Source organism: Pseudomonas corni, assembly GCF_057128765.1.
This window is the reverse complement of sequence record NZ_JBSKHW010000005.1, coordinates 142,905-258,247: the sequence shown is the minus strand read 5'-3', so window position 1 is coordinate 258,247 and position 115,343 is coordinate 142,905. Positions and strand designations below refer to the sequence as shown.

Annotated in this window: 94 protein-coding genes and 3 tRNA genes (2 of these 97 cut by a window edge); 51 read left to right on the top strand and 46 right to left on the bottom strand. The window is 58.9% G+C overall.

All coding sequences use genetic code 11. The features are described 5' to 3' along the window. From ACWKV9_RS11315 to ACWKV9_RS11300, 4 genes are all read left to right on the top strand, one after another. On the top strand, positions 1-428 hold the final stretch of the coding sequence (locus ACWKV9_RS11315) for a 1-aminocyclopropane-1-carboxylate deaminase/D-cysteine desulfhydrase (RefSeq protein WP_483836198.1). It extends 565 nt beyond the left edge of the window; only the last 428 of its 993 coding nucleotides appear in the window; its start codon lies off the left edge, out of view; the stop codon is at positions 426-428. 226 nt (positions 429-654) lie between these two features. Beyond that, positions 655-1,995 (top strand): MFS transporter, encoded by a 1,341-nt coding sequence (locus tag ACWKV9_RS11310; protein WP_483836197.1) that lies wholly within the window; start codon positions 655-657, stop codon positions 1,993-1,995. 240 nt (positions 1,996-2,235) lie between these two features. After that, entirely contained in the window at positions 2,236-3,450 is a 1,215-nt protein-coding gene (locus ACWKV9_RS11305; RefSeq protein ID WP_483836196.1) for an MFS transporter, read from the top strand. Continuing rightward, a complete protein-coding gene (locus tag ACWKV9_RS11300; protein ID WP_483836195.1) occupies positions 3,450-4,733 on the top strand; it encodes an arsenic transporter in 1,284 nt (427 codons plus the stop codon). Before ACWKV9_RS11305 ends, ACWKV9_RS11300 begins: the two co-directional genes overlap by 1 nt. Here the strand turns inward: ACWKV9_RS11300 and ACWKV9_RS11295 are convergent. Next, on the bottom strand, positions 4,696-5,670 hold the full coding sequence (locus tag ACWKV9_RS11295) for a DUF1853 family protein (RefSeq protein WP_483836194.1): 975 nt from the start codon (positions 5,668-5,670) through the stop codon (positions 4,696-4,698). The two genes, ACWKV9_RS11300 and ACWKV9_RS11295, sit on opposite strands and share 38 nt — an antisense overlap. Before the next feature lie 303 nt (positions 5,671-5,973). Here ACWKV9_RS11295 and ACWKV9_RS11290 point away from each other — a divergent pair, with 303 nt between their 5' ends. From ACWKV9_RS11290 to ACWKV9_RS11250, 9 genes are all read left to right on the top strand, one after another. Further along, complete coding sequence (locus tag ACWKV9_RS11290; RefSeq protein ID WP_483836193.1) at positions 5,974-6,864, top strand: NAD(+) kinase; 891 nt, start codon at positions 5,974-5,976, stop codon at positions 6,862-6,864. Continuing rightward, complete coding sequence (locus ACWKV9_RS11285) at positions 6,864-7,835, top strand: metallophosphoesterase (protein ID WP_483836192.1); 972 nt, start codon at positions 6,864-6,866, stop codon at positions 7,833-7,835. The genes ACWKV9_RS11290 and ACWKV9_RS11285 overlap by 1 nt, the downstream gene beginning before the upstream one ends. Beyond that, positions 7,832-8,716, top strand: coding sequence for a rhomboid family intramembrane serine protease (locus tag ACWKV9_RS11280; protein ID WP_483836191.1), 885 nt, complete (start codon positions 7,832-7,834; stop codon positions 8,714-8,716). Before ACWKV9_RS11285 ends, ACWKV9_RS11280 begins: the two co-directional genes overlap by 4 nt. A 29-nt stretch (positions 8,717-8,745) precedes the next feature. Continuing rightward, the gene (locus tag ACWKV9_RS11275; RefSeq protein ID WP_268797197.1) at positions 8,746-9,006 is read left to right on the top strand and encodes a YeaC family protein; all 261 of its coding nucleotides are present in this window, start codon (positions 8,746-8,748) and stop codon (positions 9,004-9,006) included. Further along, positions 9,003-9,833: a DUF2797 domain-containing protein gene (locus tag ACWKV9_RS11270; RefSeq protein WP_483836190.1), complete on the top strand. Its 831-nt coding sequence runs from the start codon at positions 9,003-9,005 to the stop codon at positions 9,831-9,833. Before ACWKV9_RS11275 ends, ACWKV9_RS11270 begins: the two co-directional genes overlap by 4 nt. Positions 9,834-9,845: 12 nt before the next feature. Beyond that, positions 9,846-12,512, top strand: coding sequence for an aminopeptidase N (gene pepN / locus ACWKV9_RS11265; RefSeq protein WP_483836189.1), 2,667 nt, complete (start codon positions 9,846-9,848; stop codon positions 12,510-12,512). Positions 12,513-12,744: 232 nt separating this feature from the next. Then, positions 12,745-13,704, top strand: a complete 960-nt coding sequence (locus ACWKV9_RS11260) for an omptin family outer membrane protease (RefSeq protein WP_483836188.1) — start codon at positions 12,745-12,747, stop codon at positions 13,702-13,704. Positions 13,705-14,535: 831 nt separating this feature from the next. Next, positions 14,536-15,645: a WD40/YVTN/BNR-like repeat-containing protein gene (locus tag ACWKV9_RS11255; protein ID WP_483836187.1), complete on the top strand. Its 1,110-nt coding sequence runs from the start codon at positions 14,536-14,538 to the stop codon at positions 15,643-15,645. A 26-nt stretch (positions 15,646-15,671) separates the two neighbouring features. Then, entirely contained in the window at positions 15,672-18,053 is a 2,382-nt protein-coding gene (locus ACWKV9_RS11250) for an efflux RND transporter permease subunit (RefSeq protein WP_483836186.1), read from the top strand. A 106-nt stretch (positions 18,054-18,159) separates the two neighbouring features. Here ACWKV9_RS11250 and ACWKV9_RS11245 read toward each other — a convergent pair whose 3' ends face one another. The 3 genes from ACWKV9_RS11245 to ACWKV9_RS11235 form a co-directional block, all read right to left on the bottom strand. Continuing rightward, the gene (locus ACWKV9_RS11245; RefSeq protein WP_483836185.1) at positions 18,160-19,353 is read right to left on the bottom strand and encodes an alkaline phosphatase family protein; all 1,194 of its coding nucleotides are present in this window, start codon (positions 19,351-19,353) and stop codon (positions 18,160-18,162) included. A 161-nt stretch (positions 19,354-19,514) separates the two neighbouring features. Continuing rightward, positions 19,515-20,237 carry a FadR/GntR family transcriptional regulator gene (locus ACWKV9_RS11240; protein ID WP_483836184.1) on the bottom strand — a complete coding sequence of 241 codons (723 nt, stop codon included), beginning with the start codon at positions 20,235-20,237 and terminating at the stop codon, positions 19,515-19,517. Positions 20,238-20,503: 266 nt separating this feature from the next. After that, on the bottom strand, positions 20,504-22,243 hold the full coding sequence (locus tag ACWKV9_RS11235) for an IlvD/Edd family dehydratase (protein ID WP_483836183.1): 1,740 nt from the start codon (positions 22,241-22,243) through the stop codon (positions 20,504-20,506). Between the two features lie 235 nt (positions 22,244-22,478). Between ACWKV9_RS11235 and ACWKV9_RS11230 the strand changes: the two genes are divergently transcribed. The 8 genes from ACWKV9_RS11230 (at position 22,479) to ACWKV9_RS11195 (ending at position 29,700) form a co-directional block, all read left to right on the top strand. Continuing rightward, the gene (locus ACWKV9_RS11230) at positions 22,479-23,798 is read left to right on the top strand and encodes an MFS transporter (protein WP_483836182.1); all 1,320 of its coding nucleotides are present in this window, start codon (positions 22,479-22,481) and stop codon (positions 23,796-23,798) included. Positions 23,799-24,146: 348 nt separating this feature from the next. Continuing rightward, positions 24,147-25,139, top strand: coding sequence for an AraD1 family protein (araD1, locus tag ACWKV9_RS11225; protein ID WP_483836181.1), 993 nt, complete (start codon positions 24,147-24,149; stop codon positions 25,137-25,139). Positions 25,140-25,331: 192 nt separating this feature from the next. After that, on the top strand, positions 25,332-26,657 hold the full coding sequence (locus ACWKV9_RS11220) for an MFS transporter (protein WP_483836180.1): 1,326 nt from the start codon (positions 25,332-25,334) through the stop codon (positions 26,655-26,657). Between the two features lie 91 nt (positions 26,658-26,748). Further along, positions 26,749-27,036: a DUF5629 family protein gene (locus tag ACWKV9_RS11215; protein WP_483836179.1), complete on the top strand. Its 288-nt coding sequence runs from the start codon at positions 26,749-26,751 to the stop codon at positions 27,034-27,036. Between the two features lie 201 nt (positions 27,037-27,237). Further along, positions 27,238-28,407, top strand: coding sequence for a lactonase family protein (locus ACWKV9_RS11210; RefSeq protein WP_483836178.1), 1,170 nt, complete (start codon positions 27,238-27,240; stop codon positions 28,405-28,407). A 173-nt stretch (positions 28,408-28,580) separates the two neighbouring features. Continuing rightward, positions 28,581-28,760: a hypothetical protein gene (locus tag ACWKV9_RS11205; protein ID WP_483836177.1), complete on the top strand. Its 180-nt coding sequence runs from the start codon at positions 28,581-28,583 to the stop codon at positions 28,758-28,760. A gap of 521 nt (positions 28,761-29,281) precedes the next feature. Further along, positions 29,282-29,473, top strand: coding sequence for a hypothetical protein (locus ACWKV9_RS11200; protein WP_483836176.1), 192 nt, complete (start codon positions 29,282-29,284; stop codon positions 29,471-29,473). Further along, complete coding sequence (locus ACWKV9_RS11195; RefSeq protein ID WP_483836175.1) at positions 29,470-29,700, top strand: hypothetical protein; 231 nt, start codon at positions 29,470-29,472, stop codon at positions 29,698-29,700. Before ACWKV9_RS11200 ends, ACWKV9_RS11195 begins: the two co-directional genes overlap by 4 nt. A gap of 95 nt (positions 29,701-29,795) precedes the next feature. Here the strand turns inward: ACWKV9_RS11195 and ACWKV9_RS11190 are convergent, their stop codons facing one another. From ACWKV9_RS11190 to ACWKV9_RS11140, 11 genes are all read right to left on the bottom strand, one after another. Further along, positions 29,796-30,407: a glutathione S-transferase gene (locus ACWKV9_RS11190; RefSeq protein WP_483836209.1), complete on the bottom strand. Its 612-nt coding sequence runs from the start codon at positions 30,405-30,407 to the stop codon at positions 29,796-29,798. Positions 30,408-30,420: 13 nt separating this feature from the next. Then, positions 30,421-30,927 carry a peptidylprolyl isomerase gene (locus ACWKV9_RS11185; protein WP_483836174.1) on the bottom strand — a complete coding sequence of 169 codons (507 nt, stop codon included), beginning with the start codon at positions 30,925-30,927 and terminating at the stop codon, positions 30,421-30,423. A gap of 98 nt (positions 30,928-31,025) precedes the next feature. Next, positions 31,026-34,670: an AAA family ATPase gene (locus tag ACWKV9_RS11180; RefSeq protein ID WP_483836173.1), complete on the bottom strand. Its 3,645-nt coding sequence runs from the start codon at positions 34,668-34,670 to the stop codon at positions 31,026-31,028. Next, positions 34,667-35,911 (bottom strand): exonuclease SbcCD subunit D C-terminal domain-containing protein, encoded by a 1,245-nt coding sequence (locus ACWKV9_RS11175; protein WP_483836172.1) that lies wholly within the window; start codon positions 35,909-35,911, stop codon positions 34,667-34,669. Before ACWKV9_RS11175 ends, ACWKV9_RS11180 begins: the two co-directional genes overlap by 4 nt. Positions 35,912-36,118: 207 nt before the next feature. Continuing rightward, the gene (locus ACWKV9_RS11170) at positions 36,119-37,807 is read right to left on the bottom strand and encodes a BatD family protein (protein ID WP_483836171.1); all 1,689 of its coding nucleotides are present in this window, start codon (positions 37,805-37,807) and stop codon (positions 36,119-36,121) included. Beyond that, on the bottom strand, positions 37,804-39,519 hold the full coding sequence (locus ACWKV9_RS11165; RefSeq protein WP_483836170.1) for a VWA domain-containing protein: 1,716 nt from the start codon (positions 39,517-39,519) through the stop codon (positions 37,804-37,806). Before ACWKV9_RS11165 ends, ACWKV9_RS11170 begins: the two co-directional genes overlap by 4 nt. Continuing rightward, positions 39,516-40,583, bottom strand: coding sequence for a vWA domain-containing protein (locus ACWKV9_RS11160; protein ID WP_483836169.1), 1,068 nt, complete (start codon positions 40,581-40,583; stop codon positions 39,516-39,518). Before ACWKV9_RS11160 ends, ACWKV9_RS11165 begins: the two co-directional genes overlap by 4 nt. Then, positions 40,576-41,070: a DUF4381 domain-containing protein gene (locus tag ACWKV9_RS11155; RefSeq protein ID WP_483836168.1), complete on the bottom strand. Its 495-nt coding sequence runs from the start codon at positions 41,068-41,070 to the stop codon at positions 40,576-40,578. The genes ACWKV9_RS11160 and ACWKV9_RS11155 overlap by 8 nt, the downstream gene beginning before the upstream one ends. Continuing rightward, entirely contained in the window at positions 41,067-42,011 is a 945-nt protein-coding gene (locus ACWKV9_RS11150) for a DUF58 domain-containing protein (protein ID WP_483836167.1), read from the bottom strand. Before ACWKV9_RS11150 ends, ACWKV9_RS11155 begins: the two co-directional genes overlap by 4 nt. A gap of 3 nt (positions 42,012-42,014) precedes the next feature. Further along, entirely contained in the window at positions 42,015-42,974 is a 960-nt protein-coding gene (locus ACWKV9_RS11145; RefSeq protein WP_483836166.1) for an AAA family ATPase, read from the bottom strand. Positions 42,975-43,218: 244 nt separating this feature from the next. Then, a complete protein-coding gene (locus ACWKV9_RS11140) occupies positions 43,219-43,578 on the bottom strand; it encodes a hypothetical protein (RefSeq protein WP_483836165.1) in 360 nt (119 codons plus the stop codon). A gap of 912 nt (positions 43,579-44,490) precedes the next feature. On the opposite strand from ACWKV9_RS11140, the gene ACWKV9_RS11135 reads away from it, so the two are divergent. After that, positions 44,491-49,347, top strand: coding sequence for an NAD-glutamate dehydrogenase (locus tag ACWKV9_RS11135; RefSeq protein ID WP_483836164.1), 4,857 nt, complete (start codon positions 44,491-44,493; stop codon positions 49,345-49,347). Positions 49,348-50,422: 1,075 nt separating this feature from the next. Here ACWKV9_RS11135 and acnB read toward each other — a convergent pair. Then, positions 50,423-53,032 (bottom strand): bifunctional aconitate hydratase 2/2-methylisocitrate dehydratase, encoded by a 2,610-nt coding sequence (acnB, locus tag ACWKV9_RS11130; protein WP_483836163.1) that lies wholly within the window; start codon positions 53,030-53,032, stop codon positions 50,423-50,425. A gap of 402 nt (positions 53,033-53,434) precedes the next feature. Here acnB and ACWKV9_RS11125 point away from each other — a divergent pair, with 402 nt between their 5' ends. After that, complete coding sequence (locus ACWKV9_RS11125) at positions 53,435-53,914, top strand: DUF1289 domain-containing protein (protein WP_483836162.1); 480 nt, start codon at positions 53,435-53,437, stop codon at positions 53,912-53,914. 80 nt (positions 53,915-53,994) lie between these two features. On the opposite strand, the gene ACWKV9_RS11120 is transcribed toward ACWKV9_RS11125, so the two are convergent. Beyond that, the gene (locus tag ACWKV9_RS11120) at positions 53,995-54,873 is read right to left on the bottom strand and encodes a universal stress protein (RefSeq protein ID WP_483836161.1); all 879 of its coding nucleotides are present in this window, start codon (positions 54,871-54,873) and stop codon (positions 53,995-53,997) included. 193 nt (positions 54,874-55,066) lie between these two features. On the opposite strand from ACWKV9_RS11120, the gene ACWKV9_RS11115 reads away from it, so the two are divergent. The 5 genes from ACWKV9_RS11115 (at position 55,067) to ACWKV9_RS11095 (ending at position 60,838) form a co-directional block, all read left to right on the top strand. Further along, entirely contained in the window at positions 55,067-55,678 is a 612-nt protein-coding gene (locus ACWKV9_RS11115) for a MiaE family protein (RefSeq protein ID WP_483836160.1), read from the top strand. A 324-nt stretch (positions 55,679-56,002) separates the two neighbouring features. Further along, entirely contained in the window at positions 56,003-56,476 is a 474-nt protein-coding gene (locus ACWKV9_RS11110; protein WP_483836159.1) for a MarR family winged helix-turn-helix transcriptional regulator, read from the top strand. After that, entirely contained in the window at positions 56,473-57,969 is a 1,497-nt protein-coding gene (locus ACWKV9_RS11105) for an efflux transporter outer membrane subunit (protein ID WP_483836158.1), read from the top strand. The genes ACWKV9_RS11110 and ACWKV9_RS11105 overlap by 4 nt, the downstream gene beginning before the upstream one ends. A gap of 10 nt (positions 57,970-57,979) precedes the next feature. After that, the gene (locus ACWKV9_RS11100; RefSeq protein WP_483836157.1) at positions 57,980-59,239 is read left to right on the top strand and encodes an EmrA/EmrK family multidrug efflux transporter periplasmic adaptor subunit; all 1,260 of its coding nucleotides are present in this window, start codon (positions 57,980-57,982) and stop codon (positions 59,237-59,239) included. Between the two features lie 63 nt (positions 59,240-59,302). Further along, positions 59,303-60,838 (top strand): DHA2 family efflux MFS transporter permease subunit, encoded by a 1,536-nt coding sequence (locus tag ACWKV9_RS11095; RefSeq protein WP_483836156.1) that lies wholly within the window; start codon positions 59,303-59,305, stop codon positions 60,836-60,838. A 116-nt stretch (positions 60,839-60,954) separates the two neighbouring features. On the opposite strand, the gene lpxH is transcribed toward ACWKV9_RS11095, so the two are convergent. Both lpxH and ACWKV9_RS11085 read right to left on the bottom strand, forming a co-directional pair. Continuing rightward, the gene (gene lpxH, locus ACWKV9_RS11090; RefSeq protein ID WP_483836155.1) at positions 60,955-61,683 is read right to left on the bottom strand and encodes a UDP-2,3-diacylglucosamine diphosphatase; all 729 of its coding nucleotides are present in this window, start codon (positions 61,681-61,683) and stop codon (positions 60,955-60,957) included. After that, entirely contained in the window at positions 61,680-62,183 is a 504-nt protein-coding gene (locus ACWKV9_RS11085; RefSeq protein WP_483836154.1) for a peptidylprolyl isomerase, read from the bottom strand. Before ACWKV9_RS11085 ends, lpxH begins: the two co-directional genes overlap by 4 nt. A 159-nt stretch (positions 62,184-62,342) precedes the next feature. Between ACWKV9_RS11085 and ACWKV9_RS11080 the strand changes: the two genes are divergently transcribed. Then, on the top strand, positions 62,343-64,037 hold the full coding sequence (locus ACWKV9_RS11080) for a glutamine--tRNA ligase/YqeY domain fusion protein (protein WP_483836153.1): 1,695 nt from the start codon (positions 62,343-62,345) through the stop codon (positions 64,035-64,037). A gap of 24 nt (positions 64,038-64,061) precedes the next feature. Continuing rightward, entirely contained in the window at positions 64,062-65,444 is a 1,383-nt protein-coding gene (cysS, locus tag ACWKV9_RS11075) for a cysteine--tRNA ligase (protein WP_483836152.1), read from the top strand. A gap of 118 nt (positions 65,445-65,562) precedes the next feature. Here the strand turns inward: cysS and ACWKV9_RS11070 are convergent, their stop codons facing one another. Next, positions 65,563-67,413, bottom strand: coding sequence for a sigma-54-dependent Fis family transcriptional regulator (locus tag ACWKV9_RS11070; protein ID WP_483836151.1), 1,851 nt, complete (start codon positions 67,411-67,413; stop codon positions 65,563-65,565). Between the two features lie 336 nt (positions 67,414-67,749). On the opposite strand from ACWKV9_RS11070, the gene ACWKV9_RS11065 reads away from it, so the two are divergent. The 6 genes from ACWKV9_RS11065 (at position 67,750) to ACWKV9_RS11040 (ending at position 73,878) form a co-directional block, all read left to right on the top strand. Beyond that, a complete protein-coding gene (locus ACWKV9_RS11065; RefSeq protein ID WP_483836150.1) occupies positions 67,750-68,844 on the top strand; it encodes an ABC transporter ATP-binding protein in 1,095 nt (364 codons plus the stop codon). After that, positions 68,844-69,962, top strand: a complete 1,119-nt coding sequence (locus ACWKV9_RS11060) for an ABC transporter ATP-binding protein (protein WP_483836149.1) — start codon at positions 68,844-68,846, stop codon at positions 69,960-69,962. The genes ACWKV9_RS11065 and ACWKV9_RS11060 overlap by 1 nt, the downstream gene beginning before the upstream one ends. Beyond that, positions 69,955-70,821 (top strand): carbohydrate ABC transporter permease, encoded by an 867-nt coding sequence (locus ACWKV9_RS11055; RefSeq protein WP_483836148.1) that lies wholly within the window; start codon positions 69,955-69,957, stop codon positions 70,819-70,821. The genes ACWKV9_RS11060 and ACWKV9_RS11055 overlap by 8 nt, the downstream gene beginning before the upstream one ends. Positions 70,822-70,831: 10 nt before the next feature. Continuing rightward, positions 70,832-71,650 (top strand): carbohydrate ABC transporter permease, encoded by an 819-nt coding sequence (locus tag ACWKV9_RS11050; RefSeq protein ID WP_483836147.1) that lies wholly within the window; start codon positions 70,832-70,834, stop codon positions 71,648-71,650. Between the two features lie 12 nt (positions 71,651-71,662). Further along, a complete protein-coding gene (locus tag ACWKV9_RS11045; RefSeq protein ID WP_483836146.1) occupies positions 71,663-71,935 on the top strand; it encodes a DUF2160 domain-containing protein in 273 nt (90 codons plus the stop codon). A gap of 173 nt (positions 71,936-72,108) precedes the next feature. Beyond that, positions 72,109-73,878: an ABC transporter substrate-binding protein gene (locus ACWKV9_RS11040; RefSeq protein WP_483836145.1), complete on the top strand. Its 1,770-nt coding sequence runs from the start codon at positions 72,109-72,111 to the stop codon at positions 73,876-73,878. A gap of 182 nt (positions 73,879-74,060) precedes the next feature. Here ACWKV9_RS11040 and folD read toward each other — a convergent pair whose 3' ends face one another. Beyond that, positions 74,061-74,915: a bifunctional methylenetetrahydrofolate dehydrogenase/methenyltetrahydrofolate cyclohydrolase FolD gene (folD, locus tag ACWKV9_RS11035; RefSeq protein WP_483836144.1), complete on the bottom strand. Its 855-nt coding sequence runs from the start codon at positions 74,913-74,915 to the stop codon at positions 74,061-74,063. 307 nt (positions 74,916-75,222) lie between these two features. On the opposite strand from folD, the gene ACWKV9_RS11030 reads away from it, so the two are divergent. From ACWKV9_RS11030 to ACWKV9_RS10990, 9 genes are all read left to right on the top strand, one after another. After that, a tRNA-Arg gene (locus tag ACWKV9_RS11030) sits at positions 75,223-75,299 on the top strand. A gap of 61 nt (positions 75,300-75,360) precedes the next feature. Further along, a tRNA-His gene (locus tag ACWKV9_RS11025) sits at positions 75,361-75,436 on the top strand. 57 nt (positions 75,437-75,493) lie between these two features. After that, positions 75,494-75,578, top strand: a tRNA-Leu gene (locus tag ACWKV9_RS11020). 373 nt (positions 75,579-75,951) lie between these two features. Continuing rightward, positions 75,952-77,262 carry a trigger factor gene (gene tig / locus ACWKV9_RS11015; protein WP_483836143.1) on the top strand — a complete coding sequence of 437 codons (1,311 nt, stop codon included), beginning with the start codon at positions 75,952-75,954 and terminating at the stop codon, positions 77,260-77,262. Between the two features lie 90 nt (positions 77,263-77,352). Beyond that, complete coding sequence (clpP, locus tag ACWKV9_RS11010) at positions 77,353-77,994, top strand: ATP-dependent Clp endopeptidase proteolytic subunit ClpP (protein ID WP_268797144.1); 642 nt, start codon at positions 77,353-77,355, stop codon at positions 77,992-77,994. Between the two features lie 114 nt (positions 77,995-78,108). Continuing rightward, the gene (gene clpX, locus ACWKV9_RS11005) at positions 78,109-79,392 is read left to right on the top strand and encodes an ATP-dependent Clp protease ATP-binding subunit ClpX (RefSeq protein ID WP_268797143.1); all 1,284 of its coding nucleotides are present in this window, start codon (positions 78,109-78,111) and stop codon (positions 79,390-79,392) included. Positions 79,393-79,570: 178 nt separating this feature from the next. Next, positions 79,571-81,967, top strand: a complete 2,397-nt coding sequence (gene lon / locus ACWKV9_RS11000; RefSeq protein ID WP_483836142.1) for an endopeptidase La — start codon at positions 79,571-79,573, stop codon at positions 81,965-81,967. A 149-nt stretch (positions 81,968-82,116) separates the two neighbouring features. Further along, positions 82,117-82,389 (top strand): HU family DNA-binding protein, encoded by a 273-nt coding sequence (locus ACWKV9_RS10995; protein ID WP_262163351.1) that lies wholly within the window; start codon positions 82,117-82,119, stop codon positions 82,387-82,389. A 226-nt stretch (positions 82,390-82,615) separates the two neighbouring features. Further along, entirely contained in the window at positions 82,616-84,487 is a 1,872-nt protein-coding gene (locus ACWKV9_RS10990; protein WP_483836141.1) for a SurA N-terminal domain-containing protein, read from the top strand. A gap of 192 nt (positions 84,488-84,679) precedes the next feature. Here ACWKV9_RS10990 and fabI read toward each other — a convergent pair whose 3' ends face one another. The 8 genes from fabI to gloB all read right to left on the bottom strand — a co-directional run bounded on the left by fabI (position 84,680) and on the right by gloB (position 95,579). After that, entirely contained in the window at positions 84,680-85,474 is a 795-nt protein-coding gene (fabI, locus tag ACWKV9_RS10985; RefSeq protein WP_483836140.1) for an enoyl-ACP reductase FabI, read from the bottom strand. Between the two features lie 19 nt (positions 85,475-85,493). Beyond that, positions 85,494-87,104: an ABC transporter ATP-binding protein gene (locus tag ACWKV9_RS10980; protein WP_483836139.1), complete on the bottom strand. Its 1,611-nt coding sequence runs from the start codon at positions 87,102-87,104 to the stop codon at positions 85,494-85,496. 1 nt (position 87,105) lies between these two features. After that, a complete protein-coding gene (locus ACWKV9_RS10975; protein WP_483836138.1) occupies positions 87,106-88,125 on the bottom strand; it encodes an ABC transporter permease in 1,020 nt (339 codons plus the stop codon). Position 88,126: 1 nt separating this feature from the next. Then, on the bottom strand, positions 88,127-89,200 hold the full coding sequence (locus ACWKV9_RS10970) for a microcin C ABC transporter permease YejB (protein WP_483836137.1): 1,074 nt from the start codon (positions 89,198-89,200) through the stop codon (positions 88,127-88,129). Between the two features lies 1 nt (position 89,201). Continuing rightward, entirely contained in the window at positions 89,202-91,073 is a 1,872-nt protein-coding gene (locus ACWKV9_RS10965) for an extracellular solute-binding protein (RefSeq protein ID WP_483836136.1), read from the bottom strand. After that, the gene (locus tag ACWKV9_RS10960; protein WP_483836135.1) at positions 91,070-92,899 is read right to left on the bottom strand and encodes an extracellular solute-binding protein; all 1,830 of its coding nucleotides are present in this window, start codon (positions 92,897-92,899) and stop codon (positions 91,070-91,072) included. The genes ACWKV9_RS10965 and ACWKV9_RS10960 overlap by 4 nt, the downstream gene beginning before the upstream one ends. A 187-nt stretch (positions 92,900-93,086) precedes the next feature. Further along, on the bottom strand, positions 93,087-94,700 hold the full coding sequence (locus ACWKV9_RS10955) for a LysM peptidoglycan-binding domain-containing protein (RefSeq protein WP_483836134.1): 1,614 nt from the start codon (positions 94,698-94,700) through the stop codon (positions 93,087-93,089). 99 nt (positions 94,701-94,799) lie between these two features. Beyond that, positions 94,800-95,579 (bottom strand): hydroxyacylglutathione hydrolase, encoded by a 780-nt coding sequence (gene gloB, locus ACWKV9_RS10950; RefSeq protein ID WP_483836133.1) that lies wholly within the window; start codon positions 95,577-95,579, stop codon positions 94,800-94,802. 116 nt (positions 95,580-95,695) lie between these two features. On the opposite strand from gloB, the gene ACWKV9_RS10945 reads away from it, so the two are divergent. From ACWKV9_RS10945 to ACWKV9_RS10930, 4 genes are all read left to right on the top strand, one after another. Next, the gene (locus ACWKV9_RS10945) at positions 95,696-96,454 is read left to right on the top strand and encodes a class I SAM-dependent methyltransferase (protein ID WP_483836132.1); all 759 of its coding nucleotides are present in this window, start codon (positions 95,696-95,698) and stop codon (positions 96,452-96,454) included. 48 nt (positions 96,455-96,502) lie between these two features. Continuing rightward, positions 96,503-96,955, top strand: a complete 453-nt coding sequence (gene rnhA / locus ACWKV9_RS10940) for a ribonuclease HI (protein ID WP_483836131.1) — start codon at positions 96,503-96,505, stop codon at positions 96,953-96,955. 207 nt (positions 96,956-97,162) lie between these two features. After that, a complete protein-coding gene (gene dnaQ, locus ACWKV9_RS10935; protein WP_483836130.1) occupies positions 97,163-97,927 on the top strand; it encodes a DNA polymerase III subunit epsilon in 765 nt (254 codons plus the stop codon). Positions 97,928-97,993: 66 nt separating this feature from the next. Beyond that, positions 97,994-98,578: a GNAT family N-acetyltransferase gene (locus ACWKV9_RS10930; protein ID WP_483836129.1), complete on the top strand. Its 585-nt coding sequence runs from the start codon at positions 97,994-97,996 to the stop codon at positions 98,576-98,578. Between the two features lie 79 nt (positions 98,579-98,657). Here the strand turns inward: ACWKV9_RS10930 and ACWKV9_RS10925 are convergent, their stop codons facing one another. Further along, entirely contained in the window at positions 98,658-98,870 is a 213-nt protein-coding gene (locus ACWKV9_RS10925; RefSeq protein WP_483836128.1) for a hypothetical protein, read from the bottom strand. A gap of 314 nt (positions 98,871-99,184) precedes the next feature. Between ACWKV9_RS10925 and ACWKV9_RS10920 the strand changes: the two genes are divergently transcribed. Further along, positions 99,185-99,748 (top strand): NADPH-dependent FMN reductase, encoded by a 564-nt coding sequence (locus ACWKV9_RS10920; RefSeq protein ID WP_483836127.1) that lies wholly within the window; start codon positions 99,185-99,187, stop codon positions 99,746-99,748. 187 nt (positions 99,749-99,935) lie between these two features. Here the strand turns inward: ACWKV9_RS10920 and ACWKV9_RS10915 are convergent, their stop codons facing one another. The 14 genes from ACWKV9_RS10915 to ccoN all read right to left on the bottom strand — a co-directional run bounded on the left by ACWKV9_RS10915 (position 99,936) and on the right by ccoN (position 112,710). Further along, complete coding sequence (locus tag ACWKV9_RS10915) at positions 99,936-100,484, bottom strand: adenine phosphoribosyltransferase (RefSeq protein WP_483836126.1); 549 nt, start codon at positions 100,482-100,484, stop codon at positions 99,936-99,938. A gap of 66 nt (positions 100,485-100,550) precedes the next feature. Then, positions 100,551-101,285 (bottom strand): fumarate/nitrate reduction transcriptional regulator Fnr, encoded by a 735-nt coding sequence (fnr, locus tag ACWKV9_RS10910; RefSeq protein WP_483836125.1) that lies wholly within the window; start codon positions 101,283-101,285, stop codon positions 100,551-100,553. Between the two features lie 119 nt (positions 101,286-101,404). After that, the gene (gene hemN, locus ACWKV9_RS10905) at positions 101,405-102,787 is read right to left on the bottom strand and encodes an oxygen-independent coproporphyrinogen III oxidase (protein ID WP_483836124.1); all 1,383 of its coding nucleotides are present in this window, start codon (positions 102,785-102,787) and stop codon (positions 101,405-101,407) included. A gap of 72 nt (positions 102,788-102,859) precedes the next feature. Then, complete coding sequence (locus tag ACWKV9_RS10900) at positions 102,860-103,543, bottom strand: sulfite exporter TauE/SafE family protein (protein WP_483836123.1); 684 nt, start codon at positions 103,541-103,543, stop codon at positions 102,860-102,862. Between the two features lie 92 nt (positions 103,544-103,635). Next, positions 103,636-103,857 carry a cbb3-type cytochrome oxidase assembly protein CcoS gene (gene ccoS / locus ACWKV9_RS10895; protein ID WP_483836122.1) on the bottom strand — a complete coding sequence of 74 codons (222 nt, stop codon included), beginning with the start codon at positions 103,855-103,857 and terminating at the stop codon, positions 103,636-103,638. 25 nt (positions 103,858-103,882) lie between these two features. Beyond that, positions 103,883-106,345: a heavy metal translocating P-type ATPase gene (locus ACWKV9_RS10890; RefSeq protein WP_483836121.1), complete on the bottom strand. Its 2,463-nt coding sequence runs from the start codon at positions 106,343-106,345 to the stop codon at positions 103,883-103,885. A 163-nt stretch (positions 106,346-106,508) separates the two neighbouring features. After that, positions 106,509-107,048, bottom strand: coding sequence for a FixH family protein (locus ACWKV9_RS10885; RefSeq protein WP_483836120.1), 540 nt, complete (start codon positions 107,046-107,048; stop codon positions 106,509-106,511). Positions 107,049-107,075: 27 nt separating this feature from the next. Then, a complete protein-coding gene (gene ccoG / locus ACWKV9_RS10880; RefSeq protein ID WP_483836119.1) occupies positions 107,076-108,491 on the bottom strand; it encodes a cytochrome c oxidase accessory protein CcoG in 1,416 nt (471 codons plus the stop codon). A 153-nt stretch (positions 108,492-108,644) separates the two neighbouring features. Beyond that, the gene (locus ACWKV9_RS10875; protein WP_483836118.1) at positions 108,645-109,094 is read right to left on the bottom strand and encodes a PIN domain-containing protein; all 450 of its coding nucleotides are present in this window, start codon (positions 109,092-109,094) and stop codon (positions 108,645-108,647) included. Continuing rightward, positions 109,094-109,345 (bottom strand): type II toxin-antitoxin system Phd/YefM family antitoxin, encoded by a 252-nt coding sequence (locus ACWKV9_RS10870; protein WP_483836117.1) that lies wholly within the window; start codon positions 109,343-109,345, stop codon positions 109,094-109,096. The genes ACWKV9_RS10875 and ACWKV9_RS10870 overlap by 1 nt, the downstream gene beginning before the upstream one ends. 143 nt (positions 109,346-109,488) lie before the next feature. Further along, on the bottom strand, positions 109,489-110,463 hold the full coding sequence (gene ccoP / locus ACWKV9_RS10865) for a cytochrome-c oxidase, cbb3-type subunit III (RefSeq protein ID WP_483836116.1): 975 nt from the start codon (positions 110,461-110,463) through the stop codon (positions 109,489-109,491). Beyond that, complete coding sequence (locus ACWKV9_RS10860; RefSeq protein ID WP_483836115.1) at positions 110,460-110,651, bottom strand: cbb3-type cytochrome oxidase subunit 3; 192 nt, start codon at positions 110,649-110,651, stop codon at positions 110,460-110,462. Before ACWKV9_RS10860 ends, ccoP begins: the two co-directional genes overlap by 4 nt. A 5-nt stretch (positions 110,652-110,656) precedes the next feature. Next, positions 110,657-111,268: a cytochrome-c oxidase, cbb3-type subunit II gene (gene ccoO, locus ACWKV9_RS10855; RefSeq protein ID WP_483836114.1), complete on the bottom strand. Its 612-nt coding sequence runs from the start codon at positions 111,266-111,268 to the stop codon at positions 110,657-110,659. Then, positions 111,268-112,710 (bottom strand): cytochrome-c oxidase, cbb3-type subunit I, encoded by a 1,443-nt coding sequence (ccoN, locus tag ACWKV9_RS10850; protein WP_483836113.1) that lies wholly within the window; start codon positions 112,708-112,710, stop codon positions 111,268-111,270. The genes ccoO and ccoN overlap by 1 nt, the downstream gene beginning before the upstream one ends. A gap of 839 nt (positions 112,711-113,549) precedes the next feature. On the opposite strand from ccoN, the gene ACWKV9_RS10845 reads away from it, so the two are divergent. After that, positions 113,550-114,239, top strand: a complete 690-nt coding sequence (locus ACWKV9_RS10845) for an alpha/beta family hydrolase (RefSeq protein WP_483836112.1) — start codon at positions 113,550-113,552, stop codon at positions 114,237-114,239. On the opposite strand, the gene ACWKV9_RS10840 is transcribed toward ACWKV9_RS10845, so the two are convergent. Continuing rightward, the gene (locus ACWKV9_RS10840) at positions 114,228-114,713 is read right to left on the bottom strand and encodes a hypothetical protein (RefSeq protein WP_483836111.1); all 486 of its coding nucleotides are present in this window, start codon (positions 114,711-114,713) and stop codon (positions 114,228-114,230) included. The genes ACWKV9_RS10845 and ACWKV9_RS10840 overlap by 12 nt on opposite strands. 125 nt (positions 114,714-114,838) lie before the next feature. Beyond that, positions 114,839-115,343: the final stretch of an Ig-like domain-containing protein gene (locus ACWKV9_RS10835; RefSeq protein ID WP_483836110.1), read on the bottom strand. 2,447 nt of this gene lie beyond the right edge of the window; 505 of the gene's 2,952 nt are visible here — the last part of the coding sequence; its start codon lies beyond the right edge, outside the window — the gene reads right to left on this strand; the stop codon is at positions 114,839-114,841.

The window sequence follows — 115,343 nt, the reverse complement described above, 5'->3', positions numbered from 1 at the left end:
GTTTGCTCTTGGCAGAGTCCGGCGCCCGACCGGTGTATGGCGCCATGGCGGTGCCGCTCGGGCATGGTGTGCCTGAGAATGTGGCGGCGATTGTTCACTGCCAGTGTAGGAGCGCGCTTGCCCGCGAAGGCGGTGTGTCAGGCGACGACGATGCTGCAGACAGAAAGGCATCGCGGGCAAGCGCGCTCCTACAGGGCTTTCATCTGTCGGACGCCAGTCGCGGCGGCTTTGCCAAGACCGATGCACATCTGCTGGCCTTCATCGATACCTGTGAACGACAGACCGGCATTCCTCTGGAACCGCTGTACACCGGCAAAGCGCTGCTAGCGCTGCATGACGAGGTGATTGCAGGACGATTTGCCCAAGGCACACAGCTGATCTTTGTGCATACCGGAGGTTTGCAAGGTAAGCGCTCGTTCTCCCTGTAGGAGCGAATTAATTCGCGAGGCGGCCGATCAGTCGATGAATCCTCGCAGGCTGCACCAACGTCTCGCGAATGAATTCGCTCCTACAGGGGGCGCGCGCACCTCTGGCACGAATCCTGCGGCCCCCATGGATTGATACGTCGGTTCTGAGCACGTCAGCGGCACTTCTGGAGTGAACCGTTTACGCCTCGGTCTCGATAATCGTACTTTCCCATGCGCCGAGGTTTTCATGACTACTGCAGCCATCGAGCAGGTCGATCCTGCCACTTTGAGAAAAGTCATCGTTGCGGCGGCTATCGGCAATTTCGTCGAATGGTTCGACTTCGCCGTCTACGGCTTTCTCGCCACCACCATCGCTCAACAATTCTTCCCCAGCGGGAACGCCAGCGCCGCGTTGCTCAAGACCTTCGCCGTGTTTGCCGTGGCGTTCGCTTTTCGGCCATTGGGCGGGATCTTCTTTGGCATGCTCGGCGATCGCATCGGTCGCAAGCGCACCCTGGCGTTCACCATTTTGCTGATGGCCGGGGCGACCACGATCATTGGCCTGCTGCCCACTTACGCCGCGATTGGCGTGATGGCGCCGATCCTGCTGACCCTCATCCGCTGTGCCCAAGGCTTCTCGGCCGGCGGCGAATACGCCGGAGCCTGCGCCTATCTGATGGAGCATGCGCCGCGCACTCAACGCGCCTGGTACGGGAGCTTCGTGCCAGTGTCGACGTTTTCCGCGTTTGCGGCGGCGGCGATGATCGCCTACGGTCTTGAGTCTTCGTTATCCGCTGAAGCGATGGGCAGCTGGGGCTGGCGCTTGCCGTTTCTGATTGCCGCGCCATTGGGGCTGGTCGGGTTGTATCTGCGCTGGAAACTGGATGAAACCCCCGCGTTCCAGGCGGTTACCCAAGAACACGCCGTGGCCCACTCACCGCTCAAGGAAACCCTGCGCAATCACGGTGCGGCGATTTGCTGCCTCGGGGCGTTCGTCTCCCTTACGGCGCTGTCGTTCTATATGTTCACCACCTACTTTGCGACGTACCTGCAAGTCGCTGGCGGACTGAATCGCGCGACGTCGTTGCTGATTTCCCTGATCGCACTGGTGTTCGCGGCAGCGATCTGCCCGTTGGCCGGCGCGTTCTCCGATCGGGTAGGGCGACGGATGACGGTAATCACTACCTGCGTCTTGCTGATCGGGGTGGTGTATCCGTCATTCCTTATGGCCAGTTCCGGGTCATTCTTCGCCTCGATCATCGGTGTGATGTTGCTGGCGGTGGGGGCGGTGTTGTGCGGTGTGGTGACGGCGGCATTACTCTCGGAAACCTTCCCCACCCGCACCCGCTATACCGCTTCGGCGATCACCTACAACATGGCGTACACCATTTTTGGCGGCACCGCGCCGTTGATGGCGACCTGGCTGATCAGCACAACCGGCAGCAACCTGTCGCCCGCTTTTTACCTGATCGTGATTGCCTTGCTCGCGCTGGCCGGTGGTTTGGCGTTGCCGGAGACGTCGAAGGTGTCGTTGCATGAGGTTGAAGGGTCGTTGACGTCGCGCAGGGCGGTGGGGTCTGTTGCCTGATACAAAACCGTTGTAGGAGCGCGCTTGCCCGCGATTGCGGTGTGTCAGACACAAAAAATGTCACAGACAGACCTCAATCGCGGGCAAGCGCGCTCCTACAGGGATCTTCGTCGCTGTAATGTCGCAACAAAACATGGCATCAACGCCCTAAAAAATGGCACATTGGCGCCGCCCGCGCCGACGACATACTTTGCAATCAATTCGATGGCGCTCATCACTCACGTTTGATGGATGCCCTTCATGGCCGTCAGCAGTACGCCTTCGACCCCGGTTTCTCCCACCGCCGTTCCCCAATCCAGCCCGCTGGTCATGCGCATCATCGGCGCAGTGGCGCTGGCGCATTTGCTCAACGATCTGATCCAGGCGATCTTGCCGTCGATTTACCCAATGCTCAAAGCCAACTATGACCTGAGCTTCACTCAGGTCGGCCTGATCACCCTGACGTTCCAGATCACCGCGTCGCTGCTACAACCCTGGGTCGGTTATTACACCGATCGCCATCCCAATCCGCTGGTTTTGCCAATCGGCTCGCTGTGCATTCTCGCCGGAGTTTTGCTGTTGGCCAGCGTTGGCAGCTTCCCGCTGATCCTGCTGGCCGCAGGGCTGATTGGCGTCGGTTCCTCGACCTTTCACCCCGAGGCCTCACGCATCGCGCGCCTGGCCTCCGGCGGGCGTTTTGGTCTGGCGCAATCGACATTTCAGGTTGGCGGCAACACCGGTCAGGCGTTTGGTCCATTGTTGGCAGCGGCGATCATCATCCCGTTCGGCCAAGGCAATATCGCCTGGTTTGCCTTGGTCGCGCTGTTCTCGGTCGGCCTCTTGTACGCCATCAGTCGTTGGTACAAAACCCACTTGAGCCTTTTCAAACTCAAGCGCGGCGGCGTTGCCACCCATGGCCTGTCGAAAAGGCAAGTCACCGCAGCCTTGGTGGTCCTGGCGTTGCTGGTGTTCTCCAAATACTTCTACATGGCCAGCTTCACCAGCTACTTCACTTTCTTCCTGATCGAAAAATTCGACGTGTCGGTGGGCAGTTCGCAGTTGCATCTGTTCATGTTCCTGGCAGCGGTGGCGGCGGGGACGTTCTTTGGCGGGCCGATTGGCGACAAGATCGGCCGTAAGGCGGTGATCTGGTTCTCGATCCTCGGCGTTGCGCCGTTCACCCTGGCGCTGCCGTACGCTGACTTGTTCTGGACCAGCGTACTCAGCGTGATCATCGGCTTCATATTGGCGTCAGCCTTCTCGGCCATCGTCGTTTACGCGCAGGAATTGGTACCGGGCAATGTGGGCATGGTCGCTGGCATCTTCTTCGGCCTGATGTTCGGCTTCGGCGGGATCGCCGCGGCATTTTTAGGTCATCTCGCGGACCTTCACGGCATCGTTTATGTCTACACGCTCTGCTCATTCCTGCCGTTGCTGGGCATCCTTGCGATCCTGCTGCCGAGAACCAAACGCTGATGCTCATCGCCGCGCTGATTTTCCTGTTCACCATCACCCTGGTCATCTGGCAACCCAAAGGGCTCGGCGTCGGCTGGAGCGCGACGCTTGGCGCCGTGCTGGCGTTGCTGTCGGGCGTGGTGCATCTGTCTGATATCCCTCAGGTGTGGCACATCATCTGGAACGCCACAGGAACGTTCATTGCGCTGATCATCATCAGCCTGCTGCTGGACGAGGCGGGTTTTTTCGCTTGGGCCGCGCTGCACGTGGCGCGCTGGGGCAAAGGGCACGGGCGACGATTGTTCGCTTTCATCGTGCTGCTGGGCGCGCTGGTTTCGGCGCTGTTCGCCAATGATGGCGCCGCGCTGATTCTCACGCCCATCGTGATGTCGATGCTGCTGGCGCTGCGTTTTTCCCCGGCGACTACGCTGGCCTTTGTCATGGCCGCCGGATTTATCGCCGATACCGCGAGCCTGCCGCTGGTGGTCTCGAACCTGGTGAACATTGTCTCGGCCGACTACTTCGGCATCGGCTTTAATCGCTACGCCTCGGTGATGGTGCCGGTGAACGTTGTCAGCGTCGCGGCAACGCTTGCAGTGTTGCTGTTGTTCTTCCGCCGGGACATCCCCAAGACCTTCGACGCTTCGCAACTGGATGATCCGGCCACTGCGATCAAAGACCGCGCGACCTTCATCGCGGGCTGGTGGGTGCTGTTGATTTTGCTGGTGGGTTGTTTTGCGCTGGAGCCGCTGGGGATTCCGATCAGTGCGATTTCGGCGGTCTGCGCAGCCATTTTGCTGGGTATCGCCGCCAAGGGGCACAAGATCCACACGGTCAAAGTCATGAAGGAAGCGCCGTGGCAGATCGTGATTTTCTCGCTGGGCATGTACCTGGTGGTCTATGGCCTGCGCAATGAAGGCCTGACCACGTGGCTGGCGACGCTGCTGGATCGCTTCGCCGACTACGGGTTGTGGGGCGCGGCCATGGGCACCGGCGTGTTGACCGCGTTGCTGTCGTCGGTGATGAACAACTTGCCGACGGTACTGATCGGGCTGCTGTCCATCGATGCCAGCCATGCAGTCGGCCCGGTTAAAGAGGCGATGATTTACGCCAACGTCATCGGCAGCGATCTGGGGCCGAAAATCACCCCGATTGGCAGCCTCGCGACCTTGTTGTGGCTGCATGTGCTGGCGAAGAAAGGCGTGACGATTGGTTGGGGTTATTACTTCCGCGTCGGCATTGTGCTGACCGTGCCGGTGTTGTTGGTCACACTGGCGGCGTTGGTGCTGCGGCTGGGCTGGTAGCGTCGGGCGCTCCGGGCCAAAGATCAGGCATCAGAAACAGCCGCTCGGCTTCCTGCCATGTGCCGTCGGTTATTTGCGTCAGGCGCACCAGCAGTTGAACGGCGGCGATGGGTTCAAGCTCATCGAACCACTGGCGCAGTTGTGCGGCGCTCCAGGCCTCGTCGTAACGCGCCGGTGCCAGCCAGGCCTGACGGGGCACCGGTTGCCAGTGGCCCTCTGAACATTGCGCGACGAAGGCTGGCCAATCCCGCTGATGCACCCACACGCCGCGCAAGTGGTCCGGGTGCACGCCAGCGGGCGATTGGGCGTGGCTGGGCCACGGGTACAGCAGATAACCGCCTAGCCACAGTTCAGCGCTGAGATTTTCGATACCCAGTGCGGTCAGCGCTTCGCGGGTTTCGGGGCGGGAAGACATCGGCAGTTGATGCTGACTCAAATGCGCCAGCTTCAGGTCCAGCCGGTCCTGGCTGTCGGCGCCCAGCCACTGTGCCGGATCGTTGCCATCGCCCTGTTGTGGACCCAGATAGAACTTGATCGCCAGCTCGACGTGATGAACGCCATCACGGTCGCGCAGCAGCATGTCCAGTTCTCCCAGCGTATGCCCGTCGATGCGAATCGGCAGATTGGCGGCGATCATCTCCACGCCCGGCGCATGCTCGACAGCGAACACCCATAGCTGCTCGTAATACCTACCGAGGCGGCGCTGCACGGGGTTGGCCAGCCACTCGGTCAGGGCGTCGGGGCTGTTATCGAGTGCGAGGAGAAAGTCGGCCAGCGATTGCGGATCTTCCACCCAGCCGCTGGCGGACAGAGGATGACGCTGGGGCGCGGACGTTTTGCTGAGCATTGGTGGGGACAGAATCGCCCACGCCAGGTCGCGCACCTGGGGGTGGCGCAGGTGGCGGGGCAGGTCGGTGAGGCTGGGGAATAGGGTCATGGGCGCAGAATAGCAGCCTCACTCGCCGACCTAACGCGAAACCCTTGCAGGAGCCTCGCGCTGCTCGTCAGCTACAGATTTGCGGCGAATCGGTCTATTTAGCAATGCCATGAATTTGTGGGAGGGAGCTTGCTCGCGATAAATTGTTCAGGCGCTGCAAATGTGTCGGATGCATTGCCGTGATCGCGAGCAATCTCCCTCCCACCGGTTTTGAAGCGGGCGCTGGCATACCTTATTTGCCGCCACCGAAGCCTTTCGCCCATAATCCCCTTCTTTGCACGCGCCAAACCCCGCGGGAGCCCCATGGAGCAATTTCGCAATATCGGCATCATCGGTCGCCTCGGCAGCACCCAAGTGCTGGAGACCGTTCGCCGACTGAAGAAATTCCTGATGTCGCGGCACTTGCACGTGATCCTCGAAGACACCATTGCCGAGGTCCTGCCGGGCCATGGCATGCAGACCTCCTCGCGCAAGATGCTTGGTGAAGTCTGCGACATGGTCATCGTGGTCGGTGGCGATGGCAGCCTGCTTGGCGCCGCCCGCGCCTTGGCCAAACACAACGTCCCGGTGCTGGGTATCAACCGTGGCAGCCTGGGCTTTCTGACCGATATCCGCCCTGACGAACTGGAAGTCAAAGTCGCCGAAGTGCTCGACGGCCACTATCTGGTGGAAAACCGTTTCCTGCTGCAGGCCGAAGTCCGCCGTCATGGCGAAGCCATCGGCCAGGGCGATGCCCTCAACGACGTGGTGCTGCACCCCGGCAAATCCACGCGCATGATCGAATTCGAAATCTACATCGACGGTCAGTTCGTCTGCAGCCAGAAGGCCGACGGCTTGATCGTCGCTACGCCCACCGGCTCAACCGCCTACGCGTTGTCAGCGGGCGGGCCGATCATGCACCCCAAACTCGACGCCATCGTCATTGTGCCGATGTACCCGCACACCTTGTCGGGGCGGCCAATTGTCGTCGATGGCAACAGCGAGCTGAAAATCGTTGTCTCAAAAGACATGACGATTTATCCACAGGTCTCCTGCGACGGGCAAAACCACTTCACCTGCGCGCCGGGTGACACGGTCACCGTGAAGAAAAAGCCGCAGAAACTGCGCCTGATCCATCCACTGGATCACAACTACTACGAGGTCTGCCGTACCAAGTTGGGTTGGGGCAGTCGGCTCGGCGGTGGAGGCGACTGATGCTCGATCCCGCGCGTAGCTACGATCTGATCGGTGACGTGCATGGTTGTGCCCAGACCCTTGAGCACTTGCTCGACACCCTCGGTTACCGTTTTCAGGCGGGCGTCTGGCGCCATCCTGAACGCATCGCTTTGTTCCTGGGCGACATCATCGACCGTGGCCCGCGCATCCGCGAGGCGCTGCACATCGTCCATGACATGGTCGAGGCCGGCCAGGCGTTCTGCATCATGGGCAACCACGAATTCAACGCGCTGGGCTGGATCACGCCAGCGCCGCCGGAAACCGGCCAGCAATTCGTGCGCGAGCATTCTCCGCGTCATTTGCGACTGCTGGGGGAAACACTGGCGCAATTCGAGCAGCATCCCGCCGACTGGCATGATTTCACTCAGTGGTTTTACCAACTGCCGCTGTTCATTGACGCCGAGCGTTTCCGGCTGGTGCATGCCTGTTGGGACACCAGCCTGATCGAGCCATTGCGCGGCGTGCATGGCGATGGGCGGATCGACCAGCATTTCGTCCAGGCTTCTGCCATACCCGGCAGCTTTGCCGCTGCGGTGTTCGACCGCCTGCTGCGTGGCACTGATATGCGCCTGCCCCACGGCATGACGTTAACCGGCGGCGACGGCCTGACCCGCGCCTCCTTCCGCACCAAGTTCTGGGAAGACGACCCGCAAACCTACGGCGACGTGGTGTTTCAGCCGGACGCATTGCCGGAGCCGGTCGCCAAACGGCCCTTATCCGATACCGAAAAAAACGCCCTGCTGCGCTATGGCATCAACGAGCCATTGTTGTTCGTCGGTCATTACTGGCGCAGCGGCATCCCCGCAGCCATTCGGCCAAACCTGGCCTGTCTGGATTACAGCGCAGTGCTGTACGGCAAACTGGTTGCCTACCGCCTCGATCAGGAAACCCAGATCGATCCGGGTAAATTTGTCTGGGTCGACGTCACCCGCCCCGAGAATGTTGAATGAGTCCTGTCGCCGTTTTACGTCTGCCGCTGACGACTGATCTAAGCGGTTTTGTCGATTTGCTCACCCGTTTGAATGTCCCGCATCGGGTCAGTGAAGAAGCGGGGGAGCAAGTGCTCTGGGTGCCAGGCGCTACACAACTGGCCGATGACGTCCGTGATTTGTACGAGCGTTACCCTGAAGGCGATCCCACTGCTCAGTTGCAGCCTGGTCAGCAGGTTTCCACATTCAAGCGCCCCAGCGGGCTGGCGAGCGCTTGGGTGCAGTTGCGCAGCAGCCCGGTGACGGCGCTGATTCTGTTGCTGGCAGCGATTGTCGGAGGCATCACGCTGTTGGGGGACAACCTCGATGCGCTGAGCTGGTTCACCTTCAACGACTTCCAGGTACGCGGTGAGTACGCGACGTTCACGCCGTTGCAGGACAGTCTGGCGGCGGGGCAGTGGTGGCGAATCGTTTCGCCGATGCTGATCCACTTCGGCCTGCTGCACCTGGCCATGAACGGCATGTGGTACTGGGAGCTGGGCAAGCGTATCGAGATGCGCCAGGGCGGATGGCAACTGTTGGTCCTGACGCTGGTGTTCAGCGCGGTGTCCAATTACATCCAGTACTTGTGGAGCGGCCCGAGCCTGTTCGGCGGCTTGTCGGGTGTGTTGTACGGTTTGCTCGGCCATTGCTGGATCTTTCAATTGCTCGCGCCCAACCCCATGTACCGTTTACCCCGTGGCGTGTTGATCATGATGCTGGTCTGGCTGGCCGTGTGCCTGACCGGCGTGGTCAGCCTGCTGGGCTTTGGTGAAATCGCCAACGGCGCCCATGTCGGCGGTCTGATCATCGGTTGTGTTACAGGTCTGCTGGGCGGTGCATTGGCCCGCCGTAAACATTAAAATCGCCGGCTAACTTCTGGGAGAGCTTCATGTCCACGTTCAACGAAATGATCGAAAACATCACCCCGGACGTCTACGAGAGCCTGAAACTGGCCGTGGAAATCGGCAAATGGTCCGACGGGCGCAAGCTGACCCAAGAGCAACGCGAGCTGTCGCTGCAGGCGCTGATCGCCTGGGAAGTGCGTAACGTGCCCGAAGACCAGCGCATCGGTTACATGGGGCCGCAGGAATGCGCGTCCAAATCCGCGCCGGTACCCAATATCCTGTTCAAGTCGGATGCCATCCATTGATCGAGATTGGCCGCGGTGCAGTCAACAAAATGTCGGCGCGCATTGAAGCGTCGCAGGTTCAGTACAACTTCCGTCTGGGCGAAGTCGAGATTCCGGTCAATCCGTTGATCGGCAAGACTGTCCGCCTGGAATACCTCGGTGCCATCCATTGCAGCAATTGCGGGCGCCGCACCAAGACCAGTTTCAGCCAGGGCTATTGCTACCCGTGCATGCAGAAACTCGCCCAGTGCGACATCTGCATCATGAGCCCGGAAAAGTGCCACCACGAACACGGCACCTGCCGCGATCCAGAGTGGGGCCAGCAATTTTGCATGACCGACCATGTGGTCTATCTGGCTAATTCGTCAGGCGTTAAGGTCGGGATCACCCGCGCCACGCAACTGCCGACCCGCTGGCTGGATCAGGGCGCAAGCCAGGCGTTACCGATCCTGCGTGTGGCCACCCGGCAGCAGTCAGGATTCGTCGAAGACTTGCTGCGCAGCCAGGTCGCCGACCGCACCAATTGGCGCGCGCTGCTCAAAGGCGATGCGCCGGCGGTTGACCTCAAAGCGATTCGTCAGCAGTTATTCGAGTCTTGCGGCGAGGGCCTTGCCGGTTTGCAAGAACGATTCGGTCTGCAGGCCATCCAAATGCTGCACGACGTCGAGCCGATCGAGATGGTGTATCCGGTTGAGGCGTACCCGACCAAGATCGTCAGTTTCAATCTGGACAAGGACCCGATCGCCGAAGGCACGTTAATGGGGATCAAGGGCCAATACCTGATCTTTGATACCGGCGTGATCAATATTCGCAAGTACACGGCGTATCAACTCGCCGTGCATCAGTAATAAGGAATCATCATGCGCACCGACCAGCCGAAAATGATCTACCTGAAGGATTATCAGGCGCCTGAGTACCTCATTGACGAGACGCACCTGACGTTCGAATTGTTCGATGACCATTCGCTGGTCCATGCGCAGTTGGTGATGCGCCGCAATCCTGAGCGCGGCGCCGGTTTGCCGCCTCTCGTGCTGGACGGGCAACTGCTGGAATTGCAATCGATCAAGCTGGCAGACGTCGATTTGACGGCGGCGGATTACCTGCTGACCGACGACAGCCTGACCCTCCACCCCAAGACCGACAGCTTTACGCTGGACACCACGGTCAAGATTCACCCGGAAACCAACACCGCGCTGGAAGGGCTGTACAAGTCCAGCGGCATGTTCTGCACCCAGTGCGAGGCCGAGGGTTTTCGCAAGATCACCTATTACCTCGACCGCCCGGACGTGATGAGCAAGTTCACCACCACGGTCAGCGGCAGCAAGCATGATTTCCCGGTGCTGCTGTCCAATGGCAACCTGGTGGCTCAAGGGCCTGGCGAAGACGGCCGGCACTGGGCGACCTGGGAAGATCCGTTCAAAAAACCTGCGTACCTGTTCGCGTTGGTAGCTGGTGATTTGTGGTGCATTGAAGACACTTTCATCACCATGACCGACCGCAAGGTCACGCTGCGCATCTTCGTCGAGCCTGAAAACGTCGACAAATGTCAGCACGCCATGGACAGCCTGAAAAAATCCATGCGTTGGGACGAAGAGGTCTACGGCCGCGAATACGATCTGGACATCTTCATGATCGTGGCGGTTAACGACTTCAACATGGGCGCGATGGAGAACAAGGGCCTCAACATCTTCAATTCCAGCGCTGTGCTGGCACGTGCCGAAACCGCGACCGATGCCGCTCACCAGCGCGTCGAGGCCATCGTCGCCCACGAATACTTCCACAACTGGTCGGGCAACCGCGTGACCTGCCGCGACTGGTTCCAGCTGTCGCTCAAGGAAGGCTTCACCGTGTACCGCGACTCCGGCTTCTCGGCGGACATGAACTCGGCCACGGTCAAGCGTATTCAGGACGTCGCGTACCTGCGTACCCACCAGTTCGCCGAAGATGCAGGCCCCATGGCCCACGCCGTGCGCCCGGACAGCTTCATCGAAATTTCCAACTTCTACACCCTGACCGTGTACGAAAAGGGTTCGGAAGTCGTGGGCATGATCCACACGCTGCTGGGCGCCGAGGGCTTCCGCAAGGGCAGCGACCTGTATTTCGAGCGCCATGACGGTCAGGCGGTGACTTGCGATGACTTTATCAAGGCCATGGAAGACGCCAACGGCGTTGACCTGACCCAATTCAAGCGCTGGTACTCGCAGGCTGGTACGCCACGTCTGGCTGTCACCGATGCTTACGATGCCGCCGCCAAGACCTACAGCCTGACCTTCCGCCAGACCGCGCCAACCACGCCGGGCCAACCGGGCAATGAGAAAAAACCGTTCGTGATTCCGGTCTCTCTTGGTTTGCTCGACGCCGAGGGCACCGAGTTGCCGTTGCGCCTCGAAAGTGAAGAAGCGGCAGTCAACACGTCTCGCGTGCTGTCGGTGATCGAGGCCGAGCAGACATTTACTTTCGTCGATATCGCCGAAAAGCCGCTGCCGTCCTTGCTGCGCGGGTTCTCGGCGCCGGTCAAACTGAGCTTCCCGTACAACCGCGATCAACTGATGTTCCTGATGCAGCACGATACCGACGGTTTCAACCGTTGGGACGCTGGCCAGCAGTTGTCGGTGCAGGTGCTGCAAGAACTGATCGCGCAGCACCAAGCGGGCAAGCCGCTTGAAATGGATCAGCGTCTGGTTACAGCACTGAACACCGTGCTGAACGATGAAAGCCTGGATCAAGCGATGGTCGCAGAAATGCTCTCGCTGCCGGGCGAGGCGTATCTGACAGAGATCAGCGAAGTGGCTGACGTCGATGCTATCCATGCCGCACGTGAATTCGCCCGTTTGCAGCTGGCCGAGAAACTGTCGGAAGGCCTGTTCAAGCGTTATCAGGCCAATCGCGCAATCTCCAAAGCCACGCCGTATGTGGCCGAGGCCGAGCATTTCGCTCGTCGCGCACTGCAAAACATCGCGCTGTCGTACCTGATGCTGGTGGGTAAACCTGAAGTGCTGGCTGCGACCAACGAGCAGTTCGACACCGCCGACAACATGACCGAGCGCCTGACCGCGCTGGCGGTTTTGGTCAACTCGCCGTTCACCGAAGACAAGGACAAGGCCCTCGCGACCTTCGCCGAAAACTTCAAAGACAATCCATTGGTTATGGATCAGTGGTTCAGTGTGCAGGCCGGCAGCCCGTTGCCGGGTGGTCTGGAGCGCGTGAAAGCGTTGATGCAGCACCCAGCGTTCACCATGAAGAACCCGAACAAAGTGCGTGCGCTGATCGGTGCGTTTGCCGGGCAGAACCTGATCAACTTCCACGCGGCGGATGGCTCCGGCTATCGCTTCCTGGCCGATCTGGTCATCGAACTGAACGGCTTCAACCCACAGATCGCCTCCCGTCAACTGGCGCCGCTGACCCGCTGGCGCAAATACGACGCCAAGCGCCAGGCCTTGATGAAAGGCGAGCTAGAGCGCATTCGCGCGTCGGGGCAGTTGTCCAGTGATGTTTATGAGGTCGTGAGCAAAAGCCTGGCTGAGTAACGCTCTGGCTGAGCAACATAGGCAAACACAAAGGGGCTGTTCGCTAACGCGGGCAGCCCTTTTTTGTGTTTCTTTTTTGTAGTCCGTTTCTATCATCGGTCGGTCATTTTTTCCCACGGCACTACCAGAGCGCCCTGACAGAAAAATCCCGCCCGCGCGTTCATCTTTTCAACGCCTGCACGAGCATCCGCCATCGCAGGCACTTCCTCCCAATGAAAGGTATGTCGTGTCGATGAAGGGACAGAAAACACTGGTTTTGCTGGGGCTGGTCACGTTCGCGCAACAAGCGATGGCCGATGCGCAAATGACCAATGAACAACGCGTCGATCTGGGCAGTGTGGAATTGAGCATGGGCGTCGGGCTGCTGAACGGCCAGGCTCGGGAAAAGGTTTATGACACAGACGACGGCAAGAAGATCAGCCAGCTGAACTGGGACATGAAACAGGTTCCGACGCTGCATTTGGGAATGACGGTCCATCCCCTGCAGTGGCTGACCCTGGATCTGCGAGGCTGGACCATGGTCGGCAAGGGCGATGGTCATATGAAGGACTATGACTGGCTCAGCGATGAACATGCCGACTGGAGTGACTACTCCAATCACCCGGATACCCGCGTCAAAAAGGCTTGGCAGGCTGAATTCGCGGCAACTGCGTGGGCTATAAAGGGTGATGATGTCGCGCTCGGGGTCACGGCTGGCTATCAGCGCAGCCAGTTCGGCTGGCAAGCCCGGGGAGGGCACTTTCAGTATTCGTCGGAAGACGGCTATCGCGACCTGACAGGAGAGATTCCGGACGGGCTCAAAGGGATCAGCTACAAGCAGCGCTATGACACGCCCTATGTCGGGCTGGTCGGGCGTTACACCCTTCGCAACTGGACGCTGGAAAGCCGCTACAAATACAGCCAGTGGGTCAAGGTCAGTGACTTCGATAACCATCATGAGCGGGAGACGACCTTCGCTGGTGATCATGGTAATCAAGGGCGAATGCAGAGCCTGGCGGTGGGATTGTCTTATCAGTTCACGCCGCAGTTGTCGGTGAAGGCGGGCGTGGATTACCAGCGGTATGCCGAGGCCAAGGGCAGCACGCGGATCAAAGACGCATTGGAGGGTGGCAGCCAGCACGTGCCGGGCAATTCCAGCGGGCAGTCTGCCAAGACCATTCTTTCCACACTGGCGGTCAGTTATAACTTTTGAGTCGGCAAGGGAGCGCCCTGTAAATGCCGGCGAGCAACGCGAGCTTCCAGCGGCGTGCACGACCAATGCACTTTGTCTGACACACCGCGATCGCAGCCTCGCGTTGCTCGTCAGCTCCTACAGGGGGTTTCATCGGCTGGATGCACGCGGTTCTGTAGGAGCGAACTTGTTCGCGAGAGGGTCTTGCCGGGCACACCCCGTAATCCCGCTCGCCAACAAGTTGTCTCCTACAGGTTATGTGCCGGGGCTGGATGCACGCGGTTCTGTAGGAGCGAACTTGTTCGCGAGACGGTCTTGCCTGTTACACCGCGTAATCCCGCTCGCCAACAAGTTGTCTCCTACAGGTTGTGTGCCGTGGCTGGATGTACGCGGTTCTGTAGGAGCGAACTTGTTCGCGAGAGGGTGTTGCCGGGCACACCGCGTAATCCCGCTCGCCAACAAGTTGTCTCCTACAGGTTGTGTGCCGAGGCTGGATGTACGCGGTTCTGTAGGAGCGAACTTGTTCGCGAAACGGTCTTGCCTGTTACACCGCGTAATCCCTCTCGCCAACGAGTTGTCTCCTACAAGCTGGGTGCCGGGAACGGATGTATGTCACCCGACAGCCCATCCCACGGGCTACAGTCTCCATCAGCCCCAGTGATAACGCTGCAATCACCGCGTCGTTGCTTAACAAAAGATAACGTCATGTCGATTGTCATACGTTTCCAAAGCTGGATAGGATGGGTTCGCTGCGCAAGGCAAACCGCCAAGCAGATACGCAGGCTAGAGCGCTTGCAGGCCGACGCCGCACTCTGCGCAGAACCTAATAAAAATAATGGAAGGGGAAGCTCCATGCGTGAGCCAGTCAATCGGCGCACTCGGTCCGATGTCAGTGTGGGTGATCACAGCCCCCAGACCACTTACACCAGCAAGCCCCTGAACACCCTGTTGTCATTACTCATTTCTCTGACACTCGCGAGCGCCGCATTGCCTGCCCATGCAGCCGAGTCTTCGCCCGCCGATGCCCCCGCTAACGCAGGCGATTCCACCGTCTACGCAATCGAATCCAGCAAAGCCTCACGCGGCCTGCTGCTGGACGTGACCCAGGCCGGCAAGCGTCTGGTGGTGGTCGGCGATCGTGGCCACATCCTCTATTCCGATGACCAGGCCAAGACCTGGACTCAGGCCAAAGTACCCACCCGCCAATTGCTCACTTCGGTGTACTTCGTCGATGACCAGCACGGTTGGGCGGTCGGCCATGATGCGCAGATCCTCGCCAGCAGCGACGGCGGCGCGACCTGGGTCAAACAATTCGAAGACCTCAAGCGCGAGGCGCCGCTGCTGGATGTCTGGTTCAAGGACACCCAGAACGGCATCGCGGTCGGTGCCTATGGCGCGTTGCTGGAAACTATCGACGGCGGCCAGCACTGGGAGGACATCAGCGAGCGCATCGATAACGAAGACCAGTACCACCTCAACGGCATTGCTCTGGTGAAAGATGCCGGGCTATTCATCGTCGGTGAAATGGGCAGCATGTTCCGCTCCCCGGACGACGGCCAGACCTGGGAAAAGCTTGAAGGCCCGTACCAAGGTTCGCTGTTCGGCGTGGTCGGCACGGCCCAGCCCAACACTCTGTTGGCGTATGGATTGCGCGGCAATCTCTATCGCTCCACCGATTTCGGCGACAGCTGGGAGCCTATCGCCCTGCAGGGGGAACGCGGCCCCCTCGAATTCAGCCTGTCCAATGCCTCCTTGTTGCCGGACGGCTCTCTAGTGCTGGTCGGCAATGGCGGCAGCGTCATGCGCAGCACCGACGATGGCCTGACGTTCAAGGTCTCAAACCGCTCGGACCGCATCTCGCTCAGCGGCGTCGCCGAGGACGATAAAGGCGATTTGATTCTGGTCGGACAGGGCGGCGTTCACGTTGCCTCGCCAACGGGCGCTGATGTCGCCCAACAATAAGAACAGAAGGCGAGGACGTATTGCCCATGACAAATCTTCAAGTGCCCCAAGAAAAGTCCACTTTCCTTGAGCGACTGATCTTCAACAACCGGCCGGTGGTGATTGGTATCTGCCTGGTGGTGAGTATTTTCCTGTTCTGGCAGGCAACGCTGGTGCGGCCTTCCACCAGTTTCGAAAAAATGATTCCGCTGGGGCATCCGTTCATTCAGAAGATGATGGAGCACCGTAACGACCTGGCGAACCTGGGCAACACTGTACGCATTTCTGTCGAAGCCAAGGACGGCGACATCTTTTCCAAGGACTACATGGAGACCCTGCGGCAGATCAACGACGAGGTGTTTTATATCTCTGGTGTCGACCGTTCCGGGCTCAAGTCGCTATGGAGCCCGAGCGTGCGCTGGACCGAAGTCACCGAAGAGGGTTTTGCCGGTGGCGAGGTGATCCCCCAAAGCTACGACGGCTCCCAGGACAGTCTCGACAAACTGCGCAACAACGTACTCAAGTCCGGCCAGGTCGGGCGCCTGGTGGCAAACAACTTCAAATCCAGCATCGTCGATGTGCCGCTGCAGGAGTTCTATCCGGACCCGGCCGATCAGAGCAAATTGCTGCCGCTGGACTACCGCCAGTTCTCCCATCAACTGGAAGAAAAGATCCGCGACAAATACGAAGCGCAAAACCCCAACGTCGAGATTCACGTGGTCGGTTTCGCCAAGAAGGTGGGCGATCTGATCGATGGCTTGATCATGGTCGTGATGTTCTTCGGCGTAGCGTTTCTGATCACGCTGGTGCTGCTGATCTGGTTCACCCGATGCATTCGCAGCACGGTGGCGGTGTTGTGTACCACACTGATCGCCGTTATCTGGCAACTGGGGCTGATGCATGTGGTGGGTTTCGGGCTTGATCCCTACTCAATGCTGGTGCCGTTTCTGATCTTCGCCATCGGGATTTCCCACGGCGTGCAGAAAATCAACGGCATCGCCCTGCAATCCAGCGACGCCGACAGCGCTTTGCTTGCGGCCAAGCGCACGTTTCGTCAGCTGTTCCTGCCGGGGATGATCGCGATCCTGGCGGATGCCGTGGGCTTCATCACGCTGCTGATCATCGACATCGGCGTGATCCGCGAGCTGGCAATTGGTGCGTCGATTGGTGTCGCGGTGATCGTGTTCACCAACCTGATTCTGTTGCCAGTGGCGATTTCCTACGCGGGCATCAGCAAAAAGGCGGTGGTGCGCAGTAAAAAGGATTCGGTGCGCGAGCATCCGTTCTGGCGCCTGCTGTCGAACTTTGCCAGCGCCAAAGTCGCGCCCGTGTCGATTGCGCTGGCAGTGATCGCCATGGCTGGCGGGCTTTGGTACGGCCACAACCTGAAGATCGGAGACCTCGACCAGGGTGCGCCGGAACTGCGGCCGGACTCGCGCTACAACCAGGACAACGCATTCATCATCAACAACTACTCCACCAGTTCCGACGTATTGGTGGTGATGGTCAAGACGCCGCCCGAAGGCTGCTCGGCGTACCAGACTTTGTCGGCGATCAACGAACTGTCATGGAAGATGGAAAACACCCCGGGCGTGCAGTCGGCGATCTCGCTGGTGACCGTGTCCAAACAAGTGATCAAGGGCATGAACGAGGGCAACCTGAAATGGGAGTCGCTGTCGCGCAACAAGGACGTGCTCAACAGCTCCATCGCCCGTGCCGACGGCCTGTACAACAACACCTGTTCGCTGGCACCCCTGTTGATTTTCCTGAATGACCACAAGGCCGAAACCCTGGACCGTGCTGTGCATGCGGTGCAGACCTTTGCCGATGAGAACAACCAGGACGGCCTGGAATTCCTGCTCGCCGCCGGTAACGCCGGGATCGAGGCAGCAACCAACGAGGTGATCAAGTCGGCTGAGCTGACGATCCTGGTGCTGGTGTATCTGTGCGTGGCCGTGATGTGCATGATCACGTTCCGCTCGTGGGCGGCGACCTTGTGCATCGTGTTGCCGCTGGTGCTGACCTCGGTGCTCGGCAACGCGCTGATGGCGTTCATGGGTATTGGTGTGAAGGTCGCGACCTTGCCAGTGGTGGCGTTGGGCGTGGGCATCGGTGTCGATTACGGGATTTACATCTACAGCCGTCTGGAAACCTTCCTGCGCGCGGGGCTGCCATTGCAGGAAGCCTATTACGAAACGCTCAAATCTACGGGCAAGGCGGTGCTGTTCACCGGGTTGTGCCTGGCGATCGGTGTGTGCACATGGATCTTTTCGGCGATCAAGTTCCAGGCCGACATGGGCCTGATGCTGACGTTCATGCTGCTGTGGAACATGTTCGGGGCGTTGTGGCTGTTGCCAGCGCTGGCGCGGTTCCTGATCAAACCGGAGAAAATGGCGGGCAAGGTGGGGAATTCGCTGTTTTCACATTGATCCGTAGTACGCCGAACCTGTAGGAGCGAACTTGTTCGCGAGCCGTTTTTTCCGGGATACCGGGCAGGTCGCCTCGCCAACGAGTTGGCTCCTACAGGGTGGGTGCTTACCGTGCGACTTTCACCCAGCGCGAAACGGGTACGCCATTCATGACGACGGTGTAGTTGAGCGCGGCGACGTGCTTGGGTAAGTCGCGGTCAACGTATTCAATTTCGCTGCCGCTTATCGTCGCTAGCAGTTTGCCCGAGCGGTAAATCTGGATGGGCTGCTTTCCGGGCGCAGTGGTTCGCCATTGCAAGGTGACGGTGTAGGCGGGCACGTCCAGACTGGCCGCCAATTGCCGAGCCCCCAGCGGACCGATCAGTGGCAAGCCGTCGATGCTGTAATGCGCCGGGTCAGGCTGAATGCCCAGGTGCGTCAATATCGTCGGGGCAACATCTGCCTGACTGGCGTATCCGTATAACCCATCGAAATCGGCGTTGTCCGGGTCAGGTATCGGCCTGGCCAACTGCTCGTTGGGCACCTTGTTAATGCCGATGAATGTGGTTTTTTCTTCCTGCGTCTGGCCCCCGTGATCCCGGCCTTCGGGCAGCTTGCGACCGTGATCGGTGCTCACGATTACCAGCCAGTTCTCATCGGGATGGGTGAAACGGCGATGATTGACGAAACCCATGATCTGCTGGATCTGCTCATCGACGGCGTGGATGGAATCCTGATAATCAGCTGAAAACCCAAGCTCATGGCCGACCCGGTCGGGTTGATCAATGTGCGCGAAGATGAAATCGAAATTGCCCGAGCGCAGGGCTTCGACGGTTTTTTGCACGACACACTGATCGTCTCCACTGCAGCGTGACGCCTGTTCGATGTGCCCGGCGGCAATGTCATCGGCGAAGTGATCGTTGATCGTGTTCCAGCTGACGATGCTGGCGGTGTGGCGTGTCGGCGCTGACTCATCGATGCGCTTGAACAGGCTGGCGGTGCGATTGCGCAGATTGCCGTCGTTGCCGCTGACCCCATGGCGATCCAGCCAGGCGCCGGTAAGCAGGGTGGTCCAGCCGGGGCCGCTGAGTGTGGGCTGCTCGCTTGCGCCGCCGACAATGCCCCCCGTCCAGGATTTATACAGATGAAAACTCGCGAGGGCAGGCGCCTGTCCAGCGTCGATGGCGTTCTGCAGTTTTTCCAGTTGCATGCCATCGACACCGATCAACAGCGCCTTGTTCTGGCTGAAATCGGCGTGGGCCAGCGAGGACACTGTCAACAGCAACCACATGGCTAAGCGGGGACTGGAGATGCGGTACATGAAAAGAGCCTCATCCAATGAGTGCTGTTCTTGATCGGTACTGCTTGAGTAGCACAACCCGTGCCGGGGTGTTCAGTACCTGACGATGCAGCGTGTAGAGCGGGAATCTTCGCGATCAAGCACACACGCCTGGGGCGTTTGACGCATTAGCACCGGGCGATTTACAGCTTCAGGTTTTGCCCTAGCACCACACTCAGGGCGTTGCGTGCGTCATCCAGTTGCACCAGCGTCGCATGATGTGCGCCGAGAGCATCGCGGTTTTCGATGGCGGTGAGGATAGCCTTGTGTCGCGGCAATGCCAGTTCGTGCAGGTTGGGACGCTGATTAGAGTGTTTTAGCGCTTCACGTAGCGCCAGCGAGAGCATGTTGCACAGGTGCGCCAGCAAGTCGTTGTGGGTGGCGTCGGCGATGCGGCTATGGAAATCCAGGTCCGGTTGCAGCACGTCTTCAACGGTCTGCGCGCCTTCCATGCGGGTGTAGGCTTCGTTGATCAGGGCGATGTCGTCGGCGCTGGCGTGTTGCGCGGCGAGGGCGGCGGCGGCGGGCTCGATGATGCTGCGCACGCTGGTGAGCAGGGCGAAGAACTCATTCTGTGGCGAGCTTTGCATCAGCCAGTGCAGCACATCGGGGTCCAGGATGTGCCATTCGCGACGGGGTTTGACCACGGTCCCCACCCGAGGCCGCGAGTACACCAGCCCTTTGGCGACCAGCACCCGCGTAGCTTCACGCAATACCGGACGGCTGACCGCGTATTCCTCACACAGCAAGGCTTCGGGCGGCAGTTTGTCATCGGGCTTGAAGCGACCCGAAACGATCTGCATGCCGATTTCCTGGACGATGCGCGAGTGCATGCTTTTGCGGTCGGAGGGCTTACGGTAATCCATGGGGCGCGGGGCGATCCTGAGCGATGAATGCGGCGCATCATAGCGGATTTCTGTGGGAGACAACTTGTTGGCGAGGGGCAACGCGGTGGGTCAGATATAGCGCTCGCGAACAAGTTCGCTCCTACAGAGGGGCTGGCGCGAATGTCCGCGGCGGCTGAGTTCGGTTGTAGGAGCGCGCTTGCCCGCGAAGGCTTGGTGTCAAGCGACATCGATGTGCCTGATCCGACGCTATCGCGGGCAAGCGCGCTCCTACAGGTCAAGGCCTGTCAATGCGAATGCCTTGGCACTTCAGACCCGCGCATGCCGACCAGGAAGTCGAAATCGCAGCCTTGATCGGCCTGCATCACGTGGTCGATATAGAGCTGGCGATAGCCGCCGATCAGCAACTGCGGCGGCGCTTGCCAATCGGCCAGGCGCGCGGCCAGTTCCGCTTCCGGGATGTCGAGGTGCAGACGCCCGGTTGCGCAATCCAGCTCGATGAAGTCGCCTTCCTGCACCACCGCCAACGGCCCGCCCGCTGCCGCTTCCGGCGCTACGTGCAACACAACCGTGCCGTACGCCGTGCCGCTCATGCGCGCATCGGAAATCCGCACCATATCGGTCACGCCTTGAGCCAGCAGTTTGGCCGGCAAACCCATGTTGCCCACTTCGGCCATGCCCGGATAACCCTTCGGCCCGCAGTTCTTCATCACCAGAATGCTGTTGGCGTCCACGTCCAGATCCGGATCGTTGATCCGCGCCTTGTACATGTCGAAGTTCTCGAACACCACCGCGCGACCGCGATGCTGCATCAGAGCAGGCGTTGCAGCGGAAGGCTTGAGCACCGCGCCCAGTGGCGCCAGATTTCCACGCAACACACAGATGCCGCCGTCAGCGCGGATCGGGTTATCCAGCGCGCGAATCACTTCGTCTTCGCCATAGATCGGCGAGTTCTTCACGTTCTCCCGCAGGCTCTGGCCGTTGACCGTTAACGCGTTCGGGTGGGGTAGAAGATTGGCTTCATCCATGCGGCGCAGCACTGCTGGCAGGCCACCGGCGTAGTAAAACTCTTCCATCAGGAAGCGCCCGGACGGCTGCAGATCCACAATGGTCGGCATGCCGCGCCCGATGCGGGTCCAGTCGTCCAGCTCCAGATCGACGCCGATGCGCCCGGCGATGGCCTTCAAATGGATAACAGCGTTGGTCGAACCGCCGATGGCCGCATTGACCCGAATCGCGTTTTCGAACGCTTCCTTGGTCAGGATCTTCGACAGACGCAGGTCCTGTTTCACCATTTCCACTGCGCGCATGCCGGACATATGCGCCAACACATAACGCCTTGCATCCACCGCAGGAATCGCCGCGTTGTGGGGCAGGGAAGTGCCCAGTGCTTCGGCCATGCAGGCCATGGTCGAGGCGGTGCCCATGGTGTTGCAGGTGCCCGCCGAACGCGACATGCCGGCTTCGGCCGAGAGGAATTCGTCCAGGCTGATCTGCCCGGCTTTGTAGGATTCGTGCATCTGCCAGACGATAGTCCCGGCGCCGATGTCCTTGCCCTTGTGTTTGCCGTTGAGCATCGGGCCGCCGGTAACGACGATGGCCGGGATGTCGCAACTGGCCGCGCCCATCAACAGCGCCGGAGTGGTTTTGTCGCAACCGGTCAGCAGCACCACGCCGTCGATAGGGTTGCCGCGAATGGCTTCTTCCACGTCCATGCTCGCCAGGTTGCGGGTCAGCATGGCGGTGGGGCGCAGGTTCGATTCGCCGTTGGAAAACACCGGGAACTCAACGGGGAAACCACCGGCCTCGATGACGCCACGTTTGACGTGTTCGGCGATGGTGCGGAAGTGGGCGTTGCACGGGGTCAGTTCAGACCAGGTGTTGCAGATGCCGATAATGGGTTTGCCAAACTGATGGTCGGCGATGCCTTGGTTCTTCATCCAGCTGCGGTACATGAAGCCGTTTTTGTCGGCAGTACCAAACCATTGGGCAGAACGCAGGGTGGGCTTTTTCTCGGAATCGGACATAAATCAGCACTCTTATTTTAAGACTTCATTTGTAAGACTAAAGGCTTTGTGTGCTGACTAAAATAGGCTGAAATTACGCCGAGTGGAAGAGTTGAAACCTTAAATAGTATTACTATATAGTCTGCTTTCATCGAGGGACGATCCTGCCAGGCCAGTTATAAGTAGCACGGCGCACACGACGGCAGAGACGATCCCCGACGTTTCCATAACAAAAACAAACGTGGAGAACGCATACATGAGCCAGGAACTCAGGCTTATTCGTCGCATCACCCTGAAACTGATTCCCTTTCTGATCCTGTTGTACCTGATCGCGTATGTGGACCGCTCCGCTGTCGGTTTCGCCAAGCTGCACATGGGCGCGGACGTCGGCATCGGCGATGCTGCCTATGGCCTCGGAGCCGGGCTGTTCTTCATTGGTTACTTCCTTTTGGAAATCCCTAGCAACCTGATGCTCGAACGCTTCGGGGCCCGTCGCTGGTTCGCGCGGATCATGCTGACCTGGGGCGCGATCACCATGGGCATGGCCTTTGTCTCGGGGCCGACCAGCTTTTATGTGATGCGTTTCCTGTTGGGTGCGGCGGAAGCGGGCTTCTTTCCCGGCGTTCTGTACTACATCACCCAGTGGTTCCCGGTGCGCCATCGCGGCAAGATTCTGGGGCTGTTCATCCTCTCGCAACCCATCGCCATGATGATCACCGGCCCGATTTCCGGTGGCCTGCTGGGCATGGAAGGCGTTGCTGGTCTGCACGGCTGGCAGTGGCTGTTCCTGTGCATCGGCGCGCCAGCGATTCTGCTGACCTGGCCAGTATTGCGCTGGCTGCCGGACGGTCCCAAGAACGTGAAGTGGATGGACCCGGTCGAGAAAACCTGGCTGGAAGGCGAGCTGAAAAAGGACCTGGAAGAGTACGGCCAGACCCGCCACGGCAATCCGCTGCATGCGCTCAAAGACAAACGCGTGCTGTTGCTGGCGCTGTTCTATCTTCCAGTGACCCTGAGCATTTATGGTCTGGGCCTGTGGCTGCCGACGCTGATCAAGCAGTTCGGCGGTAGCGATCTGACGACCGGGTTCGTGTCTTCGATTCCCTACATTTTCGGCATCATCGGTCTGCTGATAGTGCCGCGCAGTTCTGATCGGCTGAACGATCGCTACGGCCACCTGGCGGTGCTGTATGTGATCGGTGCGATTGGCCTGTTCTTCAGCGCTTACCTGACGGTGCCCGCGCTGCAACTGGGCGCGTTATGCCTGGTGGCGTTCTCGTTGTTTTCCTGCACGGCGGTGTTCTGGACGTTGCCGGGGCGTTTCTTCGCCGGTGCCAGTGCGGCGGCGGGGATTGCCTTGATCAACTCGGTGGGGAATCTGGGCGGCTACATCGGCCCGTTCGTGATCGGCTGGCTGAAAGAGATCACCGGCAATCTGGCGAGCGGGCTGTATTTCCTCTCGGGGGTGATGGTGTTCGGCTTGATCCTGACCGGGATCGTCTACCGCGTCCTTGAGCGCAAGCACGTGTTGCCCGAATCGAAATTCGCCGCGAGCGCGCGCAGCAGCAAGGCCTGACGCAAATCCGGTGTAGGAGCGCGCTTGCCCGCGAATGCTGTGTGACAGACATGAGTATGTTTCAGACAGATCGCTATCGCGGGCAAGCGCGCTCCTACAAGTGCGCGGCCCTCGGGAACCGATACAAAACCTGTAGGAGCGAATTCATTCGCGAAGCATCCGGTCTGACACCGCGCGATCTGCTCGCCAACAAGTTGGCTCCTACAGGGGCGTCGAAATTTTTGGACATTGATACAAAACCTGTAGGAGCGAATTCATTCGCGAAGCGTCCGGTAGAACACCGAGCGACCTGCTCGCCAACAAGTTGGCTCCTACAGAGTCGTGGACATTATTGAAAAGGAGAATCCCATGCATTTAGTACAGTTCGAATTGAGCAACGGTGAACGCCGAGTCGGTCTGGTGGACGGCGCACTGGTGCGTGAAATCGAGGGCGCAACCAGCACCCGCGAATTGGCCCTGGCAGCCATCGCCAAAAAAACCTCCCTGGCCGAACAGGTCGACAGCCTGGGCCTGGGCGACAGCCACGATTACTCTCAGCTGCGCGCCGACCTGCGCATTCTGCCGCCGCTGGACCATCCCGATCCGGCCCATGTGCTGGTCAGCGGCACCGGCCTGACTCACTTGGGCAGCGCTTCTGCGCGGGACAAAATGCACCAGCATGCCGGTGACGAAGCGGCGATGACCGACACCATGCGCATCTTCAAATGGGGCCTGGAAGGCGGCAAACCCGAAGCGGGCACGGCGGGCGTGCAGCCGGAGTGGTTCTACAAGGGCGACGGCAGCATCGTCATTCGTCCGGGCGAAGCCTTCCCACAGCCGCCGTTTTCCGAAGATGCGGGCGAGGAACCCGAGTTGAGCGGGCTTTACGTCATCGGTCATGACGGCAGGCCATATCGCCTGGGTTATGCCATTGGCAATGAGTTTTCCGACCACGTCATGGAGCGCAAAAACTACCTGTATCTGGCCCACTCGAAACTGCGAGCGTGCAGCTTCGGCCCGGAATTACGGGTCGGTGACCTGCCACAAAATCTGGTCGGCACCAGCCGCATCCTGCGTGACGGCGAAGTGTTGTGGGAGAAGGAGTTTCTGAGCGGCGAGGCCAACATGTGCCACAGCCTGGAAAACCTTGAGTATCACCACTTCAAATACGCGCAGTTTTTACGTGCGGGTGATGTGCATGTGCATTTCTTCGGCACCGCCACCTTGTCGTTTGCCGATGGCATCAGGACTCAGCCGGGGGATCAGTTCGAAATTAGCCAGGCTGAGTTCGGCGCGCCGTTGGTCAATGGCATTGCGCAAACGGATGCGGTGTTTGAGCCGGGTGGGATTACTCAGCTCTGATAGCTGATCGACAAACCCTGTGGGAGCGGACTCGTCCGCGAAGAGGCCAGAGCAGGCAATACATGATCAGTGCCTGACACATTGCTTTCGCGGACAAGTCCGCTCCCACGGGTCCGCGCCAGGCATGACGTTTGCTGTCCAGCCTAACCGGATGAAAAACGACACCCAATAAAAACAACCGAGGTGCGCCCCATGACCGCCAACGCCATACCGGTCGAACATGTCGAAGCCGACACGCTCGAAGCCGCCATCTACCGCAAGGTGAGCTGGCGCATCGTGCCGTTGTTCATCGTCTGTTTTCTGTTCGCTTACCTGGACCGGGTCAATATCAGTTTTGCCAAGCTGCAAATGGCCAGCGATCTAGGCTTCAGCGAAACCGTTTACGGACTGGGGGCGAGCCTGTTTTTCGTCGGGTACTTCCTGTTCGAAGTGCCAAGCAACATTCTTCTGCACAAGATCGGCGCGCGGGTCTGGATCGCCCGGATCATGGTTTCCTGGGGTATTGCCTCGTCCTGCATGATGTTCGTGCAGACCGAATTCTGGTTTTACACCCTGCGGTTTCTGATCGGCGTGATGGAGGCCGGATTCGTCCCCGGCGTGTTGTATTTCTTCACCCAGTGGTACCCGAGCACACGTCGCGCGCGGGTCAACTCCTACTTCAAAAGCTCGATTCCGTTGTGCGGGATTGTCGGCGGGCCGCTGGCCGGGCTGATCCTCGGGCACATGGACGGCGTCATGGGCCTGGCCGGCTGGCGCTGGCTGTTTCTGCTCGAAGGCGTGCCGTCGATCCTGATCGGTGTCGTTGTGTTTTGTGTGCTCAAGGACCGCATCCAGGACGCCACCTGGCTCAATGCCCAAGAGAAGCAGGTCGTGCTCGACCGCATGGCCAAGGAAAAACAGCCCGAGACGCCGCAGCGCTTCAAAGACGTCTGGAAAGAGCCGACGACCTACGTGATGTCGGCAATTTACCTGTGCCTGGTGATGGCCCTGACCGGCCTGCTGTTCTGGATGCCGCAACTGATCAAGAGCGCAGGGGTGCTCGACACCTTGAATATCGGGCTGTTGACTGTGATCCCCTATGTGGTGGCCGTGATCGGCAACTTGTTGATTGGCGCCAGTTCCGACCGTCACGCCGAACGTCGCTGGCACATGGCCGGTTGCGCGACGTTGACCGCGGCGGGGTATCTGGTTTGCGCGCTGTTCCCCGGTCAATTGCTGCCGTTGATGATCGGCATGAGCATGATCATGACCGGGCTTATCGCCTGGATGCCGATCTTCTGGACCATCCCGCCACGCTTCCTGACCGGCCTCGCCGCAGCGGCAGGGATTGCGTTGATCAACTCGCTGGGCCAGTTGGGCGGGATTATCGCGCCGTTCATGGTCGGGCGGATCAAAGACCTCACCGGCACCGCGACTCCTGCGTTGTATGCCTTGTGCGCCGTGAGCGTGCTGGCTGTAGCGTTGATCGTCTGGGGCATTCCGCAGCGCTTTTATGTGCGTGAGACGACCCACGACTGATTGTCCAAAAATCTGTATCTAAAGCGCCCGCGACCACACGCGGGCGTCTTTTCGCCTATCATTCGCCCTTTCACCTACGCGAATGAATGCCATGACCACCACTCCTGAAAACCTGCTCGCCGCCCTGCAAACCGCCGACATGCTGGAAATCGACGGGCTGCACGCCTTCGAGTTTTCCTTGAACGAGGAGCAACTGAACATCGAAAGCATGGACGGCCGCGAGCGCAAGGTCTGGCGCTTCAGTCTCGCGCAGATCGAGGCCGCCAGCTTCGACGACGCGCTGCAGAGCTGGGTGATCAACGACGGCAACGCCGATCATCGGATCATCGCCATGAGCGCGTTTGCTGCCCGTGATGAGGATGATGAAGAGCAGGGGTAACGCTTTTTTTGTAGGAGCGCGCTTGCCCGCGATTGCGCTGTGTCAAACGACCTTGCTGTGTCTGGGCGCACGCCATCGCGGGCAAGCGCGCTCCTACAGTGACCGAGAGTCGGCAACTACCCGCCGCCACCCGCTGTCATACCCACGACGTCCGCGTTCAGCAATGAATCAACGGCAAACAATCAACAAAGAGAACTGCCCATGACTCGTAAAATTCTGCCTTGGCTGGTAATGGCCAGCAGCATCAGCGCATTTCCCCTTCAGGCAAAAACCATGACTGACTATGACGTGCTGGTCGGTTCCTACACCGCTGGCGCCAGCGAAGGCATTTATCGCTTTGGCTTTAACACCACCACCGGCCAGCTCGACGCTACCCCGCGCCAGGTGATCAAAAGCGAAAATCCGTCGTGGCTGACGCTCACCAAAGACCAGCGCCACCTGTTTGCCGTCAATGAGAACGGCCCTGGCCAGACCGACACCGTCGGCAAGGTCAGTAGCTTTTCCATCGATCCCAAGACCCACGCCGTCTCGTTCATCAATGCGATTGAAAGCAAGAGCGAAGAGCCGACCCATTCGAGTCTGAGCGCTGATGAGCGATTCCTGTTCGTCGCCAATTACGCCGTCAACCCTCAACCAGGCGGTTCGCTGGCGGTAGTGCCGGTGGGCAAGGACGGCAAATTGTCACCGGTGGCGCAAACCAGCATCCACCCGGCCAGCAAGGTGAATCCGGAACGCCAGGCATCGTCCCACGTGCATTCGGCGGTGCCTTCACCCGACGGCAAGTACCTGATCGCCAGCGACCTGGGCGCCGATAAGCTGTTCGTCTTCAACTACGACGGCAAGAAAACCCAGCCCCTGCAGCCAGCAAAAACCCCTTCCGTCGATATGCCGGCCGGTAGCGGACCTCGGCATTTGCTGTTCAGCAAAGACGGCAAACATGCCTGGCTGACCACGGAAATGAATGCGCAGGTCACCGTGTTCGACTACCACGATGGTGTGTTCAAGCGCACGCAACAGGTCGAGCTTGCCAGCAAGGAAGGCCAGGACCAACGCGCTGCAGGCGGGTTGCACACCTCGCCAGACGGCAAATTCCTGTACGTCGCCAATCGCGGTGCAGTGAATGAGCTGCTGGTATTCAGCATCGACCAGGCGACCGGCCAGTTGAAAGAGATCCAGCGTCGTTCGGTTGAAGGCAAGGAGCCGCGCGAGTTCAGCTTCGACCCCAGCGGTCACTTCGTGTTGATCGCCAACCAGAAAAGCAACCAGATCGTGACCGTGCGTGTGGACCCTAAAACCGGCCTTTTGGGCGACACCGTGCAGAAACTGGACTTCGATTCGCCATCCGACTTCCGTTTCCTGACCTCCAAGTGAGGGCGTGAAAATCGCTCCAGCCCTTCATTTGTACGGGCTGGAGCGATGTATTAATTCAAATGATAAGGGCTAGTGCTACAAAGCATTTCTGATGTCGGCACCTCGGGCGTACTTTCAATTCACGGCCAAGACGGTCAAGACTTGAAACGCAACACTCCACCGAGGTACACATCATGAACTTCAATATCTTCTCCATCATCGCCGCGTCTGCCATCTCTGCCACTGTTGCTCTGCCAGCCAGCGCCAGCGTCGAAGTTGCAGACAAAAAAGTTAGCTCGACTCAGACTTACACACCGAAGTATCTGCAACAAAGCGCCAACTTCTACGCAGCACTGGATCACAAGACTCAGTAATGATTAGAACACTCGACGTAAATCCATTCCCCGTTAGCGTGACTTACGACACCGGGGAATGGATTTGCAAGAACAGACTTTGAACGCTTTGCTCGCTGCTGTTGTTTAAACGCTTTCGCGAGCAACTTCGTCTTGAGCAGGTTGATGCGACCCACTGACCCGTACGTGTCAGGCCATGCATCAAATGTCAGACGAGCTTGCTCGCGAAAGCGTTGATTCCCTCCCTTTAATCCCCGTCTGCTGAATAAGCGATGGGGATTTTTTTATGCCCGTCATTTAGATAACCCGACTTTCTGTAGGAGCCAACTTGTTGGCGAGATGGCTAAATGCGGTATGCCTGAAAGGACGCCTCGCGAACAAGTTCGCTCCTACAGTCCGTGATCCTCAAACGCTATCGCTCTAATACATTCCTTAAATAATCAACCAAATCGATGCTCGCTATAAATCGCCATCGTTATTCATTAATACCGGATTACATCATCCTGTCGGCCATGAAACAGGATTAACCCGGAGCGACACCCATGGCCACTGCCATTCTCAATTCACTTAAACAAGGCGCGTATTTCGCCCTTTCTCTTTACGTTGTTTTCATCGCAGTGGTCGTCATCACCAGCATGAATCCACAACTCACCACACCAAGTTCGGTGTCTGCTCAATCGACAGTGGTTGAGTCCGTGCGCGTCAATGCCGATGCGCAGGGGCGTGCAGCATGAAAGGGCTCAACTTTTGGGTATTGGTGTTCTTTGCCCTGATCAACAACGGTTGCTCATTGCTGGGCTTTGGGCAGGGTTCGGTGGGCGGCGTGGCTCGCAGTATCGAGTTCCGCTACGAAGTGGCCCAGGACATTGCAACGCAGAAGGCGCAAAAACTGATCGCAGGCAATCCACCGCATAAATACGGTGAGGCGTTTTCAGGGGTGTTTCAGTTGGGGGTGGTCTGACAGCGTACCCCTGTAGGAGCGCGCTTGCCCGCGAACGATCTGACGGGCGATGAAGATCTATTGATTGGAAAGAAGCTTCGCGGGCAAGCGCGCTCCTACAATTTGCTCATCACCTGCAGAAAAATTTTCGACTCCAGAAACGCCTGCAACCACTCACGCAACCTTGGATACGGGCTCTGCCAAAACCAGTCGGGGTCGACAAAACAGAACTGCCGCACGAACGGCGCCAGGGCGATGTCGGCCAGCGTCAGGCGATCGGTCACCAGAAAGCGCTGTGACCCCAATCGGTCTTCCAGTTCGCTCAGAAAAACTTCCCCACGCTGCCGGTATTCCACTTGCGAGAACTCGGGATAGCGCACGGCGTATTTGTAGCGGTCCAGCGACGTCTTGAATTCACCATCATTGCGCGCGATCAGATCGGCAATGAGCAGTTGAGCGTCTTTATCATCCGCCATCAGCCAGTCATGCGGATCATGCTGCGCCAATGCCCAGCGCATGATGTCCAGGCTTTGTTCCAGCACCTGATCGTCCAGCACCAGAACGGGGACCGTGCCCTTGGGCGAACGCTCAAGCATTTCGGCAGGCTTGGCCTTGAGGCTGACTTCGACGATCTCCACGGCGCAGCCTGCGTACCTTACGGCCATGCGCGCACGCATGGCGTAAGGACACCGGCGAAACGAGTAGAGCGTCGGTGCCGCGCTGGCGATCACCGACACTGAATCAGGCTTCGGTCAGCTCGCCGCAATCGGCGATGGTGACTTTCTTGCTGGTGCGGCCGGATTGCGAACCCAACGCTTCGATGGCGCGAACCACGTCCATGCCTTCTACAACTTTACCGAACACCACGTGTTTGCCATCCAGCCAGCTGGTGACGATGGTGGTGATGAAGAATTGGCTGCCGTTGGTGTTCGGGCCGGCGTTAGCCATGGACAGATCGCCTGGCTCGGTGTGCTTGAGGGTGAAGTTTTCGTCGGCGAACTTGTTGCCGTAGATCGACTTGCCACCAGTGCCGTTGTGATTGGTGAAGTCGCCGCCTTGCAGCATGAAATCGTTGATCACGCGGTGGAACGACGAGCCTTTGTAGGTCAGGCCGTCTACTTCGCCGGTGCACAGTGCGCGGAAGTTTTCAGCGGTTTTCGGCACCACGTCGTTGCGCAGTTCCATGACGATGCGGCCCAGGGCCTCGCCATCAGCAGTGACGTCGAAAAATACTTTGGAGTTGGACATGTAATTACCTTCTTCTCTGGTTCAGCGCGACGAATCGCGCAGTGGGTATAGCGTTGCACAGAACACCGTCTGGCATTACGTGCGTGAAAAAATTCGAATTATCCGTTATTGACCTCAACCGTGCTCAAGCCATTACCCTGACGACGCACTTGAATCTGCACCGGAATGCGCTCGTGCATCTCCTGCACATGGGAGATCACCCCGACTTTACGGCCTTGGGCCTGCAATCCATCCAGTGCGTCCATCGCCAGTTGTAACGACTCGGGATCGAGACTGCCGAAGCCTTCGTCGATGAACAGCGACTCGATTTTAAGCGTGCTTGACGCCATCGAAGCCAGTCCAAGGGCCAGTGCCAGCGAGACCAAAAACGTTTCGCCACCCGACAGCGAGTGCACAGAACGCAGTTCGTCGCCCATTTCGGTATCCATCACCAGCAAGCCGAGCATGCTGCCGCCGCGTTTGAGACGATAGCGCCGCACCAGTTGCTTGAGCTGGGCATTGGCGTGATGCACCAGCAAGTCGAGATTGTAAGCCTGAGCGATCTTGCGAAACGTGTCGCCGGTCGCCGAGCCGATCAACGCGCTCACGCGACCCCAGCGCTGATATTCAGCCACCGCCAGCGCAATCCGTGTCTGCAACTCACTGTTGGCATTACGCCGACGGTCGTCTTCGCTCAACTGAGCCCGCAGTTCGGCGCATTGTTGTTCATGGCTCGCCGCCAGGTTTTGCGCCTCAAGCAGCGCGCTTGCCAGCTGCGGCGCATCGGTCAGGTCTGCGTGTTGCGCCTGATGCTGCTGCACCTGTTTTTCACGCTCCTGCACCAGTACGCGCGCCTGCTCCAGGGATTTTTCGCTGTGCTGCAATTGCTGACGAAGCTGGCTGACGGCCTCGTCGGTGTAACCCAGCAAGGCGTCCAGCGCCGCGTCGTCGAGTTCACTGTGGGCCGTGCGCCATTCGAGGATAAGTCGGTCCAGTTCGGACACTTCCTGTTCAAGGCCTTGCAACCGCTGGCGCTCGGCGTCCAGCTCTGCCGCAAGTTTGATCAGCTCCCCACGGGCTTGCTGCAATGCTTCGCTGGCGTTGTTCTGCGCCGAACGCGCCTGTTCGACGGCCTGTTCTAGATGCTGCTGCCACTGCTCGGCGCTGGCCTGTTCGCCGAGCAATTGAGCCAAACGTTGCTGCCCGGCCAAATGCTGCGCGTGACTGGTTTCCAGGCGCTGCTTGAGTTGTTCGTGCAACTGCTGGCGATTGAGCTGGGCCACTTGCTCCAGTTCGATTTTCTTCGCGCGTTCGCTGTGCTCCTGCTGCTCGTCCTTTTGCTGGTCGAGTTGCTGAAGACGCAAGGCGATGTCGTTATCCAGCTGCATGAAGCTTTCTGTGGCTGACTCACGCCACAGCGGCAGACTTTCGGTGGGCAGCAGTGCCTCGAACTCCTGCAACGCGGCTTCGAATCCTTGGTTGTCCAGCGAGATGTTGCGCTGTTGATCGTCCAGCAACTTCATGGCCTGGGTGCTGGCATCGCGAGCAGTCTGCACGTGTTGTTGCAGTCCCTCGGCCTGTTGCTGGACCTTGAGCAACAGGCTTTGGCGTTGCTCGCTGGCGAGAATCTCCTGCGCCAGTGTGTGCAGGCGCTCAGTCAGCCAGTCGCCACGCTGATGCTCGGGCTGCTCCAGCAAACGCGGGTGCAGGGGATGCGATTCCAGCTGTGGCGTGAGTGTTTCCAATTGCTCGGCCAATTGTTCAAGCTGCGGCTTGGACTGCTTGAGCTGACTATTGAGCTCGGTCACCTCAACGCGCAGCTCGGTGAGCTTGTCGCTGAGCTGGCTGACCTTGAGGCGGGCGGCGGTTTCTTCGCCGTCGTCATGCCCAGACAGCGCCTGCAGCAGCGCTTCGGACTGGTGATACGGATGCTCTTCGCTGCCGCACACCGGGCAGGGTTGCTGATCAATCAACTGTTCGCGCAGTTGCTCAACGCTGGCGCTGCGAGCAAGGCGCTGACGTTGCAGCAGCTCGACGGTGACAGTCATCGCCTGCGACGCAGCCTCGTGTTCGGTCTTGAGCTGCAAACCCTGCGCGATACTTTGCGCGCGGCGGTCAGTGGCCTGTTGTTGCTGAAGCTGGAGATTGCGCATCCGGGTATCGAGGTCCAGATGGCGCTGCCACAGCCGGTCCAGCGAATCGTTCGCGCTGTGCTGCTGGCGGTTGTCCTGCAGCAATTGGCTCAGGCGCTGGATTTCTTCGTTGACGGCATCGGCCTTGACCTGCGCGTCGCGGTACAGCTCATCGAGCGCGCTGCGGCGTTCGGTTACTTGCTGCTCTGCGCGGGTGGCATTCTGTTCCAGCAGCGGCAGCTCTTCGCGGCCCTTTTTGAGTCGCGCGCTGAGGGCCACGGTTTGCTGTAAACGTCCGCGATAGGCCGGCCACGCCTGACTCAAAGGTGCGAGTACGGCGCTGTGTTCCAGCTGGGTGGCGATCGACTGCAAGCGTTGATCGAGTGCGCGTTGTTGCTCGCTCAGGCGATCAAGCGCGGCCTGACCTTCGGCGCTTGTTTGTTCAGCGGCGCGGGCCTGTTCGGTGACCTCCTGCAACGCCGTGTTCAGGTGCGTCAGGTTGCTTTGCTGCTCGAAGGCCTGACGCAGCAGCGGCGCTGCCGAGGTCTGCTGCGCCTGCGCCGTTTGCAGGCTGGTTTGTGCGGCGAGCAGCGCGTCATCCAGGGATGTCTGGCGGGTGTGCAGTTCGGTTTGCCGCTGCGTGTGTTGTTCAATCAGCGCGTTGAGCGGGTTGATCTGCCCATCGAGCTTCTTACGCAGCGCGAACAGATGGCGCTGGGGCGCGAGGCGTTCGAGCTGCCCAAGCATCTGCCGCTGACTGACTTGTGCGTCCCAATCCTGCTGGGCGCTGCTCAAGTGTTCGGAGGCGCTCAAATGTTCATCGCGCAGGCGGTGCAGCTCGGTCAGCCATTGCTGCTTGAGTTCCAGCTGACGCTGCCGGGATTGCTGGGTTTTCAGTTGCTGCTGTGCGTCGTTGAAGCGCTGTTCGAGCTCCGCCCGTTGTTCGGCGTCCATGGGAGTGACGCCCGTCGCCAGCAGGTTCAGGTCGTCGCAGGCTTTTTTCGCTTCGCTAGCCTTGCTGTACGCACGACGGCCGAGCTGACTGTAAATGGCCGTGTCGGTGAGCTTTTCCAGCAGTTCGCTGCGCTCGCGGTCGTCGGCCTTGAGGAAAGCGCTGAACTCGCTTTGCGCCAGCATCACGGCGCGGGTGAATTGCTCGAAATTCAGGCCCAGCCGCGCTTCGAGCAACGGTTTGTAATCGGTTTTGTTCTGGCTGAGGATTTGCTCACTGTCCAGGTCGGTCAGGGTCTGACGGCTGGCTTGCAGCTTTTTGCTGGCGTTGTCCCGGGCGCGGTTGGTTTCCCAGCGCGCGCGATAACGACGCTTATCGATGCCGACGAAATCCACCTCGGCGTAACCGCTGCCGGTGCCGCGACGCAGCAGGTTGCGCGGGTCGCTGGTGCCGATGTCGCCATCGATCTCCGGGACTTTCGACTGGCCGACGTTGTTCAGGCGTGGAATCGCCCCGAACAGCGCCAGACACAACGCGTCCAGCAATGTGCTTTTGCCCGCGCCGGTCGGGCCGGTGATGGCGAACAATCCTGCACTGGCCAGTGGCTCGGCGGTGAAATCCAGCTCGAAGGGGCCAGCCAGCGAAGCGAGGTTTTTCAGGCGAATGGCGAGAATCTTCATGGCTGTTCGCTCTCCAGCTGGACGTCTTGCAGCAGTTCGGCGAAGTCCTTGAGGGTTTGTTCGTCGACCTCATTGCCGTAGCTGTCGAGCCAGGCGCGGCTGAACAATTCCTGTGGGCTGAGCTGATCCAGTTCGATCAAGCCTTCTCCATCGTCGTCGCGGCCGTTGGCGCCTTTGCCCGCGTACTCGGCGGCGATGCGCACCAGCCGCACCGCTTTGCCTTGCAGGGCGAGTTCGATCTGGTTGCGCAGGTCCGGTTGTGGTTCGTCCAGCCGCACGCGCACTTCCAGCCAGGGTTGGCGGTCGATGTCGGCGAGCAGATCGATGTCTGGCAGATCTTTGAGCTGTATCAGCAGATCGGGCAGTGGGGCAGGGCCGACCCGTTGCAGGTTGACCGCGCGAGGGATCAGCAGGGTGTCGACGCTGGTGAGTTTGTCGCCCTTGCAGTTGATCTCAAGGATCTGGTGCTGGTAGCCGATTTCTGAAAACGACAGAGGAATGGGCGAGCCGCTGTAGCGAATCCGCTCTTCACCATTGACCCGCTGCGGCTTGTGCAAATGGCCGAGGGCGACGTAGGTGATGCTCTCGCCGAACAGGCTGGCGGGCAGGGCTTCGGCGTTGCCGATGATCAGGCTGCGTTCGGACTCTTCCGACACCGAACCACCGGCCATGTGCGCGTGGCTGACAGCAATCAGCGCCTGACCCGGTTCACGCTTTAGGTTGGCGGCTTCGATCAGCAGTTCGTGCACCCGGCCAATGCCACGCAGGTAGTTGTCGCCCAGGGTCGGGCCGGTGACTTCGGCCGGACGCAGGAAGGGCAGGGCAAGGCACCAGCCCCGTATTTTTCCCTTGGCGTCGGGCAACGGCAGCAGCAGGCGTTCGACGTCGAGGGTGCCGTCGTCGAGCCACAGCACCCGGCCCAGGGCGTGGGTGCGCAAGCGGCGCATCAATGGCGCGGGCAGTTCGATGCGCGAACCGGAGTCGTGGTTGCCGGCGATCATCACAATGGTCAGTTTGGGTTGTTGCTCGTGGGCGTTGACGATGAAGTCGTACAGCCGCTCCTGAGCTTTGACCGGCGGGTTGACCGTGTCGAAGATGTCTCCGGCAATCAGCAGCACATCCGGGGCGCGCTCGGCCAGACGCGCCAGCAACCAGGTGAGGAAGCTTGCGTGTTCGAAGTCGCGCTCCTGGCCGTGAAGGTTTTGGCCAAGGTGCCAGTCGGAGGTGTGGAACAAACGCATTGGGGGTCCTTGCTTGAGTGCGATAAGGCAACTGGCTCTGTAGGAGCCAACTTGTTGGCGAAAGGGTCAGCGCGGTGTGTCAGTCATATTGCTTCGCGGACAGGTCCGCTCCCACAGGGTGTTCATCGTTCGCGCGTGATCGAGTCTTTGGCGCGTCAGCGATTGCATCGCGAACAAGCTCCCTCCCACTAGTGATTGTCGTCACCATCACTTCGGGTACAACGGCGGCAGGCTGTTGTCGCCGCTGGTGTCCTGCGGGCGTTCGATGGCGGGCAGTGCTTTGACCGCGCGCCACAAGTCTTCGCCCAGCCATAATTTTTCGGTTTCGCTGTACAGCACACCATTGAGCCCATCCAAAGCATCGGACAGCGGCACGAAGCGGGCGGCCATGTCGGCCAGGGTTTCCGGTTGTTGGCGCGCCCAGGCATCGAGTGCCTGCCGTGTCGCGTGGGGGTCGTTGGCAAGGCTTGCGCGCTTGAGATCATCCAGCACCGAGCGCGGGCTGGGGCCTGCCTGAGCCACACGAGCCAGCGCCGGTTGCCAGCGCGCTCGCCACCACAGCCCGAACCCCAGCAAGGTGGTGAAGCTCAGCAGCACTGTCGCCAATTGCCAAGGCCAGACGGGCGGACCCATGACGATCAAGCCGCCGTTGTCGCTGACCGGGGTGTCCACTTCCAATGCCGGATTGCTGCTGATCTGCAAGGTTCGGGCAGGCAGGGAGCTGTGTTCCAGATGATCTTCGTGGGTGTTCCACCACACCAGATCCACCGCAGGCACATCGATTGCGCCAGAGCGGTTGGGCACCAGCGCCTCGCGCTCCTCGCGGGTACCAATCAGCCCACGCTCGCTGGCCAGGTTCGCCAGTTTTGGCTGATCAGGATAACGCCGCAGCGCACTGACCTCGGTGGCGGGCAAGGGTGGCAACTGCGCGCTCGACAGCCCCTCGACCTTCAGCGTCAGGGTACGTGTCAGTGAGTCGCCCACCTGGCTTTTGCCGGGTTCCGGGCTCCAGCTTTCGGTCAGATTGATACTGCGTGCGGGCAGCCATGGCGTATTGGGCGGGTAATTAGCTGGCTGCGGTTTGACCTGCAACGACAATGGCGTGGAGGTTACGCGCAGCAACTTGCCGGGCTTGGGCCCGAACGGGTTTACGTCATTGGTTTGCGCCTGTCCCTGCTGGGCATTTGGCGCGGGCAGGTCCTGAACCAGCGTGGCACTGAACACCTGCGGGGGGATTACCAGTTCACCGCTCTGCTGGGGGTAGAGCGCGTAGCGCATCTCAATCACGCCGTGACGAACGTTATTGATCAGCTTTTCATAGGTCCGGGTTTCCCCCAGCTTTTCGATCCGTGCCTCGGGCACTTGCAGCGGGGTCAGGTTGCTGTCGTCAAACAGCGACACCGAATGGTAGATCCGCAATGTCAGCACAGCCTGAGCCTGAACGTAGACCGCGTCCTGATCCAGCGTGACTTCAATGAACACCGGCGCCAGCTTTGCTTCCTGTGGATTAGCGATCGGGGCAACGTCTACCACCTGCAAGGTGATCGGCTGGCTTTTCATCTCCCCCAGTTGCAGTTCGGGAATGACCACCGAACCACTGTGTTTGGGCATCAGGGTGATGAGCCAGCGAGTGGTGGCCTGTGTGGCGCCATCCAGCGTCGTCGAGCGATTGACCTGACGCGTGCCCTGCACATCGAAATCTGTACTGAGCACGCTGATGTCCGGCTTGCCGAACAACGTCGGGTCGTTGGATTCCAGGGTCAGTTCGACGGTTTCCCCAGTGTTCAGCCGCGTGCGGTCGGTGCTTGCGAGCAGCGCGGGCGCCGTCGCGGCCTGGGTCGACAACGCGACCAGACACAGCAGCCAAGCGATGACCAAGCGGGGTACACGACTCATGGGGTCTTTTCCTGATGCTGCTGTTGTTCGTACCAGAATTTGCGTCGCAGCAGTTCTCCCGGTTCGTCCGGTATCTGCCGCAACCATTGCTCGAGTGCCTGCTGTTGCTCGCCGCTGAGGGCACTGTCCGCAGGTTTCATGGGTGCGCGAGTGGTCTCGTCTTCATCCAGTGGCGAGCCGGGCGCTTCGTTACCGCCGGACACCTCCTGCTGACTGCCGGGGCTGTTTTCCTCCCCGGCCTGGGGCGGGGTCTGTTGATTGTTGTGTTCATCGACGGCGCCGCTGCGCGGATTGTCGCCGTCATCGTCGCCTTCATTCTTGCCCTTGCCGGTGTCTTCAACTGCCGGTTGTGGGTTCTGCTCAAGAAGTTTTTGTACCAGCGCGCGATTGGCCGTGGCGGCCGGGAACTCGGGTTGCCGGTCCAGCGCTTGATCATAGGCATCCAGCGCGGCTTCCAGTTCGCCACTTTTTGCCAGTGCATTGGCGCGATTGTAGTGGTCGGCGGCGCTGCTGCCTTGTGCGAAGCGCTGAGCGGCGCCGGAGTAGTCCCCCGCCTCATAAAGCGCGATGCCTTGCCACTGCGGGTCCTCGAAGTGACGTGCTGCTTCGACTGGGCGATGGCGCTCAAGCAGGCGTTGACCTTGTTGATCAGGACGCAGCCACAGGTCCTTGAAGTCGAAGGCGTAGCTGTTTTGCGGAATCATGAACAGCAACGGCAGGCACAACACCCAGCCCCGTCGCCCGGCGCAGGCCGCCAACAGCAACAGTGGCAGCAGCAGCCAGTAACCCTGATCGGCCCAGGTGTCGAGCTGCACCATCTGCCCATCGCTGAGGATGTTTTTCGGGCTGTCGAGCAAACCCAGGTCGCGCAGGTCCTGATCGTCCATGCGCAGCGAGCTGTAGCGCCCGTCGAACTGTTCGGCGAAGTCCTTCAGGCTGGCGCTGTCCAGACGCGGCAGCAGAATCGCGCCTTGAGCGTCCTTGAGAAAACCGCCTTTGTCCTGCGCCACCGGGGCGCCTTCAGCGGTGCCCACCCCCATGATCAGTAACGGTTGCGGGTGACCGCTCATGGCCAGACGAATGCCCTGGCGTTCCTGTTCGGTGAGCGATGAGCCAACCAGCAACAAGCGGCCTTGGCCCAGGGCACCTTGCTTGAGCAGATCAAGGGCTTTTTTCACCGCCAGATCCGCGCGCTGACCGCTCTCTGGCATGATCGACGGCTTGATCGCGTCCAGCAGGTTTTTGCTGGTCGCCAGATCGTCCGACAGCGGCACCAGCGTATGGGCGCTGCCGGCGTACACGATAATCGCGGTCTGCGAATCGCTGCGCGCCTGAAGCAGGTCCATCAGCTTGCGCCGAGCCTGTTCCAGCCGTGTCGGGGGGCTGTCGGCAGCGAGCATTTCCGGGGTCAGTTCCAGCATCACCACCAGCGGATCGACCGGCTTCTGGCTGGTCTGTTCGACTCTTTGCCAGCCTGGTCCGAGCAGTGCCAGCAGGCCCAGGGCCCAACCGAAACCCATGGCAATCCACGGCAATTTGCTTTCACGCCCGCTGCCGCCGTTGAGCAATACCGAATGGAAGGCGATGGGCAAGATCATCTGCCAGCGCCCGATGCGTTTTTGCCGGTTCCACAGCCGCCACAGCAGCCAGCCGAGCAACGGCAGGATCAGCAGCCACCAAGGGCGAAACCAGTGCGGCCAGAGCGCGATCATCGACGTCTCCCCAGCCGCTTGAAACGCTGACGCCATTGCGGGCTGGCGCGCAGGGCAGGTTGGCGGGCCAAAAACCGGTAAAACGGGTTGTTCGGCCAGCGCTCATGAATCACCAGCAACACGCTCAACAGCAGCGCGGCGCCCAGCGGCCAGTGATAGAGCGCGAGGGCGGGGCGGGCTTGCGTCGGTTGTTGCGTGACCGGTTCCAGCTTGTCGAGGATGTCGCCGATCTTTTCCAGCTGGGCGCCGTCGCGGGCGCGGAAGTACTGCCCGCCGGTGATGTCGGCCAGCTCCTTGAGTGACAGTTCGTCCAGGTCCAGGCTCGGGTTCAGGCCGAGGACACTGGCGACTCCTTTGTCCGGGTCGGCGCCGATGCCTATGGGATAGATCTTCACGCCTTCCTGCGCGGCGAGCCGTGCCGCCGTGGCCGGGTCGATCTGTCCGCCGTTGTTGGCGCCATCGGTGATCAGTATCAGCACGCGGCTTTGTGCTGGGCGCAGGCGCAAGCGTTTGAGCGCCAGCCCGATGGCGTCGCCGATGGCGGTGTTTTTTCCGGCGATGCCGATGCGCGCTTCGTCCAGCCAGACCCGAACGGTGTGCCGGTCGAAGGTCAGCGGGGCTTGCAGATACGCTTGACTGCCGAACAGGATCAGACCGATCCGATCACCCTGACGATGCTCAAGGAAGTCGCCCATCAGCAGCTTGACCAGCGCCAGACGACTGACCTCGTCGTTCTTCCAGGTCATGTCCGGATAATCCATTGACCCGGAGACGTCCACTGCCACCAGCAAATCCCGACCGCTGGCGGCAATAGGTAACGGGTCGCCCAGCCATTGCGGACGTGCGGCAGCGATAAGAAGCAGCAACCAGAGGCAGACGAAGGGCAGTTGTCGACGCCACCCGGGCAGGTTGGCACGCGCTCGGCGCCCGGCCATGCCTTCGAGTTCGCTGAGGAAACTGACTTTCAGCGCTGCCTCGCCACTGTCCGCTGGAGGCAGCACAAAGCGCATGATCCATGGCAGTGGCAGGACCAGAAAGACCCACGGCCAGGCGAACTCAAACATGCTTGCGAATCCAGGTGTCGACGGACTGCGTCAGACCGTTGATGGCTTTGTCGTCGAGTTTGCACTCCGGCTTGTAGGCGCCTTCCACGAGGATCATCCAGCGCGTCAGGCCCGCAGCAGGGCAGCGGTTATCCAGAAACGCCAGCCACTTGCGCCCGTTCAGGGTATGGCTCTGGCTGTAGGGGTAATGATTGCGGCAAAGGCGTTTGAGCAGACCGTTGATTTGCTGCAGCCAGGCTCCGGCAGGCGCCCCGTCGTAAGGTTTTGGCATGCGCGCCAGTTCTTCCAGCGCGGCTTGGCGCAGTGGGTCCAGGGGTTGCTCATCGCTGGGGCGAGGGGCTTTACGCGGCAAAAGATGCCGCCCGCGCCAGGCGCCATACGCCAATGCCGGGATCAGAATCAGCAGCAGCCACCAACCGGGCGCGGGCGGCCAGGCGCCCACGGCCTCGGGGAGGACCAGGGGGTGCAGCTGATCCAGCGGGTTCATTTCTGTTTTACCGGGTGCTGCGCGTTGAGGTATTCACGCAGTTGCTCGACCATTTCGCGCTGTGTGCTCAGCGGCATCAGCAACACCCGCAGCTTTTGCGCCAGCCGTTCCCAGCGCGCAAGGCGTGCTTCGCCTTGAGCGCGATAGGTCTGGCGCAGGTCCGGGTTGAGTGTGTCGAGTTCCAGTTGCGCACCGCGCTCGGCGAAACGCAGCAAACCGGCAGCGGGCAGGGCGTGGTCCAGTGGGTCGGAAATCGGTAGCAACAGCAGGTCGCAATGCTTGGACAGCAGCGACAGTTGCTGCTCGGCAGAGTCGGAAAGCGCGCGTTCGTCGCACAAAATGATGGCCAGACTGCCGGGCCGTAGCACTTCCCGGGCTCGGCGCAGGGCAATGCCGAAAGTATCGCGGTCGGCCACGGCCTCGGTGTGCAGCGACTGATTGACCCGCACCAGCCTGTTAAGCAGCTGCAACAGGCTCTGTTTGCTGCGGCGCGGTTTGATTTCGTAGTGTTCGTTGTCGCCGAACACAAGCCCGCCGACCCGGTCGTTATGCGCGAGCGCAGCCCATCCCACCAGCGCAGCTGCCTGAGCCGCCATCACTGATTTGAACATCAGCCCGGAGCCGAAAAACAATCGTCGGCTTTGCTCGACCATGATGAAAATCGGCCGCTCGCGCTCTTCGTGAAACAGCTTGGTGTGTGGCTCTTGGGTGCGTGCCGTGACGCGCCAGTCGATGGTGCGCACGTCATCGCCCGCCTGATAGACGCGCACCTGATCGAAGTCCACGCCACGGCCGCGCAGCTTGGAGTGGTGCAGGCCAATCAAAGGGCTACGGCGGCTAGGGGTGGAAAACAGCTGAACTTCCCGCACGCGATGGCGCATTTCGATCAGCTCGGCGAGGCTGACGCGAATGCCCGGTTGGGAAATCAGATAGGGCTGCATGGGTCAGGCGACGGCCACAACATCGAGCACGCGTTGAATCACTTTGTCCTGATCAACGCCCGCCGCTTCTGCTTCGAACGACAGGATGACCCGGTGACGCAAAACATCGAACAGCACGGCTTGAATGTCTTCGGGGCTGACGAAGTCGCGGCCAGCCAGCCAGGCGTGGGCACGGGCGCAGCGATCAAGGGAGATCGAGCCGCGCGGGCTGGCGCCGTAGGCAATCCACTCGGCCAGCTCAGGGTCGAACTTGGCCGGGGTGCGCGTCGCCATCACCAGTTGTACGAGGTATTCCTCGACGGCGTCGGCCATGTACAGATTGAGGATTTCCTTGCGCGCGGCAAAAATCGCTTGCTGACTCACCCGGCGTTCGGGCTTGGTTTCGCCATTGAGCGCTTCACCGCGGGCCTGGGCGAGGATCTTGCGCTCCACCGATGCATCGGGGAAACCGATCTTGACGTGCATCAGGAAGCGGTCGAGCTGAGCTTCGGGCAGCGGATAGGTGCCTTCCTGCTCAATCGGGTTTTGCGTCGCCATCACCAGAAACAGCGGCGACAGATCGTAGGTACTGCGACCGACGCTCACTTGACGTTCGGCCATGGCTTCGAGCAATGCCGACTGGACCTTGGCCGGAGCGCGGTTGATTTCGTCGGCCAGCACCAGATTGTGGAAGATCGGCCCCTGTTGGAAGACGAAGCTGCCGGTTTCCGGACGATAGATTTCGGTGCCGGTGATGTCGGCGGGCAACAGGTCGGGGGTGAACTGGATGCGATGAAACTGTGCTTCGATGCCTTCGGCGAGCTCTTTGATCGCTTTGGTCTTGGCCAGCCCGGGGGCGCCTTCGACCAGCATGTGGCCGTCGGCGAGCAGGGCGATCAGGAGCCGTTCAACCAGTTTCTCCTGCCCGAGAATCTGAGTTGAAAGAAAGGTTCGCAGCGCGATCAACGCTTCACGATGTTCCATCGATGACGGTTCCTGGCAGAGTTCGCAGCAGCGCCAAAACGGCACCGAAGCTGGGGGCGTTACTTTAATCCATCCGGGGGCTGGCGACTAACGGGGAAGGGGGTTTTTACGGGAAATTCAGGGAATGCCTACGCAAAGCTGTGAAATGGTCTGTAGGAGCCAACTTGTTGGCGAGCGCGGCTTCGGGGTGTGCCAGATGTTTCGGCTCGCGAACAAGTTCGCTCCTACAGAAGGGGCGCGGGGATTACCCAACCTCACTCACGAAGGTGCCAACGCCTTGCAGGATGATGCGCAGCGTTGCAGCCAGCTCGGCCAGTTCGCTCGCTGGCGTGTTGTGAGCGATCTCGAAGGAGGTCTCACCGCCTAACGGCCCGGCGTCAGCGGCGTCGATCTCCAGCAGCATGCGGTCTGCGCCGAAGGTCACGATCAGCTTCGAGTCCACATGGATGGTGTCGTCACGGACGGTGATGTCGACTTCGTCTTCGTCCGGGAAGCGCGCCAGCATGAACAAGTCGCCGTTTGCTCCATGGCAACACGCCAGCGCCATGTCATCTTCTTCCTCGTCGCAGGGGTTATAGATGAAGCTGTCGGTGGTCATGTGCATGGGACTAATCCTTTGGGAGCGGGGGCCTGAGCGCGATTTTGCCAGTGTTCGCAGATTTTTGCCTCTGCGCTGATCCATTGTAGGAGCGCGCTTGCCCGCGAAAGGTTTGCCTGCCGCCGATCATCTATCTGACCCACCGCCATCGCGGGCAAGCGCGCTCCTACAGGGTCGGGGGTCGCCGTGCTTCTGTAGGAGCCAACTTGTTGGCGAGGGAAAGCGCCTAGGTGGTTCAGGTACGACGCCTCGCGGGCAAGCGCGCTCCTACAGGGTCGGGGGTCGCCGTGCTTCTGTAGGAGCCAACTTGTTGGCGAGGGAGGACGCCTCGGTGGGTCAGGTACGACGCCTCGCGAACAAGTTCGCTCCTACAGGCTCAGAGATTGTCGTCATTCTGTAGGAGCCAACTTGTTGGCGAGGGAAAGCGCCTCGGTGGGTCAGGTACGACGCCTCGCGAACAAGTTCGCTCCTACAGGGGCAGGGCTTGCCGTCATTCTGTAGGAGCCAACTTGTTGGCGAGGGAAAGCGCCTCGGTGTGTCAGGTACGACGCCTCGCGAACAAGCGCGCTCCTACAGGGTTCGTCGCGCAGCCAGTCCATTTGCAACATTCGGTAGCAACCCGATGTCCGAATATGTCGCAGCACCGCAAGCAGCTGCGATGCTGCTGTCGTTAAGCTGCGCAGCAGATGAACCGGTGTAGAGTCGAGCCTGCCTGGGCGACGCTCTGCTGAGGAACATTGGGGTCATGCAGATGTGACGACGCACACACGACAAGCGTTAGTACTTAAGCAAAGCGATACGCTCTGCTCGCTGTCACGTTTTGCTGACTATCATCGAACAGGCGCAAACGTGACACTCGACCCGGCACCACGCATCTCTCCTAAGACCGTATATAAAAGCCCAAGCGGAGTACCAAAGATGGCGTTCTTCACCGCAGCCAGCAAGTCCGACTTTCAGCACCAACTGCAAGCGGCACTGGCCCAGCACATCAACGAGCAGGCACTGCCACAAGTGGCGCTGTTCGCTGAGCAATTCTTCGGCATCATTTCCCTGGACGAGCTGACCCAGCGTCGGCTCTCCGATCTGGCAGGTTGCACCCTTTCTGCCTGGCGTTTGCTTGAGCGCTTTGAACACTTCAGCCCGCAAGTGCGGGTCTACAACCCTGATTACGAGCGCCACGGCTGGCAATCGACCCACACCGCCGTTGAAGTGCTGCATCACGATCTTCCCTTCCTGGTGGACTCGGTTCGCACCGAACTCAACCGCCGCGGCTACAGCATCCACACTCTGCAAACCACCGTATTGAGTGTGCGCCGCGACGCCAAAGGCCAACTGGTCGAACTGCTGCCAAAAGGCACCACCGGCGAAGATGTCCTGCAAGAATCCCTGATGTATCTGGAAATCGACCGCTGCGCGAATGCGGCCGAGCTGAACGTATTGGCCCGCGAACTCGAGCAAGTGCTCGGTGAAGTGCGGGTAGCGGTAGAAGATTTCGAACCGATGAAAGCCAAGCTCAATGAGCTACTGGCCGGTATCGACACTACCCAATACAGCGTCGATCCAGAAGAAAAAGCCGAGATCAAGGCCTTCCTGGAATGGCTGGAAAACAACCACTTCACCTTCCTCGGCTACGAAGAATTCCAGGTCAGCGGTGACGGCGATGGCGGTCAGCTGACCTACGATCCCGCCTCATTCCTGGGCCTGACCAAGCTGTTGCGCGCTGGACTCACCGCTGAAGAGCTGCAGATCGAAGGCTACGCGGTCAACTACCTTAACGAACCGACGCTGTTGTCGTTCGCCAAGGCCGCGCACCCGAGCCGTGTTCACCGTCCGGCTTACCCGGATTACGTGTCGATTCGTCAGATCGACGCCAACGGCAAAGTCATCAAAGAGTGCCGCTTCATGGGCCTTTACACCTCGTCGGTGTATGGCGAGAGCGTGCGGGAGATTCCGTACATCCGCCGCAAGGTGGCTGAAGTCGAGCGCCGTTCGGGCTTCCATCCCAAGGCGCACCTGGGCAAAGAGCTGGCGCAGGTGGTTGAAGTCCTGCCCCGTGACGATCTGTTCCAGACCCCGGTGGACGAGCTGTTCAGCACCGTGATGTCGATCGTGCAGATTCAGGAGCGCAACAAGATCCGCGTGTTCCTGCGCAAAGACCCGTACGGCCGCTTCTGCTACTGCCTGGCCTATGTGCCGCGGGACGTCTACTCCACTGAAGTGCGCCAGAAAATCCAGCAAGTGCTGATGGAGCGCCTGAAGGCCAGCGATTGCGAATTCTGGACCTTCTTCTCCGAGTCCGTGCTGGCGCGCGTGCAACTGATCCTGCGCGTTGACCCGAAAGTCACCCTGGACATCGACCCGCAGCAACTGGAAAACGAAGTGATCCAGGCGTGCCGGTCGTGGAAAGACGACTACGCCAGCCTGGTCGTCGAAAGCTTCGGCGAAGCCCACGGCACCAGCGTACTCGCCGATTACCCGAAAGGTTTCCCGGCAGGCTACCGCGAGCGTTTTGCCGCGCACTCGGCTGTCGTCGACATGCAGCACCTGCTCAACCTGAGCGAAGCCAACCCGCTGGTCATGAGCTTTTATCAGCCGTTGTCGGGCGACAAGGCGCAGCTGCATTGCAAGCTGTACCACGCCGACACCCCGCTGGCGCTGTCCGACGTGCTGCCGATTCTGGAAAACCTCGGCCTGCGCGTATTGGGTGAATTCCCCTACCGCCTGCGTCAGAAGAGTGGGCGCGAGTTCTGGATTCACGACTTCGCGTTCACCGCGGGCGAAGGCCTGAACCTCGACATCCAGCAGCTCAACGACACGCTGCAGGACGCTTTCGTGCATATCGTGCGTGGCGATGCCGAGAACGACGCGTTCAACCGTCTGGTGCTGACGGCCGGCTTGCCGTGGCGCGATGTGGCGCTGCTGCGTGCGTATGCGCGTTACCTGAAGCAGATTCGTCTGGGCTTCGACCTGGGTTACATCGCCAGCACGCTGAACAACCACACTGACATTGCCCGTGAGCTGACGCGTCTGTTCAAGACCCGTTTCTACCTCGCCCGCAAGTTGACCAGCGAAGACCTGGACGACAAACAGCAGCGTCTGGAACAGGCGATTCTGACTGCACTGGACGACGTTCAGGTGCTCAACGAAGACCGGATCCTGCGTCGCTATCTGGACCTGATCAAAGCCACACAGCGCACCAACTTCTACCAGACCGACGCCAACGGTCAGAACAAGAGCTACTTCAGCTTCAAGTTCAACCCGCGCCTGATTCCCGAATTGCCCAAGCCGGTGCCGAAGTTTGAAATCTTCGTATACTCGCCTCGTGTCGAAGGCGTGCATCTGCGCTTCGGTAACGTCGCCCGTGGCGGTTTGCGCTGGTCTGACCGTGAAGAAGACTACCGCACCGAAGTGCTGGGCCTGGTCAAAGCCCAACATGTGAAGAACTCGGTCATCGTGCCTGTGGGCGCCAAGGGTGGTTTCCTGCCCCGTCGCTTGCCGCTGGGTGGCAGCCGCGACGACATTCAGGCGGAAGGGATCGCCTGCTACCGCATCTTCATTTCCGGTCTGCTGGACATCACCGACAACCTGAAAGAAGGCGAACTGGTACCGCCGGTCAACGTCGTGCGTCACGACGATGATGATCCGTACCTGGTGGTGGCTGCCGACAAAGGCACCGCGACTTTCTCCGACATCGCCAACGGCATCGCCATCGACTACGGCTTCTGGCTGGGCGATGCGTTTGCCTCGGGCGGTTCGGCAGGCTACGACCACAAAAAAATGGGCATCACCGCCAAGGGCGCGTGGGTCGGGGTGCAGCGTCACTTCCGTGAGCGTGGCATTAACGTTCAGCAGGACACCACCACCGTAATCGGCATCGGCGACATGGCCGGCGACGTGTTCGGCAACGGTCTGTTGATGTCCGACAAGCTGCAGATGGTCGCTGCGTTCAACCACCTGCACATCTTCATCGACCCTAATCCGGACCCTGCTACCAGCTTCGCCGAGCGTCGTCGTTTGTACGATCTGCCGCGTTCAGCGTGGACCGATTACGACGCAAGCCTGATGTCTGAAGGCGGCGGTATTTTCCCGCGCAGCCTGAAAAGCATCAGCATCACGCCGCAGATGAAAGAGCGCTTCGACATCCAGGCGGACAAGCTGACGCCGACCGAGCTGATGCACGCGCTGCTCAAGGCGCCGGTGGATCTGCTGTGGAACGGCGGCATCGGCACTTACGTGAAAGCCACCTCGGAAAGCCACGCGGATGTCGGCGACAAAGCCAACGACGCGCTGCGGGTCAACGGCAATCAGCTGCGCTGCAAAGTGGTGGGCGAGGGCGGTAACCTCGGCATGACTCAGCTGGGCCGGGTTGAATTCGGTCTGCTGGGCGGCGCTACTAACACCGACTTCATCGATAACGCGGCGGGCGTGGACTGCTCGGACCACGAGGTCAACATCAAGATCCTGCTCAACGAAGTGGTGCAGGCCGGCGACATGACCGAGAAGCAGCGCAACCTGCTGCTCGAAAGCATGACCGACGAAGTGGGCAATCTGGTGCTCGGCAACAACTACAAGCAGACCCAGGCGCTGTCCCTGGCAGCCCGTCGTGCCTACGAGCGGATTGCCGAATATCGCCGTCTGATGAGCGATCTGGAGTCTCGCGGCAAGCTGGACCGTGCCATCGAGTTCCTGCCGCCGGAAGATCAGATCGCGGAGCGCGTTGCCGAGAAAAAAGGCCTGACCCGTGCCGAGCTGTCGGTGCTGATTTCCTACAGCAAGATCGACCTCAACGAAGCGCTGCTCGAATCCCGCGTGCCGGACGACGATTACCTGGCTCGCGACATGGAAACCGCGTTCCCGCCTTCATTGGGCGCGAAGTACTCTGAGTCCATGCGTCGTCACCGTCTGAAGCGCGAAATCGTCAGCACCCAGATCGCCAACGATCTGGTGAACCACATGGGCATCACCTTCGTGCAGCGGCTCAAAGAGTCCACCGGCATGAGTGCTGCCAACGTGGCCGGTGCGTATGTGATCGTGCGGGATATTTTCCACCTGCCGCACTGGTTCCGTCAGATCGAGGCGCTGGACTACAAGGTTCCGGCCGAAATCCAGCTGTCGCTGATGGACGAACTGATGCGTCTGGGCCGTCGCGCCACGCGCTGGTTCCTGCGCAGCCGTCGCAACGAGCTGGACGCAGGCCGCGATGTGGCGCACTTCGGTCCGCACATCGCAGCACTGGGCCTGAAACTCGACGAACTGCTGGAAGGCCCGACCCGTGAGGTCTGGCAGGCGCGTTACAAGGAGTACGTAGAAGCTGGCGTGCCTGAATTGCTGGCGCGGATGGTCGCGGGCACCAGTCATTTGTATACGCTGCTGCCGATCATCGAAGCGTCCGACGTCACTGGCCAGAATGCGGCTGATGTGGCGAAGGTGTACTTCGCGGTAGGCAGTTCGCTGGACGTGACGTGGTATCTGCAACAGATCAGTTCGCTGCCGGTTGAGAACAACTGGCAGGCCTTGGCCCGTGAAGCGTTCCGTGATGATATCGACTGGCAACAGCGGGCGATTACGGTGTCGGTGCTGCAGATGGCCAATGGTCCTGCGGATGTCGAGGAGCGTCTGGATGTCTGGCTGGAGCAACATCTGCCGATGGTCGAGCGCTGGCGCGCGATGCTGGTTGAGTTGCGGGCGGCGAGCGGTAATGACTACGCGATGTACGCCGTGGCAAACCGTGAGCTGCTGGATCTGGCCATGAGCGGGCAGACTGCGGTGGTTTGATGTTCTAGCTGCGCTGTTGTTTGAGAAGAGCCCTGCATCGAGAGATGTGGGGCTTTTTTATGGCGTACAAGACCTTCCCCTGAACTGACGCTGCTTGGATTGCGGGGCCGGATTCCCACGGATCACGCGGCCCCTTGTAGGAGCTGCCGAGCTGCCGAAGGCTGCGATCGCGGTGGGTCTGACACGCCTCGGATTGTGTGCATATCCGTTATCTTTGGTGGTGCTGATATTGGTTGCGCCCTTACGGCGCGCCACTTTTGCCAAACGCCGCAAAAGTAACCAAAAGGTCTCGCTCCTGTGTCCGGCCCTCATTCGTCGGGTTCCCTCGCTCCGGCCTTCCAAAGTCGCACTTTGTGGCGCTTACAAAATCCCGGCACGACACAAAACCTGTAGGAGCGAATTCATTCGCGAGAGGCCGGTGGTGTTGTGACAAAGCCCAGCCACAACGCCCCAAAGCAGAAAAGCAAATGCTCTTGATCTTCATCCACGCCAGCCCATACACCGCAAAACGCGACTTGGGTGCAGGCCGAACGCAGGCGGCGCGGAGTGGGCAGCGCGGCATGGATGCCGCGCTAGCCGCCCCCGGCCATGGATGGCCGATGGCGGCGTGCCCACGGAGCGTCGCCGGAGTGAGGGAACCCGACGAAGTCGGGCCAAACCGGGAGCAAGAGCGCTTTGGTTACTTTCGCCTGGGCCGGCTTCCGGCTTTTCGAAAGTGACCCGCCGTAAGGGCGGAACCATAACCACAGCCCACACAAATAATGGATATACCCACAATCCCGGTACACCAGACCCACCGCATCGCGACCGTCGTAACCTCCGATTGCTCCTACAGGGGACCGAGTGACACGCAGCAAGATCGGTCCACCGCAAATAACGGATATACCCACAATCCTGGTACATCCGAAACACCGCATCGCGCCCGTCGTAACCTCCGAATGCTCCTACAGGGGATCGCGTGACCCGTCGGAATCTGCACATAGACACAATCCGCGGTGGGTCAGACAGGCGGCTTTAATTGCGTCCATAAAAAAACCCCGCCTAAGCGGGGTTCTTCACACGCAGATTTCAGCGATTAAGCCTGAACCACCGGAATATTGGCGTTCGCAGCCGCTTCACGGAACTCAGCGATCTGATCGAAGCTCAGGTAGCGGTAAACATCAGCCGCCATGCTGTCGATCTTGCCAGCGTATTCCATGTACTCCTCAACCGTCGGCAGACGACCCAGGATCGAAGCAACAGACGCCAACTCAGCCGAAGCCAGGTAAACGTTCGCGCCATCACCCAGACGGTTCGGGAAGTTACGGGTCGAAGTCGACACCACCGTGGAGTTCGGTTCTACCCGAGCCTGGTTACCCATGCACAGCGAGCAGCCCGGCATTTCCATGCGCGCGCCAGCTTTGCCGTAGATCCCGTAGTAGCCTTCTTCGGTCAGTTGATGAGCGTCCATCTTGGTCGGCGGCGACAGCCACAGACGTGTAGGAAGCTGACCCTTGACCTGATCGAGCAACTTGCCCGCAGCGCGGAAGTGGCCGATGTTGGTCATGCACGAACCGATGAACACTTCGTCGATCTTCTCGCCAGCAACGCTGGACAGCAGACGGGCGTCGTCCGGATCGTTCGGCGCGCAGAGCACAGGCTCTTTGATGTCGGCCAGATCGATCTCGATGATTTCTTCGTATTCGGCGTCGGCGTCGGCAACCATCAGTTCCGGATTGGCAACCCAGGCTTCCATCGCTTGAGCACGACGTTCCAGTGTCCGTGGATCGCCGTAACCCTGTTCGATCATCCAGCGCAGCAGGGTGATGTTCGAGTTCAGGTATTCGGTGATCGACTCTTTGGACAGCTTGATGGTGCAACCTGCAGCCGAACGCTCGGCCGAGGCGTCGGACAGTTCGAATGCCTGCTCGATGCTCAGGTTGTCCAGGCCTTCGATTTCCAGGATGCGGCCGGAGAAGGCGTTTTTCTTGCCCTTCTTCTCGACAGTCAGCAAGCCTTTCTGGATGGCGAAGTAAGGAATCGCGTGAACCAGGTCGCGCAGGGTGATGCCAGGTTGCATCTCGCCCTTGAAGCGAACCAGAATCGACTCAGGCATGTCCAGCGGCATGACGCCCGTGGCAGCGGCGAACGCGACCAGACCGGAACCGGCCGGGAACGAAATGCCCATCGGGAAGCGGGTGTGCGAGTCGCCGCCGGTGCCGACGGTGTCAGGCAGCAGCATGCGGTTCAGCCAGCTGTGGATGATGCCGTCGCCCGGACGCAGGGAAACACCGCCGCGGGTCATGATGAAGTCAGGCAGCGTGTGGTGAGTCGTCACGTCGATCGGCTTTGGATAGGCCGCGGTGTGGCAGAACGACTGCATCACCAGATCGGTGGAGAAGCCCAGGCACGCCAGGTCTTTCAGTTCGTCACGGGTCATGGGACCGGTGGTGTCTTGAGAGCCGACGGTGGTCATCTTCGGTTCGCAGTAGGTGCCAGGACGCACACCTTTGCCTTCCGGCAGACCGCACGCCTTGCCGACCATTTTTTGCGCCAGGGTGAAGCCTTTGCCGGTGTCGACAGGCGCTTCTGGCAGTTTGAACAGGTCGGTTGGGCCCAGGCCCAGTTCAGCGCGAGCCTTGTCAGTCAAACCGCGACCGATGATCAGCGGGATACGGCCGCCAGCGCGGACTTCGTCGAGCAGCACCGGGGTCTTTAGCTCGAAGGTGGTGATGACTTCTTCACTGTCGTGCTTGCAGACTTTGCCAGCGTACGGGTAGACGTCGATCACGTCGCCCATGTTGATGTTGGTCACATCGAATTCGATTGGCAGTGCGCCGGCATCTTCCATGGTGTTGTAGAAGATGGGAGCGATCTTGCTGCCGAAGCAGAAGCCGCCAGCGCGCTTGTTCGGCACGTTAGGGACGTCGTCGCCGAAGAACCACAGCACCGAGTTGGTGGCCGATTTACGCGAAGAACCAGTACCCACCACATCGCCCACGTAGGCGATAGGGAAGCCTTGGCCGCGCATTTCTTCGATCTGCTTCATCGGGCCGATGGAGCCCTGCACGTCAGGCACGATGCCTTCGCGTGCCATTTTCAGCATCGCCAGGGCGTGCAACGGGATATCTGGACGGGACCAGGCGTCAGGCGCAGGCGACAGATCGTCGGTGTTGGTTTCGCCAGTGACTTTGAATACGCGCAGGCTGATTTTGTCAGCCAGGGTCGGACGTTTGCGGAACCACTCGCCATCAGCCCAGGACTGCAGCACGCCTTGAGCGACGGTGTTGCCGTTCTTGGCTTTTTCAGCGACGTCGTGGAACGCATCGAACATCAGCAGGGTGTGCTTGAGTTGCTCGGCGGCAACCTGGCCCAACGCAGCGTCGTCCAGCAGATCGACCATGGTCACGATGTTGTAGCCGCCCTGCATGGTGCCGAGCAGTTCTACAGCGTGTTTGCGGTCCAGCAGAGGGGAGGTGACTTCGCCCTTCGCCAGGGCAGACAGGAAACCAGCTTTGACGTAGGCAGCTTCGTCAACGCCAGGTGGAACGCGATTGGTGATCAGATCAAGCAGAAACGCTTCTTCGCCAGCCGGTGGATTCTTCAGCAGCTCGACCAGGCCTGCAGTTTGTTCGGCGTTAAGCGGCTGGGGCACGATACCCAGAGCGGCACGCTCTTCGATGTGTTTACGGTAGGCTTCAAGCACAGTATTACCCTCATCAGTGGTCCCAAATGGGTGTCCGGGACGCTCATCCAGAAAAAGTCCGCATCGCTCGTTAAAACTTTTTGAGTTTTTGGGCAGGAAGCTGACGATCTCCAACGGAAGCTGTTTTCAAAGTTTTACGCCTGCGGATCGGTTTGGGAGGAGGGGACGCAGGCAAGCCTGCGTCTGAACCGACTGCGGGGTAGGCTTTCGTTAAAAAGCCCTGACTGTGCTCGTGACGCTTTGAAAACAGCTTCCAACGGACATTGGCGCCTTAAAAGGCCCGGTGATTCTACGGCAAAAAAAATTTAAAGGTAAGTTAGCCCCTACATCTTCGGGGGTGTACCGCGTTAGACAAAGGGCTAACATGCCGGCTTGTTTCGTCCGCTGCCGTGTTTGTGTGCCATGTCCAATCAAACCATCAAGACCCCTTGCGTCGGCCTCTGCTCCACCGTTTACGGGGATTTGGTGTGCCGTGGCTGCAAGCGTTTTCATCATGAAGTGATCCACTGGAACGGCTACGACGAAGCCGCCAAGCGTGCGGTGTGGTTGCGTCTGGAGCAGTTGCTGGTGCAGGTGATGACTGCCAAGCTTGAGGTGTTCGACAAGGACAAACTGCGCCAGCAACTGGAGCAGCGCAAAATCCGCTTCGTGCCGCACCAGTCCGAATATTGCTGGGCCTATCAATTGATTGCCCGCGGCGCGCGGGTGATCAATCAGCTGGAAGCGTACGGCATGGTGCTGATGCCGGAGTTTCGAGACTGGACGCTGCCGGAACTGCGCGACGCCATTGATCGGGAATTCTTCCTGTTGTCGGAGGCGCATTACGAGCGCTACATCGCGCCGGGGTTTTTGCAGGATGCGATGGGCGAGCAAGCCCTGTAGGAGCGAATTCATTCGCGAGGGGCCTGAACCGTCGACGCATCTCCATTGCCTGCTTCACCGCCTCGCGAATGAATTCGCTCCTACAGGTTGTGCGCCCACTCCCGAGCCAAATGCGCCTTTATCTCTTCGCTCTTAATCACCAACACATCGCTTTCCAGTGAATCGAGCACCACTTCTGCCGTATTGCCGATCAAAGCGCCAGAAATGCCGGTACGCCCAACGGTCCCGATAACCGTCAATACTGCCTGCAGATGATGGGCTGTGAACGGGATCAACACGTCAGCCGGCCCTTCGGCGATGTGCAGATGGGCGTCATCGATGTCAAATTCGGTCTGAAACGCCAGGCATTGCTCGCGGTAACGGCTTTCAACGTGGTTGGGCATCTGATAAACCGGATCAGCCGCAGAGAGCATCGGCGCGGGGTGCGCAGTGATGACGTGCAACTCGCCGCTGGCCATTTCGGCGATCTCGAATCCGCGGCTGATAATCGCGTAATGCAATGCGGTATGTTCCCCGTCAGGGTTGCCGACGTCCACCGCTGCGAGCACTGCACCACCTTTCCATGAACGCTCGGTTTTGACCATCAGCACCGGGCATGGGCACAAGCGCAGCAGCTTCCAGTCGGCAGGCGTGAGCAGCGCTTTTTTCAGTGGGTTATCCGCAAAGTGCTGCTTGATCACCAAGTCAGAGCCTTCGTTTTGCTGAACCTTGACGATGGTCTGATGGACGCTTTCCTCCCACGCTTGCTCGGCGGTGACGTTGAAATCCTCCGCCTGTAGATCGTGTTTGAGGGTGGTGAGAAGCGCTGAGTGGTCCAATCGTTTATCGCAGATCAGTAAATGCAGGTCCGCCCCCAGGTTATTGGCAATCAGACAGGCGCGGCGCATGGCCAGGCTTTCCACCTTGTCCGTTTCGGCAGTGGGCTCGATCACCACTAAAATTCGCTTGATCGACGACATGATCAATTCTCCAGAACGCATAGCCTTAATGATTCAGGCGCCCGGGCCCGAAGATCGTACGTTCATTGACTATAGATGCCTGCCGGGAATCGGGGCGTTGATCTGGATCAGCGCTTTTGTTGTCGACAACGCTGGTCCTGCGTCACAGCCCTCGTATAATGCCGGGCCTTGTCCCACCAGCCATTGTGAACTCATGCAGATTTATCCTGACGTCGACGCTTTCCTGCTCTGCCCAACCCCTGACAGCTGGGTGCAGGCGGCTTTGCGCAACCTGGATATCTTGTTGATCGACCATGCCAACAACGAGAAAAAAGCGGCCGGGGCGGCGTTTCAGTTCATGTTTCAGTACAACGACAAGTTCGATCTGCTGAGCAAAATGTCGCGTCTGGCGCGCGAAGAGCTGCGTCACTTCGAGCAAGTGATCGGCATTATCAAGAAACGTAACATCCCCATGGCCAATATCAGTTCAGCGCGTTACGCAGGTTCATTGCGCAAACTGGTGCGTACACACAATCCCTATCGTCTGACGGATGCACTGGTAGTTGGCGCCATCGTAGAAGCTCGGTCCTGCGAGCGTTTCGCCGCATTGGTGCCGCACTTGGACGAGGACCTGGCCAAGTTCTACGCCAGCCTGCTCAAGTCTGAAGCCCGGCATTTTCAGGACTATCTGAAGCTGGCGTACACCTACGGCGACGAAGCCGACGTCAACGCCAAGATCGAAGAAATCCGCCTGGCCGAGCGCGAACTGATCGAAAGCCCGGATGTGGACTTTCGGTTTCATAGCGGTGTGCCGATCAGCGTCTGATTTGGGCAAAGCTTCTGCCGAAGGCGTAGGAGTCCGGCTTGCCGACGATGGGCTGCGAAGCGGCCCCACATCATCAAACTTTTGAAGACCACAGCATCGCGGCGTGTTGATTGCTGGCGGTTCCCGCCAGATCGCCTGCAAGCATGGCTCCTACGGCCTTCGGCCAGAATCAAAAGCCATTCCAGATTGCCCGTGAATTCTTGCGTCGGTAACGACATCACTTCGTCCGAAAATCCAAATGTTAAATAATGTTTCATTGAAACATTAGCTGCCTAGGCAGTAATATCTCGCCAACTCACTGCCTAGGCAGATATTTGGTGACTTATGCCGCACTTCACGCCTGAAACCTTCCATTCCAGCCTGCTCGGCATGCTGCTCGGACGCACTGAACTGCTGAAAAATCGCATTCTTGAAACCCACCTCGTCCCGTTCGGCGTTACCGCGCCGCAGTTCAAGGTGCTGGTGATGATTGCGTTGTTCGGCGCCGAAACTCCCGCCGACCTGTGCCGCATGTTGTCGCTGGACAGCGGTTCCATGACCCGGATGCTTGATCGTCTGGAACAGAAAGATCTCCTTTCCCGCACCCGTTCTGAAAACGATCGACGTCAGGTTCGGCTGATCCTCACGGAGGAAGGCCACAAGCTTTCGGATCTGATGCCGGAAATCGGCTCCAAGGCCATGAATGAAATGGTCGGCGTACTTGAAAGCGATGAGCTGCTGGCGCTGGAAAAGATCCTCACCAAGATACTGGTCGCCTCCGCAGATCCCATTACTCTGGCGCGGATCGCAGCAAAATGAACACATCTCGCAAGCAGGGCTCAGCTTTGCGCACCTCGTTGAGCCTGGTGTTAGTCGCCATGATCATGGCCGGTTGCGCAAACTCCAAGGGTCTGAACACAGAAGGCGTCGCGCTCGATGCCAAAGGCCTGCACGCCGAAAACAGCCTGCAGGGCATCACGTTGTCGCCCGCAGCATGGCCGGCGCGGGACTGGTGGAAATCCCTGGGCGATCCACAGCTCAATAACTTGATCAGTGAAGCCCTGCGCGACAGCCCTGACATGCAGGTCGCCGCCGCGCGTACCCATCAGGCTAATGCGCAAGCCTATGCCGCCAATGCCGAGCGCATGCCCACCGTCGATGCCGATGCCGGGATTACCCGTTCGCGTCTGGATCGCGAGCAGGACCCGACCGGGCAGGGCGGACGCTACGGCACCGTGCGTACTCTGTCGGGGGTGTTCAACTACAACTTCGATCTGTGGGGCGGCCAGCGCGCAGCCTGGGAAGCGGCTTTGGGCCAGGCCCGCGCTTCGCAGATCGATCAGCAAGCCGCGCAATTGACCGTCGCCGCCGATGTCGCCCGCGCCTACAGCGATCTGGGCCAGGCGTATATCGTGCGCGATCTGGCGGCCGAAGACCTCAAGCGCACCTCGCAAATGCTTGAATTGGGCCGCCGTCGCCTGACCTCCGGGATCGACAGTGAGTACCAATTCCAGCAAACCGAGAGCCTGGCCGCCAGCTCGCAAGAGTCCCTGGTCGACGCGGATAAACGCCTGCGCTCGGCGAAGATTCAACTGGCCGTGCTGATGGGCAAAGGCCCGGATCGTGGCGATGAATTGACCCGGCCCAACGTGTTGAAACCGGCGGTTGTCGCCTTGCCGTCGTCATTGCCGGCAGAGCTGTTGGGCCGTCGTCCTGATCTGGTCGCGGCGCGCTGGCGTGTGGAAGCGGCGAGCAAAGACATCGTCGCCAGCAAGACCAACTTCTATCCCAACCTCAACCTGAGCGCTTCGGCCGGGGTCGAGTCATTGTTGGGCGACGCGATGTTCGGCTCGGCCAGCCGCTTCTTCAACGTGGGGCCGACAATCTCGCTGCCCCTTTTTGACGGAGGTCGCCGCCGTGCGGACCTCGACGCGCGCGACGCCGACTACGACCTTGCCGTGGCCCAGTACAACAAAAGCCTGGTGCGGGCTTTGGGTGATGTCAGCGACAACATCGGCCAACTGCGCGCCATCAGCGCCCAGATCGACGCGCGTCAGCACGCCACCGACGTGATCAAACAGTCCTACGGCACCGGCGTGCAGCGCTACGCGTCAGGCATCGGCAATTACGTCGATGTGCTGACCATCGAACAACAACTTCTGCAATCGCAACGTCAATTGGCGGACCTCAACGCCGAACGCATCGATTTGTCGATCCAGTTGATGCAGGCACTGGGGGGAGGGTTCGCGCCAAGCGGTCCCGGCGAACACCCCTCCTCAGGTACCCAGTCCACTGCGTCGCTGACCCAATAAGGTATTTGTCATGGCCACTGCCTCCGAAAACACTGCAGCAACCGATTCGCCAGATGCCAAGGCGTCGGAACAACAGAAAGACCCAAAAGCCTCGGGTGGCGACAGCAAACCCAAGGCCAATCCGCGTAAGCGCAAGCTGATGCTGATCATTCTGGCGCTGATCGTCATCCTCGGCGGATTGGGCGTCTGGGGTTGGTACGAGTTTTACGGGCGCTGGTACGAAAGCACCGACGACGCCTACGTGAACGGCAACGTGGTTGAAATCACCCCGCAAGTGACCGGCACGGTGGTCAGCATCGGCGCTGATGACGGTGATTTGGTGCGTGAAGGTCAGGTGCTGATTCAGTTCGATCCGAGCGACGCCGAAGTCGCGCAACAAAGCGCCGAGGCCAATCTGGGCCGCACGGTGCGTCAGGTGCGCGGGCTGTACAGCAACGTCGATGGCATGAAGGCTCAGCTGGCAGCCCAGCGCGCCGAAGTGCAAAAAGCGCAGGACAACTACAACCGTCGGCGCAATCTGGCGGCGGGCGGGGCGATTTCCCAGGAAGAGCTGTCTCACGCCAAGGATGATCTGACCAGCGCGCAAAACGCCCTGAACAACATTCAGCAGCAACTGGCTACCAGCACTGCGTTGGTGGATGACACCGAGGTTTCGTCGCACCCGGACGTGAAAGCGGCCGCCGCACAATTGCGTCAGGCATACCTGAATAGCGCCCGCAGCACGTTGATCGCACCGGTCACCGGTTACGTCGCCAAACGCACCGTTCAACTGGGCCAGCGTGTTCAGCCGGGGACCGCTTTGATGGCGGTCATTCCGCTGAATCAACTGTGGATCGACGCCAACTTCAAGGAAACCCAGCTCGGCCAGATGCGCATCGGTCAGCCGGTGGATATCGAAGCTGATCTGTATGGCAGTGACGTGAAGTACAACGGCACGGTGGACAGCGTTGGCGCCGGGACCGGCAGCGCGTTTGCCTTGCTGCCTGCGCAAAACGCCACGGGTAACTGGATCAAAATTGTGCAGCGAGTGCCGGTGCGGATTCACATCAACCCGGATCAACTGGCGCAAAACCCGCTGCGCATCGGCCTGTCGACCGTGGTTGACGTCAACCTGCACGACCAGAGCGGACCTGTGCTGGCGCAACAACCGCCCAAGCAGGCCTCGTTCAGTACCAATGTCTACGAGAAGCAGCTGGCGGATGCCGACACTCTGATCGCCCGCCTGATCCACGAAAACAGTGCTGCCACCGGCAAGACCGTGCAGCGTTGATTCGCCAGTCCGTCAGCTTCGGCCTACGGGCTGAAGCGACTTTGAAGTGTCAAAGGATTCGCGATGAGTAACGACGCTCCCGCTTCTTTCACGCCGCCCAGCCTGTTGCTTTGTACCATCGGGCTTTCGCTGGCGACATTCATGCAAGTGCTCGACACCACGATCGCCAACGTCGCGCTCCCGACCATATCCGGCAACCTGGGGGTGAGTTCGGAGCAGGGCACCTGGGTTATCACCTCGTTTGCGGTGAGTAACGCGATTGCTCTGCCGCTGACCGGCTGGCTGAGCCGCCGCTTTGGTGAAGTGAAGCTCTTTATATGGGCGACGATTCTGTTCGTGATGGCCTCGTTCCTGTGCGGCATTTCGACATCGATGCCCGAACTGGTGGGTTTTCGTGTGCTGCAAGGTGTGGTCGCCGGGCCGTTGTACCCGATGACCCAAACGCTGCTGATTGCGGTGTACCCCCCGGCGAAAAGGGGGATGGCACTGGCATTGTTGGCGATGGTCACGGTGGTTGCGCCGATTGCCGGTCCGATCCTCGGTGGCTGGATCACTGACAGCTATAGCTGGCCGTGGATCTTTTTCATCAACGTCCCGATCGGTCTGTTCGCAGCCTTTGTGGTACGTCAGCAAATGGCCACACGTCCGGTTACCACCAGCCGACAACCGATGGATTACGTGGGGTTGATCACGTTGATCATCGGTGTGGGGGCGTTGCAGATCGTGCTCGACAAGGGCAACGACATGGATTGGTTCGAGTCCAATTTCATCATCATCGGTACGGTAATTTCGGTGATTGGCCTGGCGGCGTTCGTCATTTGGGAGATGACCGACGAACACCCGGTGGTGAACCTGCGGCTGTTCGCTTACCGAAACTTTCGCGTTGGGACCATTGCTTTGGTCGGCGGTTATGCGGGGTTTTTCGGGATCAATTTGATCCTGCCGCAATGGTTGCAGACGCAGATGGGTTACACGCCGACCTATGCGGGGCTTGCGGTGGCGCCGATCGGGATATTGCCGGTGCTGATGTCCCCCTTCGTGGGCAAATACGCGCACAAGTTTGATTTGCGGGTGCTGTCCGGCCTGGCCTTCCTGGGGATTGGCGCCAGTTGCTTCATGCGCGCCGGATTCACCAGTCAGGTGGATTTCGAGCACATCGCCATGGTGCAGCTGTTCATGGGGGCGGGAATTGCGCTGTTTTTCATGCCGACGCTGAGCATTCTGCTCTCGGATTTGCCGCCCTCGCAAATCGCCGATGGCTCGGGGCTGGCGACGTTCTTGCGTAACCTGGGCGGCAGTTTCGCGGCGTCGTTGACCACCTGGATCTGGATTCGCCGGGCGGATCAGCACCATGCCTATCTCACGGAGAGCGTGAGTGTGTATGACCCGGCCACCCGTCATGCTCTGGACACCATGGGCGGGGCGAGCAATCAGGCTTACGCGCAGCTCGACGGTATTGTCACCAGTCAGGCGTACATGATGTCCACGGTGGATTATTTCTACATGATGGGCTGGATCTTCGTCGCGCTGATCCTTGTGGTGTGGATGGCCAAACCACCGTTCGGCGCCAAGGCTGCGCCGGGAGGGGGCGGGCATTGATGTTACTGCTGCCGGATATTCTGTAGGAGCGCGCTTGCCCGCGATTGCGATTGTTCAGTCAAAGAAAGGGTTGTCTGACACAAAGCCATCGCGGGCAAGCGCGCTCCTACAAGGGATCACGCGTTTACGAAATCAAACGCGCTCAGCTGATAACCCTGCTCATCCACCTGCAACGTCCAGCCTTGCTTGTCCCAATCGCCAAGGACGATGCGCTGGGCGGTGGCTTCGCCGATCTGCAGTTTGTGGATCGCAGGCCGGTGGGTGTGGCCATGAATCAGGGTTTTCACGCCGAATTCGGCCATGATCCGCGGCACCTCTTCGGGGGTCACGTCAACGATGTCGTTGGCTTTCATGCGGGTCTGCGTCTTGCTCTCGCTACGCAGTTTGCGCGCCAGCTTGTGCCGGGTGCTCAAGGGCAGATGACGCAACACCCATAACGTGATCGGATTGCGCAGATAACGGCGCATGCGCTGATAGGCCTCATCGCGAGTACACAGGCTGTCGCCGTGCATCAGCAATACCGGCTCGCCGTTGAACTCGACCACGCTCGGGTCGGGCAACAACGTGCAACCCGCCGCTTTGCAAAAGGCTTTGCCGAGCATGAAGTCGCGATTGCCGTGCATCAGAAATACCCGCGTGCCGCCGTCGCTCAAGACCCGCAGGGCCTCGCAGATCGAGCGCTGGAAGGGCGACATCGCGTCATCGCCGATCCAGGCTTCGAAAAAATCTCCCAAGATGTACAGCGATTCGGCTTCGCGGGCGCGGCCATTGAGCAGATCCAGAAACGCCCGGGTAATGTCCGGGCGTTGCTCTTCCAGATGCAGATCGGAGATCAGCAATATCACCCAATGATCTCGGCTTTCTCGATGATCACGTCTTCGGTCGGCACGTCCTGATGACCGGCTTTGGAAGTGGTGGCGACTGCTTTGATCTTGTCAACGATCTCGGTGCCTTCGATCACTTCACCGAACACTGCGTAACCCCAGCCCTGGACGGTCTTGGCGCTGTGGTTGAGAAAGCTGTTGTCAGCGACGTTGATGAAGAACTGCGCTGAGGCCGAATGCGGTTCCATGGTGCGGGCCATGGCCACGCTGTACTTCTTGTTCGGCAGGCCGTTGTCGGCTTCGTTCTGAATGCTCGGGCGCTTGTCTTTCTTTTCTTTCATGCCCGGCTCAAAACCACCGCCCTGGACCATGAAATTGCCGATCACGCGATGGAAGATGGTGTTTTCGTAGTGGCCGGCGTTGACGTATTCGATGAAGTTGGCGACGGTCAGTGGCGCTTTTTCAGCGTTCAGTTGCACAACGATGTCGCCGTGATTGGTGGTCAGTTTGACGTTGGACATGGGGTTGGTCGCTCTTTTCAATTCGTATTGGACGGTTCTTTGCACAAGCCGGGGCAGTTTTGTCACTGCGTGCTGTCAGGGGCTTGACAGGTTCGGCTATGATAAGCGCTTTGATTTAGTCGGCCTACCCTGGTCGCGACAAGTACGTTCAAGGATCCTATGAGCAAGTCCACTGACGCCGCTGCGAATTCAAAGGCAGGCCCTGCAATCCCTACCAACTTCCTGCGCCCGATCGTGCAGGCAGACCTGGATTCGGGCAAACACACCCAGATCGTGACCCGCTTCCCGCCGGAACCTAACGGTTACCTGCACATCGGCCACGCCAAGTCGATCTGCGTCAACTTCGGTCTGGCTCAGGAATTCGGCGGTGTAACGCACTTGCGCTTCGATGACACCAACCCGGCCAAGGAAGACCAGGAATACATCGACGCCATTGAAAGCGACGTCAAGTGGTTGGGCTTTCAGTGGTCCGGCGAAGTGCGTTATGCCTCGCAGTACTTCGATCAATTGCACGACTGGGCAGTCGAGCTGATCAAATCGGGCAAGGCCTACGTCGATGACCTGACCCCCGAGCAGGCCCGCGAATACCGCGGCACCCTGACCGAGCCGGGCAAGGACAGCCCGTTCCGCGAGCGCAGCGTTGAGGAAAACCTGGACCTGTTCGCCCGCATGAAGGCTGGCGAGTTCGAGGACGGCGCCCGCGTACTGCGCGCCAAGATCGATATGGCGTCGCCGAACATGAACCTGCGCGACCCTATCCTTTACCGCATTCGTCATGCCCATCATCACCAGACTGGTGACAAGTGGTGCATCTACCCGATCTACGATTTCACTCACGGTCAGTCCGATGCCATCGAAGGCATCACGCATTCGATCTGCACCCTGGAGTTCGAAAGCCATCGTCCGCTGTACGACTGGTTCCTCGACAATCTGCCGGTGCCGAGCAAACCGCGTCAGTACGAATTCTCGCGGCTGAACCTGAACTACACCATCACCAGCAAGCGCAAGCTCAAGCAACTGGTCGATGAAAAGCACGTGCATGGCTGGGATGACCCGCGCATGTCGACGTTGTCGGGCTTTCGCCGTCGTGGTTACACGCCTGCATCGATCCGCAATTTCTGCGAAATGATCGGCACCAACCGTTCCGACGGCGTGGTCGATTTCGGCATGCTCGAATTCAGCATCCGTCAGGACCTGGACCACAACGCCCCGCGCGCCATGTGCGTGCTGCGCCCGTTGAAAGTCGTGATCACCAACTACCCGGAAGGCCAGGTTGATCACCTCGAACTGCCGCGTCATCCGCAGAAGGAAGAACTGGGCGTGCGCAAGCTGCCGTTCTCCCGCGAAATCTACATCGATCGTGATGATTTCATGGAAGAGCCGCCAAAAGGCTACAAGCGCCTTGAGCCCAACGGCGAAGTGCGCCTGCGTGGCAGTTATGTAATCCGCGCCGACGAAGCAATCAAGGACGCCGATGGCAACATCGTCGAGCTGCGCTGCTCGTATGACCCGGAAACACTGGGCAAGAACCCTGAAGGCCGTAAGGTCAAAGGCGTTGTGCACTGGGTGCCGGCTGCTGAAAGCATCGAGTGCGAAGTGCGTCTGTACGACCGCCTGTTCCGCTCGGCCAATCCGGAAAAAGCCGAAGACGGCCAGAGCTTCCTGGACAACATCAACCCTGACTCGCTCCAAGTGCTGACCGGTTGTCGCGCTGAGCCATCGTTAGGTGAAGCTCAACCGGAAGACCGTTTCCAGTTCGAACGCGAAGGTTATTTCTGCGCGGACATCAAGGACTCGAAACCCGGTCATCCGGTATTCAATCGCACGGTCACGCTGCGCGATTCGTGGACTTGATGCTGTATCGGTAAGGGGCAGACAGTGCTTTCGATTTTCAACACGCTCACCAAGAGCAAAGAAGTGTTCAAGCCGCTGGACGGCAACAAGGTGCGCATGTACGTCTGCGGGATGACCGTGTACGACTACTGCCACCTGGGCCACGGCCGCAGCATGGTGGCGTTCGACCTGGTGACCCGCTGGTTGCGTTTCAGCGGGTACGAACTGACCTACGTGCGCAACATCACCGACATCGACGACAAGATCATCAACCGCGCCCGTGAAAACGGCGAAGCGTTTGATGCCCTGACCGCTCGCATGATCGACGCGATGCACGAGGACGAAGCGCGTCTGAACATCCTCAAGCCGGACATGGAGCCGCGCGCCACTGACTACATCAGCGGCATGCACGACATGATCCAGACTCTGATTGACAAGGGCTACGCCTACGCGCCGGGCAATGGCGACGTGTACTACCGCGTCGGAAAATTCCTCGGCTACGGCAAGCTGTCGCGCAAGAAAATCGAAGATTTGCGCATCGGTGCGCGCATCGAGGTGGACGAATCCAAGGACGATCCTTTGGATTTCGTGCTGTGGAAGGGCGTCAAACCGGGCGAGCCAAGCTGGGAATCGCCTTGGGGGCCGGGCCGTCCGGGCTGGCACATCGAGTGCTCGGTGATGTCCACCTGCTGCCTGGGTGAGACCTTCGATATTCATGGCGGCGGCAGCGATCTTGAGTTCCCGCACCATGAAAACGAAATCGCCCAGAGCGAAGCCGCTACCGGCAAGACTTACGCTAACGCCTGGATGCACTGCGGCATGATCCGCATCAATGGCGAGAAGATGTCCAAGTCCTTGAACAACTTCTTCACCATTCGCGACGTGCTGGAAAAGTATCAGCCGGAAGTGGTGCGTTATCTGCTGGTGTCGAGCCACTACCGCAGCGCGATCAACTATTCCGAAGACAGCCTGAAGGAATCGAAGTCGGCGCTGGAGCGGTTCTACCATGCGTTGCGTGGCTTGCCGGTTGCAGAACCTGCGGGTGGCGAGGCGTTCGTCGAGCGTTTCACAGCGGCGATGAATGACGACTTCGGCACGCCGGAAGCTTGCGCGGTGCTGTTCGAGATGGTTCGCGAGATCAATCGGCTGCGTGACACCGATCTGGCCGCTGCGGCTGGGTTGGCTGCGCGCTTGAAGCAACTCGCCAGTGTGTTGGGAGTGTTGCAGCTCGAATCCGACGACTTCCTGCGTGCTGGCGCCGAAGGTCGAGTCGATGCGGTAGAAGTGGAGGCGCTGATTCAGGCGCGTCTGCAGGCACGCACCGATAAGAACTGGGCAGAATCGGACCGCATCCGCGACCAACTCACCGCCATGGGCGTGGTGCTGGAAGACGGGAAGGGCGCTACGACTTGGCGTTTGGCTGATTGATCATCGACGTCTGAAAAAACGCCATCGCGGGCAAGCGCGCTCCTACAAGGGGGCGCATTCCAACTGTAGGAGCGCGCTTGCCCGCGAAGACGTCATTGCAAGCCCCGCCAATCTCAAATCAAAACCCCTGCTCGCGCAGCCGCTTATAAAGCGTATTCCGGCTAACCCCCAGCCGCTTGGCCAGGTGCGAGATATTCCCTCCGCTTTCTTGCAGCAGCTCATTGAGGTCTTCGGTCGAGGCCAGGATGGCTTTGGCGTTCAGGGCTTCATGTGGGCGGGACGGTTCGCTGTCCATCTCCAGATCAGCAAAAAAATCTTCCGGTAAATGCTCGGCGCAGATGACCTCGTCGTCCGCCAGCGCCAGTGCCACCTGAATCACGTTGCTCAACTGACGCAAATTCCCCGGCCAGGGGTGGCGCTCGAACAACGCCATCACCTGCGCATCGAAGCCGGCCGTTTGCTGCGGCTCGCGGTGTTGCGTCCAAATACTGCGCACCAACGCAGCCTTATCGGTACGTTCGCGCAAGGGCGGCAGCTCAAGGTTCAGACCGCTGATGCGGTAATACAAATCCTGGCGGAAATGCCCGCTTTGCACCTGCTCACGCAGGGAACAGTGGGTCGCGGAAATCACCCGGATGTCCACCGGATACAGTTCACTGCTACCCAACGGCTGCACGCAGCGCTCCTGCAAAACCCGCAACAGCCGCGCCTGAACCGGCAACGGCATGTCGCCAATTTCGTCGAGAAACAACGTGCCTTTGTCCGCTTTGCGAATCAGGCCGATGCTGCCTTTATGGTGAGCACCGGTAAACGCGCCTTTCTCGTAACCAAACAGCTCGGCTTCCACCAGTTCCGACGGTATCGCCGCGCAGTTGACGGCAATCAGCGGCTGCTGCGCACGGGAGCTGGCCTGATGCAGGGCTTTAACGAACACCTCTTTGCCAACGCCGGTTTCACCGTGGATCAACAGCGGAACGTTCTTTTCCAATAATCGCTGCGCCTGGCGCGCGGCTTTGGCCACTCTCTCGTCACCAAAGCCCAGAGCCGCCAGTGATGCGGGTTCGCTGATCGGGGGTTTTTTCGCTGCTGGCACTTGGCGCAGCTGAACGACCTGCGCTTTGGGCTTTTTCAGCAGGCAATGAAAGCGGTTATGCCCCGACGCTTGAAGCGCGAACGGCTGACCTTCCGGTTGATCGAGCAATTGGGAAACCGGCGCCTTGAACAAGTCTTCAATATTGACCCGCAGCAGACTGACGCCCAGCAGATTGTCCGCACGGCGGTTGGCGCAGAGGATCTGCCCGCTCTCGTCGAACACCAGTAACCCGGCCCACTGACTGTCGAGATTGTTCAGGCCAGTGTTGAAGGTGAGCTGAAAGTAGCTGTGCTGGAACTGGTCAAGGATCAGCCGGTTTTCGATGGTCTGGCTCATCATCTTCACCATCCCCAAGGTGTGGGATGGCGGCAGGAAGCTGTCGCTGGAGACATCGAGCACGGCGATCATGCGGCGGCTGGCGTCGAAAATAGGTGCAGCGGAACCGGTCATGAAACGGTTTGCTTTGAGGAAATGCTCATCGTGTTCGATGTGCACAGCCTGTTCGCAGGCCAGTGCCGTTCCAATGGCATTGGTGCCCGTGGCTTGCTCAACCCACGTTGCCCCCGGCATGAATCCAAGGCTTTGCGCGGGCTCGGCAAAACGCTTGGTGCCCCAGGAGTTGAGCACCTGGCCTTGCTGGTCGGCGAGCAAGATCAGGCAATTGGAGTTACTAAGGATGTTTTCGTAGAAAGGCAGCACCTGCTGGTGGGTGGTCTGCACCAGCGATTGATGCCGTTCCAGCAGTTGCGCCACCTGCTGCTCGGGCAGTCGACCGAAGGCCGGACGCGATTGATGGTCCAGGCCGAACTCACGGCAGCGTGCCCATGAATCCTGAATGATGGTGTCGTGATTGCTGGAGATGCCAGGTAATGCCATGAGTATGAGTCCGCGCGTGTTTTTTATTTTTTTGCTTTGTTTTTTGTCAGCGGCTTGCATGAACGTCGGTGCCTGAAACATACCCCCATTGTTGTTCAGGATTGTTCAAAGTCAACGTTCATTTTGTTCAGGTGTTCAGTATTTGTTGTTCATTTTTGTTCATCAACGAATATCAATATTGCAGGTGATAGGCGTCGGAGGCTCTAGCGCGGGGCTTACCGCTCAGGACGCGTAATTGAACGGCGGTTGGCATGATTGTCGCTATCCAACAAGCGGGTCGACGAACGTTGCGACTTGAAATGCATAACTCTAATAAGAACTGAGAAAGGGCACGCCATGTCTCTCACGCTTGAGCACGTCAGCCGCGCAGTCGACGGTCAGATCTGGATCGATGATGCTTCGCTGAGCTTCGAACCCGGCTCATTCAACGTATTGCTGGGGCGCACCTTATCAGGCAAAACCAGCCTGATGCGCCTGATGGCCGGGTTGGACAAGCCGGACAGCGGCCGAGTACTGATGAATGGCAAAGATGTCACCAAGGTTGCGGTGCGCCATCGCAACGTTTCGATGGTGTATCAGCAGTTCATCAACTACCCGAGCATGACCGTCTTCGACAACATCGCCTCGCCGCTGCGCCAGGCCGGTGTCTCGAAAGAAGAAATCCAGAACAAGGTTCTGGAAACCGCAAAGATGCTGCGGATCGAAAAATTTCTCACCCGTTACCCCCTTGAACTCTCCGGCGGCCAGCAGCAGCGCACGGCCATGGCTCGCGCATTAGTCAAAGACGCCGAACTCATCCTGTTCGATGAGCCGCTGGTCAACCTGGATTACAAGCTTCGCGAGGAGCTGCGTCAGGAAATGCGCCTGCTGTTCGAAGCGCGCCACACCATCGCCATTTATGCCACCACCGAACCCAACGAAGCGCTGGCGCTGGGCGGCACCACTACCATCCTTCATGAAGGCCGGGTGATTCAGAGCGGCAGGACGCCAGAGGTGTATCACCAGCCGAAAACCGTGCTGGCCGCCGAGCTGTTCTCCGAGCCGCCGATCAACCTGATGCCAGGCCGCATAGAAGGCAACGAAGTCAGCTTCGCCAATTTCGTGCACTTCCCGCTCAACGTCGATCTGCGCAATATCGGTGATGGCGACTACCGCTTTGGCGTGCGTCCCAGCCATCTGAGCCTGGTGCCGTCCAATGACGACGATCTTGAGCTGGCAGTGACTGTGGAGCTCGCTGAAATCAGCGGTTCGGAAACCTTTCTTCATGTGCGCAACGAGCACTTCTCACTGGTGCTGCACTTGCCGGGCGTGCATGCCTACGACGTTGACGCGTCGATCCGCGTGTACATCCCGACGCACAAACTATTCGTATTCGATCAGCAGGGCCGCCTGATTCAGGCGCCGGGCCTGCGTATGGCGAGGGTTGCCTGATGGCTGAGATCCGTTTGCAAAACCTCGCTCATAGCTACAGTGCCACGCCGAGCGGGCCTGAAGATTATGCGATTCGCGAGATGAGCCACATCTGGGAACAGGGCGGCGCGTACGCGTTGCTTGGCCCTTCCGGCTGTGGGAAATCGACCCTGCTCAATATCATCTCCGGCCTGCTGAGCCCATCTGAAGGCCAGGTGATGTTCGATTCGACAGTCGTGAATACGATGTCGCCCGAGCAGCGCAACATCGCTCAGGTTTTCCAATTTCCGGTGGTTTACGACACCATGACGGTGTACGACAACCTGGCGTTTCCGCTGCGCAATCAGGGCATGGACGAAAAGAAGATCGAGATCAAAGTCGGAGAAATTGCCGATGTCCTGGACCTGCAACCGCTGCTGAAGAAGAAGGCCAAGAACCTCACTGCCGACGAGAAACAGAAAGTCTCGATGGGTCGTGGGCTGGTGCGCGATGACGTATCGGCGATTCTGTTCGACGAACCGCTGACTGTGATCGACCCTCATTTGAAGTGGAAACTGCGGCGCAAGCTCAAGCAGATCCACGAGCAGTTCAACATCACCATGGTCTACGTCACCCACGATCAGCTTGAGGCGTCGACCTTCGCTGACAAGATTGCGGTGATGTTCGGCGGTCAGATCGTGCAGTTCGGCACGCCACGGGAATTGTTCGAGAAGCCCCGGCACACCTTTGTCGGTTACTTCATCGGTAGCCCCGGCATGAACCTGATTGAGGTCACGCCGCAACCGGGTGGTGTCGGATTTGGCGACATTCATTTGCCGCTGTCCGAAGGTTTGCAGCAGCGCCTGGCTTCGACCCAGTGGAGCAGTCTGAAAGTCGGCATTCGTCCAGAGTTCGTGCATCTCTGGGACGGTCCTTACGACGACGCAATGTGCGCCGACGTGACCTACGTCGAGGATCTGGGTACTTACAAGATCATCACGCTGAAGCTGGCAGGGCAGTTGCTCAAAGTGCGCGTGCCGGAAGACAAACCGGTGCCACAGGGCCAGGCCTGGATCAGTTTTCCAGGGCAGTGGCTGATGCTGTATGCCGACGACTATCTGCTTGAAGCCAGCCCGGCGAGTGAGGTGCCCCATGAGTAAGGTGCAGAACAACAAGGCCTGGTGGTTGGTCATGCCAGTGTTCCTGCTGGTGGCTTTCAGCGCCATCATCCCGATGATGACCGTGGTCAACTATTCGGTGCAGGACATTTTCGACCAGTCCAGCCGCTACTTCGTCGGCACTGACTGGTTCAGGCAAGTCCTGCAGGATCCGCGTCTGCATGACTCACTGCTGCGTCAGTTCATTTATTCGGCCTGTGTGCTGCTGATTGAGATCCCGCTGGGTATCGCCATCGCCCTTACCATGCCGACCAAGGGGCGCTGGTCTTCGCTGTGTCTGATCGTCATGACCATTCCGCTGCTGATCCCGTTTAACGTGGTCGGCACCATCTGGCAGATCTTCGGCCGTGGTGATATCGGCCTGCTGGGCTGGTTTCTCAATAACGTGCTGGGCATCAGCTACAACTATGCAGCCAATGCCTCGGATGCATGGGTGACGGTGCTGATCATCGACGTCTGGCACTGGACCTCGCTGGTGGCGCTGCTGGCCTATTCCGGTCTGCGGGCGATTCCGGATGTGTATTACCAGGCGGCGCGCATTGATCGGGCGTCGAGCTGGGCGGTGTTCCGTCATATTCAGCTGCCGAAGATGAAGAGCGTGCTGTTGATCGCGGTGATGCTGCGCTTCATGGACAGCTTCATGATCTACACCGAGCCCTTCGTGCTCACCGGCGGCGGGCCGGGTAACTCGACCACCTTCCTCAGCCAGACACTGACCACCATGGCGCTGGGTCAATTCGACCTGGGCCCGGCGGCGGCATTCTCGCTGGTGTACTTCCTGATCATTCTGTTGGTGTCGTGGGTGTTCTACACCGCCATGACCCACGGCGAAAAGAACTGAGGAGCGGCTGATGAGCACGCGCGAAAGTGGTTCCTGGAAAAAGATTCTGCCGTTGTGGATTTACCTGGTGTTCCTGCTGCTGCCGATCTACTGGCTGGTGAACATGTCGTTCAAGACCAATACCGAAATCCTCGGCGGTCTGACGCTGTTTCCGCAGGACTTCACGCTAGCCAACTACAAGGTCATTTTTACCGACGAAAGCTGGTACAGCGGCTACATTAACTCGCTGTACTACGTGTGCCTGAATACCGTGATATCGCTGAGCGTGGCGTTGCCAGCGGCTTATGCGTTTTCACGCTATCGTTTCCTCGGTGACAAGCACCTGTTCTTCTGGCTGCTGACCAACCGCATGGCACCGCCGGCAGTGTTTCTGCTGCCGTTTTTCCAGCTGTATTCGTCTATCGGGCTGTTCGATACCCATATTGCCGTGGCGCTGGCGCATTGCTTGTTCAACGTGCCATTGGCGGTGTGGATTCTCGAAGGTTTCATGTCCGGTGTGCCGAAAGAAATCGACGAAACGGCTTACATCGACGGCTACAGTTTTCCGAAGTTTTTCGTGAAGATCTTCATTCCGTTGATTGGCTCAGGTATTGGCGTGACAGCGTTCTTCTGCTTCATGTTTTCGTGGGTCGAGCTGTTGCTGGCGCGCACACTCACCTCGGTCAACGCCAAGCCCATCGCGGCGGTAATGACCCGAACGGTGTCGGCATCGGGTATCGATTGGGGGGTGCTGGCAGCGGCGGGGGTGTTGACCATCCTGCCGGGCATGCTGGTGATCTGGTTCGTTCGCAATCACGTGGTCAAGGGCTTTGCTCTTGGTCGTGTCTGAGGAGTCGCTGATATGGAATGGATGGCCTGGACACTGCCCACCGCAATTTTCTTTGGCAGCATCGCCGCGATACTGGTCGGCATGACGGCTTGGGAATTGCGCTCGGCGAGTATTGAGCGGCGAGGTTTCTTGCCGATTTCCACCACCCGTGGTGATCGGTTGTTTATCGGACTACTCGGCAGCGCCTACCTGCATTTGCTGGTCATTGGCGCGACCGACTGGAGCATCTGGGTCGCGTCAGGGATTTCCCTGGTGTGGCTGTTGGTGGTCATGCGTTGGGGTTGAAGATTGAGTCGTAAGGGCGCCACTCAATTGTAGGAGCGCGCTTGCCCGCGATTGCGGTCTGTCTGCGAATGGTTTGCCGACTGACACTCTGCCTTCGCGGTCAAGCGCGCTCCTACAAGTCGTGCTACAGATTGGAAAGCGGGACTACATAAGAAAAAACACTGGAGGTGTCTATGTTCAATAAGAAAAACAAGCTGCGACATAGCGTGACGTTGGCAACCATGCTGACACTCACCGGCTTGAGCGTGTCGGCGTGGGCGGATCAGTACGAAGACGCAGCGAAGAAATGGGTCGGCAGCGAGTTCAAGCCTTCCACGCTCACCGCAGAGCAGCAACTGGAAGAGTTGAAGTGGTTCATCAAGGCCGCCGAACCGTTTCGCGGCATGAAAATCAAGGTGGTGTCGGAAACCCTGACCACCCATGAGTACGAATCCAAGACCCTCGCCAAGGCGTTCACTGAGATCACCGGCATCGAGCTGACCCACGACCTGCTGCAGGAAGGTGATGTCATCGAGAAGCTGCAGACGGCCATGCAGTCCGATAAAAGCATCTATGACGGCTGGGTCAACGACTCGGACCTGATCGGTACGCACTTCCGTTACGGCAAAGCTGAATCACTCACCGATCTGATGGCCAATGAAGGCAAGAACTTCACCTCGCCAACGCTGGACATCAAGGACTTCATCGGCACCTCGTTCACCACCGCGCCAGACGGCAAGCTCTACCAGCTGCCTGACCAACAGTTCGCCAACCTGTACTGGTTCCGCGCCGACTGGTTTGATCGCGCTGACCTGAAAGAGAAGTTCAAGGCCAAGTACGGTTACGAGCTGGGCGTCCCGGTCAACTGGTCTGCCTATGAAGACATTGCCAAGTTCTTCAGCGAAGACGTCAAGGAAATCGACGGCAAGAAAGTCTATGGCCACATGGACTACGGCAAAAAAGACCCGTCCCTGGGCTGGCGCTTCACCGATGCCTGGTTCTCCATGGCCGGCAGTGGCGACAAGGGCTTGCCAAACGGCTTGCCGGTGGACGAGTGGGGTATTCGCGTAGAGGATTGCCACCCGGTCGGTTCGAGCATCACCCGAGGCGGCGATACCAACGGCCCGGCGGCTGTGTTCGCAACCCAGAAATACATCGACTGGCTCAAGGCTTACGCGCCACCTGAAGCGGCGGGCATGACGTTCTCCGAGTCTGGCCCTGTGCCGTCCCAAGGCAACGTTGCGCAACAGATATTCTGGTACACCGCATTTACCGCCGACATGACCAAGCCTGGTCTGCCAGTCATGAATGCCGATGGCACGCCAAAATGGCGGATGGCGCCGTCGCCTAAAGGTCCGTACTGGAAAGAGGGCATGAAGCTCGGTTATCAGGACGTGGGTTCGTGGACTTTCCTCAAGGCGACGCCTGAAAAGCAACGTCTGGCGGCTTGGCTGTACGCGCAGTTCGTGACCTCGAAAACCGTATCGCTGAAGAAAACCATCGTTGGCCTGACGCCGATTCGTGAGTCGGACATCAACTCCAAAGAGATGACCGCACTGGCGCCGAAACTCGGTGGTCTGGTGGAGTTCTATCGCAGCCCGGCCCGTGTTCAATGGTCGCCAACCGGCACCAACGTTCCGGATTATCCGAAGCTGGCTCAGCTGTGGTGGAGCCATGTGGCCGAAGCTGTTACTGGCGAGAAAACCGCGCAAGCGGCCCTCGACGGTCTGGCCAAAGATCAGGACGCGATCATGACCCGTATCGAGCGCTCCAAGGTTCAGGACGCGAGCAATTGCGCACCGAAGATGAACCCGGAAACCTCGGCTGAAGAGTGGTACAAAAAAGCGGAAGCCAGCGGCGGCAAGTTCCTCGCGCCACAACGCAAACTGGCGAACGAGAAGCCGAAGGGCGAAACCATCAGCTATAGCGAACTGCTGAAAAGCTGGGAAGCGGCCAAGAAGTAAGTTCTGAAATCGCCTGACGCGGTGCTCTGTAGGAGCGAATTTATTCGCGAGGCGGCATAACTGGAACATCTGGTGTCGCCCCTCGCCAACAAGTTGGCTCCTACAGAAGCGCTGATGGAAGATATAAAAAAACGGCACCCTAGGGTGCCGTTTTTATTTGCCTGATCGGTCGGTATAGCTGATCAGCCGTGCAGCGTCTCGGCGGCGTACAGCGTGTTTTCCAGCAGGCAGGCGCGGGTCATGGGGCCAACACCGCCTGGCACGGGCGTGATCCAGCCAGCGCGGGGCAGGGCGGTCTCGTAGACCACGTCACCCACCAGCTTGCCGTCTTCCTGACGGTTGATACCGACGTCAATGACGATGGCGCCCGGCTTGATCCATTCACCCTTGACCAGCCCGGGCTTGCCGGCAGCAACCACCACCAGATCGGCGCGACCGACATGGCCTGCCAGATCCTGAGTGAAGCGGTGGGTCACGGTCACGGTGCAACCGGCGAGCAACAATTCCATCGCCATCGGACGGCCGACGATATTGGAGGCGCCCACCACCACTGCATCCTTGCCGTAGAGATCGACGCCGGTGCTTTCCAGCAGGGTCATGATGCCTTTGGGGGTGCAAGGACGAAGCAGCGGAATACGCTGGGCCAGACGGCCGACGTTATAAGGATGGAAACCGTCTACGTCTTTGTCCGGGCGGATGCGCTCCAGCAGGCTGGAGGCGTCCAGATGCTCTGGCAGCGGTAGTTGCAGCAGAATGCCGTCGATGGCCGCGTCGTCGTTCAGGCGATCGATGAGGTCAGTCAACTGGGTCTGGGTGGTTTCGCTGGGCAGGTCATAGGCCTGGGAAATGAACCCGACCTCTTCACAGTCTTTGCGTTTATGTGAGACGTAAACCTGAGAGGCGGGGTCGCTGCCGACCAGTATCACCGCCAGGCCCGGCGTGCGCAGGCCCTGCTCGTGACGCTCGGCGACACGTTTGGCGATCTGCTGGCGCAGGTTGGCTGCGATCGCTTTGCCGTCTATTAGTTTTGCAGTCATTACGCGTGATTAACCATCGGAAGGGAGGAAAAAAGAGCGCGCATTCTCGCATGACATCGCCCAAGGGCAAAGGCGGTTGGTCTGCATAATCCCCTAACCCCTTTAATTAACTGAATTTTTTAGAAAAAAGAGTTGACGACCTTTTAGACCGTCTATAAGATTCGTCGCACTTGTCGGGCACAGCCTAGCACTGAGTAGCCAGAAATGGCTGGCGAGGTCGGTAGGTTGATTGGGTCGGGTACGGTTTAGATCGGCTCAGCTTGATTGAAGCGCTTGGTTTGTAGTCGAAAGAATACAAATTATATAAGTGCCCGTAGCTCAGCTGGATAGAGCATCCGCCTTCTAAGCGGATGGTCGCAGGTTCGAGTCCTGCCGGGTGCGCCATTAACGGCAGCTTTGGCACAAGTAGCATTCAGTTTGAATGCGTCGGTTACAACGCAATATGGTGGGCGTAGCTCAGTTGGTAGAGCACGGGATTGTGACTCCCGTTGTCGAGGGTTCGATCCCCTTCGTCCACCCCATATTTGAAGGAGGCGCCAGACTCATAATCTGGCGCCTTTGCTTTAACAGCTTCAAACGCGGATGTGGTGGAATTGGTAGACACACTGGATTTAGGTTCCAGCGCCGCAAGGTGTGAGAGTTCGAGTCTCTCCGTCCGCACCAGTAAAAACCTTGAGAACTGCCTTGGCGTTCTCAGGGAATAGAAAAGCCGCCTAGTGCGGCTTTTTTTGTTTCAGCGTATTGGTTTCATGATGCAGCAACCCCGACGTTTGAATCAGTTGCAGGGTTGTCTGGACTGTTTCCAGGGACTGGATCGATATTCGGTCATGCTTCGCTTCCTTTATATAGGGGCGGATCAGGCCTGTCCCAGAGCGCTCGCGCCAGCCATTGGTGCACGCGGCGCATCCCTTGATTCGTTCCACTTTATTTACCCTCATTCAGTAGGGTGACTTCTTGAGTTTGACCCACTAGAATGCTTGCCCTTGATTCTGGGGTCGGAAACGGCCGGCTAACGTCTGTGCAACGAGGAATATCCATGCAAGTTTCTGTTGAAAATACTTCTACTCTTGAGCGCCGCATGACCATTGGCGTGCCAGCTGAGCGCATCGAGACCGAAGTCAACAAGCGTCTGCAGCAGACCGCACGTAAAGCCAAGATCCCGGGCTTCCGCCCAGGCAAAGTGCCTATGAGCGTGATCCGCCAGCGTTACGAAGACGGTGCTCGTCAAGACGCATTGGGCGACCTGATCCAGGCGACCTTCTACGAAGCCGTTGTAGAGCAAAAGCTGAACCCGGCAGGTGCTCCTTCTGTGGAGCCAAAATCCTTTGAAAAAGGCAAGGACCTGGAATACGTCGCTACTTTCGAAGTATTCCCTGAGTTCACCGTTGCCGGTTTCGAATCTGTTGCCGTTGAGCGTCTGTCCGCCGATGTGGCCGACAGCGACCTGGACAACATGCTGGAAATCCTGCGCAAGCAGAATGTTCGTTTTGAAGAGACCGATCGCGCTGCTCAGAACGAAGATCAACTGAACATCGATTTCGTGGGCAAGATCGACGGCGAAGAGTTCGCTGGCGGTTCCGCTACCGGCACTCAGCTGGTACTGGGCTCGGCTCGCATGATCCCTGGTTTTGAAGACGCTCTGGTTGGCGCCAAAGCTGGCGAAAAGCGTGTTCTGACCCTGACGTTCCCAGAGGATTATCAGAACCTGGAACTGGCCGGCAAGCCGGTTGAGTTCGATGTGACCGTCAACACCGTTTCCGAGCCGAAGCTGCCTGAGTTGAACGAAGCGTTCTTCAATCAGTTCGGCATCAAGGAAACCGGTATCGAAGGCTTCCGCACCGAAGTTCGCAAGAACATGGAGCGCGAGCTGCGTCAGGCGATCAAATCCAAGGTCAAGAATCAGGTAATGGACGGCTTGCTGGCCGCCAACCCGATCGAAGTGCCAAAAGCACTGCTGGAAAACGAAGTGAACCGTCTGCGTGTTCAGGCCGTTCAACAGTTTGGCGGCAACATCAAGCCAGACCAACTGCCGGCAGAGCTGTTCGAAGAGCAAGCCAAGCGTCGTGTCGAGCTGGGTCTGATCGTTGCTGAAGTGGTCAAGCAGTTCGACCTCAAGCCTGATGAAGATCGCGTTCGCGAGCTGATCAAGGAAATGGCTTCTGCTTACCAGGAGCCAGAGCAGGTTGTGTCCTGGTACTACAAGAACGAACAGCAAATGAACGAAGTGCGTTCGGTTGTGCTGGAAGAGCAAGTTGTGGATACTGTTTTGCAGAAAGCGAGCGTGACCGATAAAGCGGTCTCGTACGAAGAAGCTGTCAAGCCGGTAGAAGCTCCACAAGCCGACTGATTTCTCCTCTCGTTCGAAAACACCATAAGCCAGCCTTCGCGCTGGCTTATGCGTATTCAAGACATGACTATTTGGGAGTGAATGCCGGACATGTCCCGCAATTCTTATATTCAGCAGAACTCTGACATCCAGGCCGCAGGCGGCCTGGTCCCGATGGTTATCGAGCAGTCCGCCCGTGGCGAGCGCGCCTATGACATCTACTCGCGCCTGCTCAAGGAGCGAGTGATCTTTCTGGTCGGTCCAGTAGAAGACTACATGGCCAACCTGATCTCGGCGCAACTGCTGTTCCTTGAAGCGGAAAACCCGGACAAGGACATCCATCTTTACATCAACTCACCAGGCGGTTCGGTGACTGCAGGTATGGCGATTTACGACACCATGCAGTTCATCAAGCCAGACGTGTCGACCACATGCATGGGCCAGGCCTGCAGCATGGGCGCGTTCCTGTTGGCCGGTGGCGCACACGGCAAGCGTTTCGCACTGCCGAATTCGCGCGTCATGATTCACCAGCCACTGGGCGGCTTCCAGGGTCAGGCTTCGGATATCGACATCCATGCCAAAGAGATCCTGTTCATTCGTCAGCGTCTGAATGAACTGCTGGCTCACCACACCGGTCAGTCGCTGGAAACCATCGAGAAAGATACCAACCGCGACAATTTCATGAGCGCCGAACGCGCTGCTGAATACGGTCTGGTGGATTCGGTTCTCGACAAACGCCAAATGGTCAAATGACTGCTAGATAGGCAGTAATCCCAGGTGGCCGGACATCCGTGCCACCTGCGGACTTGAAAAAGCCCGCAATTGCCTTCATCTTGTGTTGCAAGCCTACCGGATTGGATCGATCGAATGACTGACACCCGCAACGGCGAGGATAACGGCAAACTGCTTTACTGCTCCTTCTGCGGCAAAAGCCAGCATGAAGTACGCAAGTTGATTGCCGGCCCCTCGGTATTTATCTGTGACGAGTGCGTCGACCTGTGCAACGACATCATCCGCGAGGAGGTGCAAGAAGCCCAGGCAGAAAGCAGCGCCCATAAATTACCATCGCCTAAAGAAATCAGCGGCATCCTTGACCAATATGTAATCGGTCAGGAACGTGCCAAAAAGGTTCTCGCGGTAGCGGTGTATAACCACTACAAGCGTTTGAACCAGCGCGACAAGAAAAACGACGACGTTGAGTTGGGCAAGAGCAACATCCTGCTGATCGGCCCGACGGGCTCCGGCAAGACCCTGCTGGCGGAAACGCTGGCTCGTTTGCTCAATGTTCCGTTCACCATCGCCGACGCCACCACCCTGACCGAAGCCGGTTACGTGGGTGAGGACGTGGAAAACATCATCCAGAAGTTGTTGCAGAAGTGCGATTACGACGTAGAGAAGGCCCAGATGGGTATTGTCTATATCGATGAAATCGACAAGATTTCGCGTAAGTCTGACAACCCTTCGATCACTCGTGACGTATCTGGTGAGGGCGTGCAACAAGCCTTGCTGAAACTGATCGAGGGCACTGTGGCTTCCGTTCCGCCCCAAGGCGGCCGTAAGCACCCACAGCAGGAATTCCTGCAAGTGGACACGCGTAACATCCTGTTCATCTGCGGCGGTGCGTTCTCTGGCCTTGAAAAAGTCATCCAGGCGCGTTCTACCCGTGGCGGTATTGGTTTTAACGCGGAAGTGCGCAGCAAGGAAGAAGGCAAGAAGGTGGGTGAGTCCCTGCGTGAAGTTGAGCCTGACGATCTGGTCAAGTTCGGTCTGATCCCGGAATTCGTTGGCCGTCTGCCAGTACTGGCAACGCTGGACGAGCTGGACGAAGCTGCGTTGATGCAGATTCTTACCGAGCCCAAGAACGCGCTGACCAAACAATACGGCAAGCTGTTCGAAATGGAAGGCGTGGACCTTGAGTTCCGTCCGGATGCGCTGAAATCGGTAGCTCGTCGTGCGCTTGAGCGCAAGACTGGTGCCCGTGGTCTGCGCTCCATCCTTGAAGGCGTGTTGCTCGACACCATGTATGAAATCCCGTCGCAGTCTGACGTGAGCAAAGTGGTGATCGACGAAAGCGTCATCGAAGGAACGTCCAAGCCGCTGTTGATCTACGAAAACAGTGAGCCACCTGCCAAAGTGGCGCCTGACGCGTAAGTCGGCGTCATGGTGCAAGTGATGTAATACGCAAAGGGGCCTTCGGGCCCCTTTTGCATTTGAAGCGGTTTTGCATTTCGTCAAACCCGCGCTTGTTTTTTTAGGTATCTACCCCCATCTTGATTTTCAGCTCATATCTATCTGTCCATGGCCTTACGGCCGCCGTAGAGGCGAAATCATGAAGACGACCATTGAATTGCCTCTTTTGCCATTGCGCGATGTTGTGGTTTATCCGCATATGGTTATCCCACTGTTCGTGGGGCGCGAGAAGTCGATCGAGGCCCTTGAAGCCGCGATGACCGGCGACAAGCAAATCCTCCTGCTCGCGCAAAGAAACCCAGCAGACGATGATCCTGGTGAAGACGCTCTTTATAGCGTGGGCACTGTTGCAACCGTGTTGCAGCTGCTGAAGCTGCCTGATGGCACCGTCAAGGTGCTGGTGGAAGGTGAGCAGCGTGGTTCTGTCGAGCGTTTCATCGAAGTCGATGGGCACTGCCGTGCCGAAGTTGCGTTGATCGACGAAGTCGACGCGCCTGACCGTGAATCTGAAGTGTTCGTGCGCAGCCTGCTGGCGCAGTTCGAACAGTATGTGCAGCTGGGCAAAAAGGTCCCGGCTGAAGTCCTTTCCTCGCTCAACAGCATTGATGAGCCAGGCCGTCTGGTCGATACCATGGCAGCGCACATGGCGCTGAAAATCGAACAGAAGCAGGACATCCTCGAGATCATTGACCTGTCCGGCCGGGTCGAGCACGTGCTCGCCTTGCTGGATGCCGAGATCGACCTGCTGCAGGTCGAGAAGCGCATACGTGGCCGCGTGAAGAAACAAATGGAGCGCAGTCAGCGCGAGTACTACCTGAATGAGCAGATGAAGGCCATTCAGAAAGAACTCGGCGACAGCGACGAGGGCCACAACGAAATCGAAGAGCTGAAAAAGCGTATCGATGCCGCTGGCCTGCCCAAAGACGCGTTGACCAAAGCGACGGCCGAGCTGAACAAGCTCAAGCAAATGTCGCCGATGTCTGCCGAAGCCACGGTCGTGCGTTCCTACATCGACTGGCTGGTTCAGGTGCCATGGAAAGCGCAGAGTAAGGTCCGTCTTGATCTGGCGCGCGCTGAAGACATTCTCGACGCAGACCACTACGGTCTGGACGAAGTCAAAGAGCGCATCCTTGAATACCTCGCCGTGCAAAAGCGCGTGAAGAAGATTCGCGGCCCTGTGCTGTGCCTGGTCGGTCCGCCTGGCGTGGGTAAAACCTCGCTGGCTGAATCCATCGCTCACGCCACCAACCGCAAATTTGTTCGGATGGCCTTGGGCGGCGTGCGTGACGAGGCAGAAATCCGCGGTCACCGTCGCACCTATATAGGTTCGATGCCGGGTCGTTTGATTCAGAAGATGACCAAGGTTGGCGTACGCAATCCGCTGTTCCTGCTAGACGAAATCGACAAAATGGGCAGCGACATGCGTGGCGATCCAGCCTCGGCATTGCTCGAAGTGCTCGATCCTGAGCAGAACCACAACTTCAACGATCACTATCTGGAAGTCGATTACGACCTTTCGGACGTGATGTTCCTGTGCACTGCGAACTCCATGAATATTCCGGCCGCGTTGCTCGACCGTATGGAAGTCATCCGCCTGCCTGGATACACCGAAGACGAAAAGATCAACATCGCCACCAAATATCTTTCGCCAAAGCAGATCGCTGCCAATGGCTTGAAGAAGGGCGAGATTGAGTTCGACGCTGAGGCCATTCGCGACATTATCCGGTACTACACCCGCGAAGCCGGTGTCCGTAGTCTTGAGCGCCAGATCGCCAAAGTCTGCCGCAAGGCAGTCAAGGAACATGCTCATGAGAAGCGTTTTTCGGTGAAGGTGACCGCCGAAATGCTGGAAAACTTCCTCGGTGTTCGCAAATTCCGCTACGGATTGGCCGAGCAACAGGACCAGATCGGTCAGGTTACCGGTCTTGCATGGACTCAAGTGGGCGGCGAATTGCTGACCATCGAAGCCGCTGTGGTACCGGGCAAAGGTCAGCTGATCAAGACTGGTTCCCTGGGTGACGTGATGGTCGAATCGATCACCGCTGCACTGACCGTTGTGCGCAGTCGCGCTAAAAGTCTCGGCATCCCCGTGGACTTCCACGAGAAGCGCGACACCCATATCCATATGCCGGAAGGGGCAACGCCTAAAGATGGCCCTAGCGCAGGCGTAGGCATGTGCACGGCACTGGTTTCAGCGCTGACACAGATACCCGTGCGCGCGGACGTGGCAATGACCGGAGAAATCACCCTTCGCGGGCAGGTTCTGGCGATCGGCGGGCTGAAGGAAAAGCTGCTGGCAGCACACCGTGGCGGAATCAAGACGGTCATCATTCCAGAAGAAAACGTGCGTGATCTGAAAGAGATTCCTGACAACATCAAACAGGATCTGCAAATCAAGCCGGTTAAATGGATTGACGAAGTCCTGCAAATTGCGCTGCAATACGCGCCGGAGCCCTTGCCGGATGTGGCTCCGGAGATGGTTGCAAAGGATGAAAAGCGCGAGTCTGACTCTAAGGAAAGAATTAGCACGCATTAGTCTGAGGGGCTTCCTTGACAGCTTTTTAGAGCCCTTGTTATAAAGCGGCTCTTCTAGCCCAGGCAGTCAATATAGCCAGGCCACTCAGCGCTCGTTTGGCTACACCAAAAAACTTAGAAAATACTTAAATAGATATAAGGGGACTTAGAGTGAACAAGTCGGAACTAATTGATGCTATCGCTGCATCCGCTGATATCCCGAAAGCTGCTGCCGGCCGTGCGCTGGATGCAGTCATCGAATCCGTCACTGGCGCTCTCAAGGCCGGCGACTCAGTTGTACTGGTTGGTTTCGGTACCTTCTCCGTGACAGATCGTCCTGCTCGCGTAGGCCGTAACCCACAGACCGGTAAGTCGCTGCAAATCGCTGCTGCCAAGAAGCCAGGTTTCAAAGCCGGTAAAGCGCTGAAAGAAGCTGTGAACTAAGTTTCATCGTTGCCTTTACCCAGCCAGGACTCTACCTCTGTTCTGGTTGTGAAGCGGCAAGTGCGGTTGGTTGTAAGCTGGCCTGTCACCTCGGGGGACGCAAATTCGAACCCTGTCCGCTTTGCAAGTTACGAGAAGGCGCATCCTCGGATGCGCCTTTCTTCTATCCGGATTCTACCCACGCTCCGCGGTTGGTGAGTCAGACACAACCGTTTCTGGGGGACGCATGCTGCAGAATATCAGGGACAATTCACAAGGCTGGATTGCCAAAACCATTATCGGAGTGATCATTGCTCTGATGGCCCTGACGGGTTTCGATGCCATTTTCAGAGCGACCAGCCACAGTCAGGACGCCGCGAAAGTCAATGGTGAGGAGATCAGTCAGAACGAGCTGGCACAAGCGGTCGACATGCAACGTCGTCAGCTTGCGCAACAGTTGGGCAAGGATTTCGATCCTGCGCTGCTCAATGACCAAATGCTTCGTGAGGCCGCCCTCAAGGGGCTTATAGATCGCAAGCTGTTGCTGCAAGGCGCGGCGGATGCCAAGTTCGGCTTCTCGGAAGCAGCGCTGGATCAGCAGATTTTGCTGACGCCGGAGTTCCAGGTAGATGGCAAGTTCAACGCTGATCGTTTTGATCAGGTTGTTCGCCAGCTGGGCTACACGCGCATGCAGTTCCGTCAGATGCTCGGTCAGGAAATGCTGATCGGTCAGGTGCGCGCAGGTGTTGCGGGCAGTGCCTTCATCACTGATGCTCAGGTTGACGCTTTCGCCCGTCTGGAAAAACAGACCCGTGATTTCGCCACACTGACGCTGCCGGCTGATCCGTCGAACGTCAAAGTCACCGACGATGAAATCAAGGCTCACTACGACGAGCACGCGAAGGAGTTTATGAGTCCTGAGCAAGTCGTGCTTGATTACATCGAGCTGAAGAAGTCCTCGTTCTTTGACAAAGTGTCGGTCAAAGATGAAGACCTTCAGGCGGCCTACCAGAAAGAAATCGCCAACCTGGCTGAGCAGCGTCGCGCTGCCCACATCCTCATCGAAGTCAACGACAAGATGACCGATGCTCAGGCCAAGGCGAAGGTTGAAGAAATTCAACAGCGTCTTGCAAAGGGCGAAGACTTCGCTGCGCTGGCCAAAGAACTGTCTCAGGATCCTGGTTCGTCGGCCAAAGGCGGTGATCTGGGTTATGCAGGCAAAGGCGTCTACGATCCGGCCTTCGAAGACGCGCTGTATGCGTTGAACAAGGATCAGGTCTCGGCACCGGTTCGCAGTCAATTCGGCTGGCACTTGATCAAATTGCTGGGTGTTGAAGCGCCGTCGGTACCGACGTTCGCCAGCCTCAAAGAGAAGCTGACCACTGACCTTAAATCGGCTCTGGTGGAACAGAAGTTCGTTGAAGCCACCAAGCAGCTGGAAGACACGGCGTTCGAGTCGTCCGATCTGGCGCAACCTGCGCAGGATCTTGGCCTGAAGGTCCAGACTACGGCGCCGTTTGGTCGTGAAGGCGGCGAAGGCCTGACAGCCAATCGCGCTGTGATCCAGGCAGCGTTCAGCCCTGAAGTGCTGGAAGAAGGTTCCAACAGTTCGGCGCTGGAGCTCGATCCGGAAACGGTGCTGGTGGTTCGCTCCAAAGAGCATCGTCAGCCAGAGCAATTGCCTCTTGAATCAGTGTCCAGCGCGATTCGTGCGCAGTTGACCAAAGAGCACGCCAGCGAAGCGGTGAAAACCAAAGGCCAGGCGTTACTCGCAGGTCTGCGCGATGGCAAGACGCCGTTGGCTGCCAAGCAAGAAGGTCAGAGCTGGAAAGTCGTGGAAGCCGCGTCGCGCAGTCAGGAGGGTGTTGATCCTAAGGTTCTGCAAGCGCTGTTCCGCATGCCCAAGCCTGAAGGCAAGGACAAGCCTGGTTACGGCAGCTTGACCGCCGCCGATGGCAGCTTCGTGATCGTGCGCCTCAATGGCGTGAATCAGGCTGCGCCACCGACCGATGAAGAGAAAGCTCAGTACCGTCGTTTCCTCGCTTCCCGTGAAGGGCAGCAGGACTTCGCCGCGTATCGTGCGCAATTGCAAAGCGCAGCGAAGATCGAGAAGTATTGATCGGTTAATTCGCTGACAACAAAAAGCCCCGGCTCGTGAGAGACCGGGGCTTTTTGTTGAGTCGCGAAACGTTGTAGGAGCGCGCTTGCCCGCGATTGCGGTTTGTCAGTCGATCCCGTGTTGCCGGATAGAGCTCTCGCGGCAAGCGCTCCTACAGATGATCCGGCCTGAAGCTGCTCAGGCCCAATCACATCACTCTTCGATATTGCCCATCGCGGTGGTGTTGAAACCGCCGTCGACGTACATGATTTCGCCGCTGATGCCCGACGCCAGGTCTGAGCACAGGAACGCGCCGGCGTTGCCGACTTCATCGATGGTCACGTTACGGCGCAATGGCGTCTGCGCTTCGTTGGCAGCCAGCATTTTGCGGAAGTTCTTGATGCCGGAAGCGGCGAGGGTGCGGATCGGGCCAGCCGATACAGCGTTGACGCGAGTACCTTCCGGACCAAGGCTGCCTGCCAGATAACGAACACCGGCTTCCAGGCTGGCCTTGGCCATGCCCATTACGTTGTAGTTCGGCATGGTGCGCTCGGCACCCAGGTACGACAGGGTCAGCAGGCTGCCATTGCGGCCTTTCATCATTTCGCGACCGGCTTTGGCCAGGGCCACGAAGCTGTAGGCGCTGATGTCGTGAGCGATGCGGAAACCGTCACGCGTGGTGGCTTCGGTGAAGTCCCCGTCCAGTTGGTCGCCTGGTGCGAAGCCTACGGAGTGAACGATCACGTCCAGGCCGTCCCACTTCTTGCTCAGTTCTTCGAAGACCTTGGCGATCTCCTCGTCGCTGGCCACATCGCAAGGGAAGCACAGTTCAGGATTTGAGCCCCAGCCTTGTGCGAACTCTTCGACGCGACCTTTCAGTTTGTCGTTCTGGTAGGTGAAGGCAAGCTCAGCGCCCTCGCGGTGCATGGCGGCAGCGATGCCGGATGCGATGGACAGTTTGCTGGCGACACCGACGATCAGGACGCGCTTACCGGCGAGAAAACCCATGTGTTGTTCCTCTATCAGATTAATCGACAGTTGCCGGGGCCAAAAACGCGGCTTCCAGCAACTGCTGTGTATATGGATGTTGCGGTGCGGCGAAGATGTCTTCGGCTGCACCCTGTTCGACCACTTGGCCTTGCTTGACCACCATCAGTTGGTGGCTCAGCGCTTTGACTACCGCCAGGTCATGGCTGATAAACAAATACGTCAGGTTGTACTTGGTTTGCAGCGAGCGCAGCAGCTCCACCACTTGACGCTGAACAGTGCGGTCGAGGGCCGAAGTCGGCTCGTCCAGCAAAATCAGCGCCGGTTTTAACACTAATGCCCGGGCGATGGCGATTCTTTGCCGCTGTCCACCGGAAAACTCATGGGGGTAGCGGTGCCGGGTATCCGGGTCCAGACCTACCTCCTTGAGCGCCTCGATCACCGCCGATTCCTGCTCCACCGGTGTGCCCATCTTGTGGATGCGCAAGCCTTCGCCAACGATGTCGCACACCGACATCCTCGGGCTCAGGCTGCCGAACGGGTCCTGAAACACCACCTGCATCTGCCGCCGCAGAGGGCGAACCTGCTGCTGCGTCAGGGAGTCTAGCGGCTTGCCCTGAAAGCGTATGGCGCCATCGCTACCGATCAGCCGAAGAATCGCCAGCCCCAACGTCGACTTGCCCGAACCGCTTTCACCGACGATGCCCAGGGTTTGACCCTTGGGCAGGCTGAAGTGAATGCCGTCGACTGCTTTCACATGATCGACGGTGCGCTTGAACAAACCTTTCTTGATTGGAAACCAGACACGCAGGTTGTCCACTTCTAGCATCGGAGCGCCCGGCGCGTTGTCGGCGGGCCCGCCTTTAGGTTCGGCGCTGAGCAATTCTTTGGTGTACGGATGCTGCGGCGAACGGAACAGCTCCTCGCATGACGCCTGTTCGACGATGCAACCGCGCTGCATGACACATACTCGGTTAGCTATTTGTCGAACCACGTTCAAATCGTGGCTGATCAACAGCAGCGCCATGCCCAGTCGGCCTTGCAATTCCTTGAGCAGTTTGAGGATTTTCAGCTGCACCGTGACGTCCAGCGCGGTGGTCGGCTCATCGGCAATCAACAGCTCGGGCTCGTTGGCCAGCGCCATCGCAATCATCACCCGCTGCCGTTGCCCGCCGGACAGCTCGTGAGGCAACGCTTTGAGGCGTTTGCGCGGCTCGGGGATGCCAACCATGCCGAGCAACTCCAGCGTGCGCTCAGTGGCTGCCTTGCCCGTCAGGCCCTTATGCAGGCCGAGCACTTCGTTGATCTGCTTTTCAATCGATTGCAGCGGATTCAAGGAGGTCATCGGCTCCTGGAAGATCATCGCGATGCGATTGCCGCGAATCGCCCGCAGGCGTTTTTCGCTGGCGGTCAGCATGTCGTGACCGGCGTAGCGGATAGTCCCGGTCGGGTGAGTCGCCAGCGGGTAGGGCAGCAGTCGCAGGATCGAATGGGCGGTGACTGACTTGCCCGATCCGCTTTCGCCGACCAATGCCAGTGTTTCGCCCTTGCGGATGTCGAAGCTCACGCCCTCGACCACGCGCTGTTTTGTATCGCCGTTGACGAACTCGACGGAGAGATCGCGGATTTCGATCAGATTGTCCTGCTTCATCTCATTTCCTCGGGTCGAATGCGTCGCGGGCGGATTCGCCGATGAACACCAGCAAGCTCAACATGATCGCCAGCACGGCAAAGGCACTCATGCCCAGCCATGGCGCTTGCAGGTTGGATTTGCCCTGTGCCACCAGTTCGCCCAGGGAAGGCGAGCCAGCGGGCAGGCCGAAGCCCAGGAAGTCCAGCGCGGTCAGGGTGCCGATCGCGCCGGTGAGAATGAACGGCATGAAGGTCATGGTCGACACCATGGCATTGGGCAGGATATGGCGGAACATGATCGCGCCGTTTTCCATGCCCAGCGCACGTGCAGCGCGCACGTATTCCAGATTGCGTCCGCGCAGGAATTCGGCGCGCACCACGTCCACCAGGCTCATCCACGAGAACAGCAGCATGATGCCCAGCAGCCACCAGAAGTTAGGCTGCACGAAGCTGGCGAGAATGATCAGCAGATAAAGCACCGGGAGTCCCGACCAGATTTCCAGAAAGCGCTGGCCGACCAAGTCCACCCAACCGCCATAGAACCCCTGCAACGCGCCTGCAATCACGCCGATGATCGAACTCAAAATGGTCAGGGTCAGGGCGAACAGCACCGATACCCGAAAGCCATATATCACCCGCGCCAATACATCGCGGCCTTGGTCGTCGGTGCCCAGCAGGTTATCCCGGGATGGCGGGGCAGGGGCCGGGACTTTCAGGTCGTAGTTGATGCTTTGGTAGCTGAACGGGATGGGCGCCCACAACGTCCAGGCATCTTTGGCGGCCAGCAGCTCTTTGATATAGGGGCTTTTGTAGTTGGCTTCCAGTGGGAATTCGCCGCCGAATGTGGTTTCCGGGTAGCGCTCGAACACTGGGAAGAACCACTGGCCGTCGTAGCGAACGGCCAGCGGTTTGTCATTGGCGATCAGTTCCGCGCCCAGGCTCAAACCAAACAGTATCAGGAACAGCCACAGCGACCACCAGCCGCGCTTATTGGCTTTGAAACGGGCGAAGCGGCGTCGATTGAGAGGGGACAACGTCATATCAATGATCCCTGCTTTCGAAGTCGATACGCGGGTCAACCAGCGTGTAGGTCAGATCGCCGATGAGCTTCACCACCAAGCCCAGCAACGTGAAGATGAACAGCGTGCCGAACACCACCGGATAGTCGCGGTTGATCGCCGCTTCGAAGCTCATCAGGCCCAGGCCGTCGAGGGAGAAGATCACTTCCACCAATAACGAACCGGTGAAGAAGATGCCAATGAACGCCGATGGGAAACCTGCGATCACCAACAGCATGGCGTTACGAAATACATGGCCATACAGCACCCGATGCTGGGACAGGCCCTTGGCTTTGGCGGTGATCACGTATTGCTTGCCGATTTCGTCGAGAAAGCTGTTTTTGGTCAGCAGGGTCATGGTGGCGAAGTTGCCGATGACCAGCGCTGTGATCGGCAAGGCCAGATGCCAGAAGTAATCGCCAATCTTGCCCAGCCAACTCATCTGGTCGAAGTTGTTCGAGGTCAGGCCGCGCAACGGGAACCAATCGAAGTAGCTGCCGCCGGCGAATACCACGATCAACAGAATGGCGAACAGAAACGCCGGGATCGCATAACCCACGATGATCGCCGAGCTGGTCCAGACGTCGAAATGGCTGCCGTGCCGGGTGGCCTTGGCGATCCCCAGCGGGATCGACACCAGGTACATGATCAGCGTGCTCCACAACCCCAGGGATATGGACACCGGCATTTTTTCGATAATCAGGTCGATGACCTTGGCGTCCCGAAAAAAGCTGTTGCCGAAATCCAGTTGGGCGTAGTTCTTGATCATGATCCACAAGCGTTCCGGCGCCGATTTATCGAATCCGTACATGTGCTCGATTTCTTTCACCAGGCTTGGGTCCAGACCCTGTGCGCCACGGTATGTCGAGCCTGCGACGGCGACTTCCGCGCCGCCTCCCGCGATGCGGCTGGTGGCGCCTTCGAAGCCTTCGAGCTTGGCAATCATCTGCTCGACCGGGCCGCCGGGCGCGGCCTGGATGATGACGAAGTTGATGAGCAAAATCCCCAGCAGCGTCGGGATGATCAGCAACAGGCGCCGAAAGATATAGGCCAGCATGTTATTGCTCCGCGCTCGCAGGTTTGGCGTCTTCTGCATCAGGCTGCTTGGGCGCAGCGTCCAGCGGCACAGCCGGTTGGGCATCAGGCTTGACCCACCACGTCATGTTGCCGACGTCATACAGCGGCGAGACCTTCGGATGACCGATGTGATCCCAGTACGCCACGCGCCAGGTCTTGATGTGCCAGTTGGGGATCACGTAATAGCCCCACAGCAGGGCACGGTCCAGAGCGCGGGTGTGGTTGATCAGGCTCTGCCGCGAATCGGCGTTGATCAAACCGCTTACCAGTTCGTCAACGGCGGGGTCTTTCAAGCCAAGAATGTTATAGCTGCCAGGTTTGTCGGCACTGCTCGAATCCCAATACTCACGCTGCTCGTTACCCGGTGAACTGGATTGCGGGAAGCTGCCGACGATCATGTCGTAATCCCGCGAGCGACGGCGAGTGATGTACTGCGAGACGTCAACGCGGCGGATTTCCAGGTTGATGCCGATGTCACTGAGGTTGCGTTTGAACGGCAGCAGGACGCGTTCGAATTCGGTCTGCGCCAGCAAGAATTCAATGGTCACCGGCTTGCCTTCGGTGTCGACCATCTTGTCGCCGACGATTTTCCAGCCCGCTTCTTTGAGCAACTGGAACGCCTTGCGTTGCTGCTCGCGAATCATGCCGCTGCCATCAGTCACGGGCAGTTTGAATTCGTCGGTGAATACCTGGGCTGGCAGCTTGTCGCGCAGGGGTTCGAGAATCTTCAGCTCTTCAGGGGTCGGCAGGCCGCGCGAGCCCATGTCGGAGTTATCGAAGTAACTTTTGGTCCGGGTGTACGAGCCATTGAACAACTGTTTGTTGGTCCATTCGAAGTCCAGCAGCAGACTCAGTGCCTGACGTACGCGCACGTCCTGGAACATCGGCTTGCGCAGATTGAAGATAAATCCCTGCATGCCCTGAGGGTTGCCATTGGGGATTTCTTCGCGGATCAACCGACCCTCTTTGACCGCTGGGGTGTCGTAGGCAGTAGCCCAGTTTTTTGCGCTGGTTTCCAGCCAGTAGTCGAAAGCGCCGGCTTTCATCGCTTCCAGCGCGACGGTGTTATCGCGGTAGTACTCGGTGGACAGGGTGTCGAAGTTGTAAAACCCCTTGTTCACCGCCAGGTCCTTGCCCCAGTAATCCTTGACCCGCTCGTAGCGCACGGAACGGCCAGCTTTAACTTCGACGACCTTGTACGGTCCGCTACCGAGCGGGATTTCCAGGTTGCCCTTGCTGAAGTCGCGACCTTCCCACCAATGCTTTGGCAGCACCGGCAACTGGCCGAGGATCAGCGGCAGCTCGCGGTTGTCGTTGTGCTTGAACTTGAACAATACTTTGAGCGGGTCTTCGGCGATTACTTGATCGACATCGGCGTAGTAGCTGCGGTACAGGGGCGAGCCGTCTTTGATCAGCGTCTGAAAACTGAACACCACGTCGTCGGCGCGTACCGGATGCCCGTCGCTGAATTTGGCCTCGGGACGAAGGTAAAAGCGTACCCAGCTGTTGTCGGGGGATTTTTCGATTTTGCCGGCAATCAGGCCATATTCGGTAAACGGCTCGTCCAGACCCTGACGGGCGAGAGTGTCGTAGATCAGGCCGATGTCGTCGGCGGGTACGCCCTTGCTGATGAACGGGTTGAGGCTGTCGAAACCGCCGAATCCCGCCTGACGGAAGGTGCCGCCCTTGGGGGCGTCGGGGTTGGCGTAATAGAAGTGATTGAAGTTGGCCGGGTATTTCGGTGCTTCGTTGTATAGCGTGATGGCGTGTTCGGGGGCCGCTTGGGCCGCGCAGGCAATGCCCAGCAGAAACAAGCCGCCAGCCTGAGTGAACAGGGAGCGAAGGGCAGTCATTGGGTTTTCTCCGAAGGCTTGAGCCACCACGCACGCAGGCCCAGGGTGTAGGGCGGGGTGGTGACCATGACGAACCGGTTGCGGTACGCCAGACGATGATTATTGAGGTACCAATTGGGGATCATGTAGTGCTGCCAGAGCAGGACACGGTCCAGCGCCTTGGTCGCGGCCACCTGATCGTCCTGGGTCTTTGCGGCGAGCAACTGGTTGAGCAGGTTGTCCACCACCGGATTGGCGATGCCCGCATAGTTTTTGCTGCCCTTGATGTTCGCCTGGCTGGAATGGAAATACTGCCATTGCTCCAGGCCCGGACTTAAGGTCTGGTTCAGGGTCATCAGAATCATGTCGAAATCGAATTGGTCCAGGCGCTGTTTGTATTGCGCGCGATCAACAGTACGAAGCCTGGCGTCGATGCCGATGCGCGTGAGGTCTTCGATATAGGGCTGCAGAATCCGTTCGAGGTTGGGATTTACCAACAGTATTTCGAATCGTAACGGCTGGCCGTTATTGCCCATCAGGCGACCATCGGAATACTTCCAGCCCGCTTCGGCAAACAGGCCAAGGGCCTTGCGCATGGTGTCTCGCGGAATGCCACCCCCGTCGGTTTTCGACACGGTGAACGGCTGAGTAAACAGGCTCGGTGGCAGTTGTTCGCGGTAGGGCGCAAGCGTCAGGAATTCGCGGCCAATCGGCAGGTCGGTGGCCGAGAAATCACTGTTGGGGTAGTAGCTGGTCGAGCGCTTGTAGGCGTTGTTGAACAGCGTGCGGTTGGTCCACTCGAAATTGAACATCAGGCCCAGGGCCTCGCGCACCTTGACGTCGGCGAACGTCGAACGGCGGGTATTCATGAACAAACCCTGGGTTTGCGTGGGGATCTTGTGGGTGATCTGGGCCTTGATCACGTCACCGTTGGCCACTGCCGGGAAGTCATAGCCGGTGGACCAGTTCTTCGCCTGGTGCTCGATGTAGATGTCGAATTCACCGGCCTTGAACGCTTCGAACGCGACGTCTGCGTCGCGGTAGAACTCGACTTCGACGCGATTGAAATTGTATTTGCCGCGATTGACCGGCAGGTCTTTGCCCCAGTAATCCTTGACCCGTTCGAACACCAGACTGCGACCGGGATGGACCTGGGTGATGCGATACGGCCCGCTGCCCAAGGGCGGCTCGAAGGTGGTGGCCTTGAAGTCGCGGTTCTTCCAGTAGTGCTGCGGCAGTACCGGCAGTTCGCCCAGGCGCAGAATCAATAATGGGTTGCCGCTCCTCTTGAACACAAAGCGGATGCGGTGACGGTTGAGGATGTCCACACGCTGTACTTCCTGCAGTGCAGTGCGGTATTGCGGATGGCCGTCCTTGAGCAACGTTCTGTAGGAGAACGCGACGTCGTAGGCGGTAATCGCCTTGCCGTCGTGAAAGCGTGCTTCGGGGCGCAGGTTAAACACTACCCAGCTGCGGTCTTCGCTGTACTCGACAGATTTGGCGATCAGGCCGTAGCTGGAAGTCGGTTCGTCCCCGGAAGGATCGTACTGGCCAGTGCCGACCATCAATGGCTCGTTCAGCTCGTTGACGCCGTACTGGCCGAAATTAGGGGTCGAAATCGGGCTGCTGCCCTTGAAGGTGTAAGCGTTGAGGGTGTCGAAGGTGCCGAACGCCATGATTCGCAGGGTGCCAGCCTTCGGCGCCTCGGGATTGACCCAGTCGAAATGCGTAAAACTGGCCGGGTACTTGAGAACACCGAACTGGGCGTAACCATGGCTTTCGCTGACGGTCGCGGCGGCTGTCGTGCTCAAGGCCAGGCTTACGATCAGCAGGCAATGGCGTATCAAATCGAGGTTCGATCCTGGCAGCGGTCGGTCACAGTAACAGCTTGTATCGGCTGGAAAAAGAGTCGTCAGGGCAGGTATTGATTACCTGTAGGAGCGAACGTGTTCGCGAGGCGGTGTATCTGGTACACCGAATCAAACTCTCGCCAACAAGTTGGCTCCTACAGATCGTACGCTTTGACCTTTCGGCTCAATGCGGCAAATAAACCGTCAACGTCTGCCCAGGCTTCAGCGCCTGACCGCTGCGTGGGTTCCAGCGCTTGAGGTGTTGCATCTCAACGTTAAAGCGCTTGGCCACCAGATACAGCGAATCGCCTTTCTGGATTTTGTACTGCATGGATTTTTGATCGGCTTCTTTGCTGCTGGTGCCTTTGCTGGCAACCGCGCGCGCACTGGTGCTGGCTTTGGCAGGCTTGCTGTTGTCCTGCATTACTAGCGTCTGGCCGACTTTCAGGTTTTGCCCGGACAGTTTGTTCCAGTGCTGCAAATCCTTGACGTCGACTTTGTTGATCCGCGCGATCTGCACCAGATTGTCGCCTTTCTTCACCTTGTAGCTGCGCGTGCGCACCGGAGTGATGTCTTCAACAGCAATTTCCTGGAACACCGGCAGAGCAGGGGTGATGCCCGGACGCACCGGAATCGTCAGTGCCTGACCACGACGCAGATGAGTGCTGGTGAGCTTGTTCAGGTCTTTGAGCGTGGAGGTCGAGACCTGATAGCGGCTGGCGATGGTGGCCAAGCTGTCGCCCGGCCGAACGCGATACTGTTGCCAGTCGATCAGGTCTTCGGGCTTCATGTTCGACAGGCTGGAAGTCAGCAACTGCGATTTCGACGTTGGCACCAGCAAGTGCTGGGGGCCGTCGATAGTCAGGCGTTTCTTGAAGGCCGGGTTGAGCTGGATCAGCTCGTCTTCGTCGATGTTGGCCATGGCCGCGACTTTCGAAAGGTCCATGCGCTGATTAAGCTCGACCACCTGAAAGTACGGCTGATTGGCGATCGGATTGAGGTTGACGCCATACGCTTCCGGCGACATCACCACTTGCGACAGCGCCAGGAGTTTAGGCACGTAATCGCGTGTTTCCTGCGGCAATGGCAGGTTCCAGTAGTCAGTCGGCAGGTTCAGCTTGTCGTTGCGCTCGATGGCGCGGCTGACGGTGCCTTCGCCTGCGTTGTAGGCCGCCAGGGCCAGCAACCAGTCGCCGTTGAACATGTCGTGCAGCTTGGTCAGGTAATCCAGGGCCGCAGTGGTGGACGCTGTGATATCACGGCGACCATCGTAGAAGTTGGTTTGACGCAGATTGAAATAGCGACCTGTAGACGGGATGAATTGCCAGATGCCAGCAGCATCGCTGCGGGAAAGGGCCATCGGGTTGTAGGCGCTTTCGATCACCGGCAACAGCGCCAGCTCCAGCGGCATGTTGCGCTCTTCCAGACGCTCGACGATGTAGTGCATGTACAAGCTGCCGCGCTGGCCAGCGGTTTCCAGAAACGAAGGGTTATTGGCGTACCAGAGGCGCTGTTGATCGATGCGCGGATTGAGGTTGTTGCCGTCTTGCAGCTGGAAACCTTCACGCATCCGCTCCCAGACATCCTGAGGTGGCGTTTGAGGGCTTGGCTTACGAGCGAGGAAAATCGGTTTTTGCTTGATCTTTGCCGAAAGATTCGGGACCGGGGCGGGGCTGCTGTGCTGCACGCTGCTGGTGGTCTGGCAGCCTGCCAACGTGGCGCTCGCGATAACCGCGACCGCCTGGGCCAACCGAGTCAATGCGTCGGAATTAAAGGTTCTGCGTATAGATGACGACATTGGCTGGGGGATAGTTCCAGTCGAAAATGTCGGGCGATTCTAGAAACTGCATTAACAACGGTCAACCATTCAGAATTTTTGTGCTGATTGGCCACTGCTTTAGAACTTATCTTTCCAGCCGCGCAAGGTCGTAAAAACCGCCACAGGCGTTGGATTGTCTGTGCCGCTCCGTTCGTCCGCTTTTTCTTTGACGGCTTGAATGTCGGCGCGCAGAAACGGGTTGGTTTTGCGTTCCAAGGCTAAATTCGACGGCAGGCTGATGCGATTTTCGCTGCGCCACTGCGAGACTTGCTCAAAACGCTCGGTCACGTCCGGGTTGTTTGGCTCTACCGCTACCGCGAATCGCAGGTTGCTCAGTGTGTATTCGTGGGCGCAGTAAACGAGGGTATTGCCGGGCAGTTCTGCCAGGCGCCCGAGAGAATGATGCATCTGCTGGGGAGTGCCTTCAAACAGTCGTCCACACCCTGCCGCAAACAGCGTATCGCCGCAGAACAACAGTGGCGCCTGCGGGTCTTCGTGGTAGAACGCGATATGGCCCAGAGTGTGTCCCGGCACTGCATAGGCGACGAAGGTCAGGCCGAGTACGTTGAGCTGGTCGTTATCGTTGAGGGAGACATCGCGCACTGGCGTGTTCTCGGCAGCCGGTCCGTAAACCTTTGCACCGCTGGCGCGCTTGAGCTCTTCGACGCCACCGGTGTGGTCGGCGTGGTGGTGGGTCACTAGAATGTCGGTCAGGTGCCAGTCCGGATTGGCAGCGAGCCAGTTCAGGACCGGTTTGGCATCCCCTGGATCAACTACCGCACAACGGTGACTGGTCGTATCTTGTAACAGCCAGATGTAGTTATCGGAGAAAGCGGGGAGGGCCTGGATCTGTATCATGCGATTCGCCTCGCTGGAAACATGGTTGCAGCATCAAGTTGCATCAATGCCGCATCTTAGAGTCTCAATAGGTTCCAGGCGAGCACCTCTCGCGAGATCATTCATGGAGACCGGAAATGACCGATGAAGCATTTGCCCAGGCCGATCCCGAATGGCTGGAGCTGATCAGTTCGGCGCGCCAATGGCTGTCCGGGCCGGTAGGACAGCTGTTGTTACAGGAAGAGCGCCGTGTGCTCGATGAAGAACTGGAGCGATTCTTCGGCGGTTATCTTGTGCATTACGGGCCATCGGCCGAGACCCCGCCGGCCGCCAAGCAGGTGCAGCGCAACGTACGGTTGGGCGCGCCGCTGCCGGGGGTGGAAATCGTCTGTGAAGAGCAAGCCTGGCCACTGAGCGAGCACGCCGCCGATGTCGTGGTTATGCAACACGGTCTGGATTTCTGCCTGTCGCCACACGGCTTGCTGCGCGAAGCCGCCAGCAGCGTGAGGCCCGGCGGGCATCTGTTGATCGTCGGGATCAACCCTTGGAGCACGTGGGGCATTCGTCACTTATTCGCCCGTGACGCACTGCGCAGAGCACGCTGTATATCGCCGTCGCGGGTCGGTGATTGGCTGAACCTGCTGGGTTTCGCGCTGGAGAAACGCCGCTTCGGGTGCTATCGTCCGCCGCTTGCTTCGCCGGCCTGGCAACAGCGTCTGGCAGGTCTTGAGCGTCTGGGCGACGGATGGCAAAGCCCCGGTGGCGGCTTTTACGTGCTGGTGGCGCGCAAGTTGATGGTTGGGCTGCGACCTCTTCGCATGCCGCGTCGCGAGCCGATGGGCAAATTGCTGCCATTGCCGATGGCCAAGGTCAACCGGCGCAGCCCTGAGACGTGATAGCCAGGCCCCAACGGCGAAAAGCCCTCTTATTTTGGAAATGTGGTCATGAGTGAATCCGTTGAGCTGTTCTCCGACGGCGCCTGCAAGGGCAATCCCGGCCCCGGCGGCTGGGGCGCTTTGCTTGTATGCAAGGGCGTGGAGAAGGAATTGTGGGGCGGCGAAGCCAATACCACTAACAACCGCATGGAGCTGACCGGCGCCATTCGCGGGCTTGAAGAATTGAAACGCTCCTGCGAAGTGACCTTGGTCACCGACTCGCAGTACGTCATGAAGGGCATCACCGAGTGGATGCCCAACTGGAAAAAGCGCGGTTGGAAAACGGCTGCCAAAGAGCCTGTCAAAAACGCGGACCTTTGGAAATTGCTGGATGAACAGGTCAATCGCCACACCGTCACCTGGCAATGGGTACGCGGCCACATCGGCCACCCTGGCAACGAACGTGCGGACCAATTGGCCAATCGTGGGGTGGATGAAGTGCGTGGTATCAAGCGCGGTTGATTGCCTGTTTTCACACAACTACCATCGCTCGTACCCCGTGCTGTGGGCCATGTATGGCTGTGTGGGAGGGAGCTTGCTCGCGAGGAGGTCGGTACAGCCGTCGCATCTTCCCGCGCCCGTTAACGAATCGCGAGCAAGCTCCCTCCCACAGGAACGAGCCACCGTTTGCCATGCTAAGATTCGCGCCTGAAGCCGAGGCAGTAAGCAATGACCGTACAAAACACCCTTGAACGAAAAATAGTCCTCGATACCGAGACCACCGGCATGCCTGTGACCGATGGTCACCGGGTGATCGAGATCGGTTGTGTCGAGGTGATTGGCCGGCGTCTGACCGGGCGCCACTTCCACGTGTACCTGCAGCCAGACCGTGAGAGTGACGAGGGCGCGATTGGCGTCCACGGTATTACTGACGAGTTCCTGATCGGCAAACCCCGCTTTGCCGAAGTTGCCGACGAGTTTTTCGAGTTCGTCAAAGGCGCGCAGTTGATCATCCACAACGCTGCGTTTGACGTGGGATTTCTAAACAACGAATTCGCGTTGATCGGCCAGACTGATCGCACCGACGTCACCACCTATTGCACCGTGCTCGATACTCTGGCCATGGCCCGCGAGCGTCATCCGGGCCAACGAAACAGCCTCGATGCACTGTGCAAGCGTTACGGCGTCGACAACTCCGGTCGCGAGTTGCACGGCGCCTTGCTCGACTCAGAGATTCTGGCGGACGTTTATCTGGCGATGACCGGTGGCCAGACCACCTTGTCGCTGGCTGGCAACAACGATGGTGAAGGCGGCGCCGATCGGCCCAGCGAGATTCGCCGAGTAGCCAACCGGACGCCTGGCCCTGTCATTCATGCATCGGACAGCGAAATGGCCGAGCACGAAGCGCGTATGGCGGTCATTGCCAAGTCTGCCGGTGCGCCCGCGTTGTGGGTGCAATTGCTCGAAGCGCAGCAGCAAGCCACGTCTGCCTGAAGGCTGACGCCAGTGGGGGACGCCTATTGAGTGATCGTCTCCCTTCATCGACGGTGCAGGCCCGACATGACTGACTCTCCATCGACCACCCGTCCCGCTCTGAGTGTTCGCGTCGCTGACGAACGCTTCGAGGATTACATCCTCAACAGCGAATTCACCTTCAACGTCTGTGGCTACGCCAAGGTGCAGATCGGTAAACCTGTGGCCCAGTGGCGCATCGATTCGGTTCAGCCGTACATAAAAAATTACGGCATCGATTCAGAAGAGTTCTGTGATTACCGAAATCGCGCCGACAGCACTGTGCTGGTGGCATGGATTGGCGAGGAGCCAGTGGGCCATATCGTGCTCAGCACACACTGGAACGGCTTTGCCCATGTAGATGAACTGGCGGTGGACGCGACGTCACGCCGCAACGGCGTGGCGCGTTCGCTGCTGGATGTCGCGCAGTTCTGGGCGCGCAAACGCAACCTGCCGGGGATCATGCTGGAAACCCAAAACAACAACCTGGCCGCGTGCCGGTTGTACGAGAGTTATGGGTTCATTGTTGGAGGCGTCGACCACTTGCTGTATCGGGCGATTGATCCGACAAGCGAAGAAGTGGCGATTTTTTGGTATCTGATTTTCGAAGACGTCACGACACAGGGCGTGTAGGAGCGCGCTTGCCCGCGATAGCGGTGTGGCGGCAGAAAAAGCTTTCGCGGGCAAGCGCGCTCCTACGGGTAACGCAGATTCAGGAAACCCGAGTGATCTTTATTCCGGACTGCAGCAACTCGAATTCATCTCCGCCCAGATGGTTGACGCGGTCGCCAATGGCCAGTCTATAGGTGGATTTGGGCTCCGCGCCGCCAGCCTCGACCGGCTGTGATTCCCGGAACTCATGCACAGGGTAGACGCGGCCTTCTGCGTCTCTGGCATGAAATTGTCCAACTAGAACTGAAGCCATCTGCTTTGTAACCTCTGGAAATAACTGCTCGTTTTCGCTCGCATCGTACCACTGCGGGCTGACAATCCGTGGCCGCTTGTAAGGTAAGTCTGAAAGATATGTCGCTCATTTCGCGGTTATGCCTTCAGACCGCTGTTTTCGAGTGTAGTTTTCGGTACCGCAAAATATAGTGCCGATGTGCGCAAAACCGCTTCTGGTGCGGCCTGGCGCAGTAAACATGAACCAATTCGATCATGATGACCGCACATTTCGACCAGATCACTTGCGCTGTTTCATCTATAACTGTCAGTTCATCTTTAGAAAAGAGGCATGTCATGAGTCAGGTTCATACGATTGCAGTGATTGTCGGCAGCTTGAGAAAAGACTCCATCAACCGCAAGGTCGCTCATGCGCTGGCCGAATTGGCACCGAGTAGCCTCAAGCTGAAAATAGTCGAAATTGGCGACCTGCCGCTTTACAACGAAGACATCGACCTGGATTCGCCGCCTGAAGCCTACACCCGGTTTCGCCAGGAACTGCTCGGCGCGGACGGCTTTTTGTTTGTCACCCCTGAATACAATCGCTCTGTTCCGGGCGCACTGAAAAACGCCATCGACGTCGGCTCACGTCCTTATGGCAAAAGCGCGTGGGGCAGTGCAAAACCAGCGGCAGTGGTGAGCGTATCGCCTGGCGCAATCGGTGGTTTCGGGGCTAACCAGCATTTGCGCCAATCGTTCGTCTTCCTCAACGTGCTGTGCATGCAGCAGCCAGAGGCGTACTTGGGCAATGCCGGGACGTTCTTTGATGAGCAAGGCAAGTTGACCGAGAAAACCCGACCGTTCCTTCAGGGCATCATTGATGCGTTTGCAGGGCACGTCGAGCGCACGTTGAAGGTTTGATCTTCTGCCGGACACTGGAAATGCTGTAGGAGCCAACTCGTTGGCGAGGCAATTGTGCGGCGTGTCAGGCTAGCCGCCTCGCGAACAAGTTCGCTCCTACAGGGGATGCGGTGTCCGTTGCCGTTTCGCGAGCAAGCCCCCTCCCACGATGATTTTCAGCCGGGCAGATGGGCGGCGACCGGGCTGCTTACTGATCAGTCAACGCAAACTGCGTCAGGCAGAACGTCGGGATCGACATGTCTTCCAGTCGCTGTGAACCGCCTAGTTCGGGCAAGTCAATGATCGCAGCGGCTTCATACACCTTGGCGCCCATGCGGCGTATCAGGTTGGCGGCGGCGATCAGCGTACCGCCGGTGGCAATCAGGTCATCGAACATCACCACCGAGTCACCCTCACACAGGCTGTCGGCGTGGACTTCCAGAAACGCTTCGCCGTACTCGGTCTTGTAGGCCTCGGCCAATACATCGGCAGGCAGCTTGCCCTGTTTGCGAAACAGCACCAACGGTTTGTTGAGTTCGTAAGCGATGATCGAGCCGATCAGAAAACCCCGAGCATCCATAGCACCGACGTGGGTGAAATCCGTTTCGATGTAGCGCTGAACGAAGCTGTCGATCACCAGGCGCAGCGCCTTGGGCGACTGAAACAACGGGGTGATGTCACGAAAAATGACGCCCGGCTTGGGGAAGTCAATCACCGGGCGGATCAAGGATTTGAAGCTGAATTCGTCAAAAATCATCGCAGGTATCCTGGGCAGGAAGGCAGACCAAAGGCGCCAGTCTAAGCCTGACCCAAGCCTTGCGCATCAGCTTTCCAGCGAACCACCCGCCAGCGCGCACAGTTGGATCGGATCGATGATGCGGATTTCCTTGCCCTCGGCGGCAATCAGTTCGCTTTGCTGAAACCGCGTGAACACCCGGGATACCGTCTCCACCGCGAGCCCCAAGTAGTTGCCGATGTCGTTGCGCGACATGCTGAGGCGGAAACTGTTGGCGGAAAACCCGCGGGCCTGGAAACGTGCCGAGAGATTGATCAGAAACGTTGCGATACGTTCGTCAGCATTCTTTTTCGACAGCAGCACCATCATTTGTTGATCGTCGCGAATCTCGCGGCTCATCACCCGCATCAACTGACGACGCAATTGCGGCAGTTTCACGGACAACTCGTCCAGACGCTCGAAAGGGATCTCGCACACCGACGTGGTTTCCATTGCTTGGGCCGACACCGGGTACGCTTGCGCGTCCATCCCGCATAGGCCGACCAGTTCGCTGGGCAGATGAAAGCCGGTGATTTGCTCCTGACCGCCGTCGCTCACGCTGAAGGTCTTCAAGGCTCCGGAGCGGACCGCATACACCGAATCGAAGCGATCTCCCTGACGGAACAGAAAATCGCCTTTTCGCAACGGTCGACCACGTTTGACGATATCGTCCAGAGCGTCCATGTCCTCAAGGTTCAGAGAAAGCGGGAGGCACAGCGGGGCCAAGCTGCAATCCTTGCAGTGGACCGGGGTTTGAGCGCGTATTTTCACTGGCTCAGGCATCGGGTCATTCCTTGTCATAAACACACATGAGTCGTAAGGGTAACTCAGCGCTTCGTCTTGCGACTAGCAACTGTCCTGCATGGCATGTACATCGGTCCTGCGCAGATAGCGGACACTTCCTATATCACCCGGGAAAATCGCTGACGGTTGCTATCGGTGAGGTAGGCATCGAACACCCCGCAGATCGAACGTATCAATAGTCGTCCGGCGGGTCTGACGTGAATGCCCTTGGCGTCGACATCAAGTAAGCCGTCCTCAGCCATCGCCAGCAACTGCGGCCACACGCCAATGAAGTAATCCTGAAAGACCATGGCGAATCGGCTTTCGATGGCCGCGAATTCAAGGCTGAAATGGCAGACCAGTTGACCGATGATTGCTCGTCGTAATTGGTCATCGGGGTTGCAGCGCACGCCACGCTTGGTCGCCAACTGGTTGCTGGCGAGCCGGTTCTGGTAGTCGTTCAGGTCGTTGGAGTTTTGCGTGTAGAGATCGCCGACCTGGCTGATGGCCGACACACCGAGGCCGATCAGGTCGCAGTGACCGTGGGTGGTGTAGCCCTGAAAATTACGCTGCAGGGTGAGTTCTTCCTGAGCGACCGCCAGTTCGTCATCGGGGAGCGCGAAGTGGTCCATGCCGATGTAGCGATAACCCGCACGGGTCAGTTGTTCAATAGTGCTCTGCAGCATCAGCAGTTTTTGCTCGGGTGCAGGCAAGTCGGCGCCGTTGATGCGTCGTTGCGGCATGAAGCGTTCAGGCAGGTGCGCGTAGTTGAACACCGACAGGCGATCCGGTTGCAGGTCGATGATCTGCTCCACCGTGTGTGCAAATCCGTCCGCTGTCTGTTTGGGCAAGCCATAGATCAGGTCGATATTTACCGAGCGAAATTGTAAGGTCCGCGCCGCGTCGACGATGGCCTGGGTCTCACTCAGACTTTGCAGACGGTTGACCGCCCGCTGCACCTGCGGGTCAAAATCCTGCACGCCGATGCTGACTCGATTGAAGCCCAATTCGCGCAACAGACCCATGCTCGACCAATCGGCTTCACGCGGGTCGATCTCGATGCCGTAGTCGCCCGAGTCGTCGTCTAGCAGCGTGAAGTGTCGACGCAGGTGGGCCATGAGTTGCCGTAGTTCGACGTGGCTGAGAAAGGTCGGAGTCCCCCCTCCCAAGTGCAACTGTTCGACGACCTGAGTGGGGTCCAGATGACAGCCCAGCAGTTCAATCTCCTGCTGCACGCTTTGCACATACGCCTGCGCCCGACCGCGATCCTTGGTAATCACTTTGTTGCAGGCGCAGTAGTAGCAAATGTTGGCGCAGAACGGGATGTGCACGTATAGCGACAGCGGGCGGCGCGCATGGCGGCTGTCTCGTAGCGCGTGCAGCAAATCGAAAGCGCCTATTTGCGTGTGGAATTGCAACGCAGTGGGGTAGGACGTGTAACGCGGTCCGGTCAGATCGTAGCGGCGGATGAGGTCAGAATCCCAACGAAGGTCGTCGAGCATGCGGGCATTCCCGAAAAGGCTGGCAGTGGCTGCCATTTTAGGGAGTGGGGCTGTGCCGAACGTTGATCTGGGTCAATGACCCATTAACCAATGCTGATGCGGGCCGGGCAGGGTCCATAGGCCGAACACGATCACCAGCAATCCGCCCGCCACGCGAATCCCGCGTTTGCGCAACAATGCTGTCGTGCGCTCTGCGGCCAACCCCGTAGCAAGCAAAACTGGCCAGGTGCCCAGCCCGAACGCAACCATCAGCATGGCGCTGTAGAGCGCATTGCCTTGGCTGGCCGACCACAGCAAGGTGCTGTAAACCAGCCCGCAGGGCAGCCAGCCCCATAAGGCACCGAGCAGCAGAGCACGGGGCACGCTGGACACCGGCAGCAGTTTGCTGGCGAACGGCTGGATGTGGCGCCACAGCCCTCGGCCCAGGCTTTCGATGCGAGTCAGGCCGCTCCACCAGCCAGCGAGATACAGGCCCATGGCGATCAATAGCAGGGCGGCGATCACGCGCATCACCATCGCCCCCGGACTGTTGGCGACCGCCCAGCCTGCGATGCCAATCAGCAAACCAGCGCAGGCGTAACTGAGGATTCGCCCCAGGTTGTAGGCGAGCAGCAGGCGAAAGCGCCGGCTGCGTTGTTCTTTAGGGATCGCCAGCGTGAGTGCGCCCATCAACCCGCCACACATGCCCAGGCAATGCCCGCCGCCGAGCAGGCCGAGGATGACGGCGGAGGCGAGTAGTGGGAAGAGGTCAGGCATTGGGGGCGCCTGTGCTGACGTTATCGCGGGCAAGCGCGCTCCTACAGCGCGATGTGATTTCTTGTAGGAGCGCGCTTGCCCGCGATGGCCGCCTATTCATGGGGCGGCTTCTTGTCCGGCACTGACTGCGACGTTTTGCCGGACGCCTCATCCACGCCGGCCTGGTGGTTAGGGTCTTGATCGTCGAACAGGATGCTGTGGGCCGGGCTGTCGAGGTCGTCATACTGCCCGCTGTCTACCGCCCAGAAGAAGATATAAATGGCCACGGCCACGATCAGCAACGCGGCAGGGATCATGATGTAGAGCGCGGGCATAAAGCCTCCGAAATCCGTGGCGTGCTCATGTTGGCAGTGGGCGACTGTGAGCGCTCGCGATAAGGCCCGAGCGATTGGCGGCGACGCCTTTTACCCGGGTCAGACGCAAGGCATTGAGCACCACCGTCAGCGAGCTGATCGACATGCCGAGCGCAGCCCACAGCGGGGTAATCCAGCCCAATGCAGCAAACGGCAGCATCAGGCCGTTGTACAAACAGGCCCACAGCAGATTCTCGATGATAATGCGCCGGGTTCTTCGGGCCAGACTGAACGCCTGGACCAAGGCCTGCAAGCGATTGGAGAGCAGCACGGCGTCAGCGTTGGTTTTTGCCAGATCGGTGGCCGAACCCATCGCCACGCTGATATCGGCGGCGGCGAGTACGGGCACGTCGTTGACCCCATCCCCCAGCATCAGCACCTTGCGCCCGGCAGCACGCAATTGATGAAGAATCGCCAGTTTGTCATCCGGCAGCAGCCCGCCCCGAGCATCGTCGATTCCCAGTTGCGCGGCGACGCTGGCGACCATCGGGGAACTGTCGCCTGAAAGCAGCAGCAGCCTCCAGCCCCGGTTTTTGCAGGCCTGCACCAAATCTGCGGCATCGTCACGCAAGCGATCATCGAGTACCAGCCATGCGAGCGGCTGGTGAGCGTCGCCCAGCAGCAGCCATTGCCCCGGCTCATCGGGCATTGCCGGCACTGCACAGTTGCTCAGATCACAGACAAAGGCCGGCTGTCCGATACGCAAGATCCGCTCAGCGACCCGACCTTCCAGCCCGAGGCCCGGCGTGGCGACGACTTGTTCAGCAGCAACCGGCGCACGTCCGAACGCGCGGGCGATCGGGTGTTCGGAACGGTTTTCCAGGGCTGCGGCCAGTGCCAGGCATTCTTCGCTGGCAAGCTCCGCCAGTGGGCGGATGGCACGCAACGTCAGTCGGCCTTCGGTCAGCGTGCCGGTCTTGTCGAAAATCACCGTGTCAATCTGATTCAGGCCTTCGAGCACGTGCCCGCGCGTCAACAGCAGCCCCAGTTCGTGCAGGGTGCCGGTCGCGGCAGTCAGGGCGGTGGGGGTTGCCAGTGACAGGGCGCACGGACAGGTCGCCACCAGCATCGCCAGCACCACCCAGAACGCGCGCGATGAGTCTATTTGCCACCACAGCACGCCGATCAATAACGCGAAAAGCAGTGAACCGAGCAGGAACCACTGCGAGGCCCGATCAGCAAGTCGCGCCAGCCTGGGCTTTTCCGATTGTGCGCGTTCCAGCAGGCGAACGATGGCCGACAGCCGCGTGTCGTGGCCCAGCGCGGTAACCTCAACGATCAGCGGATTTTCAACGTTCAACGTACCGGCGGTCACCGCGTCGCCGACGCGGCGAGGCTGCGGCAGGTATTCGCCAGTCAGCAGCGATTCGTCGACGCTGGACTGGCCGTCGATGATCTTGCCATCGGCGGGTAATGCCGCACCGGGGTGGACTAGCACCTGATCAGCCAGGCGTAATTCCGCCAGCAGGATGCGCTCGCATTGACCATCACTCTCCAGTCTCAGACACGACGCCGGAAGCAAGTTGACCAAATGGGCCGTGGCAGCGGCGGTCCGCTCCCTGGCCCGGCGTTCCAGGTAGCGACCGGCCAGCAGGAACAGGGCAAACATCCCCACCGCGTCGAAATACAGCTCGCCGACGCCGGTGATGGCGGTCCAGATACCGGCCAGATAGGCAGCGCCGATGGCGAGCGATACAGAGACGTCCATGGTCAGGTGGCGCGTGCGCAGATCGCGCATCGCGCCTTTGAAGAAGGGGGTGCAGCTATAGAAGACGATGGGGGTTGTCAGAAACATCGCCACCCAGCGCAGGATGGTATGCATTTGCGGGCTAAGATCGATGTTGAATTCAGGCCAGGTCGCCATGGTCGCCATCATCGCCTGAAACCACAAAAGCCCGGCAACGCCCAGTTGGCGCAGCGCCAGGCGATTTTCAGCGGCCAGATGCTCGGCGGCCTTGTCGGGCTGATACGGATGCGCGACGTAGCCAATGCTGCGCAGCTCACGCAACAACCTGCTCAATGGCAGGTCCGCGTCAGCCCAGCGCACGTGCAAGCGATGGTTGGACAGGTTCAAGCGCGCCTCGATGATGGCAGGCAGTGCGCGTAAATGGCGCTCGATCAACCAGCCACAGGCCGCGCAGCTGATGCCTTCCATCATCAGTGTGGTTTCAGCGAAAGTCTGATCATGGCGCACGAACGGGGCCTGTACGTCAGGGCGGTCGTACAGCTGTAATTCATCGATAAGCTGTGTGGGAAGCGTCGCTGGGTTAGCAGAGACTTCGCTGCGATGACGGTAGTAGTTTTCCAGTCCGCCCGCGACGATGGCCTGCGCAACGGCCTGGCAACCGGGGCAGCACAGCTCGCGGGTTTCGCCGAGGATAATTGCTGTGAACCGGCTGCCGGGCGGGACGGGCAGGGCGCAGTGGTAGCAGGGGGTGAGTTGGGTCATGGGAGGATTTCAGATGATCGTGAGTCTTCCCTGGATATGGGGCCTGATCGGGCTCCTTTGCGGACAGGTCTGCTCCCACAGTAGATCGCGCACCCATGTGGGAACGGACCTTTCCGCGAAAGCTTCCGCTCAGGTGCTGGTGAAAGCGCAGGAAATCGGCTCATCACCGCTTCAAATCTTCCGCACCCTGCAGTGGCTCGTCGCCCAGCACCAGATCCTGGTCATGACTGACCGCTTCTTCCTCGAACATGCGCCAGGTCTGGCCGTTGTCTACGCCCAGCAGCTCTACGAAACGGCGCCCCTGCACTTTGTCGTTCAACTGACCGACGTAGCGGCCAACCTGGGACTCGCTACGGGTCAGCACAATCCTGCGGTCCTTCTCGGGCTGGGTCGGTGAAATCAGATTCAGCTCCAGGGTCTGCGGTTCACTATTACCGGTCAGGCGCAGATCGGCTTCGCCGGTCATATCATCCAGGTGCACCGTGGCGCGTAGCTTGAGACTTTGTGCCAGCAACTCGCGGTCCAGCGAGCGGTTGATGCCTTTGCCGGCTTCGTAATAGTTGTCGTTGACCAGGTTGTCCGGATTGTTCACCGCGATAGTCACCATGGCCAGGGTCAGGGTGACGGAGCAGGCAAGAATACCAATGATGATCCACGGCCAGAGGTGCCGGTACCAAGGGCTTGAAGCGGTTGCTGCGGGCATGGCTGACTTCTCTGTTTCTCGTCGGGATCAACGAACTTGTGGACCGATGAATCGGCTCTTGGCTTGTATTTCAGTGCCGCTGTTGTCGGCGTCCCTGAGGATAAACTTCACTTCGTTGGTGCTGGACGGCAGTTGCTCCGGCGCGACCGACAGTTCCACCGGCTGACTGAGGATTTCCCCGGCACTGACCTTGATCTCCCGACGACCCTGCATTCTCAGGTCCGGCAAACCCGTCGCTTCAAGCAGGTAGGTGTGGTCCACCTGGTCCTTGTTCATGACCTTCAGGCTGTAGACGTTTTCGATACGGCCCTCGGCGTTTTCCCGGTACAGCACGCGGTCTTTGCTGACGTCGAAACCCACCAGCGAACGCATCAAGAACGCCCCCACCAGCAAGCCAATCATCGCCAGCAATACCACGGCATAGCCGATCAGGCGCGGGCGCAATTTGTGAGTAATCTGCCCCGACAAATTGTGCTCGGTGGTGTAGCTGATCAGGCCCCGTGGATAGGCCATTTTGTCCATGATCGTGTCGCAGGCGTCGATGCACGCAGCGCAACCGATGCACTCGATTTGCAGGCCGTCGCGAATGTCGATGCCGGTGGGGCAGACTTGTACGCACATGGTGCAATCGATGCAATCGCCCAGGCCCTCAGCCTTGTAGTCCAGATCTTTTTTGCGCGGGCCGCGTTTCTCCCCACGGCGTGGGTCGTAGGACACGATCAATGTGTCCTTGTCGAACATCACGCTCTGAAAGCGCGCGTACGGGCACATATAAATACACACCTGTTCGCGCAGCCAGCCCGCGTTGCCGTAGGTGGCAAGGGTAAAAAAGCCGACCCAGAAATATGACCAGCCATCGGCCTGTCCGGTGAAGAATTCGATGACCAACTCGCGAATGGGGGAGAAGTAACCGACGAAGGTCAGGCCGGTGACGAAACCGATGATCAGCCACAGGCTGTGCTTGGCCAGCTTGCGCACGAACTTGTTGGCACTCATGGGTAATTTGTCGAGCTTCATGCGCTGGTTGCGGTCGCCTTCGGTGACTTTTTCGCACCACATGAAAATCCACGTCCACACGCTTTGCGGGCAGGTATACCCGCACCACACGCGGCCCGCGAAGACCGTGATGAAGAACAATCCGAATGCGCTGACGATCAGAATGCCTGACAGCAGGATGAAATCCTGGGGCCAGAAAGTGGCGCCGAAAATGTAGAACTTGCGCTCTGGCAGGTTCCACCAAACCGCCTGATGACCGCCCCAGTCCAGCCAGACCGTGCCGAAGTACAACGCAAACAACAGCGCGCCGCCAGCCATGCGCAAGTTGCGAAACACACCGGTGAACGCGCGGGTGTAGATCTTCTCCCGAGAGGCATAGAGGTCGACTGTGTCACCGTCTTTTTTCGCTGGCGGCGTGACGTTGTGTACCGGAATCTGGTTGCTCATCGGTGCATCCCACGGCGGTGGAAAAGTGCCTCGGCCAGTGCATGCCGGTCGGGGTCGGTGGACTACTATGATCGTGCCAATACCGCTATTAACTTTAGTCCAATGGCTCCCCTTCGGTGGCTACACAGGATGGCTGGAAGGCGAAATCACCTATTACCGCCTGACTAAGTACTCACCAGCTTCCTCATTTAATTGGCTAACGAAGGGATTGAGCACCTTCACGCCGCTGCCGCGAAAGTCGTTGGTGTTTCGGGTCACTACTGACATACCGTGCACAAGCGCAGTGGCGGCGATCAGAGCGTCGTATTCACTCCTGGGATCTGGAACGTGCAACTGCGCACATCGAATTGCCACGACGCTGTCGACTGGCAGGATTCGACCCTCAAAGGCAGGTAATACATGGTGCTGCAGCCAGTTCCTGAGCCGTGCTCCTTGTGGCTGGTCGCGTCGTTCAATCCTGAGAATGCCGGTTTCAAGTTCCAGAATAGTGATCGACGATAGGTAAAGGCTCGCAGGCGGAACTCGATTAGCCCACATCACCACGTTGCTGTTGGCCTGGCTTTTTCTGAGTTCGGATATGATGTTCGTATCAAGCAGGAACATCAGGACAGATCCACACTGCGCTTTGTGATGTAGGCCCGCTGGGGATCGAAATCTATATCGTCGGCGTCAGGCATTACCAGCATGTCGACTATGCTGACAGCTCCGCCTGCCAGCTTTTGATAATCCTCGATGGTGACCAGTACATAGGCTGGGCGTCCTCGGTCCGTGATGAATACCGGACCCTCCAGAGCGGCTTTTTTTGCGCCGCTGGTGTCCTGATTGAATTCTCGACTTGAAACGGTCGTGACCATGCGCACTGCTCCTTATGCCAAATGTAGTCATGTTGCTACTCGTGCGCGGTCAGCATAGCGGGGTAACCCCCGATCTACAATTTCGAAGATGTAACGGAATCGGCAATCCCTGAAACGACGCTAATTTACTGGCCGCGATCGTGTTACTCCGTTGCCGGTTTGTCCCCGTGAGACAAGCTATACACATACGCCGCCAACAGATGCACCTTGTCATTGCCCTGCAGCTGTTCCTGCGCGGGCATCTGGCCTTGGCGGCCGTAGCGGATGGTTTGTTGCAGTTGGGCAAAACTTGAGCCGTAGATGAACGCGGCGGGGTGGGTCAGGTTAGGTGCACCCATCGCAGCGGTGCCTTTGCCTTCCGGCCCGTGGCAGGCGACGCAGTTGGCGGCGAAGATTTTTTGCCCGGCGGCCACGTCGGCTTTGGCGTCTTCGGGCAATTTGCGGCCATCGAGTTGGCTCAATACGTAGGCCGAGACATCGCGCACGCCTTGGTCACCAACGACGTCGCCCCATGCTGGCATCACCGCATGACGGCCGCCCATGATGGTGGTCTTGATGGTTTCCGGCTCGCCGCCCCAGCGCCAGTCAGCGTCAGTCAGGTTTGGAAAGCCATAAGCGCCCTTAGCGTCTGAGCCATGGCACACCGAGCAGTTGGAAGCAAATAGCCGACCACCCATTTTCAGGGCCTGCGGGTCTTTAGCGACGTCTTCGATGGGCATAGAGGCGAATTTGGCGAAGATCGGGCCAAAGCGTGCGTCCGAGCGGGCCATTTCCTTTTCCCATTCATGCACGCCGGTCCAGCCTTGCTGGCCGTTGGAAAACTCGGTTTTCTTGTCGTTGTCGACGTAGTCATAGCCCGGCAGCAAGCCCTTCCAGTTACCCAGCCCTGGGTACAACACCAGATAGCCCAAGGCAAAGATGATGGTGCCAACGAACAGCATGAACCACCATTTGGGCAGCGGGTTGTCGTACTCCTCGATGCCGTCGAACGAATGGCCGACGGTCTCTTCGGTGGCATCGGCGCGCTGGCCTTTGCGGGTCGCGAGCAACAGCCAGGTCAGGCAGAAAATCGTACCCAGGGTGAGGACTGTGACGTACAGACTCCAAAACGTACTCATTGTTTGTCGCTCCTGGAAGCTTTTGCCTGCTGCACTTGCTTGATCGCCTCGGGATCATCGGCAAACGGCAGCATGGTCGCGTCGTCGAATTCGGCTTTGCGGCGGGGGCTGAACACCCACAACGCCAGACCGATAAAAGCCACCATCACCACCAGGGTGCCGAGGCCTCGAATCATTCCGATATCCATCGCAATCACCGTTTGCTTCTGATGAGAGTGCCCAGGCCTTGCAGATAGGCAACCAGCGCGTCCATCTCGGTCTTACCCTTCACGGCGTCGGTCGCACCGGCAATGTCGGCATCGGTGTACGGAACGCCCAGGGTGCGCAGAACTTCCATCTTCTTCGGCGTCTCCTTGCCATCGAGACGGTTCTCGACCAGGAAGGGATACGCTGGCATTTTCGACTCGGGCACCACGTTGCGCGGGTTATATAAATGCGCGCGATGCCAGTCATCGGAGTAACGACCGCCCACTCGCGCCAGGTCCGGCCCGGTACGTTTGGAGCCCCACAGGAATGGATGATCCCAGACGCTTTCGCCCGCTACCGAGTAGTGCCCGTAGCGCTCAGTTTCGGCGCGGAACGGGCGGATCATCTGCGAATGACAACCCACGCAGCCGTTGGCGATGAAGACGTCACGGCCTTCAAGCTCAAGCGCCGGGCGAGGTTTCATGCCTTCAACCGGCTTGTTGGTCACGTCCTGAAAGAACAGCGGCACGATCTGAGTCAAACCGCCTACGGCGACAGCGATGACCATGAACAACGACAGCAGGCCGATGTTCTTTTCCAGCGTTTCGTGTCTGATCATCAGTGAGCTCCCACGACAGCGATCTGCGCGGCAGCTTCGGCTTCTTCAGGGTTGGACGCGTGAACCGTACGGAACACGTTGTAGGCCATAAACAGCATGCCGCTGGCGAAGAACGCACCGCCCAGAGCACGCACTATGTAACCCGGATGGCTGGCCTGCAGCGCTTCGACGAATGAGTAAGTGAGCGTGCCGTCGTCGTTGATCGCGCGCCACATCAGACCCTGGGTGATGCCGTTGACCCACATCGACGCGATGTAGAGAACGGTGCCGATGGTCGCGAGCCAGAAGTGCGTGTTGATCAGGCCGATGCTGTGCATCTGCGGACGGCCGAAGATTTTCGGGATCATGTGGTACAGCGCGCCAATGGAGATCATCGCTACCCAGCCCAATGCGCCCGCATGAACGTGGCCGATGGTCCAGTCGGTGTAGTGAGAGAGCGAGTTGACGGTCTTGATCGCCATCATCGGGCCTTCAAACGTCGACATGCCGTAGAACGCCAGGGACACAACGAGGAACCGCAGGATCGGGTCGGTGCGCAATTTATGCCAGGCGCCGGACAGCGTCATCATGCCGTTGATCATGCCGCCCCAGCTGGGGGCCAACAGGATGATGGACATCGCCATGCCCAAGGATTGCGCCCAGTCGGGCAGGGCGGTGTAGTGCAAATGGTGCGGGCCAGCCCAGATGTACAGGGTGATCAGCGCCCAGAAATGGACGATGGACAGGCGATAGGAATAGATCGGGCGCTCGGCCTGTTTTGGCACGAAGTAATACATCATCCCGAGAAAGCCGGTTGTCAGGAAAAACCCTACGGCGTTGTGTCCGTACCACCACTGAATCATCGCGTCGGTGGCGCCGGAGTAGGCCGAATAGGATTTGAACAAGCTGACTGGCAACGATATGTGATTGACGATGTGCAGCATCGCGGTGACGACGATGAATGCGCCGTAGAACCAGTTGCCGACATAGATGTGCTTGGTTTTGCGTTTGACGATGGTGCCGAAGAACACCACGCCATAGGTGACCCAGACGACGGCCAGCAGAATAGCAATCGGCCATTCCAGTTCGGCGTATTCCTTGGTGGTGGTGTAACCCAGCGGCAGGGTCACGATGGCGCCGACGATGACGGCCTGCCATCCCCAGAAGTGAAACGCCGCCATGCTGTCGGAAATCAGCCGCGTCTGGCAGGTGCGCTGCACGACGTAATAAGAAGTGGCAAATAACGCGCAACCGCCAAAGGCGAAGATCACAAGGTTGGTGTGCAGCGGTCGCAGACGTCCGAAGGTGGTCCACGGGAGACCGAAATTCAGGTCTGGCCAAACGAGTTGGGAGGCGATGAAAACACCAAGCCCCATGCCGAGGATGCCCCAGACCACCGTCATGATGGCGAACTGGCGCACTACCTTATAGTTATAAGCAGTCGGACTGATTGCTGTGCTCATTCTCAGGTTCCACGATTCGGATATTTATTAGAGGTAACCATCGGACGCAATACCCAATTAGCGTAGACGCTTTGCAACGCGGCGGGCGTAGTGCAAAGGCGTAGCAACGCAGAATCGGTGTCGCTTAAGGCGCGGTCCCGACGCTATTACGCGCAAAGAGAACGTGCCAAATGGACCGGAACAGGCCGGAAGACAAGTAAGGTGTGCTTGGAAATCATCTTGCCGCAGCAAATATGGATACAAACCCGCGTTACTAGCCGCACATCTTGCTAGTCAGCGCTGCTCGGAAATTGCCCGCCAAAACCGTTCACCTGTCCTGCGACCCGCAATTGCCAGGTCATTGTTCGGGCAAGCTTAGTCGCGAAACGCGGGCCTGGGAAGTCGTATACATCGGGAGTGCGACACTTGGCCGCGCATTGGGACAGGAACACCGCGCCCCGTTGCAAGGCGCGGTGTTGACACGTTTCAGGTAGTGCTGAAACGTTAAATCCCCAACGTTCCTTGAACTTTAGGAGGGGTTTTGTACTGCAAGTTGTATACAAAAGTCGTTACTAATTGCACATTATCACTGCCCAAAATATTTTGGCCTGAGCAGGCAAATGACCCTCGCGACCGTAACGGATAGTCTGCGATGGCGGCTTAAAACGATACGAAACTGGAGCTCCCCGGTTGCGTGCAGGTTGGGGCGACCATGGCTTCAGTGCTTTATTCCGAAGTGCCAGGTGAGCCTAGCCAATCAGAGCTGAACCTTGGCTGTCAGGCTCCGGGGTTGATTGCGGCATAATTGTGGACCGCCGCCGAGTCCGGATGTGGGATGAACAATCAATAGCGAGGCAAATGTGAGTAAAGCGTCCAACAGCCGTGACGATGACAAGCAGATCGTGAAGTGTGCCGCGCAACAGGGTTGGCTGTGGAACGCGCCAAACAGCGGCCGGGGAAATACGCCGGCCACATTGATCCTGGCCCACGGCGCCGGGGCTCCGATGGACAGCGAGTTCATGAATGACATGGCGCTGCGTCTGGCTGATTTGGGCGTTGGCGTGTTGCGATTCGAATTTCCCTACATGGCCCAACGCCGAATCGACGGCGGGAAACGCCCTCCCAATCCACAGCCCAAATTGCTGGAGAGCTGGCGCCAGATCTATGAAACGGTGCGACCCTTGGTCAGCGGGCGCTTGGCCATTGGTGGCAAATCCATGGGCGGGCGCATGGCCAGTCTGATTGCCGACGAACTGAGCGTGGATGCGCTGGTGTGCTTGGGTTACCCGTTCTATGCCGTGGGCAAGCCGGAAAAGCCAAGGGTGGCGCATCTGGAGTCATTGAAAACCCCCACCTTGATCATTCAAGGGGAGCGTGACGCTTTGGGGAATCGTCAGACTGTTGAGCAATACGTACTGTCCAAAGCTATCGACGTACATTGGCTGCCCACCGCCAACCACGACCTCAAACCGTTGAAGTCTTCGGGTGTAACCCATGAAGCATGTCTGCAGGTTGCGGCAGCGCAAGCTGCCCTTTTGTTACTGCGCTGAAGCAACCGATGCTTCGTCGATCCACTGCACGTCGAACGCGCCTTGCGCCAGCTTGAAGTTGATGGAAGACATGCCGAACTCAAGAATACCGCGCAGGCGTTGAGTGTCAGGGTCGCACTCCAATAGGGTCAATTCGCCAGTCTGGAAATATCGCGAGTGATAGACCCGCGCGATCTGGCGTGGCGTCCTGTGATAAACGACGCTGATGCCCGGATTACTCACCACGTCGTACGTGCCAGGGCCGAGAGTCTGGTCAATAAAAAGGCCTATGCTGGTGCCGTGCCGGGCAACGTGACCGGTGACGAGTATTTTCCATATCCGCCGATTTGGTTTGTGCAGCAATTCCGTGCGCCAACAGGACCAGGCTGTCACGCTGGTAGCAACAAATGGCTTGCCGTTGACCGTCGCCTGAAACTGTTCGGCAAGGGACGGCGGGTCCAGCCGGATTTTCTGGAGATTTATTGAATCAGTCATGATCTCTCTCTCAACTAATAATGTTGCTCACGAAACGTAAGCCCCCGCAGGCGCCGAACAGTTACGGCGCCGGGGGGAAGCGGGCTAAAGCAGCCCGCTGAAGAGTGAATGCAATCCAGCAGCGTTTATCGAATCGCGACGCCGAGCGCTCCATTGACGTGCAGGTATTTGTAGTCCTTGCCGGTGTTGAGGTCTTTGGCGTAATACCACTTTGCCCCCAGCACGGTCTTCGCCACGGTTGATGACCAGTACAGGCCTTTGCCCATTGGCCAGCGCCCTTTATAGGCGTTATAGATTTCGATCAATTCCTGAATGTTCGGGATGCGTGCGCCGATGGCTGTCGCCGCATTGGAAACCTGCGTCAAGTTGCCGGAGCCGACGCCAACGCAATGGATGACACCGGTCACCGAAACGCTGTACGCCTTGCTTTCGCCTGCCGCGTCCGTAGCGGTAATGGTCGCGCCGCCTTTGCCGCGAACGGTTACCAGACCTTCCGTATCGACCTGGGCAATCTGAACATCGCTTGAGTGGTAGACATAGGGCGGTTTACCTCCCGTTGCCACGCGCTTGACGGTCGTACCTGTCGGGAATGTCGGCAGCAATTCGGGGGTTCCAGGCAACAGATACACC

Bases quoted from the DNA above. Each gene is read 5' to 3' on its own strand.
- ACWKV9_RS11310 (WP_483836197.1), top strand. From the start codon at position 655: ATGACTACTGCAGCCATCGAGCAGGTCGATCCTGCCACTTTGAGAAAA.
- ACWKV9_RS10885 (WP_483836120.1), bottom strand. From the start codon at position 107,048: ATGCCCGCAGCAACCGCTTCAAGCCCTTGGTACCGGCACCTCTGGCCG.
- ACWKV9_RS11115 (WP_483836160.1), top strand. From the start codon at position 55,067: ATGCAGATTTATCCTGACGTCGACGCTTTCCTGCTCTGCCCAACCCCT.
- ACWKV9_RS11145 (WP_483836166.1), bottom strand. From the start codon at position 42,974: ATGGAACATCGTGAAGCGTTGATCGCGCTGCGAACCTTTCTTTCAACT.
- ACWKV9_RS11125 (WP_483836162.1), top strand. From the start codon at position 53,435: ATGTCCAATCAAACCATCAAGACCCCTTGCGTCGGCCTCTGCTCCACC.
- ACWKV9_RS11255 (WP_483836187.1), top strand. From the start codon at position 14,536: ATGCGTGAGCCAGTCAATCGGCGCACTCGGTCCGATGTCAGTGTGGGT.
- ACWKV9_RS11275 (WP_268797197.1), top strand. From the start codon at position 8,746: ATGTCCACGTTCAACGAAATGATCGAAAACATCACCCCGGACGTCTAC.
- ACWKV9_RS10875 (WP_483836118.1), bottom strand. From the start codon at position 109,094: ATGTTCCTGCTTGATACGAACATCATATCCGAACTCAGAAAAAGCCAG.
- ccoO (WP_483836114.1), bottom strand. From the start codon at position 111,268: ATGATCAGACACGAAACGCTGGAAAAGAACATCGGCCTGCTGTCGTTG.
- ACWKV9_RS11120 (WP_483836161.1), bottom strand. From the start codon at position 54,873: ATGTCGTCGATCAAGCGAATTTTAGTGGTGATCGAGCCCACTGCCGAA.
- ACWKV9_RS11300 (WP_483836195.1), top strand. From the start codon at position 3,450: ATGCTCATCGCCGCGCTGATTTTCCTGTTCACCATCACCCTGGTCATC.
- fabI (WP_483836140.1), bottom strand. From the start codon at position 85,474: ATGGGTTTTCTCGCCGGTAAGCGCGTCCTGATCGTCGGTGTCGCCAGC.
- ACWKV9_RS11040 (WP_483836145.1), top strand. From the start codon at position 72,109: ATGTTCAATAAGAAAAACAAGCTGCGACATAGCGTGACGTTGGCAACC.
- ccoN (WP_483836113.1), bottom strand. From the start codon at position 112,710: ATGAGCACAGCAATCAGTCCGACTGCTTATAACTATAAGGTAGTGCGC.
- ACWKV9_RS11205 (WP_483836177.1), top strand. From the start codon at position 28,581: ATGAACTTCAATATCTTCTCCATCATCGCCGCGTCTGCCATCTCTGCC.
- ACWKV9_RS11250 (WP_483836186.1), top strand. From the start codon at position 15,672: ATGACAAATCTTCAAGTGCCCCAAGAAAAGTCCACTTTCCTTGAGCGA.
- ACWKV9_RS11240 (WP_483836184.1), bottom strand. From the start codon at position 20,237: ATGGATTACCGTAAGCCCTCCGACCGCAAAAGCATGCACTCGCGCATC.
- ACWKV9_RS11110 (WP_483836159.1), top strand. From the start codon at position 56,003: ATGCCGCACTTCACGCCTGAAACCTTCCATTCCAGCCTGCTCGGCATG.
- ACWKV9_RS11295 (WP_483836194.1), bottom strand. From the start codon at position 5,670: ATGACCCTATTCCCCAGCCTCACCGACCTGCCCCGCCACCTGCGCCAC.
- ACWKV9_RS11210 (WP_483836178.1), top strand. From the start codon at position 27,238: ATGACTCGTAAAATTCTGCCTTGGCTGGTAATGGCCAGCAGCATCAGC.
- ACWKV9_RS10955 (WP_483836134.1), bottom strand. From the start codon at position 94,700: ATGTCGTCATCTATACGCAGAACCTTTAATTCCGACGCATTGACTCGG.
- araD1 (WP_483836181.1), top strand. From the start codon at position 24,147: ATGCATTTAGTACAGTTCGAATTGAGCAACGGTGAACGCCGAGTCGGT.
- ACWKV9_RS11180 (WP_483836173.1), bottom strand. From the start codon at position 34,670: ATGAAGATTCTCGCCATTCGCCTGAAAAACCTCGCTTCGCTGGCTGGC.
- ACWKV9_RS11235 (WP_483836183.1), bottom strand. From the start codon at position 22,243: ATGTCCGATTCCGAGAAAAAGCCCACCCTGCGTTCTGCCCAATGGTTT.
- clpP (WP_268797144.1), top strand. From the start codon at position 77,353: ATGTCCCGCAATTCTTATATTCAGCAGAACTCTGACATCCAGGCCGCA.
- ccoP (WP_483836116.1), bottom strand. From the start codon at position 110,463: ATGAGTACGTTTTGGAGTCTGTACGTCACAGTCCTCACCCTGGGTACG.
- ACWKV9_RS10980 (WP_483836139.1), bottom strand. From the start codon at position 87,104: ATGAAGCAGGACAATCTGATCGAAATCCGCGATCTCTCCGTCGAGTTC.
- ACWKV9_RS10970 (WP_483836137.1), bottom strand. From the start codon at position 89,200: ATGCTGGCCTATATCTTTCGGCGCCTGTTGCTGATCATCCCGACGCTG.
- ACWKV9_RS11105 (WP_483836158.1), top strand. From the start codon at position 56,473: ATGAACACATCTCGCAAGCAGGGCTCAGCTTTGCGCACCTCGTTGAGC.
- clpX (WP_268797143.1), top strand. From the start codon at position 78,109: ATGACTGACACCCGCAACGGCGAGGATAACGGCAAACTGCTTTACTGC.
- ACWKV9_RS11290 (WP_483836193.1), top strand. From the start codon at position 5,974: ATGGAGCAATTTCGCAATATCGGCATCATCGGTCGCCTCGGCAGCACC.
- ACWKV9_RS11045 (WP_483836146.1), top strand. From the start codon at position 71,663: ATGGAATGGATGGCCTGGACACTGCCCACCGCAATTTTCTTTGGCAGC.
- ACWKV9_RS10930 (WP_483836129.1), top strand. From the start codon at position 97,994: ATGACTGACTCTCCATCGACCACCCGTCCCGCTCTGAGTGTTCGCGTC.
- ACWKV9_RS11170 (WP_483836171.1), bottom strand. From the start codon at position 37,807: ATGAGTCGTGTACCCCGCTTGGTCATCGCTTGGCTGCTGTGTCTGGTC.
- ACWKV9_RS11260 (WP_483836188.1), top strand. From the start codon at position 12,745: ATGAAGGGACAGAAAACACTGGTTTTGCTGGGGCTGGTCACGTTCGCG.
- ACWKV9_RS11135 (WP_483836164.1), top strand. From the start codon at position 44,491: ATGGCGTTCTTCACCGCAGCCAGCAAGTCCGACTTTCAGCACCAACTG.
- ACWKV9_RS11070 (WP_483836151.1), bottom strand. From the start codon at position 67,413: ATGGCATTACCTGGCATCTCCAGCAATCACGACACCATCATTCAGGAT.
- ACWKV9_RS11245 (WP_483836185.1), bottom strand. From the start codon at position 19,353: ATGTACCGCATCTCCAGTCCCCGCTTAGCCATGTGGTTGCTGTTGACA.
- rnhA (WP_483836131.1), top strand. From the start codon at position 96,503: ATGAGTGAATCCGTTGAGCTGTTCTCCGACGGCGCCTGCAAGGGCAAT.
- ACWKV9_RS11230 (WP_483836182.1), top strand. From the start codon at position 22,479: ATGAGCCAGGAACTCAGGCTTATTCGTCGCATCACCCTGAAACTGATT.
- ACWKV9_RS11080 (WP_483836153.1), top strand. From the start codon at position 62,343: ATGAGCAAGTCCACTGACGCCGCTGCGAATTCAAAGGCAGGCCCTGCA.
- ACWKV9_RS10840 (WP_483836111.1), bottom strand. From the start codon at position 114,713: ATGACTGATTCAATAAATCTCCAGAAAATCCGGCTGGACCCGCCGTCC.
- folD (WP_483836144.1), bottom strand. From the start codon at position 74,915: ATGACTGCAAAACTAATAGACGGCAAAGCGATCGCAGCCAACCTGCGC.
- ACWKV9_RS10870 (WP_483836117.1), bottom strand. From the start codon at position 109,345: ATGGTCACGACCGTTTCAAGTCGAGAATTCAATCAGGACACCAGCGGC.
- ACWKV9_RS10920 (WP_483836127.1), top strand. From the start codon at position 99,185: ATGAGTCAGGTTCATACGATTGCAGTGATTGTCGGCAGCTTGAGAAAA.
- ACWKV9_RS10965 (WP_483836136.1), bottom strand. From the start codon at position 91,073: ATGACTGCCCTTCGCTCCCTGTTCACTCAGGCTGGCGGCTTGTTTCTG.
- ACWKV9_RS11195 (WP_483836175.1), top strand. From the start codon at position 29,470: ATGAAAGGGCTCAACTTTTGGGTATTGGTGTTCTTTGCCCTGATCAAC.
- ACWKV9_RS11200 (WP_483836176.1), top strand. From the start codon at position 29,282: ATGGCCACTGCCATTCTCAATTCACTTAAACAAGGCGCGTATTTCGCC.
- ccoG (WP_483836119.1), bottom strand. From the start codon at position 108,491: ATGAGCAACCAGATTCCGGTACACAACGTCACGCCGCCAGCGAAAAAA.
- pepN (WP_483836189.1), top strand. From the start codon at position 9,846: ATGCGCACCGACCAGCCGAAAATGATCTACCTGAAGGATTATCAGGCG.
- ACWKV9_RS10975 (WP_483836138.1), bottom strand. From the start codon at position 88,125: ATGACGTTGTCCCCTCTCAATCGACGCCGCTTCGCCCGTTTCAAAGCC.
- ACWKV9_RS11215 (WP_483836179.1), top strand. From the start codon at position 26,749: ATGACCACCACTCCTGAAAACCTGCTCGCCGCCCTGCAAACCGCCGAC.
- fnr (WP_483836125.1), bottom strand. From the start codon at position 101,285: ATGCCTGAGCCAGTGAAAATACGCGCTCAAACCCCGGTCCACTGCAAG.
- ACWKV9_RS11055 (WP_483836148.1), top strand. From the start codon at position 69,955: ATGAGTAAGGTGCAGAACAACAAGGCCTGGTGGTTGGTCATGCCAGTG.
- gloB (WP_483836133.1), bottom strand. From the start codon at position 95,579: ATGATACAGATCCAGGCCCTCCCCGCTTTCTCCGATAACTACATCTGG.
- ACWKV9_RS11060 (WP_483836149.1), top strand. From the start codon at position 68,844: ATGGCTGAGATCCGTTTGCAAAACCTCGCTCATAGCTACAGTGCCACG.
- ACWKV9_RS11050 (WP_483836147.1), top strand. From the start codon at position 70,832: ATGAGCACGCGCGAAAGTGGTTCCTGGAAAAAGATTCTGCCGTTGTGG.
- ACWKV9_RS10945 (WP_483836132.1), top strand. From the start codon at position 95,696: ATGACCGATGAAGCATTTGCCCAGGCCGATCCCGAATGGCTGGAGCTG.
- ACWKV9_RS11185 (WP_483836174.1), bottom strand. From the start codon at position 30,927: ATGTCCAACTCCAAAGTATTTTTCGACGTCACTGCTGATGGCGAGGCC.
- hemN (WP_483836124.1), bottom strand. From the start codon at position 102,787: ATGCTCGACGACCTTCGTTGGGATTCTGACCTCATCCGCCGCTACGAT.
- ACWKV9_RS11140 (WP_483836165.1), bottom strand. From the start codon at position 43,578: ATGCACATGACCACCGACAGCTTCATCTATAACCCCTGCGACGAGGAA.
- ACWKV9_RS11155 (WP_483836168.1), bottom strand. From the start codon at position 41,070: ATGAACCCGCTGGATCAGCTGCACCCCCTGGTCCTCCCCGAGGCCGTG.
- tig (WP_483836143.1), top strand. From the start codon at position 75,952: ATGCAAGTTTCTGTTGAAAATACTTCTACTCTTGAGCGCCGCATGACC.
- ACWKV9_RS11175 (WP_483836172.1), bottom strand. From the start codon at position 35,911: ATGCGTTTGTTCCACACCTCCGACTGGCACCTTGGCCAAAACCTTCAC.
- ACWKV9_RS11220 (WP_483836180.1), top strand. From the start codon at position 25,332: ATGACCGCCAACGCCATACCGGTCGAACATGTCGAAGCCGACACGCTC.
- ACWKV9_RS11085 (WP_483836154.1), bottom strand. From the start codon at position 62,183: ATGTCCAACGTCAAACTGACCACCAATCACGGCGACATCGTTGTGCAA.
- ACWKV9_RS10915 (WP_483836126.1), bottom strand. From the start codon at position 100,484: ATGATTTTTGACGAATTCAGCTTCAAATCCTTGATCCGCCCGGTGATT.
- ACWKV9_RS11150 (WP_483836167.1), bottom strand. From the start codon at position 42,011: ATGCAGCCCTATCTGATTTCCCAACCGGGCATTCGCGTCAGCCTCGCC.
- ACWKV9_RS11280 (WP_483836191.1), top strand. From the start codon at position 7,832: ATGAGTCCTGTCGCCGTTTTACGTCTGCCGCTGACGACTGATCTAAGC.
- ACWKV9_RS10990 (WP_483836141.1), top strand. From the start codon at position 82,616: ATGCTGCAGAATATCAGGGACAATTCACAAGGCTGGATTGCCAAAACC.
- ccoS (WP_483836122.1), bottom strand. From the start codon at position 103,857: ATGCCCGCGCTCTACATCATGATCCCTGCCGCGTTGCTGATCGTGGCC.
- ACWKV9_RS10890 (WP_483836121.1), bottom strand. From the start codon at position 106,345: ATGACCCAACTCACCCCCTGCTACCACTGCGCCCTGCCCGTCCCGCCC.
- dnaQ (WP_483836130.1), top strand. From the start codon at position 97,163: ATGACCGTACAAAACACCCTTGAACGAAAAATAGTCCTCGATACCGAG.
- ACWKV9_RS11100 (WP_483836157.1), top strand. From the start codon at position 57,980: ATGGCCACTGCCTCCGAAAACACTGCAGCAACCGATTCGCCAGATGCC.
- ACWKV9_RS11165 (WP_483836170.1), bottom strand. From the start codon at position 39,519: ATGATCGCGCTCTGGCCGCACTGGTTTCGCCCTTGGTGGCTGCTGATC.
- ACWKV9_RS10925 (WP_483836128.1), bottom strand. From the start codon at position 98,870: ATGGCTTCAGTTCTAGTTGGACAATTTCATGCCAGAGACGCAGAAGGC.
- ACWKV9_RS10860 (WP_483836115.1), bottom strand. From the start codon at position 110,651: ATGGATATCGGAATGATTCGAGGCCTCGGCACCCTGGTGGTGATGGTG.
- ACWKV9_RS11160 (WP_483836169.1), bottom strand. From the start codon at position 40,583: ATGTTTGAGTTCGCCTGGCCGTGGGTCTTTCTGGTCCTGCCACTGCCA.
- ACWKV9_RS11285 (WP_483836192.1), top strand. From the start codon at position 6,864: ATGCTCGATCCCGCGCGTAGCTACGATCTGATCGGTGACGTGCATGGT.
- ACWKV9_RS10900 (WP_483836123.1), bottom strand. From the start codon at position 103,543: ATGCCTGACCTCTTCCCACTACTCGCCTCCGCCGTCATCCTCGGCCTG.
- ACWKV9_RS11095 (WP_483836156.1), top strand. From the start codon at position 59,303: ATGAGTAACGACGCTCCCGCTTCTTTCACGCCGCCCAGCCTGTTGCTT.
- lon (WP_483836142.1), top strand. From the start codon at position 79,571: ATGAAGACGACCATTGAATTGCCTCTTTTGCCATTGCGCGATGTTGTG.
- ACWKV9_RS11305 (WP_483836196.1), top strand. From the start codon at position 2,236: ATGGCCGTCAGCAGTACGCCTTCGACCCCGGTTTCTCCCACCGCCGTT.
- ACWKV9_RS11065 (WP_483836150.1), top strand. From the start codon at position 67,750: ATGTCTCTCACGCTTGAGCACGTCAGCCGCGCAGTCGACGGTCAGATC.